The sequence below is a fragment of the Streptomyces sp. NPDC051310 genome, assembly GCF_044455245.1.
Lineage (GTDB): Bacteria > Actinomycetota > Actinomycetes > Streptomycetales > Streptomycetaceae > Streptomyces.
Genome location: NZ_JBITEO010000011.1, coordinates 54,936 through 168,637, shown reverse-complemented (window position 1 = coordinate 168,637; position 113,702 = coordinate 54,936). Strand labels below are relative to the sequence as shown.

General features: G+C 73.2%; 96 protein-coding genes, 1 pseudogene and 1 riboswitch (2 of these 98 cut by a window edge). Of the genes and pseudogenes, 47 read left to right on the top strand and 50 right to left on the bottom strand.

Features of this window, described 5'->3' with window-relative positions; genetic code table 11:
* From ACIA79_RS18380 to ACIA79_RS18360, 5 genes are all read right to left on the bottom strand, one after another.
* A protein-coding gene (locus ACIA79_RS18380; RefSeq protein ID WP_399429336.1) for an FtsX-like permease family protein crosses the window boundary here: on the bottom strand, window positions 1-2,624 show its 5' portion. 232 nt of this gene lie to the left of the window's left edge; only the first 2,624 of its 2,856 coding nucleotides appear in the window; the start codon lies at window positions 2,622-2,624; the stop codon falls past the left edge of the window.
* A complete protein-coding gene (locus tag ACIA79_RS18375; RefSeq protein ID WP_399429334.1) occupies window positions 2,621-3,412 on the bottom strand; it encodes an ABC transporter ATP-binding protein in 792 nt (263 codons plus the stop codon). The genes ACIA79_RS18380 and ACIA79_RS18375 overlap by 4 nt, the downstream gene beginning before the upstream one ends.
* A 163-nt stretch (window positions 3,413-3,575) precedes the next feature.
* On the bottom strand, window positions 3,576-4,235 hold the full coding sequence (locus ACIA79_RS18370; protein WP_399429333.1) for a PadR family transcriptional regulator: 660 nt from the start codon (window positions 4,233-4,235) through the stop codon (window positions 3,576-3,578).
* 97 nt (window positions 4,236-4,332) lie between these two features.
* On the bottom strand, window positions 4,333-4,665 hold the full coding sequence (locus ACIA79_RS18365) for a hypothetical protein (RefSeq protein WP_399429332.1): 333 nt from the start codon (window positions 4,663-4,665) through the stop codon (window positions 4,333-4,335).
* A gap of 913 nt (window positions 4,666-5,578) precedes the next feature.
* The gene (locus ACIA79_RS18360; protein ID WP_399429331.1) at window positions 5,579-7,201 is read right to left on the bottom strand and encodes a protein kinase; all 1,623 of its coding nucleotides are present in this window, start codon (window positions 7,199-7,201) and stop codon (window positions 5,579-5,581) included.
* A 555-nt stretch (window positions 7,202-7,756) separates the two neighbouring features.
* On the opposite strand from ACIA79_RS18360, the gene ACIA79_RS18355 reads away from it, so the two are divergent.
* Window positions 7,757-9,289, top strand: coding sequence for a protein kinase (locus ACIA79_RS18355; RefSeq protein ID WP_399429424.1), 1,533 nt, complete (start codon window positions 7,757-7,759; stop codon window positions 9,287-9,289).
* 78 nt (window positions 9,290-9,367) lie between these two features.
* Here the strand turns inward: ACIA79_RS18355 and ACIA79_RS18350 are convergent, their stop codons facing one another.
* The gene (locus tag ACIA79_RS18350) at window positions 9,368-10,384 is read right to left on the bottom strand and encodes a phosphotransferase (protein ID WP_399429330.1); all 1,017 of its coding nucleotides are present in this window, start codon (window positions 10,382-10,384) and stop codon (window positions 9,368-9,370) included.
* A 742-nt stretch (window positions 10,385-11,126) separates the two neighbouring features.
* Here ACIA79_RS18350 and pdhA point away from each other — a divergent pair.
* From pdhA to ACIA79_RS18325, 5 genes are all read left to right on the top strand, one after another.
* Window positions 11,127-12,278: a pyruvate dehydrogenase (acetyl-transferring) E1 component subunit alpha gene (gene pdhA, locus ACIA79_RS18345; RefSeq protein WP_399429329.1), complete on the top strand. Its 1,152-nt coding sequence runs from the start codon at window positions 11,127-11,129 to the stop codon at window positions 12,276-12,278.
* Window positions 12,279-12,280: 2 nt separating this feature from the next.
* Window positions 12,281-13,261: an alpha-ketoacid dehydrogenase subunit beta gene (locus tag ACIA79_RS18340; protein WP_399429328.1), complete on the top strand. Its 981-nt coding sequence runs from the start codon at window positions 12,281-12,283 to the stop codon at window positions 13,259-13,261.
* A gap of 29 nt (window positions 13,262-13,290) precedes the next feature.
* Window positions 13,291-14,727 carry a dihydrolipoamide acetyltransferase family protein gene (locus ACIA79_RS18335; RefSeq protein ID WP_399429423.1) on the top strand — a complete coding sequence of 479 codons (1,437 nt, stop codon included), beginning with the start codon at window positions 13,291-13,293 and terminating at the stop codon, window positions 14,725-14,727.
* A 78-nt stretch (window positions 14,728-14,805) separates the two neighbouring features.
* Window positions 14,806-15,447: a GntR family transcriptional regulator gene (locus ACIA79_RS18330; RefSeq protein WP_399429327.1), complete on the top strand. Its 642-nt coding sequence runs from the start codon at window positions 14,806-14,808 to the stop codon at window positions 15,445-15,447.
* Window positions 15,444-16,742, top strand: a complete 1,299-nt coding sequence (locus ACIA79_RS18325; RefSeq protein WP_399429326.1) for a nitrate/nitrite transporter — start codon at window positions 15,444-15,446, stop codon at window positions 16,740-16,742. The genes ACIA79_RS18330 and ACIA79_RS18325 overlap by 4 nt, the downstream gene beginning before the upstream one ends.
* A gap of 155 nt (window positions 16,743-16,897) precedes the next feature.
* Here ACIA79_RS18325 and ACIA79_RS18320 read toward each other — a convergent pair whose 3' ends face one another.
* Window positions 16,898-17,722, bottom strand: a complete 825-nt coding sequence (locus ACIA79_RS18320) for a maleylpyruvate isomerase family mycothiol-dependent enzyme (protein WP_399429325.1) — start codon at window positions 17,720-17,722, stop codon at window positions 16,898-16,900.
* Between the two features lie 140 nt (window positions 17,723-17,862).
* Between ACIA79_RS18320 and ACIA79_RS18315 the strand changes: the two genes are divergently transcribed.
* Complete coding sequence (locus ACIA79_RS18315) at window positions 17,863-18,663, top strand: carbon-nitrogen family hydrolase (RefSeq protein WP_399429323.1); 801 nt, start codon at window positions 17,863-17,865, stop codon at window positions 18,661-18,663.
* A 121-nt stretch (window positions 18,664-18,784) separates the two neighbouring features.
* Here ACIA79_RS18315 and ACIA79_RS18310 read toward each other — a convergent pair.
* A pseudogene (locus ACIA79_RS18310) lies at window positions 18,785-19,735 on the bottom strand (helix-turn-helix domain-containing protein); the annotation flags it as partial.
* Window positions 19,736-19,841: 106 nt separating this feature from the next.
* Here ACIA79_RS18310 and ACIA79_RS18305 point away from each other — a divergent pair.
* The gene (locus tag ACIA79_RS18305; protein WP_399429322.1) at window positions 19,842-20,873 is read left to right on the top strand and encodes a saccharopine dehydrogenase family protein; all 1,032 of its coding nucleotides are present in this window, start codon (window positions 19,842-19,844) and stop codon (window positions 20,871-20,873) included.
* Between the two features lie 126 nt (window positions 20,874-20,999).
* Window positions 21,000-22,853 (top strand): NHL domain-containing thioredoxin family protein, encoded by a 1,854-nt coding sequence (locus tag ACIA79_RS18300; RefSeq protein WP_399429321.1) that lies wholly within the window; start codon window positions 21,000-21,002, stop codon window positions 22,851-22,853.
* Window positions 22,854-22,887: 34 nt separating this feature from the next.
* Here the strand turns inward: ACIA79_RS18300 and ACIA79_RS18295 are convergent, their stop codons facing one another.
* The 5 genes from ACIA79_RS18295 to ACIA79_RS18275 all read right to left on the bottom strand — a co-directional run bounded on the left by ACIA79_RS18295 (window position 22,888) and on the right by ACIA79_RS18275 (window position 28,452).
* Entirely contained in the window at window positions 22,888-23,259 is a 372-nt protein-coding gene (locus ACIA79_RS18295) for a hypothetical protein (protein WP_399429320.1), read from the bottom strand.
* A gap of 69 nt (window positions 23,260-23,328) precedes the next feature.
* The gene (locus ACIA79_RS18290) at window positions 23,329-23,556 is read right to left on the bottom strand and encodes a DUF6458 family protein (RefSeq protein WP_399429319.1); all 228 of its coding nucleotides are present in this window, start codon (window positions 23,554-23,556) and stop codon (window positions 23,329-23,331) included.
* An 81-nt stretch (window positions 23,557-23,637) separates the two neighbouring features.
* Window positions 23,638-25,236, bottom strand: coding sequence for a hypothetical protein (locus ACIA79_RS18285; protein ID WP_399429318.1), 1,599 nt, complete (start codon window positions 25,234-25,236; stop codon window positions 23,638-23,640).
* A gap of 191 nt (window positions 25,237-25,427) precedes the next feature.
* Window positions 25,428-27,023, bottom strand: a complete 1,596-nt coding sequence (locus ACIA79_RS18280; RefSeq protein WP_399429317.1) for a hypothetical protein — start codon at window positions 27,021-27,023, stop codon at window positions 25,428-25,430.
* A gap of 133 nt (window positions 27,024-27,156) precedes the next feature.
* Window positions 27,157-28,452 carry a M18 family aminopeptidase gene (locus ACIA79_RS18275; RefSeq protein WP_399429316.1) on the bottom strand — a complete coding sequence of 432 codons (1,296 nt, stop codon included), beginning with the start codon at window positions 28,450-28,452 and terminating at the stop codon, window positions 27,157-27,159.
* Between the two features lie 101 nt (window positions 28,453-28,553).
* Here ACIA79_RS18275 and ACIA79_RS18270 point away from each other — a divergent pair, with 101 nt between their 5' ends.
* A complete protein-coding gene (locus ACIA79_RS18270) occupies window positions 28,554-28,805 on the top strand; it encodes a hypothetical protein (RefSeq protein ID WP_399429315.1) in 252 nt (83 codons plus the stop codon).
* Between the two features lie 150 nt (window positions 28,806-28,955).
* Here the strand turns inward: ACIA79_RS18270 and ACIA79_RS18265 are convergent, their stop codons facing one another.
* Window positions 28,956-30,782 carry an acyl-CoA dehydrogenase gene (locus tag ACIA79_RS18265; protein ID WP_399429314.1) on the bottom strand — a complete coding sequence of 609 codons (1,827 nt, stop codon included), beginning with the start codon at window positions 30,780-30,782 and terminating at the stop codon, window positions 28,956-28,958.
* A 323-nt stretch (window positions 30,783-31,105) separates the two neighbouring features.
* Between ACIA79_RS18265 and ACIA79_RS18260 the strand changes: the two genes are divergently transcribed.
* From ACIA79_RS18260 to ACIA79_RS18245, 4 genes are all read left to right on the top strand, one after another.
* A complete protein-coding gene (locus ACIA79_RS18260) occupies window positions 31,106-31,558 on the top strand; it encodes an SseB family protein (protein WP_031072101.1) in 453 nt (150 codons plus the stop codon).
* 62 nt (window positions 31,559-31,620) lie between these two features.
* Complete coding sequence (locus ACIA79_RS18255; RefSeq protein ID WP_399429313.1) at window positions 31,621-32,157, top strand: GNAT family N-acetyltransferase; 537 nt, start codon at window positions 31,621-31,623, stop codon at window positions 32,155-32,157.
* A 236-nt stretch (window positions 32,158-32,393) separates the two neighbouring features.
* Window positions 32,394-33,374, top strand: a complete 981-nt coding sequence (locus ACIA79_RS18250; protein WP_399429312.1) for a pirin family protein — start codon at window positions 32,394-32,396, stop codon at window positions 33,372-33,374.
* Between the two features lie 65 nt (window positions 33,375-33,439).
* The gene (locus ACIA79_RS18245; RefSeq protein WP_399429311.1) at window positions 33,440-34,489 is read left to right on the top strand and encodes an AI-2E family transporter; all 1,050 of its coding nucleotides are present in this window, start codon (window positions 33,440-33,442) and stop codon (window positions 34,487-34,489) included.
* A 378-nt stretch (window positions 34,490-34,867) separates the two neighbouring features.
* Here the strand turns inward: ACIA79_RS18245 and ACIA79_RS18240 are convergent, their stop codons facing one another.
* Window positions 34,868-37,018, bottom strand: coding sequence for a SpoIIE family protein phosphatase (locus ACIA79_RS18240; RefSeq protein ID WP_399429310.1), 2,151 nt, complete (start codon window positions 37,016-37,018; stop codon window positions 34,868-34,870).
* A 124-nt stretch (window positions 37,019-37,142) separates the two neighbouring features.
* Here ACIA79_RS18240 and aspS point away from each other — a divergent pair, with 124 nt between their 5' ends.
* Window positions 37,143-38,963: an aspartate--tRNA ligase gene (gene aspS, locus ACIA79_RS18235; RefSeq protein ID WP_399429309.1), complete on the top strand. Its 1,821-nt coding sequence runs from the start codon at window positions 37,143-37,145 to the stop codon at window positions 38,961-38,963.
* Between the two features lie 51 nt (window positions 38,964-39,014).
* Here the strand turns inward: aspS and ACIA79_RS18230 are convergent, their stop codons facing one another.
* Window positions 39,015-39,887: a helix-turn-helix domain-containing protein gene (locus ACIA79_RS18230; protein WP_399429308.1), complete on the bottom strand. Its 873-nt coding sequence runs from the start codon at window positions 39,885-39,887 to the stop codon at window positions 39,015-39,017.
* 292 nt (window positions 39,888-40,179) lie between these two features.
* A complete protein-coding gene (locus tag ACIA79_RS18225; protein ID WP_399429307.1) occupies window positions 40,180-40,614 on the bottom strand; it encodes an ATP-binding protein in 435 nt (144 codons plus the stop codon).
* A 156-nt stretch (window positions 40,615-40,770) separates the two neighbouring features.
* Between ACIA79_RS18225 and ACIA79_RS18220 the strand changes: the two genes are divergently transcribed.
* On the top strand, window positions 40,771-41,649 hold the full coding sequence (locus ACIA79_RS18220; protein WP_399429306.1) for a helix-turn-helix domain-containing protein: 879 nt from the start codon (window positions 40,771-40,773) through the stop codon (window positions 41,647-41,649).
* Complete coding sequence (locus tag ACIA79_RS18215; protein ID WP_399429305.1) at window positions 41,646-41,870, top strand: DUF397 domain-containing protein; 225 nt, start codon at window positions 41,646-41,648, stop codon at window positions 41,868-41,870. Before ACIA79_RS18220 ends, ACIA79_RS18215 begins: the two co-directional genes overlap by 4 nt.
* 139 nt (window positions 41,871-42,009) lie before the next feature.
* Here ACIA79_RS18215 and ACIA79_RS18210 read toward each other — a convergent pair whose 3' ends face one another.
* Entirely contained in the window at window positions 42,010-43,113 is a 1,104-nt protein-coding gene (locus tag ACIA79_RS18210) for an alkene reductase (RefSeq protein ID WP_399429304.1), read from the bottom strand.
* Window positions 43,114-43,179: 66 nt separating this feature from the next.
* Between ACIA79_RS18210 and ACIA79_RS18205 the strand changes: the two genes are divergently transcribed.
* A complete protein-coding gene (locus ACIA79_RS18205; protein ID WP_399429303.1) occupies window positions 43,180-43,569 on the top strand; it encodes a MerR family transcriptional regulator in 390 nt (129 codons plus the stop codon).
* 58 nt (window positions 43,570-43,627) lie between these two features.
* On the opposite strand, the gene ACIA79_RS18200 is transcribed toward ACIA79_RS18205, so the two are convergent.
* The 8 genes from ACIA79_RS18200 to metG all read right to left on the bottom strand — a co-directional run bounded on the left by ACIA79_RS18200 (window position 43,628) and on the right by metG (window position 53,157).
* Window positions 43,628-43,963 (bottom strand): hypothetical protein, encoded by a 336-nt coding sequence (locus tag ACIA79_RS18200; RefSeq protein ID WP_399429302.1) that lies wholly within the window; start codon window positions 43,961-43,963, stop codon window positions 43,628-43,630.
* Between the two features lie 95 nt (window positions 43,964-44,058).
* Window positions 44,059-44,466 carry an Imm50 family immunity protein gene (locus tag ACIA79_RS18195; RefSeq protein ID WP_399429301.1) on the bottom strand — a complete coding sequence of 136 codons (408 nt, stop codon included), beginning with the start codon at window positions 44,464-44,466 and terminating at the stop codon, window positions 44,059-44,061.
* On the bottom strand, window positions 44,453-44,956 hold the full coding sequence (locus ACIA79_RS18190; RefSeq protein ID WP_399429300.1) for an Imm50 family immunity protein: 504 nt from the start codon (window positions 44,954-44,956) through the stop codon (window positions 44,453-44,455). The genes ACIA79_RS18195 and ACIA79_RS18190 overlap by 14 nt, the downstream gene beginning before the upstream one ends.
* A 249-nt stretch (window positions 44,957-45,205) precedes the next feature.
* Window positions 45,206-45,607 carry a hypothetical protein gene (locus ACIA79_RS18185; protein WP_399429299.1) on the bottom strand — a complete coding sequence of 134 codons (402 nt, stop codon included), beginning with the start codon at window positions 45,605-45,607 and terminating at the stop codon, window positions 45,206-45,208.
* A gap of 14 nt (window positions 45,608-45,621) precedes the next feature.
* The gene (locus tag ACIA79_RS18180) at window positions 45,622-50,283 is read right to left on the bottom strand and encodes a putative T7SS-secreted protein (RefSeq protein WP_399429298.1); all 4,662 of its coding nucleotides are present in this window, start codon (window positions 50,281-50,283) and stop codon (window positions 45,622-45,624) included.
* On the bottom strand, window positions 50,284-50,928 hold the full coding sequence (locus ACIA79_RS18175; protein WP_399429297.1) for a hypothetical protein: 645 nt from the start codon (window positions 50,926-50,928) through the stop codon (window positions 50,284-50,286).
* Complete coding sequence (locus ACIA79_RS18170; protein ID WP_399429296.1) at window positions 50,925-51,380, bottom strand: SseB family protein; 456 nt, start codon at window positions 51,378-51,380, stop codon at window positions 50,925-50,927. The genes ACIA79_RS18175 and ACIA79_RS18170 overlap by 4 nt, the downstream gene beginning before the upstream one ends.
* Before the next feature lie 163 nt (window positions 51,381-51,543).
* Window positions 51,544-53,157 carry a methionine--tRNA ligase gene (metG, locus tag ACIA79_RS18165; protein WP_399429295.1) on the bottom strand — a complete coding sequence of 538 codons (1,614 nt, stop codon included), beginning with the start codon at window positions 53,155-53,157 and terminating at the stop codon, window positions 51,544-51,546.
* A 123-nt stretch (window positions 53,158-53,280) separates the two neighbouring features.
* Between metG and ACIA79_RS18160 the strand changes: the two genes are divergently transcribed.
* Together ACIA79_RS18160 and ACIA79_RS18155 are read left to right on the top strand one after the other, a co-directional pair.
* Window positions 53,281-53,934, top strand: coding sequence for a response regulator transcription factor (locus ACIA79_RS18160; RefSeq protein ID WP_399429294.1), 654 nt, complete (start codon window positions 53,281-53,283; stop codon window positions 53,932-53,934).
* A gap of 47 nt (window positions 53,935-53,981) precedes the next feature.
* A complete protein-coding gene (locus ACIA79_RS18155; protein ID WP_399429422.1) occupies window positions 53,982-55,154 on the top strand; it encodes a sensor histidine kinase in 1,173 nt (390 codons plus the stop codon).
* Here the strand turns inward: ACIA79_RS18155 and ACIA79_RS18150 are convergent.
* A complete protein-coding gene (locus ACIA79_RS18150; RefSeq protein WP_399429293.1) occupies window positions 55,151-57,067 on the bottom strand; it encodes a VWA domain-containing protein in 1,917 nt (638 codons plus the stop codon). The genes ACIA79_RS18155 and ACIA79_RS18150 overlap by 4 nt on opposite strands.
* A gap of 233 nt (window positions 57,068-57,300) precedes the next feature.
* Between ACIA79_RS18150 and ACIA79_RS18145 the strand changes: the two genes are divergently transcribed.
* Window positions 57,301-59,355, top strand: a complete 2,055-nt coding sequence (locus ACIA79_RS18145) for a PhoX family protein (RefSeq protein WP_399429292.1) — start codon at window positions 57,301-57,303, stop codon at window positions 59,353-59,355.
* A 12-nt stretch (window positions 59,356-59,367) separates the two neighbouring features.
* On the opposite strand, the gene ACIA79_RS18140 is transcribed toward ACIA79_RS18145, so the two are convergent.
* The 4 genes from ACIA79_RS18140 to ACIA79_RS18125 form a co-directional block, all read right to left on the bottom strand.
* The gene (locus tag ACIA79_RS18140) at window positions 59,368-60,345 is read right to left on the bottom strand and encodes a hypothetical protein (protein ID WP_399429291.1); all 978 of its coding nucleotides are present in this window, start codon (window positions 60,343-60,345) and stop codon (window positions 59,368-59,370) included.
* Window positions 60,345-61,820 (bottom strand): APC family permease, encoded by a 1,476-nt coding sequence (locus tag ACIA79_RS18135; protein WP_399429290.1) that lies wholly within the window; start codon window positions 61,818-61,820, stop codon window positions 60,345-60,347. The genes ACIA79_RS18140 and ACIA79_RS18135 overlap by 1 nt, the downstream gene beginning before the upstream one ends.
* Before the next feature lie 143 nt (window positions 61,821-61,963).
* A complete protein-coding gene (locus tag ACIA79_RS18130) occupies window positions 61,964-63,901 on the bottom strand; it encodes an FUSC family protein (RefSeq protein ID WP_399429421.1) in 1,938 nt (645 codons plus the stop codon).
* A 256-nt stretch (window positions 63,902-64,157) separates the two neighbouring features.
* Complete coding sequence (locus ACIA79_RS18125) at window positions 64,158-65,159, bottom strand: endonuclease/exonuclease/phosphatase family protein (protein WP_399429289.1); 1,002 nt, start codon at window positions 65,157-65,159, stop codon at window positions 64,158-64,160.
* Between the two features lie 176 nt (window positions 65,160-65,335).
* On the opposite strand from ACIA79_RS18125, the gene ACIA79_RS18120 reads away from it, so the two are divergent.
* A complete protein-coding gene (locus ACIA79_RS18120; protein ID WP_399429288.1) occupies window positions 65,336-65,764 on the top strand; it encodes a hypothetical protein in 429 nt (142 codons plus the stop codon).
* A gap of 105 nt (window positions 65,765-65,869) precedes the next feature.
* Here ACIA79_RS18120 and ACIA79_RS18115 read toward each other — a convergent pair whose 3' ends face one another.
* Window positions 65,870-66,967: an LLM class flavin-dependent oxidoreductase gene (locus ACIA79_RS18115; protein WP_399429420.1), complete on the bottom strand. Its 1,098-nt coding sequence runs from the start codon at window positions 66,965-66,967 to the stop codon at window positions 65,870-65,872.
* 296 nt (window positions 66,968-67,263) lie between these two features.
* On the opposite strand from ACIA79_RS18115, the gene cbiE reads away from it, so the two are divergent.
* Together cbiE and cobM are read left to right on the top strand one after the other, a co-directional pair.
* Entirely contained in the window at window positions 67,264-68,523 is a 1,260-nt protein-coding gene (gene cbiE, locus ACIA79_RS18110; RefSeq protein WP_399429287.1) for a precorrin-6y C5,15-methyltransferase (decarboxylating) subunit CbiE, read from the top strand.
* Complete coding sequence (cobM, locus tag ACIA79_RS18105; RefSeq protein ID WP_399429286.1) at window positions 68,520-69,269, top strand: precorrin-4 C(11)-methyltransferase; 750 nt, start codon at window positions 68,520-68,522, stop codon at window positions 69,267-69,269. Before cbiE ends, cobM begins: the two co-directional genes overlap by 4 nt.
* Before the next feature lie 229 nt (window positions 69,270-69,498).
* Here the strand turns inward: cobM and ACIA79_RS18100 are convergent, their stop codons facing one another.
* The gene (locus ACIA79_RS18100) at window positions 69,499-70,614 is read right to left on the bottom strand and encodes a cobalt-precorrin-5B (C(1))-methyltransferase (RefSeq protein WP_399429285.1); all 1,116 of its coding nucleotides are present in this window, start codon (window positions 70,612-70,614) and stop codon (window positions 69,499-69,501) included.
* Window positions 70,615-70,625: 11 nt separating this feature from the next.
* On the opposite strand from ACIA79_RS18100, the gene ACIA79_RS18095 reads away from it, so the two are divergent.
* Window positions 70,626-71,354 (top strand): cobalt-precorrin-6A reductase, encoded by a 729-nt coding sequence (locus ACIA79_RS18095; protein WP_399429284.1) that lies wholly within the window; start codon window positions 70,626-70,628, stop codon window positions 71,352-71,354.
* Between the two features lie 124 nt (window positions 71,355-71,478).
* Here ACIA79_RS18095 and ACIA79_RS18090 read toward each other — a convergent pair whose 3' ends face one another.
* Together ACIA79_RS18090 and ACIA79_RS18085 are read right to left on the bottom strand one after the other, a co-directional pair.
* Window positions 71,479-72,501: a hypothetical protein gene (locus tag ACIA79_RS18090; RefSeq protein ID WP_399429283.1), complete on the bottom strand. Its 1,023-nt coding sequence runs from the start codon at window positions 72,499-72,501 to the stop codon at window positions 71,479-71,481.
* A 150-nt stretch (window positions 72,502-72,651) separates the two neighbouring features.
* Window positions 72,652-74,169 (bottom strand): alpha/beta hydrolase, encoded by a 1,518-nt coding sequence (locus ACIA79_RS18085; RefSeq protein ID WP_399429282.1) that lies wholly within the window; start codon window positions 74,167-74,169, stop codon window positions 72,652-72,654.
* 220 nt (window positions 74,170-74,389) lie between these two features.
* Here ACIA79_RS18085 and ACIA79_RS18080 point away from each other — a divergent pair, with 220 nt between their 5' ends.
* The gene (locus tag ACIA79_RS18080; RefSeq protein WP_399429281.1) at window positions 74,390-75,070 is read left to right on the top strand and encodes a hypothetical protein; all 681 of its coding nucleotides are present in this window, start codon (window positions 74,390-74,392) and stop codon (window positions 75,068-75,070) included.
* Between the two features lie 451 nt (window positions 75,071-75,521).
* On the opposite strand, the gene ACIA79_RS18075 is transcribed toward ACIA79_RS18080, so the two are convergent.
* The 3 genes from ACIA79_RS18075 to ACIA79_RS18065 are packed head-to-tail and all read right to left on the bottom strand — an operon-like array spanning window position 75,522 to window position 78,882.
* The gene (locus ACIA79_RS18075; protein WP_399429280.1) at window positions 75,522-77,027 is read right to left on the bottom strand and encodes a precorrin-2 C(20)-methyltransferase; all 1,506 of its coding nucleotides are present in this window, start codon (window positions 77,025-77,027) and stop codon (window positions 75,522-75,524) included.
* Window positions 77,024-77,671 (bottom strand): precorrin-8X methylmutase, encoded by a 648-nt coding sequence (locus tag ACIA79_RS18070; protein ID WP_031072169.1) that lies wholly within the window; start codon window positions 77,669-77,671, stop codon window positions 77,024-77,026. Before ACIA79_RS18070 ends, ACIA79_RS18075 begins: the two co-directional genes overlap by 4 nt.
* On the bottom strand, window positions 77,668-78,882 hold the full coding sequence (locus ACIA79_RS18065; RefSeq protein WP_399429279.1) for a cobalamin biosynthesis protein CobG: 1,215 nt from the start codon (window positions 78,880-78,882) through the stop codon (window positions 77,668-77,670). The genes ACIA79_RS18070 and ACIA79_RS18065 overlap by 4 nt, the downstream gene beginning before the upstream one ends.
* Before the next feature lie 24 nt (window positions 78,883-78,906).
* Window positions 78,907-79,038, top strand: a riboswitch (cobalamin riboswitch).
* A 37-nt stretch (window positions 79,039-79,075) separates the two neighbouring features.
* Between ACIA79_RS18065 and cobN the strand changes: the two genes are divergently transcribed.
* The 4 genes from cobN (at window position 79,076) to ACIA79_RS18045 (ending at window position 85,590) form a co-directional block, all read left to right on the top strand.
* Window positions 79,076-82,711 (top strand): cobaltochelatase subunit CobN, encoded by a 3,636-nt coding sequence (cobN, locus tag ACIA79_RS18060; protein WP_399429278.1) that lies wholly within the window; start codon window positions 79,076-79,078, stop codon window positions 82,709-82,711.
* On the top strand, window positions 82,708-83,400 hold the full coding sequence (locus ACIA79_RS18055; protein ID WP_399429277.1) for a GNAT family N-acetyltransferase: 693 nt from the start codon (window positions 82,708-82,710) through the stop codon (window positions 83,398-83,400). Before cobN ends, ACIA79_RS18055 begins: the two co-directional genes overlap by 4 nt.
* A 13-nt stretch (window positions 83,401-83,413) precedes the next feature.
* Window positions 83,414-84,283 (top strand): SDR family oxidoreductase, encoded by an 870-nt coding sequence (locus ACIA79_RS18050; RefSeq protein WP_399429276.1) that lies wholly within the window; start codon window positions 83,414-83,416, stop codon window positions 84,281-84,283.
* 128 nt (window positions 84,284-84,411) lie between these two features.
* Window positions 84,412-85,590: a DUF418 domain-containing protein gene (locus tag ACIA79_RS18045; protein WP_399429275.1), complete on the top strand. Its 1,179-nt coding sequence runs from the start codon at window positions 84,412-84,414 to the stop codon at window positions 85,588-85,590.
* Here ACIA79_RS18045 and ACIA79_RS18040 read toward each other — a convergent pair whose 3' ends face one another.
* Window positions 85,591-86,526 (bottom strand): nucleoside hydrolase, encoded by a 936-nt coding sequence (locus tag ACIA79_RS18040; RefSeq protein WP_399429274.1) that lies wholly within the window; start codon window positions 86,524-86,526, stop codon window positions 85,591-85,593.
* 9 nt (window positions 86,527-86,535) lie between these two features.
* Window positions 86,536-87,708 carry a D-alanyl-D-alanine carboxypeptidase family protein gene (locus ACIA79_RS18035; RefSeq protein ID WP_399429273.1) on the bottom strand — a complete coding sequence of 391 codons (1,173 nt, stop codon included), beginning with the start codon at window positions 87,706-87,708 and terminating at the stop codon, window positions 86,536-86,538.
* A gap of 149 nt (window positions 87,709-87,857) precedes the next feature.
* Here ACIA79_RS18035 and ACIA79_RS18030 point away from each other — a divergent pair, with 149 nt between their 5' ends.
* The 4 genes from ACIA79_RS18030 (at window position 87,858) to ACIA79_RS18015 (ending at window position 90,060) form a co-directional block, all read left to right on the top strand.
* Window positions 87,858-88,268: an SsgA family sporulation/cell division regulator gene (locus ACIA79_RS18030; protein ID WP_399429272.1), complete on the top strand. Its 411-nt coding sequence runs from the start codon at window positions 87,858-87,860 to the stop codon at window positions 88,266-88,268.
* A gap of 23 nt (window positions 88,269-88,291) precedes the next feature.
* On the top strand, window positions 88,292-88,708 hold the full coding sequence (locus ACIA79_RS18025; protein ID WP_399429271.1) for a fluoride efflux transporter FluC: 417 nt from the start codon (window positions 88,292-88,294) through the stop codon (window positions 88,706-88,708).
* A gap of 82 nt (window positions 88,709-88,790) precedes the next feature.
* Window positions 88,791-89,144 (top strand): fluoride efflux transporter CrcB, encoded by a 354-nt coding sequence (gene crcB / locus ACIA79_RS18020; RefSeq protein ID WP_399429270.1) that lies wholly within the window; start codon window positions 88,791-88,793, stop codon window positions 89,142-89,144.
* 130 nt (window positions 89,145-89,274) lie between these two features.
* Entirely contained in the window at window positions 89,275-90,060 is a 786-nt protein-coding gene (locus tag ACIA79_RS18015) for a (2Fe-2S)-binding protein (protein WP_399429269.1), read from the top strand.
* 34 nt (window positions 90,061-90,094) lie between these two features.
* On the opposite strand, the gene ACIA79_RS18010 is transcribed toward ACIA79_RS18015, so the two are convergent.
* The 4 genes from ACIA79_RS18010 to ACIA79_RS17995 all read right to left on the bottom strand — a co-directional run bounded on the left by ACIA79_RS18010 (window position 90,095) and on the right by ACIA79_RS17995 (window position 93,024).
* Window positions 90,095-90,691: a hypothetical protein gene (locus tag ACIA79_RS18010; protein ID WP_399429268.1), complete on the bottom strand. Its 597-nt coding sequence runs from the start codon at window positions 90,689-90,691 to the stop codon at window positions 90,095-90,097.
* Entirely contained in the window at window positions 90,688-91,917 is a 1,230-nt protein-coding gene (locus ACIA79_RS18005; RefSeq protein ID WP_399429267.1) for an MAB_1171c family putative transporter, read from the bottom strand. The genes ACIA79_RS18010 and ACIA79_RS18005 overlap by 4 nt, the downstream gene beginning before the upstream one ends.
* A complete protein-coding gene (locus tag ACIA79_RS18000; protein ID WP_399429266.1) occupies window positions 91,914-92,477 on the bottom strand; it encodes a toxin in 564 nt (187 codons plus the stop codon). The genes ACIA79_RS18005 and ACIA79_RS18000 overlap by 4 nt, the downstream gene beginning before the upstream one ends.
* Window positions 92,478-92,547: 70 nt before the next feature.
* Window positions 92,548-93,024, bottom strand: coding sequence for a hypothetical protein (locus ACIA79_RS17995; RefSeq protein ID WP_399429265.1), 477 nt, complete (start codon window positions 93,022-93,024; stop codon window positions 92,548-92,550).
* 419 nt (window positions 93,025-93,443) lie between these two features.
* On the opposite strand from ACIA79_RS17995, the gene ACIA79_RS17990 reads away from it, so the two are divergent.
* Window positions 93,444-94,241 (top strand): VOC family protein, encoded by a 798-nt coding sequence (locus ACIA79_RS17990; protein ID WP_399429263.1) that lies wholly within the window; start codon window positions 93,444-93,446, stop codon window positions 94,239-94,241.
* A gap of 176 nt (window positions 94,242-94,417) precedes the next feature.
* Here the strand turns inward: ACIA79_RS17990 and ACIA79_RS17985 are convergent, their stop codons facing one another.
* Window positions 94,418-95,662: a serine/threonine-protein kinase gene (locus ACIA79_RS17985; protein ID WP_399429261.1), complete on the bottom strand. Its 1,245-nt coding sequence runs from the start codon at window positions 95,660-95,662 to the stop codon at window positions 94,418-94,420.
* A 1,292-nt stretch (window positions 95,663-96,954) separates the two neighbouring features.
* Here ACIA79_RS17985 and ACIA79_RS17980 point away from each other — a divergent pair.
* The 5 genes from ACIA79_RS17980 to ACIA79_RS17960 all read left to right on the top strand — a co-directional run bounded on the left by ACIA79_RS17980 (window position 96,955) and on the right by ACIA79_RS17960 (window position 101,761).
* The gene (locus ACIA79_RS17980) at window positions 96,955-97,635 is read left to right on the top strand and encodes a hypothetical protein (RefSeq protein WP_399429260.1); all 681 of its coding nucleotides are present in this window, start codon (window positions 96,955-96,957) and stop codon (window positions 97,633-97,635) included.
* A gap of 407 nt (window positions 97,636-98,042) precedes the next feature.
* A complete protein-coding gene (locus tag ACIA79_RS17975; protein WP_399429259.1) occupies window positions 98,043-98,234 on the top strand; it encodes a hypothetical protein in 192 nt (63 codons plus the stop codon).
* Window positions 98,235-98,251: 17 nt separating this feature from the next.
* Window positions 98,252-99,028 carry a hypothetical protein gene (locus ACIA79_RS17970; protein WP_399429258.1) on the top strand — a complete coding sequence of 259 codons (777 nt, stop codon included), beginning with the start codon at window positions 98,252-98,254 and terminating at the stop codon, window positions 99,026-99,028.
* A 21-nt stretch (window positions 99,029-99,049) separates the two neighbouring features.
* Entirely contained in the window at window positions 99,050-99,550 is a 501-nt protein-coding gene (locus ACIA79_RS17965; RefSeq protein ID WP_399429256.1) for a flavoprotein, read from the top strand.
* A 114-nt stretch (window positions 99,551-99,664) separates the two neighbouring features.
* Window positions 99,665-101,761, top strand: a complete 2,097-nt coding sequence (locus tag ACIA79_RS17960) for a SpoIIE family protein phosphatase (protein ID WP_399429255.1) — start codon at window positions 99,665-99,667, stop codon at window positions 101,759-101,761.
* A 156-nt stretch (window positions 101,762-101,917) separates the two neighbouring features.
* On the opposite strand, the gene ACIA79_RS17955 is transcribed toward ACIA79_RS17960, so the two are convergent.
* From ACIA79_RS17955 to ACIA79_RS17940, 4 genes are all read right to left on the bottom strand, one after another.
* The gene (locus ACIA79_RS17955) at window positions 101,918-102,274 is read right to left on the bottom strand and encodes a helix-turn-helix domain-containing protein (protein ID WP_399429253.1); all 357 of its coding nucleotides are present in this window, start codon (window positions 102,272-102,274) and stop codon (window positions 101,918-101,920) included.
* 43 nt (window positions 102,275-102,317) lie between these two features.
* Complete coding sequence (locus tag ACIA79_RS17950) at window positions 102,318-104,240, bottom strand: protein-arginine deiminase family protein (protein ID WP_399429252.1); 1,923 nt, start codon at window positions 104,238-104,240, stop codon at window positions 102,318-102,320.
* Between the two features lie 125 nt (window positions 104,241-104,365).
* On the bottom strand, window positions 104,366-105,163 hold the full coding sequence (locus tag ACIA79_RS17945) for a DUF72 domain-containing protein (RefSeq protein WP_399429250.1): 798 nt from the start codon (window positions 105,161-105,163) through the stop codon (window positions 104,366-104,368).
* Between the two features lie 82 nt (window positions 105,164-105,245).
* On the bottom strand, window positions 105,246-105,611 hold the full coding sequence (locus ACIA79_RS17940) for a PH domain-containing protein (RefSeq protein WP_399429249.1): 366 nt from the start codon (window positions 105,609-105,611) through the stop codon (window positions 105,246-105,248).
* Window positions 105,612-105,942: 331 nt separating this feature from the next.
* On the opposite strand from ACIA79_RS17940, the gene ACIA79_RS17935 reads away from it, so the two are divergent.
* From ACIA79_RS17935 to ACIA79_RS17910, 6 genes are all read left to right on the top strand, one after another.
* Entirely contained in the window at window positions 105,943-106,290 is a 348-nt protein-coding gene (locus ACIA79_RS17935) for a hypothetical protein (RefSeq protein WP_399429248.1), read from the top strand.
* Window positions 106,291-106,369: 79 nt separating this feature from the next.
* Complete coding sequence (locus tag ACIA79_RS17930) at window positions 106,370-107,227, top strand: GNAT family N-acetyltransferase (RefSeq protein WP_399429247.1); 858 nt, start codon at window positions 106,370-106,372, stop codon at window positions 107,225-107,227.
* 17 nt (window positions 107,228-107,244) lie between these two features.
* Complete coding sequence (locus ACIA79_RS17925; RefSeq protein ID WP_399429246.1) at window positions 107,245-108,687, top strand: TrkH family potassium uptake protein; 1,443 nt, start codon at window positions 107,245-107,247, stop codon at window positions 108,685-108,687.
* Window positions 108,680-109,405 carry a potassium channel family protein gene (locus tag ACIA79_RS17920; protein WP_399429244.1) on the top strand — a complete coding sequence of 242 codons (726 nt, stop codon included), beginning with the start codon at window positions 108,680-108,682 and terminating at the stop codon, window positions 109,403-109,405. Before ACIA79_RS17925 ends, ACIA79_RS17920 begins: the two co-directional genes overlap by 8 nt.
* Before the next feature lie 10 nt (window positions 109,406-109,415).
* Complete coding sequence (locus ACIA79_RS17915; protein WP_399429243.1) at window positions 109,416-110,822, top strand: dihydrolipoyl dehydrogenase family protein; 1,407 nt, start codon at window positions 109,416-109,418, stop codon at window positions 110,820-110,822.
* Window positions 110,823-110,917: 95 nt separating this feature from the next.
* Window positions 110,918-111,337 (top strand): Hsp20/alpha crystallin family protein, encoded by a 420-nt coding sequence (locus tag ACIA79_RS17910; RefSeq protein ID WP_399429242.1) that lies wholly within the window; start codon window positions 110,918-110,920, stop codon window positions 111,335-111,337.
* Between the two features lie 399 nt (window positions 111,338-111,736).
* Here the strand turns inward: ACIA79_RS17910 and ACIA79_RS17905 are convergent, their stop codons facing one another.
* The gene (locus ACIA79_RS17905; RefSeq protein ID WP_399429241.1) at window positions 111,737-113,209 is read right to left on the bottom strand and encodes an amino acid permease; all 1,473 of its coding nucleotides are present in this window, start codon (window positions 113,207-113,209) and stop codon (window positions 111,737-111,739) included.
* Window positions 113,210-113,675: 466 nt separating this feature from the next.
* Between ACIA79_RS17905 and ACIA79_RS17900 the strand changes: the two genes are divergently transcribed.
* Window positions 113,676-113,702 carry the 5' end (the start) of a universal stress protein gene (locus tag ACIA79_RS17900; RefSeq protein WP_399429240.1) on the top strand. 864 nt of this gene lie beyond the right edge of the window, so only the first 27 of its 891 coding nucleotides appear in the window; it begins with the start codon at window positions 113,676-113,678; the stop codon falls past the right edge of the window.

Here is a 113,702-nt window from a genome sequence, read left to right as displayed (position 1 = left end):
CCCGCCGCGGACCCCAGCACCACACCCATCACGGCCACCACCCCGCACTGGAACCCGCTGAGCGTGCGGCGCACCCGCGGGGGTGCCCCCACCGCGGCCAGCGTCTTCAGATCGGCCTCGGCGTCGGCCTGGGCGAGACCGGTCGCGATACCGGCCGCGCCGATCGTGATCAGACCCGCGAAGACGGTCAGGGACAGCAGCACGATGCTGTTCTCGCTGACGAAGCCCTCCTCCACGTGGAGGTCGATGCCGACGCCCGTCCTGGCCAGCTCGTCGTCGAGCTTCTGGCGCTGCTCGGTGGTCGGCATGCGGCCGGTCGAGTAGTACGCGCCCAGCGGGACCGCGGTCATGCCCGCCGCCTTGGCGGCGGCCGGCGGCACGATGCCCGACAGCCCGTACGCGTTGGTGCCCTCGGGCGCCTGGTACGCGGGAAGCGTCTTGACCTCGCCCGGGGTCTCCTTGCCCTCGCTGGCGGCGGCGTCGGCCTTCTCCGTGTCGGTGACGAGCCGGATCGAGATCCTGCCGTCCTTGTCCAGCAGCGGCCGCCAGAAGGTGACGACCTTGCCGTCCCTGAGGGCCTTCTCCGCCGCCGGGTCCTCGATGCCCAGGACCTTCAGGATCTTGGCATCACCGACGACCAGCCCGCTCTCGGTGAAGGACATGCCCTGCCCTTCCTGGCAGCGCCAGTCCTCCGCGAGCTTGCGGCGCTCGGCCTTGCTGAACTTCTCGGCCGGGTCGGAGCCGTCCGGCGTGGTCGCCCACAGGGGGCACTCGTTGGCCTTCGGGATGACCACCTCGTGGCGGCCGCATCCCTCGCCGCCGCTGTACAGATCGCAGGTGGGCTTGCCGACGGCTATCCGGTCCACGTCCGCCCGCAGTTCGACGGGCAGGTTCTTCTGCACGGCGTCGCGCACCGCCGGGACGTCCCGGCCGCCGCCTTCCGTCACCATCGCGTAGACCGCTCCGTGGGGCAGCCGGGCCTCGTACGCCGCCCGCGCCTGGGCGTCGTCGCTCGCCGCGTACGTCGCGACGGCGACCGTGCCGGCGACGGCGGCGAGCACCGCGGCGACCGCCGGAGCCGTGCGGCCCCGGTTGCGCACCGCGTCGCGCAGGGCCAGCCGCGGCGACAGCGGCAGCCAGCGCCCGGCGCGCCCGAACAGACCCACCAGGGCCGGGGTCATCGCCACCGCGCCCAGCTCGGCGAGGGCGCTGCCGCCCGCGACGATGATGAACTGGTCGGAGAAGACCGACCCGTAGAGGGCGATGGCCGCACCCAGCACCACGGCGACCAGACCGATCATCGGCAGGACGCGGTTGCTCCGGCGCACCCCGCGGCGCCCGGTGAGCGAGGCCAGCACGGTCTGCCGGGAGGCGGTGACGGCCGGGACGATCGCGGCGAGCAGGCCGGTCAGCACGGCCAGCAGCCCGATGCCCAACAGCTCCAGCGGGCGGATGTCGAAGCTGCCGAAGCGCTGGCCGATGTAGTCCTCCAGCACCGGTCGCAGCGCGAAGGTGAGGACGATGCCGAGCACCGTGCCGACCACGGCCGCCGCGGCACCGATCACCAGACCGCCGGCCAGGACGATCGCCCGGATGTGGCGGCGGTCGCCGCCGTTGGCGCCCACCAGCCCGAGCTGGCGGCGCGAGCGCCGGGCGCCGACCGCGAACGCGGGACCGGCCAGCAGGCAGATCTCCAGCATCGCCAGGCCCACGACCGTGCCGACGGCCGCGAGAGCGGCGGCCTCGGCGCCCTCACTGAGGCCGTAGTCGGTGTAGTCCGCCCGCTGGTACAGCGGCACCTCGGACTTCGCGGGCGGGTTCAGCAGGACGGCGCGCGACACCACGGTCACGCCCTTGGTGTTGGCCTCCTTGACCATGTTCCACGTGAAACCACCGGGAACGTGTGCGAGGTACGTGGTGCTCTTGTCCTGCTCGGGCATCCCGGCCGCCGTGAGCGCCTTGCCCAGCGGGTCCAGGAACCCGCCCGGCAGGGCGTTGACCTGGTCGGCCTTGAGGTCGTTGGGGAGCTCGTACGCGCCGACGATCCGGTACTCGCGGTCCAGGCCGCGCGCGGCGAGAGACGAGCCCACCTTCAGGCCGCTGACCTCCAGGAAGTGGGCGCTCGCGGCGACCTCGTCGGCCTTCTGCGGGAAGCGTCCCTCGAGCAGGGCCATGATGCCGTGCGTCATCGGGTCGGTGGTCTTGAGCTCGCGGATCTCGGTGTGCAGCAGACCGTGGGCGGTGCGCAGCTTGCCGTATCCGGTGGAGTCCTCCAGGACCGTGGCGTTCTTCGGCAGGGCCTTGGCGATGTCCGCCCTGCCCGTGGGGAAGGGCTTGTTGTCGTAGTTCTCCACCGGCGGGGAGGTCTCGGCGTTCGGGCTCTGGTGCACCGCCGCGCCGCCGTACCCGGCGTCGGCCAGACGGGCGTCGGCGGCGCCCAGCGTACGGGCGAGGTTCTCCTCGGTGGACAGCTCCGCGGAGCGCACGGTCAGGTCGGCGGCGCTGACGCCGAGGATCGGCAGAGCGATCATCGCCAGGACGAGGAAGCTGCGCCCCTTGAAGCGCCAGGCGTCGCGGCGGGCGATCCGCACGGCCGCGCGCCATGAATGGAACCAGTTGGTCACCGCTCGGCCGCCTGCCCCGTCAGCAGGGAGTCGGCGTCACTGCGCACGGTCTGGTCGACGACCGCGCCGTCCCGCAGGAACACCACGCGGTCCGCCCAGGCGGCGAAGCGCGGTTCGTGGGTGACCAGGACGCCGGCCGCGCCCGCGTCGCAGCGGGACCGCAGCAGGGCCAGCACCGACTCACCGGTCTCGGAGTCCAGGGCGCCGGTCGGTTCGTCGGCGAGGACGAGCCTGCGGTCGCCGACCAGCGCACGGGCGATCGCCACACGCTGCTGCTGACCGCCGGACATCTCGTCGGGGAACCGGTCGGCGAGGTGGCCGAGGTCCATCTCCTCCAGCGCGGCGAGCGCTTCCGCGCGCGCCTTGCGGGCCGAGGTGCCGTCCAGCTCGCGCGGCAGGGCGACGTTCTCGGCGGCGGTGAGCGCCGGGATGAGGTTGTAGTCCTGGAAGACGTAGCCGATGCTGCGGCGGCGCAGCGCGGCGAGCGTCTTGCGGTCGGCGGTGGTGATGTCGGTGTTCTCGACGACGACCCGGCCGGAGGTGGGGGTGTCGAGGCCGCCCGCGATGGTCAGCAGCGTCGACTTGCCGGAGCCAGAGGGGCCCATGACGGCGACCAGTTCGCCCGGGAAGACGTCCAGGTCGATCCCGCGCAGGGCGTGGACCTCGGTGGCACCCGTGCCGTGGACGCGCGTGAGCTGCTGGAGGCTCAGCACCGGCTGCTGCTGCGAGCGATGTGCCTGCTGCGACTGATGAGGCTGGTGTGACGGGTGGGGCTGGGATGTTGGCATGGGAGGGTCCCCCCTTGGGCGTACGTGCACACAGGTGCGGGCGTACGGAGCGGATGTGCGTAACGGATCTACGGATGGTCGGGTCGGTCGGGGCGGGGGTCCGGCCGACGGTGTGGTCGGAGCGGCTTCGGTCAGGGCCGCCCCGGTCGGGGCCGCGGGTCGGTCAGCGCCGCGGCCCGCGGCTCAGGCCGGTCGCGCCCTCGGCCGAGGAGGCCGGGGCGCGCGCGGTGACGGCCGGGGCCGTACCGCCGGCGGAGGACGCGGCCGTCCCGCCGGCGGCGGCCGAGATCCGGATGAGCCGGGCCTCGCAGTGGTCGAGCCACCGGGCCTCGGCCTCCGTCTGGAAGATCAGCTGCTCCAGCACCAGCAGCCAGGCCACGTCGTCGCGTTCCTGCGAGGCACCGCTCTCCAGAGCGGTGATCGCCTGGGCCTTGAGCCGGGTGTAGTCCTGCATCGCCTTGACGGTGTGGCGGCGCTGCGACTGGATGACGGCACGGATGTCCACCCCGGGCGCGCCGACGGCCATGGCCAGCTTGATGGCCAGCTCGTCCCGTGCCGGACTGGTGCGGTCGACCGGCTTCTCGAACCAGGTGCGCAGCTCGCCGCGGCCGGCCTCGGTGATCGCGTAGAGCGCATGGCCCGCGTCGTCCTCGCCGCTCTGCTCCACCATGCCGTCGCGCTCCAGACGGCTGAGGGTGGTGTACACCTGACCGACGTTCAGCGGCCAGGTGGACCCGGTGCGGGACTCGAACTCCGTACGGAGCTGCGAGCCGTAGCGCGGGCCGTGTTCGAGCAGGGCCAGAAGCCCGTGGCGGATCGACATACTGAGTATGTATACCGAGTATGTCGAGGCGGGCAACCGCCCTCGGACGGACGCGCGGCGTCCCCCTCAAGAAGGATCCGGCCGTGTCGCGGTGCGTTCAGCGGCGGCGCATGCGCAGCCCGAGGAAGCCCAGCCCCAGCCCCATCATCGCGAGGCCCACGCCGAGCGTGAGCACCGGAATCTGCCGGTCAGCGGCGGTCTCGGCGGCCCGTGCCGCCGGCTCGTAGGCGGCGGCGGGGGGTGTGCGGGACGGGACGGCGGCCCCTGGGGAGTCCGCCTCCGGTACCCCCTCCGGCCACGACTCCTGCGCGCCGGACGCGTCCGGCGCTGTTGCAGTTTTGGTACGGGAGGGGTCGTCCGCGTCCGTGCCCGCGGACGAACTCGTGCCGGAGTCCGGGGCGGACGGGCTCGTCGAGGGTGATGGCGGCACCGGTCTTCCCGGCCGCTCCCGGCCCGCCCCCGCGGGGCGCCCGGCGAGCGACGGGGACGGAGGAACCGGCACCCGTCCGGGGAGCAGCGCCCCCTCGGCCCCGCCGGGCACCAGGCCGGGCCGGACCTGACCGGGAGTTTTTCCGGGCAGGCCGGGCACCGGGGCCGACGCCGCGCCCGAATCCTTGCCGGGCACTCCACCGGGCGGGCGGCCCGGATCGCGGCCGGGAACCGCCCCGGAGCCACCGCCCGTGCCCCCCTCCCCGGCGACGGCACCCGTCCCGCCGCCGGACACCCCGGCCGGAACACCACCGGGGCCACCGGGACCACCGGGACGAGCGACGGAAGCGGCAGCGGAAGGGCCCGGAGAAGGGGCGGCGGGTGCGCTCGGCGCAGGGGTGGCGGTCCGCGGGACCGGCCGGGCGGGCAGGGTGGAGCCGCGGGGGCCGGCCGACCGCGCGGGCGCCTGGGACTCGTCCGCGTACGCGCCCGCGGGCACCGCCCACATCAACGAGCCGAGCGCGAGCGCGAGCGCCCGTCGCGAGCCGAGTCCTGGAGTCACCACGTGACCCCCTCCCGTGCCTAGCCGCCGAGGTAGCCGTTGCGACGGTCATCACCGTGACAACGCGCTCAGCGTCACATGACCGCGACGCTGCGGCATCTCGACAGCGGCGAAGGGCCCGGAGCGCGGGTGCGCACCGGGCCCGTTCGGGTGGCGAGGAGGTGTCCCGCTGCCCATGCGTCGCCGCGGTCCCGTCGCCGGACGCTTAAGCCGGATCTTGTCGCCGCGGTCCTGTCGCCGGATGCCGGTCGCCCCGGCCGGATGCCGGCCGCCGCGGTCCCGTAGCGGGATGCCGGTCGCCGGATCGCGGCGCCGGGGTCCCGTCGCCGGATGCCGGCCGCCGCGGTCCCCGTCAGGAGGCCGGGTCGCCCGTGGAGACCTCGAGCGTGAACTCGGCCTCGTCGGCGGAGATCTCCGTGCCGTCCGTCGGGAACTGGGTGAGGATCGTGCCCTCGCCGTAGATGTTCTCGTTGACCGGCGTCTCCTTCTTGATCTTCCAGCCGGCCGCCTGGATGCACGCCTTCACCGACTCGATGTTCTTGTACCGGAAGTCCGGCACCTCGAACTTCTCCGGGTCGTCGCCCTCGCGGGGCGCGGTGCACTTCTTCGTGTCGATCGTCGCGCCGAGGTTCGGCCCCTTGTGGTCCGGGTCGACCGACTCGCTCGTACCGCCGGTGGACGCCTCGGTGCCCGGGTCCTCGTCGCCGACGTTCATCGCCACGATCACACCGCCGATGGCGAGGAGCGTGACGGCGATCGCGCTCACGATCGCCGGCATGTTCCCCTTCACACCGCCGGTGGCGGCGGGGCCCTGCGGCCGGGGCGTGTACGGCGTGGGCGGCGGGGTCGGCTGATACGGCGGCGTGGGCGCGGTCACCGGGCCGGGGGGCGGGGTGTGCTGCGGGTAGCCGTAGCTCGGGGTGGGCGCCGGCGTCGGCGGGCCGTAGGGGGCCGGGGTCGGCTGGTAGGGGGTCTGCACGTGGTGCGGGCCCGGCGCCGGGGTCGCGTGGTCGACGGGCGGGAAGACCGCAGAGCCGACGGCCGAGCCGCTGTTCCCCGGGCCGCTGCCCGCGACGATCACCGGCGCGCCGGTGTGACCGGCCGACAGCAGCCGCAGGCACTCGTCGCGCATGGCCGCCGCGCTCGGGAAGCGCTCGTTCGGGTTCTTCTTCAGCGCCCGCGCGACCAGCGCGTCCATCGCCGGTGTGATGGACCGGTTGATGGTGGACGGCGCGACCGGCTCCTCCTGTACGTGGGCGTACGCGATGGCCAGCGGCGAGTCCGCGTCGAACGGGATGCGGCCGGTCAGCAGCTGGAAGAGCATGATGCCGACCGAGTACAGGTCCGAGCGCGCGTCGACGCCGCGCCCCAGGGCCTGCTCCGGCGACAGGTACTGCGGGGTGCCGACGACCATGCCGGTCTGCGTCATCGACGTGACGCCCGACTGCATGGCGCGCGCGATGCCGAAGTCCATCACCTTGACCACGCCGCGCTTGGTCATCATCACGTTGCCGGGCTTGATGTCCCGGTGGACCAGGCCCATCTCGTGGCTGGTCTCCAGGGCGGCCAGGACGTCGGCCGTCACCTTGAGCGCCTTGTCGGCCGGCATCGCGCCGTACTGCTGGATGTCCGCCTGCAGGACGGAGCCGAGGGGCTGGCCCTCCACGTACTCCATGACGATGTACGGCATGAGGGAGCCGTCCAGCTCGTCCTCGCCCGTGTCGAACACCGAGACGATGTTGGTGTGCTGCAGCTTGGCGACGGCCTGCGCCTCGCGCCGGAAGCGCTCGCGGAAGGACTGCTCGCGCCCGAGCTCCGTGTGGAGCGTCTTGATGGCGACCTGGCGGTCCAGTGCCGTGTCGTACGCCAGATATACGGACGCCATGCCGCCTTCGCCGAGCAGATCGCGAAGCTGGTACCGGCCGCCCGCTACCGAACCGCCCGCATAGCGGCCCTGTGCGCCGTCCTGGCTCATCGTCTTGCTCCCCCGTGCGCGCGCGTGGCCGCGGTGATCCGGTTTTACGGGCCCAGTCTGCCCGAGGGCCGGGACACGTCAAGCCGGGTGCCCGTTCCGTGACCGTACGCACAAGAAGCGTCTCGGAAGCGTTACACGCCCGGCATGGAATTTGCACAGGTGTACGTGGAAGCGATTGGATGGCCGGTCCATCCCGACCGGCCCGGCGCGCGGAGGCTGTAGCGTGACTGGGCGTAGTACCCCTTGAGAACACGGCGGCACACCGCAGGCGCACCCAGCACGCGGGCACAGATACGACGGCGAGGACTGATGGCACCCGGATCCGAAGCAGGCGGCGGCGGAGGAGTGTCGGATGGCGGCGGAGTGCCGGACGGCCGCGACACGCGGGATGCGCGGGATGCACAGGGCGGCCAGGACGCACGCGACACGCAGGGCGTGCGCGACGGAGGCACGCCGGCGGGCCGCACGGTGCAGGACGAGGCCGCGGACTGGGGTGTCGGCGGGCTGGTCGGCGACGGCCGCTACCGGCTGACCCACCGCCTGGGCCGCGGCGGCATGGCCGAGGTGTTCGCCGCCGAGGACGTCCGCCTGGGGCGCACGGTCGCCGTCAAGCTGCTGCGCGCGGACCTCGCCGAGGACCCCGTCTCCAAGGCGCGCTTCACCCGCGAGGCGCAGTCGGTGGCCGGGCTGAACCACCACGCGATCGTGGCCGTGTACGACTCCGGCGAGGACGTCGTCGGCGGCCAGTCGGTGCCGTACATCGTGATGGAGCTCGTCGAGGGTCGCACCATCCGTGACCTGCTGCTCAACGCGGAGGCGCCGCCGCCCGAGCAGGCGCTGATCATCGTCTCCGGTGTGCTGGAGGCGCTCGCGTACTCGCACCAGCACGGCATCGTGCACCGCGACATCAAGCCGGCGAACGTCATCATCACCCACAGCGGCGCCGTGAAGGTGATGGACTTCGGCATCGCCCGTGCCCTGCACGGCGCGTCCACGACGATGACCCAGACCGGCATGGTCATGGGCACCCCCCAGTACCTCTCGCCCGAGCAGGCGCTGGGCAAGGCGGTCGACCACCGCTCCGACCTGTACGCCACCGGCTGCCTGCTGTACGAACTGCTGGCGCTGCGCCCGCCCTTCACCGGCGAGACACCGTTGTCCGTGGTGTACCAGCACGTGCAGGACATGCCGGTGCCGCCGTCGGAGGTCTCCGACGTCGCGCCGCCGGAGCTCGACGGCCTCGCCATGCGCGCCCTCGCCAAGGACCCGGACGACCGGTTCCAGAGCGCCGAGGAGATGCGCGGGCTGGTGCAGTACGGGCTGCAGATGCTCCAGCAGCAGGGCAGCCACACCGGCACCTGGAACACCGGCCCCGTCGAGATGCACGAGGGCGGCCTCGCCGCGGTCGGCGGCGTCGCCGCGACGACCGCGATGGGCCACCCGCCGCACGGCGACACGTCGCAGGGCGCGATCCTGCCGCCGGCCAACCCGAACGACGGCGCGTACGCGTACGACGGCGGGCACGGCGGCAGCGGCGGCGGCCGCGGCAAGCTGTGGCTGTTCGTCGCCTTCGCGCTGATCGCGATCGTGGCCGGAGCCGTGTACGCCTTCGACAAGGCCGGCAACGGCAAGAACGACCAGAAGCAGCAGCCGCCGAAGAGCACCGCGCCGTCCACGCCCGGCGAGGACACGAGCCCGACGCCGAGCGACAAGCCGTCGGAATCGACCCAGGAGCCGGACAGCTCGACGGGCGGCGGGAACAACTGGGACAACAACTGGCCCTCGCAGAAGCCGCCGACGCAGCCGTCGCCGGACCAGCCGTCCCCGTCCGGTGACACGCCCTCCCCGGGCACCACCGACGGCAGCACGGACGGGACCACCGAGGGCAACACCACCGAGGGCAACACCACCGAGGGCGGCACCGAGGGGTCGACCGAGGGCAACACCACCGAGGGCAACACCACGGAGGGCGGCACGACCGAGGGCGGCACCGAGGGGTCGACCGAGGGCGGCGGCTCCGTGGGCAGCACGACCGAGGGCACCAGCCAGGGGACCATCAGCGGTACCTCGCAGGGGGGCGGCGCGTAGGGCCTCCCGCCGGGATCCCGCCGGGCTCGTGACGGAGGAAGACCCCGGCCGGATCCCCCGGTCGGGAGGCGTGCCGCGTCAGCCGGTGAAGGCGTCGCGGACCGCCTCGTACTCCCGCGTCCACCACACCGCCAGGGCCGACACCGCAGGGAACTGCGGGTCGGCCCTGCCGTCGTGCAGCTGGTAGCGCCAGCGCAGTATCCAGAAGTCGTTCAGCCGCTCCCACCACACCCGGTGCACCGCTGCCGCCAGTTCGGCCGCGTCCGCCCCGGCCGCCCGCCGGTACGCCCGCGCGTACGCCCGCACCTTCGCCAGCTCCAGCTCCCCGGCCGGGCGTACGAAGAAGATGACGGCCGCGCGCACGGCTTCCTCGGCCCGCGGCTGCACGCCCAGCCGGTCCCAGTCGATGATCGCGGCGGGCTCGGCGCCCCGGTAGAGCAGGTTCAGCGGGTGGAAGTCCCCGTGTACCCAGCCGCCGGCGCCGGCCCGCGGGGGGCGGCGGTGCGCGTGGTCGGCGAGGAGCCGGCGGCGCTCCAGCAGCCGGTGTTCGGCGAGTTCGTCGAAGGCGTCGCGGGGCCGGCGGTCGCGGGAGAGGGCCAGCAACTGGTCGATGAGCCGGAGGGTCTCCTCCGGGTCGGCGCTGCGGTGCCCGCGGTCGGTGTGCGGCTCCATGACCTGCTCCAGGCAGGTGTGGACGAGCCCGAGGAGGGCGCCGAGGCGCCGGGAGCCGGCCGTCGTCAGCTGGTCGCCGCCCCGGTGGCGGCCCTCGACCCAGGGGTGCAGGGCGTAGCACCGGCCGTCGATCTCCACGACGGTGTCGCCCCCGGCGTCGGGCAGCGGCGGGGCCACCGGGACGCCGAGCTGGTGCAGCCGCTGGGTGGCGCGGTGCTGGCGGACGATGGTGGCCCGGTCGGCGGTGGGGGCGTCCAGGTGCTGTTTCAGGAAGTACGCGCCGCGGGTGGTGGCGAGGCGGTAGCCGCGGTTCAGCAGGCCCTGGGTCACCGGGACGCAGGAGAGCGGCTCGCCGGGCCCGTCGTAGCGGCGCAGCAGCGCACTCACGGGTGGGACGGGGGGTGTTGCAGATGAGCGCGGCACTCCGCATATGTTAGATCACTCAGCGTGTCCGCCGTGCCCGCCCGCGGGGCCCCGGCACGCAGCCCCGCCCGCGCGCCCTGACCGCCTCGCGGAGCGCCTCGGCGTCCGCGTACGGGAAAGCAGCGGACATTTGATGGAATCGTCCAGGGGCCGGACTCCCGGCGCACCCCCGCCCCGCTGCCGTCGGGCGGCCGGGGGCCGCGGCGGCGCCGCCCGAGGGGGCGCAGGGATCCTGACCAGCGCATCTGTCGCCGTGCCCGCCGCGCCGGAGATCGCGGGGGTGGGCCCGACGGGGAGCGGGTCGCGCACCGCGCGGCGCACGACTTCATGGCCATCCAAGAGAAAAACAGTGATATTTCCGTCTTCGCGCACGGAATGACTGCGACATACGAAGTCTTCCCGTGCGCCGGGTCAGCGGGATAACGTGCCGGTGTTCCGGCGGCCCACAAGGCTGTGACCAGTGCAGTTCCGTTCGTCGTCCCCGCATTTCTCGATTTACTTGGAAATCCAAGCAAAATCGCAGGTCAAATGGGGTTTCGCAGTAATGCGGCGCACTGGGTAACGTGCCTTTGACGGGGTGCTCGCCGGGGCACCTGTCACGCCTGTTCCCGGCCGAGGGCACCCACCCCGTGCACGCGTACGGAGACAGGCGGAGCCGCTCTCCCGCGCTCGGACGAAACGAGCAGGGGGAACCCCAGCGCCCGGCGGACCCCGGGGGCCGGACAGACGGAGGAGCACGCACGTGACCGTGGAAGGCACTGCCGCGCGCAAGCCGCGTCGCAGCAGTAAGCGCACCAGCGCGAGCGCGAGCGCCAAGGAGCCTCAGCTCGTACAGCTGCTGACGCCCGAGGGTGAGCGCGTCCAGCACCCCGAGTACGACATCGACCTCAGCCCCGAAGAGCTCCGCGGCCTGTACCGCGACATGGTGCTGACCCGGCGCTTCGACGCGGAGGCCACGTCCCTCCAGCGTCAGGGCGAGCTCGGCCTGTGGGCCTCGCTCCTCGGCCAGGAGGCCGCGCAGATCGGCTCCGGCCGCGCGCTGCGCGACGACGACTACGTTTTCCCCACGTACCGTGAGCACGGAGTCGCCTGGTGCCGCGGTGTGGACCCGGCCAATCTGCTCGGAATGTTCCGCGGTGTGAACCACGGCGGCTGGGACCCGAACAGCAACAATTTCCACCTGTACACGATCGTCATCGGATCGCAGACCCTGCACGCCACCGGGTACGCCATGGGCGTGGCCAAGGACGGCGCGGACAGCGCGGTGATCGCCTACTTCGGCGACGGCGCGTCCAGCCAGGGCGACGTCGCCGAGGCGTTCACGTTCTCCGCGGTCTACAACGCCCCGGTCGTCTTCTTCTGCCAGAACAACCAGTGGGCGATCAGCGAGCCCACCGAGCGCCAGACCCGCGTCCCGCTCTACCAGCGCGCGCAGGGCTTCGGTTTCCCCGGCATCCGCGTCGACGGCAACGACGTCCTCGCCTGCCTCGCCGTCACCCGGTCGGCCCTGGAGCGGGCCCGGCGCGGCGAGGGCCCGACGCTCGTCGAGGCGTTCACGTACCGCATGGGCGCGCACACCACGTCCGACGACCCCACCCGCTACCGCCACGACGACGAGCGCGCGGCGTGGGAGGCCAAGGACCCGATCCTGCGGCTGCGGACCCACCTGGAGAAGCTGGGGCACGCCGACGCCGCGTGGTTCGAGGAGCTCGAGGCGGAGAGCGAGAGCCTCGGCAAGCGCGTCCGCGAGGCGGTCCGGTCCATGCCCGACCCCGACCACCTGGCGATCTTCGACAATGTGTACGCCGACGGGCACGCGCTCGTCGATGAGGAGCGCGCGCAGTTCGCCGCCTACCAGGCGTCGTTCGCCGACGCGGATGGCGAGGTCAAGTAACCATGGCTGTTCAGAAACTCCCGCTCGCCAAGGCGCTCAACGAGTCGCTGCGCACGGCGCTCGAGAACGACCCCAAGGTCGTCATCATGGGTGAGGACGTCGGCAAGCTCGGCGGCGTCTTCCGCATCACCGACGGACTGCAGAAGGACTTCGGCGAGGAGCGGGTCATCGACACCCCGCTGGCCGAATCCGGCATCATCGGCACCGCCATCGGCCTCGCCCTGCGCGGCTACCGCCCGGTCGCCGAGATCCAGTTCGACGGCTTCGTCTTCCCGGCGTACGACCAGATCGTCACGCAGCTCGCCAAGATGCACGCCCGTGCGCTCGGCAAGGTCAAGATGCCGGTCGTCATCCGCATTCCGTACGGCGGCGGCATCGGCGCCGTCGAGCACCACAGCGAGTCGCCCGAGTCGCTCTTCGCACACGTCGCCGGTCTGAAGATCGTCTCGCCGTCGGACGCGTCCGACGCGTACTGGATGCTGCAGCAGGCCATCCAGAGCGACGACCCGGTGATCTTCTTCGAGCCCAAGCGGCGCTACTGGGACAAGGGCGAGGTCGACACCGAGGCCATCCCGGGTGAGCTGCACCGCGCCCGCACGGTGCGCGAGGGCACCGACCTGACGCTCGTCGCGTACGGGCCGATGGTGAAGGTCTGCCTGGAGGCGGCCGCGGTCGCCGCCGAGGAGGGCCGGTCGGTCGAGGTCGTGGACCTGCGGTCGATCTCCCCGATCGACTTCGACAGCGTGCAGGCGTCCGTGGAGAAGACGGGCCGGCTCGTGGTCGTCCACGAGGCGCCGGTGTTCTTCGGTTCGGGTGCCGAGATCGCCGCTCGCATCACGGAGCGGTGCTTCTACCACCTGGAGGCGCCGGTCCTGCGGGTGGGCGGTTACCACGCGCCGTATCCGCCGGCCCGGCTCGAAGAGGAGTACCTGCCGGGCCTCGACCGGGTGCTCGACGCCGTCGACCGCTCGCTCGCGTACTGAGGAGGCCCGCTGTGATCCGCGACTTCAAGATGCCGGACGTGGGCGAAGGCCTCACCGAGGCCGAGATCCTCAAGTGGTACGTCCAGCCCGGTGACACCGTCACCGACGGGCAGGTCGTCTGCGAGGTGGAGACCGCCAAGGCGGCCGTCGAACTGCCGATCCCGTACGACGGGGTCGTCCACGAGCTGCGCTTCCCCGAGGGCACGACCGTCGACGTCGGCGAGGTGATCATCTCGGTGGACGTGGCCCCCGGGGCTGCCGCCGAGCAGCCGCAGACCGCGCAGCCCGCGGCCGAGGAGCCCGCCGCCAAGGACTCCGCCGGCGAGGCCGAGCCGCAGGGACGCCAGCCCGTCCTGGTGGGCTACGGCGTGGCGGCGACGTCCACCAAGCGCCGCCCGCGCAAGCAGCCAGCCGCCGCGCAGCCGGCCGCCGCCGCCCTCCAGGGCGAGCTGAACGGCCGCGCGGGCACGGCGACGGCCGCCCAGGCCGCCCCCGCCGCTCCCACGGCCGTCGCCCCGGCCGGTGCCCCCGCCGGTCCGCGCCCGCTCGCCAAGCCGCCCGTGCGCAAGCTGGCGAAGGACCTGGGGGTCGACCTGGCGACGGTGACGCCGACCGGGCCCGACGGGATCGTCACCCGCGAGGACGTCCACGCGGCCGTCTCGCTCGCCGCCGCGTCGATCGCCGCTCCCGCCGCGGTACCGGTACCGGCCGCGGCACCGCAGCCCGAGCCGCAGCAGCAGCCAGAGGCCGTCGTGGCGGGCGGGGCCCGCGAGACCCGCATCCCCATCAAGGGGGTCCGCAAGGCCACCGCCCAGGCGATGGTCGGGTCCGCCTTCACCGCACCGCACGTCACCGAGTTCGTCACGGTCGACGTCACCCGCACCATGCGGCTCGTCGAGGAGCTCAAGTCCGACAAGGACATGGCCGGGCTCCGGGTGAACCCGCTGCTCCTCGTCGCCAAGGCGCTGCTGGTGGCGATCCGGCGCAACCCGGGGATCAACGCCTCCTGGGACGAGGCCGCCCAGGAGATCGTGGTCAAGCACTACGTGAACCTCGGCATCGCGGCCGCCACGCCGCGCGGTCTGATCGTGCCGAACATCAAGGACGCGCACGCCAAGACCCTGCCGGAGCTCTCCCAGGCCCTGTCGGAGCTGGTGGCCACGGCCCGCGAGGGGAAGACGACCCCCGCGGCCATGCAGGGCGGCACGGTGACCATCACCAACGTCGGCGTCTTCGGCGTCGACACCGGTACGCCGATCCTCAACCCGGGCGAGTCGGCGATCCTCGCGGTCGGAGCCATCAAGCCCCAGCCGTGGGTCCACAAGGGCAAGGTGAAGCCCCGCCAGGTGACCACGCTGGCCCTCTCCTTCGACCACCGCCTGGTCGACGGCGAGCTCGGCTCCAAGGTCCTCGCGGACGTCGCCGCGGTCCTGGAGCAGCCGAAGAGGCTCATCACCTGGGCGTGACACCCCTCTGAGCGAGGCCCGTCCCACATGCCGGGACGGGCCTCTCTCCGGTACAGCTGTTGTATCTATGCTGTGTTCATGCCTTCCGCCCCCGCCGCAGCCGACCGTGTCTACACCCACGTCAAACAGGCCGTCCTCGACCGCCGCTACCAGGGCGGCACCCTCCTCACCGAGGGCGAGCTCGCCGAGGCCGTCGGGGTCTCCCGCACACCGGTGCGCGAGGCGCTGCTCAAGCTGGAGATGGAAGGGCTGCTGAAGCTCTACCCCAAGAAGGGCGCCCTCGTCCTCGCCGTCTCCGCACAGGAGATCACCGACGTCGTCGAAACCCGCCTGCTCGTCGAGGAGTTCGCGGTCCGCAGGGCCGTACCGGCGCCGGCGCGGCTCATCGAGCGGCTGGAGGCACTGCTGGAGGAGCAGCGCCGGCACGCCGGGGACGGCGATCTGGCGGCCGTCGCCGTCACCGACCGCAGCTTCCACGCCGAGATCGTGCGCCACGCCGGCAACGAGATCCTGTCGCGCCTGTACGACCAGATGCGCGACCGCCAGCTGCGGATGGGCGTCGCCGTCATGGAGGCCCACCCCGACCGCATCGCCAAGAACATCGCCGAGCACGCCGAGATCCTCGACGCCCTGCGCGCCGGTGACGCCGAGGGCGCCGCGCAGTGCGTGCACCGGCACGTCAGCCGGGTGAAGGTGCTGGTCCGGGGGGAGGACCGGTGAGCCGGGCCACCGCGCCGTCCGATCCCCCCGGCGGGCGCCGCGCCGTCCTCGTGTGGGGCGTCGGCGTCAGCGTCTACTTCGTCGCCGTCATCTTCCGCACGTCCCTGGGCGTCGCCGGGCTCGACGCCGCCGACCGCTTCGCCATCAACGCCTCCGCCCTCTCCACGTTCTCCATACTCCAGCTGCTCGTCTACGCGGGCATGCAGATACCCGTCGGCCTGATGGTCGACCGGCTCGGCACCAAGAAGGTCCTCACCCTCGGCGTGGTGCTGTTCACCGCGGGCCAGCTCGGCTTCGCCCTCTCCCCCTCGTACGGCACGGCCCTCGCCTCCCGCGCGCTGCTCGGCTGCGGCGACGCGATGACGTTCATCTCCGTCCTGCGGCTGGGCACCCGCTGGTTCCCCGCCCGCCGCGGACCGCTGGTCGCGCAGATCGCCGGGCTCTTCGGGGTCCTCGGCAACCTCGTCTCGACGATGGTCGTCGCCCGGATGCTGGACGGGCTGGGCTGGACGCAGACCTTCGCCGGCAGCGCGGCGGCCGGTGCCGTCGTCCTGGTGCTGCTCCTGCTCTTCCTGAAGGACCACCCCGAGGGGTACGCGCCGGAGCCCGTGCGCCACGCGGGCGCGGCGTTCGTCCGCCGCCAGATCGCCCGCTCGTGGCGCGAGCCGGGCACCCGGCTCGGCATGTGGGTGCACTTCACCACCCAGTTCCCCGCGATGGTGTTCCTGCTGCTGTGGGGCCTGCCGTTCCTCGTCGAGGACCAGGGCCTGTCCCGGGGCGCGGCCGGTGACCTGCTGACGCTGGTGGTGCTCGCCAACCTGGTCTTCGGCCTGGCCTTCGGACAGCTCATCGCCCGCCATCACGGGGCGCGGGCGCCGCTCGCCCTCGGCACGGTCGCCGCGACGGCGGTCCTGTGGGCGGCCACCCTCGCCCATCCGGGCGCGCGGGCCCCGATGTGGCTGCTGGCCGCCCTGTGCGTCGTCCTCGGCGCGTGCGGCCCCGCCTCGATGATCGGCTTCGACTTCGCCCGGCCGGCGAACCCGCCGGAGCGCCAGGGCACGGCGTCCGGAATCGTCAACATGGGCGGCTTCACCGCCTCGATGGCCACCCTGCTCGCCGTCGGCGTGCTGCTGGACGCGACCGGCGACGACTACCGGATCGCCTTCTCGTCCGTCTTCGTGCTGCAGGCCCTGGGCATCACCCGGATCCTCCGGCTGCGGGCGCGCACGGCGCGGCTGGAGCGCGAGCGGCTGGTGGCGAGCAGGGTCGAGGCCGTGCACGTACCGGCGGTGTGACCGGGCGGTGCGTACCGGTGCTGTGACCGGGCGCTGCGGCCCGGTGCTGTGACCCGGCGGGGTGATCGGGCGGTGCGACCCTGCCGCGGGCCATCGGCGTCATGCGCCGGACCCTGCCGCGGACGTCACCCGGCCCCGGGCCGCTCCCGCGGCGGCTACGGCGTCACGGCGAAGTTCGCGAGGATCGCGTCCGCGAGCTCCTGGTCGCCATCGACCTTCAGGCGGTCGGCCACGGCCGCCGGCCGCACCCGGCCGCAGGCCAGGCGCACGTACGTCTCCCAGTCCACGGCGATGGTCACCGCGGGGCCCAGGGACGGCGCGCCGTCGATCGTGCCGTGGCCGTTCGCGTCGACCCGTACCGTGCGCAGGAACTCCACCGGCCCGTGCACGTCGACGACGACCGCGGTGTTCGGCGGGGCGCCCGCGTCCTTGGCGACGACCTTCGGCAGGACGTGCAGGAAGGTGTCGCGGGCGACGTACGCGCCCGGCGAGTCGAGGTTGCCGGGCTTGCCGAGCGCGGTGCGCAGGTCCTGCTCGTGCACCCACACGTCGAAGGCACGCATCCGGTAGGCCAGTTCGAGCGACTGCTCGGCCCCGAGCGGCGCGCGGACCAGGGTGTCGGGGGAGCGGTTCTCGTTGCGCAGCTGGCGGGCGCGGCGGATCAGGACGTACTCCAGCTCGGCGGTCATCTCCGGACCGGTGTGGTGGCGCCGCGCGTCGACCTGCACCTCCATGTAGCGCGCGAACTCGCCGCGCACGTGGAACAGGTCGCGGGGGAGGGTGTGGATCGGGCGGGGGTCGCCCAGCATCTCGCACTCCATGCCGATGACGTGCGACACGATGTCGCGCACGGACCAGCCCGGGCAGGGCGTGGCACGGTTCCACTCCCCCTCGACGAGCGGCTGCACCAGCTCGGATATCGCTTCGATGGAGTGGGTCCAGGCGTCGGCGTAGGTCTGGAGGCTGGGATGGACGGTCACGGGACCCCTCGGACGGTCGGTACGCGGGCGGGCTGGGTGCTGTGGCAGTTAAGTTACGCTGCCGTGAGGCACCCCGGCAGTGCTTTCGTGTGACGATCGTAGGCCCGTGTTGACGACTTGAATGCCAGGGCGGTGGTAGTGTGCGCGCCTCACTGATCCAGATCGCAGTAGACCCGGACGAATCTCCCGATTCCCGCCGTGCGCGCGCCGCTTCGCTGGTGGCCGGACAGCGCGGGACCGCCGATCTGGTCGTCCTGCCCGAGCTGTGGCCCGTGGGCGCGTTCGCGTACGACGCGTACGAGGCCGAGGCGGAGCGGGTGCCCGGCGGCCCGACGTGCGAGGCGATGGCGAAGGCCGCGGCGGAGGCGGGCGTGTGGCTGCACGCGGGCTCGGTCGTGGAGCGCGCCCCCGACGGGTCGCTCTACAACACCGCGCTCGTCTTCTCCCCCTCCGGGGAACTGGCCGCGACCTACCGGAAGATCCACCGCTTCGGCTTCGACACGGGCGAGGCCGTGATGATGGCGGCGGGCACCGACCTCGTCACCGTCCCGGTCCCGGAGCTGCCCCTCGGCATCGCCACCTGCTACGACCTGCGGTTCCCCGAGCTCTTCCGCGGCCTGGTCGACGCCGGGGCGCTCGCCCTGGTCATCCCGGCCGGCTGGCCCGCCCGGCGCCGTGACCACTGGACGCTGCTGACCCGTGCGCGTGCCGTCGAGAACCAGGCGTACGTCCTCGGCTGCGGCACCGCGGGCACCCACGCGGGCGTGGAGCAGGCCGGCCACAGCATCGTGGTCGACCCGTGGGGCGAGGTCCTCGCGGAGGCGGGCCCGGAGGAGGAGGTCCTCACGGTCGAGCTGGACCCGCGGAAGGTCGCCACCACCCGGGAGCAGTTCCCGGTCCTGAAGGACCGTCTCCTCGGGACGCCGCCGCCGCGCCGCTGACGGCGGGCCGCACCGGACCGTTGCCGGGAGCATGGCCCGGGCCGTTGCCGAGGCCGCCGTCCGGGCCGTTGCCGGAGTCGTGGTCCGGCTTGTCGTCCGGGCCGTTGAACGGGCTGTCGTCCGGGCCGGGCAGGGCCCGCGCGCGGAACGTGCGGCGGTAGGTGTCCGGCGGCACGCCGACCGTGCGGTTGAAGTGCCGCCGCAGCGTCGTGGCGGTGCCCATGCCGGTGGCCGCCGCGATGGTGTCCACGCTGTCGCCGGTGGTCTCCAGCAACTCCTGGGCGTGGCGGATCCGCTGCGTCAGCAGCCACTGCAGCGGGGTGGTGCCGGTCACCGACCGGAAGTGGCGGCCCAGATGGCGCGAGCTCATGCGGGCCTGCCGGGCCAGGTCCTCCACGGTCAGCGGCTGGTCGAGCCGTTCGAGCACCCGCGGGAACAGCGCCGCGAGCGGATGGTTGTCCGGGGCGGGCACCGGGGTGGTGACGAACTGCGCCTGGCCGCCGTCCCGGTGCGGCGGCACGACCAGGCGGCGGGCGACGGCGTTGGCGGTCGCCGACCCGTGGTCGAGGCGGACCAGGTGGAGGCACAGGTCCATGGCGGCGGCCTTGCCGGCGGAGGTGAGCACGCTGCCCTCGTCCACGTAGAGCACGTCCGGGTCCACCCGTACCCCGGGGTGGCGGGCGGCCAGTTCCGCGGTGTGCGCCCAGTGCGTCGTCGCCCGCCTGCCGTCCAGCAGGCCGGCGGCGGCCAGCACGAACGCGCCCGTGCACAGGGAGGCCACGCGCGCCCCTGCCGCGTGGGCCGCGCGCACCGCGTCGAGCAGATCGGCGGGCGGCTCCCGGTCGATGTCGGCCCAGCCCGGGACGATCACGGTGCCGGCGTCCCGGAGCCGGTCGAGGCCGTGGTCGGGCTCCAGGAGGAACCGGTCGACCCGTACGGCGTCCGGCCCGCAGACGGCGAGGTCGTACCAGGGTCCGGGCACGCTCGCCGGGGCCGACCCGAAGACCTCGCAGGCCAGGGACAGTTCGAAGTGCAGCATGCCGTCGGTGACGGCCAGAGCGACGGAGGCCACGTCCGGAATTGTACGGGTCATGTCGTTCCGGACACTCGTGGCCGGTGCCGCGGCTCGACAGGATGGTCACGACAGCGCGAGGGACATCGAGTGCGGGGGAGAACCCATGGGAACGGGACAGACGGTGGCGGTGTACGGCGCGTACGGGCACACCGGGCGCTTCGTGGTGGCGCAGCTGCGGGAACGCGGGTTCGTCCCGGTCCTCTCCGGCCGCGACGCCGGCAAGCTGGCCGCCCTGGCGTCCGCGTCGTCCGGCCTCGACGCCCGCCCGGCGGCGGTCGGCGACCCGGCCTCGCTCGACCGCGCGCTGGCCGGTGCGGCGGCCGTGATCAACTGCGCCGGACCCTTCGCCACGACGGCCGCCCCCGTGATCGAGGCGGCCCTGCGCGCCGGGATCCCGTACGTGGACGTGGCGGCGGAGATAGAGGCCAACCTCGACACGTTCACGCACTTCACGGACCGCGCCCGCGCCGCGGGAGCGGTGATCGTCCCGGCGATGGCCTTCTACGGCGGCCTCGGCGACCTGCTCGTCACCGCCGCGATGGGCGACTGGACGGCGGCGGACGAGGCGCACGTCGCCTACGGGCTGAACAGCTGGCACCCCACCCCCGGCACGCGCGTCGCCGGCGCGGTGTCCCGGCAGCGGCGGGACGGCCGGCGCGTCCGCTACGCGAACGGGCGGCTGGAGTACGTCCACGACGCCATGCCGGCCCTCACCTGGCCCTTCCCCGACCCGATGGGACCCCGGGACGTCCTCGGCGAGTTCACCATGGCCGACGTCGTCACCGTGCCAAGCCACCTGGCCGTCCCGGAGGTGCGCACCTACATGACGGTCGAGGCCGCCAGGGACCTGACGGCCCCGGACACCCCGGCGCCCACCGCGGCCGACGAGCACGGGCGGTCCGCGCAGACCTTCCTCGTGGACGCCGTCGTGCGCCGCGGCGGCGCGGAGCGGCGCGCCGTGGCCAGGGGGCGGGACATCTACGCCGTCACCGCGCCGCTCGCGGTGGAAGCCGTCGACCGCATCCTCACCGGGCGGACCAGGACGGCGGGGGTCGCCTCCGCCGGCGAGATCTTCGACGCGGCGGACTTCCTCCGGGCGCTCTCCCCGCACCTGTCCGTGGACCTGCGCCCGTAGCCCGTCCCGCCGGCGCACCGCCCGCCCCGCCGGCGTACCGCCCGCCTCCCGTCATCCGTCCCGCCGCGTAGCGACCGCCCGCCCGCCCGTGATCCGGCGTTCCGGCCGGGATGGCAAGCTTGAACCATGAACGATGCCGCCCCGGTGCCCACCCCCGCGCCCGAGCCCCGCCGCCGTGCCCGTGTCCGTGCCCCCGAGCTGATCGGCAAGGGCGGCTGGCTCAACACGGGTGGCAAGGACCTGACGCTCGCCGACTTCCGCGGCCGCGTCCTGATCCTCGACTTCTGGACGTTCTGCTGCATCAACTGCCTCCACGTCCTGGACGAGCTGCGCGAGCTGGAGGAGAAGCACCGGGACACCGTGGTGATCGTCGGCGTGCACTCGCCGAAGTTCGTGCACGAGGCCGACCACCAGGCCGTCGTCGACGCCGTCGAGCGGTACGGGGTGCACCACCCCGTCCTCGACGACCCCGAGCTCGCCACGTGGAAGCAGTACGCCGTGCGGGCCTGGCCGACGCTCGTCGTCATCGACCCCGAGGGGTACGTCGTCGCCCAGCACGCGGGCGAGGGCCACGCCACGGCCATCGCGACGCTCGTCGAGGAGCTGGAGGCCGAGCACGAGGCCAAGGGCACCCTGCGGCGCGGCGACGGCCCGTACGTCCCGCCCGAGCCCGTCGCCACCCATCTGCGCTTCCCCGGCAAGGCCCTGCTGCTGGACAGCGGCAACCTCCTGGTCTCCGATACCACCCGCCACCAGCTGGTCGAGCTGGCCGCGGACGGCGAGACCGTCGTACGCCGCTACGGCTCGGGCGAACGCGGCCTCGCCGACGGCAAGGCCGACGAGGCGCGCTTCAACGAGCCCCAGGGCCTCGCGCTCCTCCCCGAGGGGCGGGTCGTCGTCGCCGACACCGTCAACCACGCCCTGCGCGGCCTGGACCTCACCACCGGCGAGGTCTCCACCCTCGCCGGCACCGGTACGCAGTGGTGGCAGGGCTCCCCCACCTCGGGGCCCGCCCGCGAGGTGGCGCTCTCGTCCCCCTGGGACGTCGCCTGGTGGCAGGGCGAGGTGTGGATCGCCATGGCGGGCGTCCACCAGCTGTGGGCGTACGACCCCGAGCGGGACACCGTGCGGGTGGCCGCCGGCACCACCAACGAGGGGCTGGTCGACGGACCCGCCGCCGACGCCTGGTTCGCCCAGCCGTCCGGGCTCGCGGCGGCCGGGGACCGGCTGTGGATCGCGGACTCCGAGACCAGCGCCGTGCGCTGGATCGACACCGCTGGCACCGTGCACACGGCGGTCGGCACCGGCCTGTTCGACTTCGGCCACCGCGACGGCGAGGCCGGCCAGGCGCTGCTCCAGCACCCGCTGGGCGTCACCGCCCTGCCCGACGGCTCCGTCGCCGTCTCGGACACGTACAACCACGCCCTGCGCCGCTACGACCCCGCCTCCGGCCAGGTCACGACCCTCGCCACCGATCTGCGCGAGCCGAGCGACGCGGTGCTCGCCGGCGAGGACATCGTCGTCGTCGAGTCCGCCCGCCACCGGCTGACGCGGCTGCGGCTGCCCGAGGAGGCCGTGCAGGTGGAGGCGGTGGCCCACCGCACGCAGCGCGAGGCCACCGAAATCGCGCCCGGCACCCTGCGGCTGGACGTGGTCTTCCGCGCGCCGACCGGCCAGAAGCTGGACGAGCGGTACGGCCCGTCGACCCGCCTGCTGGTGTCCTCCACCCCGCCGGAGCTGCTCGCCGCCGGTTCGGGCACCGGTACGGACCTGTCGCGGGAGCTGACGCTCGGCCCGGACGTCACCGAGGGCGTGCTGCACGTCTCGGCGATGGCCGCCTCCTGCGACGACGACCCGGCCAACGAGTACCCGGCCTGCCACGTGCACCAGCAGGACTGGGGCGTACCGGTGAGGATCACGGAGGGCGGGGCCGCGCGGCTGCCGCTCATCCTGGCGGGGCTGGACGCCGACGGCGCATAAGGGGGCGCGGGCCCGCCAGGAAGGCCATCACGATTCAGTAGGCGAGGCCCTGGTGCGCGGACGGCCGGCCCGCCGCGCCGTCCAGGCAGCCGGCCACCCACAGCGCGGGGTTGTGGGTGGCCTTCCGCCCGCCGAGGCCCTGGGCCTCCATCCGGGCACAGCCCCCGTCGAGCAGCGCGCGCACGCGCTCCCCGCGCACGTCGTGGTGGCGCACCCGCGAGCCCAGGACGTACCCGGCCTCGTACGCGATGTCCGAGCCCCAGGGCGGTCGTTCGTGGTACGCGTCGATCGCGTACGCGGTCGCGCCCAGCAGCACCGCCAGGGCCGCGGCCCCGGCGCTCAGCACCGTCCGCCGCCCCGGCCCGCGGTGCCGTGTCAGGGCGTCGTCCCCTCCCAGCAGAACCATGCCGGACACCGTGTCAGGTCCGGCCTTTCGCGGATGTTTCGCAACCGGTGACCGGCGGCGTCCGGACGATCAGAGCGCGCGCCGGTCGTCCCGGGGATCGACCACGGGGTCGGCCACCGGTGTCACGATCGCCCGGCGGCGGCGGTAGATGCTGGTGAACGCCACGACGCCGAGGATGCCGACGGCCATGAGGATCAGCCCCACGACGTCCAGGTTGACGCCCTGGGCCTCCCAGTCGGTCGCGAAGGTGAGGATCGCACCCACCCCGATGAGCAAGATGCAGCCACCCAGGCCCATGATTTCCGCCTCCTCGTCCATTCCGTAGGCGTTCCGGGTACCCGCCCCCGGAACGCCTACGCAACGATCGGGCGGTCGGCGTCACTTGACGTCGACGTAGTCCTCGGTGCTCGCGCTCACCAGGTGCTTGCTGTTCGGGTACGCGTGCACGGCCACCCACGAACCGTCCCCGACCTCGCGGAAGTTCTTCCGGAAGGTGCCGTTGGCGGCCGACTTCACCTCGGTCATGAGGTACCACTGCTCACTGGCCTTGGGCCGGAACAGGATCAGCACCGGCTTGCCGCCGTACGCCTTCCATTCCGGAGTGCGGTGCAGCAGCGTCCCGGTGACGGTGATCGTGCCGCCCTTGCGGACCGGCTCCGGCGAGGCGTTGAAGTCCTTGATGCGGGTCTCGGCGCGGCCCGCGTACAGCACGGGGCCGACGGATCCGGTGACGAAGGCGGTGTTCTTGTAGACCGCGCGGTAGTAGCCGGTCGGCGGGGCCGGGACGGTGGCCGTGAAGGAACTGCCTCCGTCGAGCCGGAGGGTGGTGACCTTCACCCAGCCGTCGCGTCCGGTGCGGGACCACTGCAGGTCGACGTTGCGGTGCGGCAGCGCCGCGTCCCGGATGGCGACCTGGCCGTTCACCGTCAGCCGCGCGTACGCGTCCAGCGAGACCGAGAAGTCGTGGATCGAGGTGACGCCCACCCTGCGGTAGGTGATGTCGCCGGCCGGCTTGTTGGTGAGCCACTCGCCGTAGTACAGGTGCACCTGGTCGGACGTGACGCTGCCGCCCGGGATGGTCTGCTTGAAGGCGAAGGAGCCGTCGGCGGCCGTGTACGCCCTGACCGGAGTACTGGTGCCGGTCATGTGGACGCGGGCGTCGCGGAGCGGCTTCCAGGTGCCGTCCGCGCCGCGGTACTCGGCGGTGCCGCGCACGGTGACCCGATCGCCCACCTTGCCGGTGAGGACGGGGGTCGCGGGCGTCAGGGTGATGCGGCCGGAGGTCGGCACGGGGGCGACCGTCCTGACCTCGCTGGGCTCCGCGCCCTGGGAGAACGCCCTGACCGCCGTCCTGGCGCCGGAGGCGCTCGCGTTGAACGCGTACCGGAACTCGCCCTTGGCGTTCGTGTCGCCGAAGACGCCGTACGTGTCGCCGTACTTGACGGTGACGGCCGCGCCGGCGACCGGCGTGCGCTCGTGGGTGACCGGCTGCCACTCCACGACCCGGCCGGACGCGGTGAACGCCCGGTTGTCCAGCGTGGGGTTGAGGTTGTCGACGTCGAAGCCGTCGATGACCTTCTTCGCCGTGTAGTCGTAGGTACCGGCGTCCTTGAAGGTCGTCTCGTCGCCGTCGGTCTCCGTGACGACGAGGTCGACGGAGAACCGGCCGGTGATCTCCAGCCTGACCTCACGCCCAGTGCGCCAGTCGCCGGTCTTCCGGTCGCCCTCGACGAGCGCGAAGTCGCCGACCGTCTCGACGGCGACGTCCTCGCCGGGACGGTGGACGACCGCCCGGATGGCCGACACGTCGCTGTCGGTCCTCAGGTTGTCGACGAAGAGGTGGCCGAGGCCGCCCCGGTGGCCCTCGACCGCACCGACGACCGCCTCGCCGGAGGCGGCGAAAGCGGTGCCCGCCGGCAGCGACAGAGCGCCCAGCACGACCGAGGTGCACAGGGCGATGGAAATGCTGCGTCTCAAGTGAATGTCCCCCCGGACAGGATGAAAAGGGGCGCGCGGGTGCACGGAGCCATGCGGAGGTCGTGCGATGTTCGCGTGTAGGCCGTGAAAAGGCGACGCGCGCCGAACTCCCGCATCATACGGGGGCCGGCGCGCGTCGCGCAGGGTTCCTGCCGCGAATTCAGCGCTGGTCACGCGTCATTCGGGCGGCGTCACTTGACGTCGACGAAGCCCGCGACTTCCTGGTTCACGAGGTGCTGGTCGTCGGCGTCCTGGTGCAGGGCGAAGAACCAGCCGTCCCCGCGCTCCTTCACGGTCGTCGTGAAGGTGCCGTTGGCCGCGGATTTCACCGTGGTCACGTGGAACGACTGCTTCGGGTGGGCCTTGGGGCGGAAGTAGATGATGACCTTCTTGCCGCTGTACGCCTTCCAGCTCGGCGTGCGGTGCAGCAGGGTGCCGGTGATCTTCACCGAGCCGCCCTTCTTCACCGCGGCGGGCGCGACCTTGTAGTCCTTGATACGGGTCTCCGCGCGCCCCGCGTACAGCACCGTGGAGGTGGCCGCCGGGACGTTCGGGCCGCCGGTGTAGTGCGCCCGGTAGTAGCCGGTCGGCGGCGCCTTCACGGTGTTCAGGAACTGCGAGCCCCAGGTACCCATGGAGACCGTGCTGAGCTTCTTCCAGCCGTCCTTGCCGTTCGGCGAGACGTGGATGTCGACGGTGCGGTGCGGCAGCGGCGCGCCCTCGATCTCCACCCGGCCGTTCACGGTCAGCTCGTGGTAGGGGTTGAGCTTGATCTCGAAGTTCTCGACCTTGGTGGTCGCGAGGGTGCGCACGGTCAGCGGGACGACCGGCTCGTTGGCGAACCAGCCTCCGTAACTGGCGCGCGCCCGCAGCTTCGTACCGCTGTACGGCACCCGGGCGTCGATGCTGAAGCGGCCGTCACCGTCGGTCGCGTCGAGGCCGTTGAACCGGCCCTCGTCGTCCTCGACGTTCACGTCGGCGTAGTCGGTGGTCTTCCAGGTGCCGTCCTCGGACTGGTACTCGACCTTGCCCGTCACCTTCAGCGGCGCGCCGTAGGTGCCGCTGAAGGACTTCTGGTCGAGGGTGATGCGGGCCGGCAGCGCCTTGGGCGTCACCGTGACGGTCGCGCTGCGGACACCCCCCTGGGACGCGTGGACGGGGACCGGCCCGCGCCCCGCGATGAACCAGTGGGAGAAGCGCCCGTCGGCGTCCGTCGTGACGGTGCTGGTCCAGTCGTAGAAGGTGGTGTCGCGGATGGTGACCGGGACGTCCGCCACCGGGGTGCGCTCGTGCGTGACGGGCTGCCACTGCAGGAGCCGCCCCTGGGCGGTGACCTTCTGGTCGTCCAGGGTGGGGTGCGGCTTGTCGACGCCGAACTCCGCGAAGTACCGCTTGGCGGTGTAGTCGTACGTGCCGGCGTTCTTCAGCATCGTCTCGTCGCCGTCGGCCTCCTTGACGACGAGGTCGACGGAGTACGCGTCGGCGGCGGCGAGCCTGACCTCGTCCTTGGTGGTCCAGTCGCCCGACTTCCGGCTGCCGGAGGCGAGCTGGAAGTCCACGGCGGTGGCGAGGGCCGTGTCGTCACCGCTCTTGTGGACGACGGCGCTGATGGCGGTCACGTCGCTGTCGGCCGTGAGGTCGTCGACGAAGAGGTGACCGAACTCGGTGGTGTGCCCGCCGACCCGCTTGGCGGCCGGCCCGGCGGGTGCGGCGAACGCGGTGCCCGGCACCGCGAGGGCGCCCAGTGCCACGGACGTGGACAGGGCGAGAGAAATGCTGCGCTTCACGTGTGTGCGTCCCCCCGGACGATGAATGGGGCGCATACGAGAGAAATGTGCTGTGGTCGAAGAAAGCGCCCCGGCCTGTGCATCCTAAACAGGCCGGGGCGCCACCGCATAACCGTTATTCTCCGGTGACTCGTCAGTCGCGCAGGAATGCCGTCAGCGCGTTCGCGAGCAGGAACGGGTCGTCAGCGCCGCACAGTTCACGTGCGCTGTGCATGGACAGGATCGCCACACCGATGTCGACGGTCCGGATTCCGTGGCGCGCGGCGGTGATGGGCCCGATCGTCGTGCCGCACGGCATGTCGTTGTTGGAGACGAAGGTCTGCCACGGCACGCCCGCCTTTTCGCAGGCCGCCGCGAAGACGGCCCGGCCGCTGCCGTCCGTCGCGTACCGCTGGTTGACGTTCACCTTGAGGATCGGGCCGCCGTTGGCGCGCGGGTGGTGCGTCGGGTCGTGGCGCTCCGCGTAGTTGGGGTGCACCGCGTGGCCGGTGTCCGAGGACAGGCACACCGTCCCCGCGAAGGCGCGCGCCCGGTCCTCGTACCCGCCGCCGCGCGCGAAGACCGACCGCTCCAGGACCGTGCCGAGGAGCGGGCCCTGGGCACCGGTGTCGGACTCGGAGCCGTTCTCCTCGTGGTCGAAGGCGGCCAGGACGGGGATGTACGCCAGGTCGTCCAGGGCCGCCACGGCGGCGAGCGCGGCGGCGCCCGCGTGCACGGACAGCAGGTTGTCCATGCGCGGCCCGGCGACCAGCTCGCGGTCCCGGCCCAGGTAGGCGGGCGCCTCGACGGAATGCACCATCAGGTCCCAGCCCGCCACGTCGTCGGCGGCCGCACCCGCCTCGCCCGCGACGAAGGCGATGAGGTCGCCCTCGCGGACGTCGTCGCCCAGGCCCCAGATCGGCTGCATGTGCCGCTGGCGGTCCAGCTTGAGGCCCTCGTTGGCCTGCCGGTCCAGGTGGATGGCGAGCTGCGGCACGCGCAGCAACGGCCGGTCCACGTTCACCAGCCGGTGGGTGCCGTCGCGCAGGGTCAGCCGGCCGGCCAGGCCCAGGTCGCGGTCGAGCCACGTGTTGAGCAGCGTGCCGCCGTACGTCTCCACGGCGACCTGGCGCCAGCCGTGCGCACCGCTGTCCGGGCGGGGCTTGACGCGCAGGTTCGGCGAGTCGGTGTGCGCCCCGATGATGCGGAACGGGGTGTGCGCGGCCGCGCCCTCCGGCACGTACCAGGCGATGATCGCGCCGGCGCGGATCACGTACTTGCCCCCGGCCGTCCCGTCCCAGGCCGCGGTCTCGTCGAGCTGCTCGAAGCCGGCCTTCTCCAGCCGGTCCGCGGTGTTCGCGACGGCGTGGTACGGGGACGGCGAGGCCGCCAGGAAGGTCATCAGGTCGTCGGTGTGGCCGCGGTCGAAGCGGGCGGGAGAGCTGCGCATGACGTCACCTTACGGCCGGGGCCCGGACGGACCCAGGCCGATTGTCAGTGGTGGCTGCGACGATCGGAACCAGTCAGCCGATTGCGACCGGAGGTGTCCTGGTGACCACGACGACCGGCTCCACCCGCACCCGCACGCTCGCCCCCGTTCCCGACTGCGCCGCGTGCGCGGCCCCAGGCGCCGAATGGACCGCCGAACTCATGATGCCGCTGTGCGGCGCGTGCGCGGCCGCGGCGACGGGATCCCCCGACCGGGACCCCGTGCGCCTCGGCGACATCCTGCCGGTGACGGCTGCGGCTCTGCTCACGCGCGCCGCGATACCGGCCCGGCACCGGCGGTGCGCCGCCCGGTGAGACCGGGCGGGCCCGCGGTGACGTCGGCCGCGTGACCGTGCCGGCGCGGCGGCCGGCGCGGTCGTCTGCGTGGTGCCCCGTGGGGCACAGGGGGGCGGCCCGCCCTCCGGGAACCGGGGAGCAGGCCGCCGGGGACCAGGGCGCGTCCGGTTAGAACGCGGCCTCGTCCAGCTCCATGAGGGAGTTGTCCACGCCCTCGGCGATGGCGCGCTCGACCGAGACGCCCGGCAGGATGTTGGCGGCGAAGAACTTCGCGGCCGCGATCTTGCCCTGGTAGAACGCCTTGTCCTTGGCGGAGGCGGTCTCCAGCTTCTCGGCCGCGACGGCGGCACCGCGCAGCAGCAGGTAACCGACGACCACGTCACCGGAGGCCATGAGGAGGCGGGTGGTGTTGAGGCCGACCTTGTAGATGTTCTTGACGTCCTCGCCGGTGGCGGTGAGGTCGGTCAGCATCGCGCCGACGATGCCCTCCAGGTCGACGGCCGCCTTGGCGAGCGCGTCGCGCGCCGGGGCGAGCTCGTCACCGCCGGTGCCCAGCGCGAGGAACTTCTTGATCTCCTCGGCCAGCGTGTTCAGCGAGGCGCCCTGGTCGCGGACGATCTTCCGGAAGAAGTAGTCCTGCCCCTGGATCGCCGTGGTGCCCTCGTAGAGGGTGTCGATCTTGGCGTCCCGGATGTACTGCTCGACCGGGTACTCCTGCAGGTAGCCGGAGCCGCCGAAGGTCTGGAGCGACTGGGCGAGCTGCTCGTAGGACTTCTCGGAGCCGTAGCCCTTGACGATCGGCAGCAGCAGGTCGTTCAGGCCGTGCAGCGCCTTGGCGTCCTCGCCGGCCGCCTCCTTGATCTGGATCTCGTCCTGGACCGCGGCGGTGTACATGACCAGGGCGCGCATGCCCTCCGCGTACGCCTTCTGCGTCATCAGCGAGCGGCGCACGTCGGGGTGGTGCGTGATGGTGACCTTCGGGGCGGTCTTGTCCATGAAGTTCGCCAGGTCCGGGCCCTGCACGCGCTCCTTGGCGTACTCCAGCGCGTTGAGGTAGCCGGTGGACAGGGTGGCGATGGCCTTCGTGCCGACCATCATGCGGGCGAACTCGATGATGCGGAACATCTGGCGGATGCCGTCGTGCTTGTCGCCGATCAGCCAGCCCTTGGCGGGGTGCTGGTCGCCGAAGGTCATCTCGCACGTGTTGGACGCCTTGAGGCCCATCTTGTGCTCGACGTTCGTGGCGTACACGCCGTTGCGCTCGCCGAGCTCGCCGGTCTCCCAGTCGAAGTGGTACTTCGGCACGAGGAACAGCGACAGGCCCTTGGTGCCGGGGCCGTGGCCCTCGGGGCGGGCCAGCACGTAGTGGAGGATGTTCTCCGACATGTCGTGCTCACCGGACGTGATGAAGCGCTTCACGCCCTCGATGTGCCAGGAGCCGTCCTCCTGCTGCACGGCCTTGGTGCGGCCGGCGCCCACGTCCGAGCCGGCGTCCGGCTCGGTGAGGACCATGGTGGAGCCCCACTGCTTCTCGACGGCGATCCGCGCGATCTGCTTCTGGACCTCGTTGCCCTCCTCGAAGAGGACGCCCGCGAAGGCGGGGCCGGAGGAGTACATCCACACGGCCGGGTTCGAGCCGAGGATCAGCTCCGCGTAGGCCCAGATGAGGGAGCGGGGCGAGGTGGTGCCGCCGATCTCCTCGGGCAGGCCGAGACGCCAGTACTCGGAGTCCATGAAGGCCTTGTAGGACTTCTTGAAGGACTCGGGGATCGGTGCGGTGTTCGTCTCCGGGTCGAAGACCGGCGGGTTGCGGTCGGCGTCCGCGAAGGACTCGGCGAAGTCGTTCTCGGCGAGGCGGCGCATCTCGTCCAGGACGCTCTTCGCGGTGTCGACGTCCATCTCCTCGAACGGACCGGTGCCGTACACCTTGTCGCGCCCGAGGACTTCGAAGAGGTTGAACTCGATGTCGCGGAGATTCGACTTGTAGTGCCCCATGGCGACGGCTCCGTAAGGCTCGGGGAGGCAGGATCCTCGTACACGTACCAGCAAGTAGCTACGATGATGCTACCCGTCGGTAATAAGAGCAACCCCTATCGGGCGATCTGTGACGCGTTACGCCCCCGGCGGCGCGGGCGATGTTTCCCGGGGGCTCCGCACCGGACGGTCCTTGCCGCTCGCGCACGCCGCCTTCCCCGTCGGGCCGCGGCCGGGCGGGCGGCATCCCGGCCGTGCCGCCCGCTGTCCGAAAGGGGCCGGTGCGGCGGGGCAGGCCGGTGGTGGGCCCACGAGCCGGGTTCGTACTCAGTACCCTGGTGGCCATGTACGGCTACGACCAGAACCAGGGCGCCCAGCAGCAGTACGCCCCGCCCCAGCAGGGGTACGCGCAGCAGCCGCCGCTGTACCCCGAGCCGTCGCCGCCCTCGCTCGCCGACGCCGTGCGGGCGTTCACCACCGGATCGCTGTCCGCGGAGGACTTCCAGCAGATCTTCGCCACGTCGAAGGTCTACTGCCCGCGCGGCGACAACCCCGGCTTCCTCGCGCTGCACAACACGCAGCAGCCGGTGATCCCCATGTTCACCTCCCTCAAGGAGCTGCGCCGGTACGCGGGCAAGGAGTCCAAGTACTTCGTGATCACCGGCGCCGAGGTGATCGACCTGCTGCCCACCGGGTACGGCTTCGTCCTCGACATGGAGGGCGACCACCGGATCGTCTTCGACGCCAAGGCCGTCGAGCAGATGGTCGACTTCGCCATGCGGCGGATGTACGGCTGAGAGCCGCCGCCCGGCGCGTAATCCGGGAGACGGGCCTCCGCCGCGCTCCTAGGGTGCGGCGCATGACGACAACGCTCCGGCTGGAGAAGATCACCCCCGACAACGTCCTCGCCGCCTGCCGCCTGACCGTCCGCCCCGGCCAGGAGCGCTTCGTCGCTCCGGTCGCGCAGTCGCTGGCCGAGGCCTACGCGCAGCCCGACACCGCCTGGCCGCGCCTCGTCCTCGACGGCGACCGGGTCGTGGCCTTCGTGATGGGCTTCTTCGACGTCCGCTTCGACCCGGACGACCCGCAGGACCGGCCGCGCTCCGGGCTGTGGCGCCTGGCCGTCGCCGCCGACGAGCAGGGCAAGGGGTACGGCCGCTTCGCGGTGCGGGCCGTGGCCGACGAAGTCCGCCGGCGCGGCGGGACACGTGTGACGGTGACGTGGACGGAGGGGGAGGGCGGCCCCGAGGAGTTCTACCTGAAGCTGGGTTTCCGTCCCACCGGCGAGAAGAGCGAAGGCGAGACAGTCGCGGAGCTGGAGCTGGAGCTGGAGCTGGAGCTCGAGCTGGGGCTGGAGCTTGAGCCGGAGCCGGAGCCGGAGCCGGAGCCGAGCTGACGACGGCCCGGCCCGGCCCGGTGGTCCGACCGACCCGCCCGGAGCTGATGGGACCGAGCCCGGCCGAGCACCCCTGAGGGGTGACCGGCCGGGCTCCGGCGTGTCCGGGGAAGGTATCCGGCCGGACGCGGCCGCGTGCGGGAGGAGGAATGCCCGGAGGCATACCCGTGTTCCAGTGGCAGGAAGTTCATTGTTCAACTAATCTGGGAGCAGCACCGGCCCGAGGAGGACCCGTCATGCCTGCCGTAACCGTCGAGAACCCGCTCACCCTGCCCCGTGTCGGCGCGCCCGCCGACGCCACGGCGCGGCCCGTGCTGGCCGTGACCACCGCACCCAGCGGGTTCGAAGGGGAGGGTTTCCCGGTGCGCCGCGCGTTCGCCGGCATCAACTACCGCTATCTCGACCCGTTCATCATGATGGACCAGATGGGCGAGGTGGAGTACGCGCCCGGCGAGCCCAAGGGCACCCCGTGGCACCCGCACCGCGGCTTCGAGACCGTCACCTACATCCTGGACGGGATCTTCGACCACCAGGACAGCAACGGCGGCGGCGGCACCATCACCAACGGCGACACCCAGTGGATGACCGCCGGATCCGGCCTGCTCCACATCGAGGCGCCGCCCGAGCACCTCGTCGTCTCCGGCGGCCTCTTCCACGGGCTGCAGCTGTGGGTGAACCTGCCGGCCAAGGACAAGATGATGGCCCCCCGCTACCAGGACATCCGCGGCGGCAACGTCCAGCTGCTCACCTCCCCCGACGGCGGCGCGCTGATGCGCGTCATCGCCGGTGAGCTGGACGGCCACCAGGGCCCGGGCATCACCCACACGCCCATCACCATGATCCACGCCACGCTGGCGCCGGGCGCGGAGATCACCCTGCCGTGGCGGGAGGACTTCAACGGCCTCGCGTACGTACTCGCGGGCAAGGGCTCGGCCGGTGCCGAACGCCGTCCCGTCCACATGGGCCAGACCGCCGTCTTCGGCGCCGGGTCCTCGCTCACCGTCCGGGCGGACGAGACGCAGGACTCCCACACCCCCGACCTGGAGGTCGTCCTGCTCGGCGGGCAGCCGATCCGTGAGCCGATGGCCCACTACGGCCCGTTCGTCATGAACACCAGGGAAGAGCTCCAGCAGGCCTTCGACGACTTCCAGAGGGGCCGGCTGGGCACGGTCCCGGCCGTGCACGGCATGAAGCCCGGCGGTCCGCAGGACAGCTGACGCAGCCTCACCCGGCCGGGTCCCGTCCACGGGCGGGCGCCGGCCGGGCGTGGTGCGGTGGTGGCGTGCACACGCTGCTGCCCGAGCCCGTCCGGCGCCTCGCCGCCTGGTGCGCCGTCGCGCTGCTCGTGACCGGCGTCGCGGCCGTCGGCGTGTGGCTGTGCGTCACCTTCCGCACCGCCGTCACGCCCGTCCTGCTCGCCCTGCTCGGTACGGCCCTGCTCGGGCCGCTCCACCGGCGGCTCGTCGCCATGAAGGTCAACCGCTCCCTCGCCGCCGGACTGACCTGCGCCGCCGTCCTCGTCGTGGTCGGCGGAGCGACGTACGTCATCGTCAAGGCCCTCATCGACACCGGCGACCAGATCGTCACCTCGCTGCGCCGCGCGGCGACCGACCTCACCCGGCACCTCGGCGCCGCCGGCACCTCGCTGGACGACCTCGCCGCCAACGCCAGGGAACTGCTCGGCAAGTTCGGCGGCACGGCGGCGACCGGCGTCATCAGCGGACTGAGCGTCGTCGGCCAGGTGATCGCCATGGCGGTCCTCGCGCTGCTGCTCGTCTTCTTCTTCCTGCGCGACTCCGCCCGCGCCGTGCACGCCCTGCGCTCCCTCGTGCCGCACGGCAGCGCCGACCACGCCGAAGCCATGGCGCGCCGCGCCTTCGGCGCCGTGGAGGGCTTCATGCGCGGCACCACGTTCATCGCCCTGATCGACGCCGTCCTCATCACCGTCGGGCTGCTGGTCCTGCGCGTCCCCGGCGCCGTCGGGCTCGGCGCGCTCGTCTTCGTCGGCGCGTACATCCCCTACCTCGGCGCCTTCATCTCCGGCGCGGTGGCCATCCTCGTCGCGCTCGCCGACCGAGGGTGGGTGATCGCGCTGTGGGCGGTCGGCGTCGTCCTCGCCGTCCAGCTCCTCGAAGGGCACGTGCTCCAGCCGGTGATCCAGTCCCGCACGGTCCAGATGCACCCGGCCGTCGTCATGCTCACCATCACCGCCGGGGCGTCCGTCGCGGGCATCCTCGGCATGCTGCTGGCGGTGCCGCTGACGGCCGCCGCGTTCGGGGTCCTCGGCGAGCTGCGCCGACGTTACGCGGGCGGCGTGTCGACTCCGTCGTAGAGGGTGCCGCCGCTGGCTTTTGGTGGCCGCGCGGCCGCGGTGGCCGCGCGGCCGCGGCGGCTGCGCGGGCGCCGGCGGCCTCGTCGGCCCGGCGGCTGCGCGGGCGCGGTGGCTGCGCGGGCGCCGGCGGCCTCGTCGGCCCGGCGGGCTGCGCGGGCCCGGCCCCGCTGGCCCCGGCGGCTTTGCCGGCCCCTTCAGCCGCGTAAGCCCCTTGGGCTCCGTCGGCTCCGCCCGCCCCCGGTGGCCTCGCTGGCCCGGTGGCTCATCCGGGGCCCGCCGGCTTTGCGGGCCCGGCCCCCGCTGACCCCGTCGGCTCCGCCCGCCCCGTGGCTGAGCCGGGGCCCGTCCGCCTCGTCGGCCCCGGCCGCCCCGCCGGAATCAGCCGCCCCCGCGGCCCCCGGTCTCCCCGGCCGGCCCCATGGCCCCGGCCGCCCCCGTGGCCCCCTCCGTCCCCGGACCCTCGTACAGCTCGAACCAGATCGACTTGCCCTCGCCCCTCGGGTCCACGCCCCACGCGTGCGCCAGCACCTCCATCAGGACCAGGCCGCGGCCCGACGAGGCCATCTCGCCCGGGCGGCGCTTGTGGGGCAGTTCGTCGCTGGCGTCCGCCACGTCGACGCGCAGCCGGCGCGCACCGTGCTCGCCCGTCGCCTCCGCGACGAGCAGCGCGTTGCCGTCCGTGTGCACGAGCACGTTCGTCAGCATCTCGGAGACCATCAGGACCGCCGCGTCGACCTGCTCCTCGTCGGCCCAGTCGTGCAGCAGCTCCCGCAGCTGCTGCCGCGCCGCCGCGATCCGCTCCGGCTCCGCCTGCGCCACGGTCAGCGCCGTGCGCCGGGCGGCCCGCCGCTGCGACGCCACGCCGTCCGTCCGGGACAGCAGCAGCACCGCTATGTCGTCCTCGCGCCGGTCGGCGAACGGCCCGGTCGTGTGGTGCGAGCCCGGCCCGTGGACCGCCTGCACCAGGCTGTCGGCCAGCACCTCCAGCGGATCGGTGGACACGTGCTGCTCCAGCAGCTTGCGGATCCGCGCCCAGCCGGACTCCAGGTCGTGCCCGCCGGTCTCCAGCAGCCCGTCCGTGCAGATCATCAGCGTCTCGCCGGGCTCCAGCGTGAACCGGGTCGTCGGGTAGTCGGTGTCCGGGACGATGCCGAGCGGCAGCCCGCCGTCGGTCGGCCGCAGCACCACCGTGCCGTCGGCCATCCGGATCGCCGGGTCCGGGTGCCCCGCCCGCGCGATGTCCACGGAGCCCGTCGCCGGGTCGACCTCCAGGTACAGGCAGGTCGCGAAGCGCCCGCCGTGGTCCCCGTGGTCGCCCGCGGCCCCGTCCGTGATGCCGTACAGGAAGCGCGATGCCCGTGACAGCACGGCGTCCGGGCGGTGGCCCTCGGAGGCGTACGCGCGCAGGGCGATCCGCAGCTGGCCCATCAGCCCCGCGGCCCGTACGTCGTGCCCCTGCACATCGCCGATGACCAGGGCGATACGCCCGCCCGGGAGCTGGATCATGTCGTACCAGTCGCCGCCGACCTGGAGGCCGCCGCCCGTCGGCACGTACCGCGCGGCCACCTCCATGCCCGGGATCGCCGGGCCGAGCACCGGCATCATCGTGCGCTGCAGCCCCAGCGACAGCTCCCGCTCCGACTCGGCCACTCCCGCCCTGGCCAGCGCCTGCGCCAGCATCCGGGCCACGGTCGTCAGCACGGACCGCTCGTCCGGCGTGAAGGCGACCGTGTGCTTGAAGGCCGCCATCCAGGCGCCCATCGTGCGCCCGGCGACGATGAGGGGCAGGAACGCCCACGACTCCCTGCCGAACCGCTGCGCCAGGGGCCAGGTCGCCGGGAAGCGGGTGCGGTACTCCTCCGGCGACGGCAGGTAGATCGCCCGGCCGGTCCGTACGACCTCGGCCGCCGGGTAGTCCGTGTCCAGCGCCATGTCCGTGAACGGGCCGTCGTCACCCGGATCATGCCCGTGGTGCCCGATGATCGTCAGCCGGTCGCCCGCGACGCCGAACACCGCGAGGCCGTCCGGCGAGAAGCCCGGCATCGACAGCGACGCGGCCACCCGCAGCACCTCCGCCGTCGACCGCGCCTCCGCCAGCGCCCGCCCCGCGTCCAGCAGGAACGCCTCCCGAGAGCGGCGCCAGTCACCGGTGACGGGCGTGCGCGCGGCTGTGCCGGGCTGCGGCTCGGCGACCTCCTGGAGCGTGCCGACGAGCTGGTAGTCGGTGCCGTCGACGAAGGGCCGGGAACGGCTGCGCACCGTACGGATCACCCGGCCGTTCCCGTCCATGATCCGCAGGCGCGCCTCGGCGAGGGTGCCCTCGGCGACGGCGAGGTTCACGACCCCGTCGATCTCGTTCCAGTCGACCGGGTGGAAGCGGGAGCGCACGGCGGCCTCCGTCAGTTCCACCGGCTCGGCGGGCAGGCCGAGCAGCCGGGCCGCCTCCGCGTCGAGCGTGACGACCCCGGTCGCGTTGTCCCAGCGCCACAGGCCGGTCGCGATGGCGGCCAGGACGTCCTCGGTACGCATTGCCCCACTCTAAGAAGACGAGCCGACCGCACGCCACCGTTCGATCTTGGAACCCCGCCGTGACGCGGCCGGTACCCTTGACGGGTCGAGTTGTACCCCTATCCCGAAGACTGGATGAACGACGATGCATCGGTACAGGTCCCACACCTGCGGCGAGCTCCGCGCCTCTGACGTCGGCACCGACGTCCGGCTGAGCGGCTGGCTGCACAATCGGCGCGACCTGGGCGGCATCCTCTTCATCGATCTGCGCGACCACTACGGCATCACGCAGCTGGTCGCCCGGCCCGGCACCGCCGCGTACGAGGCGCTGGACAAGCAGACCAAGGAGTCGGTGGTACGCGTCGACGGCAAGGTCGTCTCGCGCGGCGCGGAGAACATCAACGCCGACCTGCCGACCGGTGAGGTCGAGGTCGAGGTCTCCGACGTCGAGGTCCTCGGCGCGTCCGCCCCGCTGCCGTTCACGATCAACACGGACGACGGCGTCAACGAGGAGCGCCGCCTGGAGTACCGCTTCCTCGACCTGCGCCGCGAGCGCATGCACCGCAACATCATGCTGCGCACCGCGGTCATCTCCGCCATGCGCCAGAAGATGACGGCCCTCGGCTTCAACGAGATGGCGACCCCGATCCTCACCGCGACCTCGCCCGAGGGCGCGCGCGACTTCGTCGTCCCGTCCCGCCTGAACCCCGGCAAGTTCTACGCCCTGCCGCAGGCGCCGCAGCAGTTCAAGCAGCTGCTGATGATCTCGGGCTTCGACCGGTACTTCCAGATCGCGCCCTGCTTCCGCGACGAGGACGCCCGCGCCGACCGCTCGCCGGGCGAGTTCTACCAGCTCGACATCGAGATGAGCTTCGTCGAGCAGGAGGACGTCTTCCAGCCGGTCGAGAAGCTGATGACCGAGCTGTTCGAGGAGTTCGGCGGCGGCCGCCACGTCACCTCGCCGTTCCCGCGGATCCCGTTCCGCGAGGCGATGCTGAAGTACGGCTCCGACAAGCCGGACCTGCGTGCCCGGCTGGAGCTCGTCGACATCACGGACGTGTTCGCCGACTCCGGGTTCAAGGCGTTCGCGGGCAAGCACGTACGGGCGCTGCCGGTGCCGGACGTGGCCGACCAGAGCCGTAAGTTCTTCGACTCCCTCGGCGAGTTCGCCGTCGAGCACGGCGCGAAGGGCCTGGCCTGGATCCGCGTCGGCGAGGACATGGCCTTCACCGGCCCGATCGCGAAGTTCCTCACCGAGGACGACGTCGCGACGCTCGTGGAGCGCCTCGGCCTCAAGCCGGGCCACGCGGTGTTCTTCGGCGCCGGCGAGTTCGACGAGGTCTCCAAGATCATGGGCGCGGTCCGCGTCGAGGCCGCCAAGCGGGCCGGCCACTTCGAGGACAACGTCTTCCGCTTCTGCTGGATCGTCGACTTCCCGATGTACGAGAAGGACGAGGAGACCGGCCGGATCGACTTCTCGCACAACCCCTTCTCGATGCCGCAGGGCGGCCTGGAGGCCCTGGAGACCCAGGACCCCCTGGACATCCTGGGCTGGCAGTACGACATCGTCTGCAACGGCGTCGAGCTGTCCTCCGGCGCGATCCGGAACCACGAGCCGGACATCATGTTCAAGGCGTTCGAGATCGCGGGCTACGACCGCGAGACCGTCGAGCGCGAGTTCACCGGCATGCTCAAGGCCTTCCAGTACGGCGCCCCGCCGCACGGCGGCATCGCCCCGGGCGTCGACCGCATCGTCATGCTCCTCGCGGACGAGCCGAACATCCGCGAGACGATCGCCTTCCCGCTGAACGGCAACGCCCAGGACCTGATGATGGGCGCCCCGACGGAGCTGGAGGAGGCCCGCCTGCGCGAGCTGAACATCCAGCTGCGCAAGCCGGTGGTGAAGGACAAGCCGTCCGAGGCCCGCCCGGTCACCGACGCGGTGCACCCGGACGCGGCGCGGTAGGCACGCGCACCGACTGCCTGAAGGCCCGGGATCCTCGGATCCCGGGCTCTTTCATGCGCGGAGCGACCGCCCTGCGGCGCATGGCCCGCAGGTGCCCGGCTCCGAGCCGCGGAAGGCGCGGTCGCACATGTCGCAGTTCTGCAGCGGATGCCGGGCGGGCGCGGGTGCGTCCGGTGCGCGGAAGGGTGGCAGGGGCGGGAGCTGGGCCGTGAGGCGGTGGGCCAGCAGGGCTGCGGGGCGGTGCAGCGGTTCCGGTGGCAGGCCGGTGGTCAAGGCGTGCTGGACGGCCTCGGGCGTGAGGTCGCGTTCGAGCCACGCGGCGACGCCCGGGACGAGGTGCTCGGCCTCCGTGGCGGAGAGCAGGAGGCGGGGGTCCTCGCGGCGGAGGCCGGAGAGCACCTCCAGGGCGGTCCGCAGGAGGTCGGGCGCCGGGTACGCGGGCTGCGGCACGGCGGGCAGCGCGCGGCGGCGGGCCCGCTCGTCGGTGTTCCGCCGGGGGCGGGGCTTCGGCTCCTCCGTGGCGCCGGTGCGGCCGGGCTGGTTGCAGGAGACCGTCCGGGTGACGATCCTGCCGCCGTCGGTGCGCATGCGGGTCCGGCGCAGATAGCCGTGGGTCTCCAGCTCCCGCAGGGCGCCCGCGATCCGGGTCTTGCCCTCGGGGAAGCGGCCGGCGAGCGTCTCGATGTCGACCTGGGCACCGCTGGGGAGCGACTGGATGTGGACGGCCAGGCCGATCGCGAGGAGCGACAGCTCGGTGTGCTGGGCGAGGTGGTTGCCGATCACCGTGAAGCGGGTGGCGTGGCGGAAGTTGTCGTGGATGACGCCACCGCGGCGCGTGGCCTTGCGGGCTCGCTGGGAGGGGTGGTTTTTCCCGTCGCCACGGGCGGGGGCGTGCGGGCGCACGCTACTGTTCGGGGTATCCATCGGGAAGCTGCTTCTTCCTTGGTGGTCAGGCCCCCGCACTGGGATTCGCACTCCCGGCGGGGGCCGACGTATGTCCGTGGTGATGTGGTGTGTCGCGCTGAGCGTAGATCAAGCAACCCAACCCAAAGCCAGCCAAGTTGGTCTTTTTCACTCGCGTGAGTGAGTGGCTCGCCGAGGGGGAGGAGGGGTGGGGTTTGGTGGGGTTTCTTTCTCTCTCTTCGTTCCTTGGGGAGACCGGCGGCTCCACCGGAGTCCACGTTCCCGGACTCCGGTGACTGAGTGGTTCCCCAGGTCAGGGCCGCGGGAGGTCGAGTTCCGCCCATACGGTCTTCTGCGGGGCGGCGTCGAGCCCGACGCCCCAGCGGTCCGCGAGCGCCTCGACGAGGAGCAGCCCCCGGCCGGAGTCCGCGCAAGGTGACGGCGGCATGCGGCGGGGCAGGGCGTCGGCCCGGGTGTCCGTCACCTCGATCCGCAGGGCGTCCTCGCGGACGAGCAGTACGAGCCGGAAGCTCCGGCCCGCCACGCGGCCGTGCGTGGCGGCGTTGGCCGCGAGCTCCGCGACGAGCTGCGCGGCAGCCTCGGTCACGCCGTTCGGCAGCTCCTCCCTCGTGCGCATCCACTCGACGGCGAGCAGCCGGGCGAGCCGCGCACCACGTGGAGTGGCGGACAACAGGGCCCGGAAGTGAGCGGAGTGGGTGGCGAGTTGAGTGGCGTCGATCTGGTTCACCTCACCGAGGGTGGCTGCCCTCGCCCACCGTGAACAGTGACCGAGCCGTTGCGTAGGGTGACTGTCCGGAGCTTGTCCACTGCTGTCCGGGCTGTCCGAATCCGCCGGTGGGGTAGGGACGTCGCGGCACGGAAGCGCGGACAGAGGGGTGCGGGCATGTCGGTGGACGGCGAGACCGGGGTGCGGCTCAGGAGCGCGGCGGACGAGCCGGGCTGGGAGGTGGACCCGGACGACGACTGGGGCGTGGCCGTCATCACCACGGTGGGGCGGCAGGTGAAGCTGCGGAGGGAAGCGGTGGGGATGCGCGCCGCCGAGTTCGGGGTGGCCGTCGGCTACGGCGAGGACCTCATCTACAAGATCGAGGGCGGGAAGCGTATCCCCCGCCCCGAGTTCCTGGACAAGGCGGACGAGGTCTTGGGCGCGGGTGGTCTGCTCTCGGCCATGAAGGAGGACGTGGCGAAGGTCCGATATCCGAAGAAGGTACGGGAGTTGGCCAAGCTGGAAGCACAGGCGGTGGAACTCCAGCTGTACGACCCGCTCAACATCCACGGGCTGCTGCAGACACCGGAGTACGCACGCGGGCTGCTGCTCATGCGACGGCCGGCGTACTCGCGGGACGAGGTGGAGCGGATGGTGGCCGGTCGTGTCGCCCGCAAGTCCGTCTTCGAGAGGGACCCCGCACCCGAACTCGGCTTCGTCCTGGAGGAGTGGACGCTTCGGCGTCCGCTGGGCGGAAGGACGCTGCTGCGCGCCCAGCTCGGACACCTGCTGGAGGTGGCACGGCTGAGGAACGTCGAGCTTCAGGTGATGCCGATGAACCGAGAAGAGCACGCCGGACTGGCAGGCGGCATCGAGGTGCTGAAATTCGGTGACGGATCGGCCGTCGGACGCTCACCTGCCGTGGCCAACGGCCGACCCGTGACCGAGCGGAAGCCGCTCCATATCCTTGAGTTGCGCTACGGCATCATCCGGGCCCAGGCTCTCACTCCCCGTGAGTCGACAGCCTTCATCGAGCAACTGCTGGGAGAGACATGATCCGCAAGACCTCGGCCGGAGACGCCTCCGGACTGGTGTGGTTCAAGAGCAGCTACAGCAGCAGCAGCGAGGGCGACTCCTGCGTCGAGGTCGCCACCTCCCCGGGCGTGGTCCACATCCGCGACTCCAAGAGTGCCGGCGGGCCCCAGCTCGCGCTCAGCCCGAGCGCGTGGGCGGGCTTCGTGTCGTACGCGTCGGGCCACCCCACCGACTGGTCGTAGCCCACGCGTCGTCTGCACCGGGGCGGGGCGCGTCGTCGTACGCCGTTCCGCTCGCGGCGGCAGGAGCGTCCGAGATTCTCCGTAGTCACCCATGCCGATAGCCCTGGGAGCCCACAATCCCGGGCCTTCGTCGTCATGCTCACGCGGCCATCAGTGTCGGATAGTCGGTGTACCCGTTCTCGCCGCCCGTGTACATCCAGCCCTCGTCCCGCAGCGGGTTGAGCGGTGCGCCGGTCCGCAGCCGCTCGACAAGGTCGGGGTTGGCCATGAAGGCACGGCCGAGCGCGATGAGGTCGGCACCGGCGGCAAGTAGCCGTTCGCCCGCCTGCTTGCCGCCGTCGGCGGGCAGCGGACCACCCCATCCCAGAGCCGGATTGGCGATCAGCGTACCGGTCCACTGCTTGCGGAGCTCCTGCCACAGCGGGTCGTCGGGGTCGGCGAACACGGTGTGCAGATAGCCCAGGCCGGTGTCGGCGAGGGCCTCGATGAGCGCCGGGTAGATCTCCCCGGTCTCACCCTCGTCGATGCCGTTGACGGTGTTCCCGGGGGAGATCCGTACGCCCACCCGCTCCGGGCCGATGGCCGTGGCCACCGCCCGTACCACTTCCACCACGAACCGGATCCGGCCGGTGACCGAGCCGCCGTAGCCATCGGTGCGGTGGTTGGTGTTCCGCGCCATGAACTGGTGCAGAAGGTGCCCGTTGGCGGCGTGCACCTCCACCCCGGCGAAGCCGGCGTCCATGGCGTTGCGGGCGGCAGTGGCGAAGTCGTCCACGGTGGCCCTGATGTCGTCGAGGGCCATTTCCCGGGGCACGACGGCGTCCTTGCGTCCGCTGGGCGTGTGGATGGTTTCCGGGAGCGGGACGGCGGAGGGCGCCACCGGCACCAGACCGCTGTTGTCGGGGTGGCCCACCCGGCCGCCGTGCTGGAGCTGGAGGAACATCCGGCCGCCCGCGGCGCGGACCGCGTCGGTGACCAGCCGCCAGCCGGCCACCTGGGCTCCGTCGTGAATCCCGGGGATGTTGGGGTACGTCTGCCCCACCGCGTTGGGCGTGGTGGCCTCGGCGATGATGAGACCTGCGGAGGCGCGCTGCGCGTAGTACGTGGCCATGAGCGGCTGCGGAACGCCGTCGGCACCGGCGCGGTTGCGGGTCAACGGCGCCATGACGAGCCGGTTGGGCAGGCGCAGGGCACCGAGGCGGGCGGGCTGGAACAGGCGGGACTTCTCCGGTGTGTTCGTCATGCCGGTACCGTAGAAGTTGACATCAGTGTCAGGTTCAAGTCCTCGGAACAATAGGCGAGGTGGGCGATGCGCATCGGTGAACTGGCCCGGCGAACGGGCGTCAGCGAGCGGTCGCTGCGCTACTACGAGACGCAGGGCCTGCTGACCGCCGAGCGCACCCCGGGCGGCCAGCGCATCTACGGCGACTGGGCCGTCGACCGCGTCATCCGCATCCAGGCCCTTTACGCGGCCGGCCTCCACAGCAGGAAGATCGCGCAACTCCTCCCCTGCATGCGCGACACGGACGGCGGCCCCTCCGAGATCGCCACCGCGCGCCTGGTCGCCGATCTCACCGCGGAACGGGACCGCATCGACCGGACGATCACCGACCTGCTCCGTTCCCGGGAAGTCCTGGACGAGGCGATCGCGACGGCGTCGGGTGCGCCCGCCCCCACATCGCCTCTTCCGGCGCGCTAGCACGCCACTTGGCGCTCGCCGGCCGGCAAGGCGGACGACGGCGCGGTGTACCGCGCCCTCACGGCCGGTCTTGGGAAACGACCGGGTACTCGTGCATTACCGAGCGCAAGACGTCCCGCCTGCACAACGTTTCCGCGCCAGCCCCGGTCAGCCTGACCTTGCCGGAGTGGACGGTATCCAGCTGGTCGGCCTGCCTGCCGTACCACTCGCTGGAAGACAGTCGGAGTCTGGCGGTGGTCCTGGGGTGCTGGAACACCATGCCCAGCCGGGCTGTGCCTTCGATGCACCGAACCACACACACGGCGACGTCGTCTGCCGCGCCGGCATGACCTGGGGTCGGGGACTCGATGAATGCGATGCTGAGAGTCGCCCCCTCGTTCAGGTTATCCAGCACGTCAGTGCGCCTCCTCGACGAAGCGGGCGATCTGTTCCGCGGTAAGTTGGTACGTTCCCGCACTCCGGGACGGGGGCGGTGCCAGGTCCTCCCTTTCACTCGCGCGCGGCGAGGTAGGAACGTACCCGGGCGAGAGAGGACGTAGACGCCGAGAATCCCAGATGCGAACCCTCTGCTTCGACGGTAACCCTGACCCTCTCGTCTCCGAGAACACTCAGGGCGACGTGTGCGTCGCGGGCACCGAACGTCCAGCCCTTGACCCTGAGATTGCTCACATCGGTGAACTTCAAGTAGAACTCGACTGTGTTGTACTCCCTGCCCGCCCACTCGGCAGGAGGATTCGACGGAAGGGCGGACGTCTCGAAGCCCAACGTGACCGACGCTTCTCTTTCGTCGATCTGGGCGTAATACAGCTTGCATTCGTTCAGGTTGGGGGGCGTGACATATGCGTCCGTCAGGGCTTCTGTTCCGCCAACGATCCCCGTCCAGTCAGATTCGCCCATAGAAAGTCTTCTCTTCGGTTGCCGGGATGGATTTATAGCGTGCTGCGTCGATTCTCTTGAAAAAGAGATGCCGGGTTTTGTCTGCACCATCGGACGAGATCTTGAAGGCGCTCACATGCCCGACCTGTACGGACTCGTTGCAGGTGAACCCAAGGGCTACGCCGTCTCCCGTCACTCGCACCCGAACCCTCCGCTCCCCTTCCAGGGGCTGTGTCACCAGAGAAGCGGACCGGACGGGCGGCTCCCACCCGGGCATGGAGAGGTCCTCCACAGCGAGGAACTGCAGGTGGCACTGAACGGTGTCGACTTCGGTGCCTTTCCACTCCGGTGGAATCGTCTCCGGGAAACTCGACAGGTCCAATCGCAGGGTGACCGTCGGCCCCCGCCAATCCAGATTGATGGAGCGCAAGCGAAACCACCGGAGGTCCGGGACCTTTCCGTACAGCTGCACGAGGTCTCCGGTATTCACCAGCTGTAGATCATCGGGCATAATAGTAACGCTCTTCCGTCCGGGTATCTCGCCATTACGAGGATCGTCAAGAAATCTCAGAGGAACGTGTACTGGCTGGTACCCGGCTTTTCAAGGCGCTGGTGACCGAAACAGTGGTCCTGGAAGACGGTGAGGTGCTGCCCATGGAAAGTGTGGCGCCCTGCGGGATACCTGCCTCGCTCAACACTGTCGCCTTGGCTCCGTCCAATCGCGGCCGACCACCAGAAGTGAGAGGCCGCCCTCGCACTGTTAGGCGTTCTTGTCGGGGCTCGCTGCGTCGATAGCCGAGAGAATCTTTTCGAGGTCTTCTGCGGTTGTGGCGCAGAAAGTTTGATCAGTGCGTGTGATCGTAGCCACGGCCTCAATGAAGTCGCGCGCGCCAGGACCCGCTTCGTGGAGAAGACGGGTTGGCAGAATCATCCAGTTCCTTTCCGACCTGAAAGTCCATTCCGCATCGGTTGGCGCGACCTGCAAAGCCTGCTCAAATACAGATTTGAGCTCCTCCCGAGGCTCTGCGAAGCGCCACCCGATGAACGCAACTTGAAGGTGTCCGTGGATCGGATGTTGCTCCGTTGGAGATCTGAACCACACCACCTCACCGAAATGGCTCAGAATCTCTTTGGCTCTTTTGTTTCGTGACTTGCTCGACATCTCATCTCCCGAGCTCAGCGACGCCCCGGTGCAGGCATCCTGTAATCTCCATTGTTTCTGATTACTTTTTCCCCCTCATTCGACAGTCTGAGTGCTCTTTCATAGTCGCCGCGAGGTATGGGGGAGTCGCTGAGGGTTGGGTCGTACACATACCGGCCGTCCGTATACACCTCATGGAACATATAATCTTCAAGGACTTCCCCGCCGCGTTCGGGGATCCTGATGTCGTTACCCGAGTAAGTCGTGTAATGAACGATCCGACCTTCGCCGTCAGCCCTGCGGGATATAAAGGAAGCGATGTCCGAACAGTCGATTTCCGGCCCCTTGGGCGCGGCTCGCATTGCTTCCGTCAGTCTGGTGTTTGCTGGGTGTTTTGAGTTGGGGTCGCGGAAATCGTAAGGGCTGCGCGGGCAGGGGGATAGCCCTAGAGGGTCAGCCCACGTATGAGGGTTGTGTGCGTACGTGCTGGGATTCGGAGAGGGCGTGAGGCCGAGCGGGTCTGATGTGAGGTAGCGGGCCGTTTCCGGGTCGTAATGCCGGAAATAATTGTAGTGGAGCCCCGTCTCCGGGTCGTAGTACTGGCCCGGAAAACGAAGTGGTGTGTACGCCGTGCTGGAGGATGCCCAGGCGGTGGTGCCCCACAGTGTGCTGCGGGTGTGCCAAGCAAGGGCCCCTGACTCGTCGATGAGTTCCGTCGGTGTACCGATCAGGTCGGTGACGACGGCGAAGAAGCGCTCGTCGACCGCCTCCTGCGGAGCATCTGCCTTGCGTATGCGCTCCGTCTGGGCCAGGGGGTGCAGGCCGTTGTGGTCCCAGGTGAGCGTGATGGGGTTCGGCAGCGTCTCGGCCTGGCTCGTCTGTTCGCAGAGAGTTGCGCCGGCCCAGGCGAAGGTGACCTGCTCGGCCACGGAGGCACCGTCCGCCGCCAGACGTTGTTTCGCGATGCGGCGGCCCAGCGGGTCGTAGAGGTAGCGCCACACCGTGCCGTTCGGGGTGGTCACGGACACCAGGCGGTCTTCCGCGTCCCACTCGTAGCGCCAGGTGTCCGGTTTTCGGGAGAGGCGGGGCTTCTGGCGCAGGGTGATGCGGCCCTGCGCATCGTGTTCGTACCGGATGGTGCCCGCGCGGGCGATGCGGGTGCCGGTGTAGGCGCGGGTGCCCGTGGCCTCCTGGCTCGGATGGGAGGCGGGCCAGGAGGCATCCGTCTGGTTTCCGGCCTCGTCGTAGGCGTACCGCTCGGTCCAGCCCTCCGCGTGGACGGCGGTGACCCGGCCGGTCACGTCCACGTCGAAGGTGCGGGTGCCGGAGAGCTGGTCCTGAACGCCGGTCAGGTTGCCGTCGGCGCGGTAGGTGTAGGCGCGGCGCTGGACGGTGTGGTCGAGTCCGATGACCGACTGTCCCGTGAGGCGGCCCATCGCGTCGAACTCGTGCGAGAGGGTGACCGCGTCGCCGATGTGCCGGGACAGCTCACGGCCGGCGGCATCGCGCTTGAAGATCAGGGTCCGGCCTGCTGTCACCAGCTTCCCGCGGCGGCCGGCCGCGTCGTGCGTCCATTCGCTGACCGCCCCGGTGGGAGTCGTCCGGCCCGTGCGGCGGCCAAGAGAGTCGTACGTGAACTCCAACCGCGCGCCGTTGACCGTCTCGGACCGCAGGCGTCCGTATTTGTCCCGCAGCCGTGTGAGGGTGGCGTCCGGGCCGGTTGCCATGGCGAGCTCGTCGAAGATGTCGTACTCGAAGGTGGTGACGGCACCCTCGGCGTCCTTGTGAACGACCTGCCCGAGCTGGTTGTGCTCGTACCGCACCGTCTGCCCCAGCCCGTTGGTGCGGGCGGTCAACCGGCCTGCCGCGTCATGCGCGTAGGTCAGGACGCGGCCGTCGAAGTCCGTTTCGGAGGTGAGCCGGCCGGCGGCGTCGTACGCGTAGTCCCACGTGAGGCCCTGCGGGTTGCGGACCTGCGTCAATCGGAGGTTCGGGTCGTGCCGGAACTCGTGGCGCACGCCGTCCGGGCCGGTCCGGGCCGTCAGCAGGTCGAAGTCCGTGTACTCGAAGCGGGTCACCGCGCCCATCGCGTCCGTGTGGGACAGGCAGTTGCCCTCGCCGTCGTACGTCCACGACTGCTCGGTGCCGTCCGGTTCGGTGCGCCGGGTCAGCTTGCCCTCGACGGTCCATTCGAGGCGCGTCACCGAGCCCAGGGGGTCGGTGATGCTGACCGGACGGCCCAAGCCGTCGCGCTCGTAGTGGACGGTCGCGCCGAGCGGGTCGGTGATGGTGACCGGCAGGCCGGCCCGGTCGCACCGCATGACGGTCGAGTGGCCGAGTGCGTCGGTGACCGAGGCGAGGTGCCCGGCGTCGTCGTAGGTGAACCGGGTCGTGGCGCCCGAGACGTCGGTGACCGAGGTGCGGTTGCCCCGCTCGTCGTAGGTCTGGCGTATCACTGTGCCGTCGGTGTTGCGTACGCGCACCGGCAGGCCCAGCTCGTTGTACTCCGCCGACAGCCGGCGGCCGTCAGGTCGCACCACTTCCGTCAGCCGGCCCGTGTCGTCGTACGTGAAGCGGGTGACGTGGCCGAGCGGGTCCGTGCGGGACAGGAGCCGGTTGTACCGGTCGTACTCGGAGCGGACGACCGCGCCGAGGGGGTCGGTCTCGGCGACGATCTGTACCTGTGCGTTGACGAGGTGGCGAGTCGTGTGGCCCAGGCCGTCGGTGACCGTCGTGATGCGAAGACCGCTGTCCGCGTCCGTGTCGTCCCAGGTGAAGCGGGATTCGAGGTGGCCGTTCGAGCCCGACTGGTACACGCAGCGGTGGCGGTCGTCGTAGACGTAGTCGAAGTGGCTTCCGTTGGTGTCCGTCCAGGATGTGATGCGGCCGTGTTCGTCGTAGCCGAAGCACAGGGGCCGGCTTGAGGAGTTGGTGACCTCGGTCAGATGGCCGTCCGTGTAGCCGTAGCGGAGGATCTCCTGGTCGGTGCCGTCGGGGGCGGCGCCCGCGAGGTGGAGGGCGGTGACGCGGCCCTCGGAGGTGGTGAGCCTCAGGTGGTAGCCGCCGTGGTGGACGATCGAGGACGGGGCGCCGGCCTGGTCGTACTCGAAGGTGATCCAGCGGCCGTTGCGGTCGTCCAGCTGGGTCAGCAGGGCAAGGCCGGCGCCCTGTTCGGTGAAGTGCCGGACCAGGCCGGTGTCGGGGTCGGTGACGGTGTACGTGTCCTGGTCGCGGTCCAGGGGCCAGCGGCGGCCGTGGGTGGGCATGACCGGCACCCCGGGCGCGGGGTGCGGGTAGGCCAGGAGGCTGCCGTCCTCGCAGACGAACACGACCCCTTCGGAGTCGATCTCCAGGCGCTGGTCGATGGTGCTCGACCACGTCGGCCCGAACCATCGGCCCGCGCGGTAGGACGACTCGAAGGTACGGGTGAAGACCAGCGGCAGGGATCCCGGGAGGCTGATGTCCGTCTGCGGGAGGACCATCCGGCCCGTCGCCATGTCGACGGGGTCGCCCTTGCACTGCCGGTCGGTGCACTGGCGTGACCTGTCGTGCGGATCCTCACTGTGCCCGGCACGTCCCTTGCGGACACCGTCCGGGGTGTTGTCCGCGCCCTTGCGGGCGAGGGACTTCAGCCCGCCGGCGCCCTTGGTGCCGAATGCTTCCGGGGCCAGCCGGCCCCAGAACTCGCTCGGGTCCTCCTGGAACGCGTCCCACGCGCCCTTCACCGCCCGGTCGGGGTGGGCCGCGCTGGTCACCACCCCGGCCAGGGTCATGCTGACGTTCTCGTAGTACTCGGCCGGGTGCGTGCGGTTGTACCCGTCGAGAGGGTGCAGCGAGCGGACGAAATTGGTCAGGCCGACGGTGCCTTTGACCGCTCCGCCCACGAAGTGCACCGTCTCGATGCCGTTGCCGAGCGCGAAATCCATCAGGCCGAGCTTGGCGCGCTCCACGGCGGACTTCTCGGCCGGTGCATGGGCGAGGGCCGCGGTGACGACCTGGTTGGCCGTCTCGGCGGCCGCGTCGCGCTGACGGCGGGCGTTGTCGAGGATCTCCTGGGCCTGGTCGCGCAGTGCCTGGCCCGGGTCGGTGAAGGGAGCCGGTTCCGGCAGTGGCGCGTCGCTGGTGCGTGCCGTGTTGTAGGCGGCGACCTTTCTGTTGTGTGCGTCGACGGCCTTCCGGGAGGTTTCGTTGCCCTGCTTGAACAGGGCGATCGCTTCCCTGGCCATCCCCTGTGCCGCGGTCACCGCCGCGGCGTACGCGGTGAGCGCTGCCGCCGCGGCCTCGAAGGCGTCCGCCGCGTGCAGCCAGTCGGTGGGCAGGGGCTGGAACTTCTCCCGGAAGGTGTCGGCGGCCTCGCCCTTCCAGTGGGCGGAGTCAAGTCCCTTCAAGCCGGCGCCGACCATGTTGAAGGCCGCGCTGAAGTCGCGCAGGTTCTTCGCACTCGCGGTGATCCTGGACGCCTGGCCGTGGACCAGTTCGCCGGCCTCCTCGCTCTGGCCGAGCTGCTTCTCGCCGACCTCCGCTCCCAGCGCGGCCGCCGCGCTGTCGCCCCAGTCGGTGACCGAGTCGGCGACGCCTTCCGCGCCGACGTAGTCGAGTACCTCCCCCAGGGCATCGGTGCCCTTGTCGACACCCACGCCGACGGCTTTCTCGCCGGCCTCCCAGGCGTCCCCCAGCTTCCCCAGCCAGTCCGTCATCTACTCGCTCCCCCAAGCCGGCCGCTCCGCACGCCCGACCGCGTCCTGGGTGGGGACGAACGTCTCGCGCATGCGCTCGTCCACGGCTTCACGCTGCGCCGGGTCCAGAACGCCGTTGTTCTCCAGCGAGTCCAACGCGGCGTCCTCGAGGTCGTAGCCGGCGTCCTTCCACGTCTGTTCGACGTTCCGGTGCGCCGCCGCCATCGACTCCAGGCTGTAGTCTGCGTTGTCGCCCGTCCTCTGGGACTTGATCTCGTCCCAGTCCTTGGCCTTGACCTCGTCCTCCGTGAGGTGCGGATTGCCGTTCAGGCCGTTGACGGCGATCTTGACCGTGTCCTTGACGTACTGCTCCTGCTCGTGGAAGGCGCCCGCGGACAACCCGAGTCCCGAGGCGAAGCCGTTGCCGCGTTGCATCAGCGCCCGGACACCCCACTCCCAGCGCTCGCAGAACGTCCTGAACCCGGCGGCCAGACCCGCGTGCCCCAGCTCCAGCCCCGACAAGGCCAGCTCCGAGAAGCCGCGACCGGCGGTCGCCTCGCCGATCATGCCGAGGTCCTTCAGCTCCTCGTGCGCCTTGTCGATGCCTGCCGCGATCAGCCGGAAGCCGGCGTGGGACGCCGCGAGGTCAGGATCCGTACCGCTCACTGCTTCCCCCCGAGTTCCACCGCTGCCGCGTCCGGCACGATGCCCTCCACCGGCGGGAACACCACGCCGTCCGCGCTGCCCGCGTCCAGCGCCACACCCGCCGGTACCTCCAGCTTCGGCACCAGCACATCCAGCAGCCGCGCCCCCAGCACCGCCCGGTACTCCCACTCCCGCCCGGCCTCACCACGTGCATGTGCGAACCGTGCCAGCGTCTCCTCGTTCGAGAACGCGCAGATCCACCGGACCCCGCCGTGTTCGGCGGTCCACGGGCCCCCGTACGGATCGACCGGCACCAGCACGGCCGTACGCCGGAACTCGCCCAGCAGGGCGGCGAAATCACCCTGTGCGGACGTGGGAGAGGGTGGATCGGGCGGAATGGGTAGCGTCGGTCCGTCCAGCAGATCCGCCAGCCGCGAGGGCCGGCCGGATGACGACTCGTCCGCTGTGGTCATGTCCCCGTTCATGGTCACGAGGGGGATCATCACACGGTCGGATTTTCGACTGCAATGAGATGTCTCGGAAACGGCTGGATGCAGTACCGCCGCACTGCCGCCCACGACAAGACCGCCGCCCTCCGGAAGAGGGCGGCGGTCGTGGTGGTGGTGCGGGCGGACGTCAGTCCTTCTTCGGGTCCTCCAGGCGCGGGAAGAGCACCGCGCCCTTCGTCACCGTCGCGCCGGCGGGGAGCCGGCCCCAGGTGGGGTCCTGGATCCGCTGGTCGGCCAGGGGGCCGAGGACGGGCTCGGCGCCCAGGGAGTCCCACAGCTTCGCCGAGGTGTCCGGCATGATCGGGTTCAGCAGGACCGCCACCGCGCGCAGGGACTCCGCCGCGGTGTAGAGGATCGTCGCCAGGCGGGCGCGGCCCTCCTCGGACGTGTCCTTGGCGACCTTCCAGGGCTCCTGCTCCGTGATGTAGCCGTTGACCTGCTTCACGAAGTCGAAGATCGCCAGGATGCCGCCCTGGAAGTCCAGCTCCTCGCCGATCTTCCGGTCCGCCTCGGCGACCGCCTTGGCCAGGCCCTCGTGGATCGCCTGCTCGGCCTCACCGGCGGCCGTGGCCTCCGGCAGCGCGCCCTCGAAGTACTTGCCGACCATCGCCGCCACGCGCGAGGCGAGGTTGCCGTAGTCGTTGGCCAGCTCGGAGGTGTAGCGGGCGGTGAAGTCCTCCCACGAGAACGAGCCGTCGCTGCCGAACGCGATCGCCCGCAGGAAGTACCAGCGGTACGCGTCCACGCCGAAGTGCGAGGTCAGGTCCTGCGGCTTGATGCCCGTCAGGTTCGACTTCGACATCTTCTCGCCGCCGACCATCAGCCAGCCGTTCGCCGCGACCTTCCCCGGCACCGGCAGGCCCTGCGCCATCAGCATCGCGGGCCAGATCACCGCGTGGAAGCGCAGGATGTCCTTGCCGACCAGGTGCACGTTCGCCGGGAAGGTCTCGTCGAACTTCGCCTGGTTCGAGCCGTAGCCGACGGCCGTCGCGTAGTTCAGGAGCGCGTCGACCCACACGTAGATGACGTGCTTGTCGTCCCACGGGATCGGGATGCCCCAGTCGAAGGTCGACCGGGAGATGGACAGGTCCTGGAGCCCCTGCTTCACGAAGTTCAGGACCTCGTTGCGGGCCGACTCCGGCTGGATGAAGTCCGGGTTCGCCTCGTAGAACTCCAGCAGCTTCGGGCCGTACTCGCTCAGCTTGAAGAAGTAGTTCTCCTCCTTGAGGATCTCCACCGGCTTCTTGTGGACCGGGCACAGCTTCGTGCCGTCCTCCGCCTCGATGAGATCGCCGGGGAGCTTGTACTCCTCGCAGCCCACGCAGTACGGGCCCTCGTAGCCGCCCTTGTAGATCTCGCCCTTGTCGTACAGGTCCTGCACGAACTCCTGGACGCGGTCCGTGTGCCGCTTCTCGGTGGTGCGGATGAAGTCGTCGTTCGCGATCTCCAGGTGCTCCCAGAGGGGCTTCCACGCCTCCTCGACGAGCTTGTCGCACCACTCCTGCGGAGTGACGCCGTTGGCTTCGGCCGTGCGCATGATCTTCTGACCGTGCTCGTCCGTGCCGGTGAGGTACCACACCTTCTCGCCACGCTGACGGTGCCAGCGCGTGAGCACGTCGCCTGCGACGGTCGTGTAGGCGTGGCCCAGGTGAGGAGCGTCGTTGACGTAGTAAATGGGGGTCGATACGTAGAAAGCCTTCACGCTTTCGTCCCCCTGCTTCTCGGATCCAGTGGCCGCCATGGTCGAAATCCTATCCGCCGCCGCACGCTGTCCTCACCTTCGTACCGAGGGGGGAGACGCCCGTGGACCGCCCGTGGACGCCCGGAGAGATCGGCGAAACGCCGGCCGGGGGAGAGTGGGGGGATGCGCGTATTGGTTGCCGAGGACGAACGGGTCCTCGCCGAGCTCGTCGCCACCGGCCTGCGCCGGGCCGGCTTCGCCGTCGACACCGTCCACAGCGGGGACGCCGCCCTCGCCCACCTCGGGCTGTACGACTACGACGTCGTCGTCCTCGACCGGGACCTGCCCCGCGTGCACGGCGACGAGGTGGCGCGGCGGACGGTCGCCGCGGGCGCCCGCACCCGGATCCTCATGCTCACCGCCGCCGCCGGGACGGAGGACCGGGTCGCGGGCCTGGACCTCGGCGCCGACGACTACCTCGGCAAGCCCTTCGAGTTCCCCGAGCTGGTGTCCCGGGTGCGCGCGCTGCGGCGGCGCAGCGCCCGGCCCCTGCCGCCCGTGCTGGAGCGCCACGGCGTCCGGCTGGACACCGTGCGCCGCACCGCGGAGCGTGACGGGCGGGACCTGGAACTGTCACCGAAGGAGTTCGCGGTGCTGCAGATCCTGCTGGAGGCGGACGGCGCCACGGTGTCGGCCGAGGAACTGCTGGAACGGGCGTGGGACGCGCACGCCGACCCGTTCACCGGGGCGGTACGGGTGTGCATGAGCAAGCTGCGCGCGAAACTGGGCGGGCCGCCCCTCATCCGTACGGTGCAGGGCGTGGGGTACGCGCTGTGAGCCGGGGCGGGACCGGGGCCGGGGGCGGGGGTGGGAGCGGGACCCGGATCGGGCCGGGGGCCGGGGACGAGGGCAGGGCCGGGGCCGGGGGCGGCATCGGGTCGGGGTCCACGATCCGGACCCGTATCGCGCTGGTCTACGGTGCCGCCTTCCTGGTGCTCGGCGGCCTGCTGCTCGGCGTCGTGAACCTCCTCTCCGGCGCCGGGACGCGCGACGAAGCCGCCGCGATCGCCGAGGCCCAGGCCGGCGGCGAGTTCTTCGAGGTGCACCGGCTCACCGACACCGTCAGCCGCGCCGCGTCCGAGCAGCTGATGATCTGGTCCGGCGGAGCCCTGCTCGTCATCGCACTGTGCGCGGTGGCGGTCGGCTGGTGGACCGCCGGGCGGGTGCTCCGGCCGGTCCACGAGATGACGGCCCGGGCGCGGCGGCTGTCCGAGCGCACTCTCCACGAGAGGCTCGCGGTACGCGGCCCCGACGACGAGCTGAAGGAGCTGGGCGACACGATCGACGCGTTGCTGGGGCGGCTGGAGGCGGCGTTCGAGAGCCAGCGGAGGTTCATCGCCAACGCGTCGCACGAACTGCGCACGCCCCTGGCCACGCAGCGCGCCGCGATCCAGGTGGGCCTGGACGACTCCGTCGGCGTGAAGCAGGTGCTGCTCGACAGCAACCGGCGCAGCGAGCGGCTCATCGAGGGCCTGCTGCTCCTCGCGCGCAGCGAGCGGGGGCTGGAGCAGCGGGAGGACGTGCCGCTGGCGGAGGTGGTGGCGGAGGAGTGCGAGGCGTCCGGCGTGACCGCGCGGGTCGCCGGTGGCGGTGGTCGCGGTGGCGCCGGCAGTCGCGGTCGCGGGGATGTCGTCGTCCGGGGCAGCCGGGTCCTGCTCGCGCAGCTGACGCGCAACCTGGTCGCGAACGCGGTCACGTACAACGTGCCGGGCGGCCTCGTGGACGTGGCCGTGCACGGGGACGCGGCCGACGCCGTGCTGACGGTCGCCAACACCGGGCCGCTCGTCGCGGACGCGGACGTACCGGGGCTCTTCGAGCCGTTCCGGCGGGGTGAGGGGCGGGACCGGATGGGGCCGGGGGCGGGCCTCGGCCTGTCCATCGTGCGGTCGGTGGCCGTGGCGCACGGCGGAACGGTGACGGCCGTGGGCCGGGACGGCGGGGGCCTGGTCGTGACGGTACGGCTGCCCGTCGCCGACCAGGCCCCAGTGGCGTCCTAGACGGACCAGTCCGCGAGCAGCGCGCGGAAGAAGGTCGCGTGCGGTACGTCGCGGGGGGCCGGGCCCGCGTGGAAGAAGCCGGCGTTCTCCGCCTGGAGCTTGCGGAGGTAGTCGAACGCCTTCGAGTCCTCCTCGCCGAATGCCACGAACTGCCACTGGATCCGGCCGTTGCGGGCGGCGGCGTCGGCGAGGGCCTGGGTGGCGGCCGTCTTCGACTCCGGGGCGCCGTCCGTCTGGAAGACGACCAGTGCCGGGCGGTCGGACGCGCCCGACTTCTCGTGCAGGTCCAGCACCTCGTTGATCGCCCGGTCGTAGTTGGTCCGGCCCATCCGGCCGAGGCTGCTGTGCAGGGCCTCGATCCTGCCCTCGACGTCGTCCAGGGTGACCTCGCCGGTGCCGTCGATCTCGGTCGAGAAGAACACCACCGGGACGGTCGGGGTCTCGCTCCCGTCGAGGTGCGCGGCGAGCGCGAGCGCCTGCTCGGCGAGGTGCTGGGCGCTGCCGTCCTTGTAGTACGGGCGCATGGACCCGGACCGGTCGAGCACGAGGTACACGGCCGCGCGCGCCCCCGTGAGCCCGCGCTTCTTGAGCACGGCACCGGCAGCCTTGTACGCCTCGACGACCACGCCGCCCTGCGGCGCCCGCGCCTTGACCCGCGCCAGACTGTGCGCCGGCTTGCCCTGCGCGGCGTCATCGGCGGGAGCCGCCTCCTCGGCGGCGGCCGGCTCTTCGGTGGCGATCGGCTCTTCGGCCTTCGGGGCCTCTTCGGCGGGGGCCGGCTCTTCGGCGGCGGTCGGCTCTTCGGCCTCCGGGGCCTGCTCTTCGGCGGGGGCCGCTTCTTCGGCGGCGGTCGGCTCTTCGGCCTCCGGGGCCTGCTCTTCGGCGGGGGCCGCTTCTTCGGCGGCGGTCGGCTCTTCGGCCTTCGGGGCCTCTTCGGCGGGGGCCGGCTCTTCGGTGGCGGTCGGCTCTTCGGCCTTCGGGGCCTCTTCGGCGGGGGCCGCTTCTTCGGTGGCGGTCGGCTCTTCGGCCTTCGGGGCCTCTTCGGCGGTGACCTGCTCTTCCGCGGTCTGCTTCTCGGGGGAGGGTTGTTCTTCGGTGGTGCCCTGTTCCTCGGCGGCGGGTGCTGCCTCTGCGGCTGCCGGTGCCGGTGCAGGTTCCGGTTCCTCGGCCTCTGCCGGCTCTTCGGCCTTCGGGGCCTCTTCGGCGGGGGCCTGCTCCTCGGCGGGGGCCTGCTCTTCGGTGGCGGTCGGCCCTTCGGCGGGGGCGGGTGCCGCCTCTGCCTCTGCCGCGGGCTCCGCCTCCGCCGGCTCTTCGGCCTTCGGGGCCTCGGCGGGCGCCTCCACCTCGGCAGCGGTGGGCTCGGCGTCGGCCGGCGCCTCGGGCTCCGGGGCTTCGACCGGGGGAGCTTCCGCCGCGGCGGGCTCGTCCGCCTGCGGGGCCTCCTCCGCGGCGGCGGGTGTCTCCGCGGCGATGGGCTTCTCGGGCTCCGGCTCCTCCGCGGGCGCCTCGGCCTCCGGCTCCTCCGCGGCAGCGGCCGCCCCGGCCTGCGGGGCCTCCTCCGCGGCAGCGGGCTCCTCCGCGGCAGCGGGCTCCGCGGCGGGCGTCTCCGCAGGGGCAGCCGCCTCCGGCTCCGCCGGCTTCTCCGGTGCCGTGGTGGCCGGCTGGGCCGGGTCCTGGGCGGAGGCGTCGCGGGCCGCGGGGACCGTGGTGCGGCGCGGGCGGGGGGCGTCGAACGCGGCGGCCACCAGGTCCGCGGCCGCCTGTTCCGCCGGGGAAGCGGGTGTCGGGGACGGGACCGTCACCGAGGGCACCGCCCGCTCCGTCTGGGGCGGGACGGAGGGGGTGGCCGCCGACTCGTTTCGCTCCGCACGGTCGCGTCCAAACACCTTGCGCAGCAAGCTCCGAATGCCCATGGGCGAGGCCTTTCGCATGTTGGGTGCCGTGTATGTCCGTACTGCGGGAATCATCCCCGGCCAGGGCGGACACGTAAGGTTAGCCGCCCCGTGTGGCGCCGAAAGGCAAGGGGCGATCGCGTCAACCCCGCCCCGGACGACCCGCATTCATGCACCGTTCACCTATTCGCCGCCGGTCTGCTCATATGCGCACCTAACGTCCTCGCCGTACCACATTCCACCAGGAGGACGACGTGCGCAGACTGCTGCCGCTGCTGAGCCCCAACTCGCACGGGGGCGGCCGGTCCGCCCTCACCTGCCGCTACCGCTGCGGCGACGCCTGCTTCCACGAGGTGCCCAACACCAGCGACAACGAGTACGTCGGCGACGTCATAGCCGGGGCGCTGTCGCGCCGTTCCGTGATGCGTACCGCCGCCGCCGTGACCGTCGCCGCGGCCGCCGGGACGGCCGTCGCCCTGCAGGGCGGGCAGCAGGCGGTCGCCGCCGAGCCCCGCGCCGCCGGCCGCACCAGCGGCCGCACCGGCGGCGCGCGGGGGCTGCGCTTCGCCCCCGTCGCGCCCAACAGGGACGACAAGGTCACCGTGCCCGACGGTTACGCGCAGAACGTCGTCATCCGCTGGGGCGAGCCCATCCTGCGCGGTGCGCCGGCCTTCGACGCGGACCGGCAGACCGCGAAGGCGCAGGCGGGCCAGTTCGGCTACAACAACGACTTCCTGAGCCTGCTGCCGCTCCGCGGCGAGTACGGTCGCCAGGTGCTCGTCGCCAACCACGAGTACACGGACGAAAACCTGATGTTCAAGGGGTACGACCCCGAGAACCCGACCCGCGAGCAGGTCGAGATCGCCTGGGCCGCGCACGGCCTGTCCGTGGTCGTCGTGCAGGAGGAGCACCGCTCCGGCAGGCTGACGCCGGTCACGCGGCACCCGCTCAACCGCCGCCTCACCGCCACCAGCGCGTTCGAGCTCACCGGTCCGGCCGCGGGCAGCGACCTGCTCAGGACCAGCGCCGACCCGGCCGGCCGCACGGTCCACGGCACCCTCAACAACTGCGCCGGCGGCACCACCCCGTGGGGCACCACGCTGCACGGCGAGGAGAACTTCAACCAGTACTTCGCCAACGGCTCGTCCGCCACCGACAAGCGGTACGGGATCGGCTCCGGCGCCACCGAGCGCAAGTGGGAGCGGTTCGACAAGCGCTTCGACGTCCGGCAGGAGCCCAACGAGCCGCACCGCTTCGGCTGGGTGGTCGAGCTCGACCCGTACGACCCGGAGTCCACGCCCCGCAAGCGCACCGCGCTCGGCCGCTTCAAGCACGAGGCCGCCCAGCCGCGCCTGACCGCCGACGGCCGGCCGGTCGTCTACATGGGCGACGACGAGCGGTTCGACTACTTCTACAAGTTCGTCTCGTCGAAGCGGATGATGAAGGGCAGCTCCCGGCGGGCCCGCGAGCACAACCTGACGCTGCTCGACGAAGGGACGCTGTACGTCGCCAAGCTGACCGGCGACAGCCCGCAGGACATCGACGGCACCGGCAAGCTCCCGAACGACGGCGAGTTCGACGGCTCCGGCGTGTGGATCCCGCTCGCCACCGGCGACGTCAGCCACGTCCCCGGCATGACGGCCGACGAGGTGTACGTCTTCACGCGCCTGGCCGGCGACAAGGTCGGCGCCACCAAGATGGACCGCCCGGAGGACGTCGAGCCGTCCCCGCGCACCGGCCGCGTGTACGTCGCGCTGACCAACAACTCCAACCGCGGCAAGCCGGGCCAGCCCGGCGCCGACGAGGCCAACCCGCGCAGCCTCAACAAGCACGGACAGATCCTGGAACTGGCCGAGCACTGGGACGACCCGGCCTCGGACGGGTTCGCGTGGCGGCTGTTCCTCGTCGCGGGCGACCCGGACGACCCGGCCACCTACTTCGCGGGCTACCCGAAGGATGCCGTCAGCCCCATCTCCTGCCCGGACAACGTCGCCTTCGACCCGTACGGCAACCTGTGGATCTCCACCGACGGCAACCAGCTCGGCTCGCACGACGGCCTGTTCGCCGTCGCCACCCAGGGCGAGCGGCGCGGTGAGCTCAAGCAGTTCCTGACCGTGCCGGCCGGCGCCGAGACCTGTGGGCCGATCATCCAGGAGCGGCGCGTCGTCGTCGCCGTGCAGCACCCGGGCGAGGTCGACGGCGCGTCCGTCGAGAAGCCCGCCTCGGTGTGGCCCGACGGCCCGGGCAGGATCGTCCGCCCGGCGGTCGTCGCCGTGTACCGCAAGGACGGCCGGAACATCGGCGTCTGAATCACGGGGGAGTCATGAGGTGGCGCGGGCCGTCCCCCCGCGCCACCTCGTGTACTGCTCCGCCGGGTCACCGGTGTACGCCCACGGGACCCACGCCGCCCGCGCCCCCAGCAGCCCGAACAGCTCGCCGTACACCTCGGGCAGACCGGCGTGGACGGCCGCGTGCGTCAGGTAGTTGAACGGCTCGACCTCCTCCGGCCGCACCGGTCCGGGCTGCCGCCCGCCGATCCACCGCTCGCGCGTGCGGCGCACCTCGGTGACCGCCAGCTCGTGCTTCCAGTGCTGGTCGAAGCCGCGCACCGGACCGCGGCCCTGGGCGCCCTCGGCGATGTACCGGAACTCCTCCACCCGCGCGACCTGCACCAGCACCGGCAGGGGCGAGCCGGGGGGCGCCGCGCCCGCCACGTCCCGCGCGAGGTCGTACATCGCGCCGTGCGTGCCGTGCCACCGCGCCGACCAGTAGCGCAGCAACTGGATGTGGCCCTCCAGGTTGTACGGGTCGCGCGCTCGCAACTCGTCCCACCAGCCCCGCAGCCGGCGGCGCCCGACGCCTCCCTCGTACAGCCGCGCCACCGTCAGCAGCGACACCCACGGCATGGGGTCGGCGGGCCGCGCGTCGGCGGCCGTCAGGCAGGCCATGACCGTGGCGTCGAGCCGCGCCCGGTCCACCGCGGCACCGCGGCCCGCCGCGATCGCCACGGTGAAGAGCCGCACCACCTCGGTGGCGGCCCGCAGCACCGCCGCGTCCGGGTGGTCCGGCTCGGCAGCCCGCCACGCCTCGGCCACGCCGCTGCCGGCCGCGGCGTGGGCCAGCAGCCGCAGCCGCTGCGTCCGCCGCGGCCAGTCCTCGCCCGTCGCCGCCAGCAGGTCCCGCACGCCCTGCCAGCGGCCGATAACGATGTCGTGCCGGGCGTCCGTCAGCGCCCGGTCGCCGAAGTCCGGGTCGAAGTCCGGCCGGAACCTGGCCGGGCGGCGGCGCGCGGCCCCCATCAGAAGTCCGTCGCCAGCGGCTCGCCCGCGGCGCCGCCGCGCCGCTGCCCCGGCACGGCGTACGGGTCGGCCGCCGCCAGCGCCCGCGCCGCGTCCAGCCGGGCCGGACGGTAGTACGCGCTGCCCCTGCGCCAGTACCAGAGCATCGGGACGAGCCCGGCGCCCAGTCCGCCGAGCCCGACGGCGACCGACGCGCCGCTCAGTTCGCCCAGCGACTCGAAGAAGATCCAGAACATGAACGCCGCGCCCAGCACCGGCCACACCCCGCCGAGCAGGAACTCCCGCACCGAGCCGAGCAGCACCCCCCGGTACGCCACCACCGCCGCGACCCCCGCCAGCCCGTAGTAGAAGGCGATCTGCAGGCCCATCGCGTGGACCGCCGCGCGCAGGATGTCGCCCACGGACCCGAGCGCCGTCGCCGCCGCGAACAGGGCCAGCGCCACCGCGCCGACCACCGCGATCGCCACCCACGGCGTGTTCCAGCGGCGGTGCACCGTGCCGAGCGCGGCGGGCATCGTACGGTCGCGGCCCATCGCGAACAGCGACCGGGTGACCTGGATCAGCGTGGTCTCCAGGGTCGCGACGGTGGACAGCAGCACCGCCAGCACCAGCAGCTTGCCGCCGCCGCCCGGCCAGATCGCGTCACCGAGCAGGGCGAGCACGTTCGCGCCGCCCGAGGCGGCCTCGCCGGCGCCGAGGATGACGTTGACGGAGATCGTGAACGCCTCGAAGAGGAGGAAGACCACGCCGAGGCCGACGAGGGCCGCGAACCCCGCGGTGCGCCGGCTGTCGCGGGTCTCCTCGCTGAGGTTGCTGGTGACGTCCCAGCCCCAGTAGTAGAACGCGGCGATCAGCGCGCCGGACGCGAACCCGGACACGCCGTCGAAGTGCCCGAGGCCCAGCCACGACCAGTCGAAGGCGGCCGCGGCGCCCCGGTGCAGCAGCGCACCGGCCAGGAACAGCAGCAGGATCAGCAGTTCCACGGCGGTCAGCAGGAGCTGCGCCCGTACGGTGAGCCGGGCGCCGCCCAGCACCACCAGCAGCATCAGCAGGAACCAGCCCGCGCCGACGGCGGTGGCCGGGCCGGTGGCGGCGGCGAGCGCCGGGTCGAACAGCGCGAGCGTCAGCTGGCCGGCGGGCAGCGAGCCGGCCACCATGAACAGGGTGGCGGCGACCACCAGCGCCCAGCCGCACAGGAAGCCCAGGAACGGGTGGAGCGTACGGCCCACCCAGGAGTAGCCGGCGCCCGCGCTGACGTCGATCCGGCCCAGGCGGCCGAAGGCCAGCACGATGCCGAGCATCGGGACCGCGCAGTACAGCAGCGCCGCGGGCGCGGCGTGGCCGACCGCGCCGACGAGTACGGCGGTGGTGGCGGCCAGCGAATACGCGGGGGCGCTCCCGGCCACGGCCATCACGATGGTGTCGCCCGTGCCGAGGACATTGGGCTGGAGCCCCCGGGGAGTGCTGCTGCGCATGGCGAATGTCCTTGGATGGCACGTCATGTGGCGGTGGATCAGGAGCGGGTCTGCACGCGTGGATCGTGCGCATCGTAGTCGGGCGGGGGGAGAAGGGTGAGGGCGCCCGGAGGGCTCTCCTCCGGCGCCGTGCTCCGCGCAGCTCAGGGCTGTGGGGAGGCGATCGCGCGGGCCGCCCGCACCTCCTGGCGCAGGGGTGCGAGGACCCCTTCGTCGTCGCCCTCCAGCTCCGCCCGCACCTCCACCAGGACGTGGCTCGTGCGCAGTCCGGCGGCCAGCTCGCGCAGCTGCCCCTCGATGTCGGAGACCTCGACCGGGGCGGGCGGCGCCGCGCCGTGGTCGACGCGGACCCGGGCCGCCGTCGTGGCGTCCACGATCCGCTCCACGGCCACCACCAGGGGCCACCAGGCGGCGGCGCGGGTGTTGGTGGGCGGTGGTTCGGTCAGTGCGCGCTGGAACTCCGTGCGGACCGTCGACAGGTCCCGGTACAGGCGGCGGCGGGCCCGCAGCCGTGCGGACCGGTCGTGGCCGGCGTCCGGGCCGAAGGCGCGGACCACGTAGCGCGCGGTGTCGGCGACCGTGTCCGCGAGGCGGTCGCCGATCCGGGTGTGCCAGCTCTCCGGCCACAGCAGGTAGCCCGCGAGGAGGGTGATGGCGCAGCCGAGGAGGGAGTCGTACAGGCGCGGCAGGACGAGGCCGAAGCCCTCCCGGTTCAGCCAGTCGGACAGGAGCAGGATCACGGGCGTGATGGCAGCCGTCTGGAAGGCGTAGCCCTTCGCGGAGAACGCCGGGATCAGCGCGGCCAGCACCACCATCACCGGCACGTCCCACCAGCCGCGCGGCACCTCGGCGAGGACGACGGCCGCGATCGCCAGGCCGCCGGCGGTGCCGAGCGCGCGCAGCACCGCGCGGGAGAAGACCGACCCGAAGTCGGGCTTCAGGACGAAGGTGACGGTCAGGGCCACCCAGTACGAGCGCGGCACGGCGATCAGCGAGACGAGGGACTGGGCGGTCCCGATGCACAGCGCGAGGCGCAGGCCGTACCGCCACGACGCCCCGGACAGCAGCACGTTGCGGGTGGTGCGGCGGATCCGGACGCCCAGCGCGGCGGGTCGGCCGAGCCGGTCGTCGACGTTGTACGGGTCGGGCTCCGCGCTGCTGACGACGGTCGCGGCGTGGCGCAGGGCGTGGTCGACCGCCCGCTCGGAGGGGCCGGCCGGGTGGGGCAGTCCGGCCGGCACCGTCGCGGTGGCCCCGTCCGTCGCTGCGGCCCTGTTCGTATCGGTGGTCGCGTCCGTCTCGATGGCCGTGGCGAGCTCCCGCACCGCCGCCGGGACCGCGGCGGGGAGCGGGCGGCCGCGCTGGTGCGCCGCGGGCGCCGCCTCGACGATCGGGATCACCGCGTTGAGCTGCGCGAGCTGGCGCACGAGCGTCGGGTTGCGGCCGTGGTCGCGGGCGCGGCGGGCCAGCACCAGGTCGTAGGCGGTGTTCAGGGACCGGGTGACCGCGGGGCGCAGCTCGTCGTACGCCGGTGTGCCCGCCGCGGCGAGCAGGTCGGCGACCGCGCGGTAGGTGGCGGCGACGGCCCGGCGCTCGGGCACGCCGCCGCGCAGCGGCCACCCGAGGAGGGTGAGCGCGAGGACCACCGCCCCGCCGAGCATCAGCAGCAGCGGCGCCGTCCACCACGGACTGGGCATCGGCAGGCCCGCGCCGACGACCGCGTTGAGGAGGAGCAGCAGCCCGGACACGGACGCCACGGCACCGATCGAGGAGATCATGCCGGAGGCGAGCGCGATCAGGGTGAGCACCGCGACGGCGAGCAGGCCCTTGCCATGGACCAGCGTGCCCAGGGTCACGCCCAGGGCACCGAAGAGCTGCGGAACGGCGATGTTGAAGACGCGCATCCGGTAGGCGTCGGCGGTGTCGCCGATCACGCCGGAGAGCGCGCCCATGGACACCAGGGCCCCGTACAGGGGCCGCCCGACCGCGATGCCGACCGCGAGGGGCGCGGCGAGCGCCACCGCGGCGCGGGCGACGGCCGCCCACGGGACGGGCGCGGACTCGGGCCGCAGGCCGCGCATCAGCCACTCGGGCGGCGCGAGCCGTACGGTGCCGGGCCGGGTCGTGCCGGGCCCTACGGTGCCGGGCGGCCGTACGGTGCCGGGCGCGCCCGCCGTGTCACCGGCCGGGGGTTCGGTGGACCGCGTCACCGACGGATCCCGTGCCGGTGGGTGGGGTGCCGGTGGGTGGGGTGCCGGCGGATCAGGTGCCGGGGGTTCTTGTGCCATGGGGTGCGATGCCGTGGTGTCCGTTGCCCATGCCCTCCACCTTCCCGGATCAGCGGCGGGCGTGCAGGTCGAGGTCGGCGAGCAGGGCGCGGTGGTCCGTGCCCGGCACGTCGAGGAAGCGGGCGCCGCGCACCGAGAGGTCGTCCCCGCCGACCAGCACGTGGTCGATCTGCGCGTACGGCGGCAGGAGCCCGGCCCCCTGCGGCCACGAGGGGGTGCGGAAGGCCCCGGCGAGGCGGGCGGCGTCGTGCAGGGCGCCCGCGTCGAGGACGGCGCGGAAGGCGGCGTGGTCCTGGGTGGCGTTGAAGTCCCCGGCGACCAGGAGCGGTCCGCCGCGCGCGTGCCGGGCGGCGTCGTCGCGCAGCAGCCCCAGCTCCCGCTTCCAGACGGCGACCTGCCCGGGCAGCGGAGGCATCGGGTGCGCCAGCCGCAGCCGCACCTCGCGGCCGGCGATCCGCGCGGTGGCGCCGGGCATGCCCATCAGCGAGGGCAGGGCGGGCCCGGGCGTGAGCGGGTGGACGCTGAGGATCACGGACCCGGTGGAGCCCTCACCCGCCACCTGCGCGCGGTGCGGGTACGCCGTGCCCAGGGTCCGGACGCAGGCCGGGTCGCACTCCGTGACGAAGACGAGGTCGGGCCGTTCGCGGCGGATCACCCGCAGCAACTCCCGCGTCGCACCGCCGAACTCGACGTTCGCGGCGAGGACGCGCAGTGGCGCCGCGACCGGGCGGCCGTCGGCAGGGGTCGACTCGGGTCCGTGCGGCCGGCTGTACCAGGCGGTGACGGCGAGCAGGACGGCCGCCCAGCCGGCCAGGACCCGGCAGCGGGCGGCGAGCGCCACGAGGAGGCAGACCGCCGTGGGCACGGCGAGCCAGGGGAGGAAGGACAGGAGCTGCGGCACGGGCGTGACGGCGTCGCTCCCGACCACGCGGCACCCCACGACAGCGGTGATGCCGGCGAGCACCGCGCCGGCGAGCACCACGCCGACGGGCCGGGCACCGGCGGGACGGGCACCGGCGGGACGGGCGGCGGCGGGACGGGGGCGGAGCACCCGGGAATTCTGGCACGCCCCCCTCCCGCGCGGCCGCCGGCTGATCCACTTGCCGGACCGCGGTGCCGGGTGTGCGCTGAGGTGAGGGTGAGGTGACGGGGAGGGCACGCGCGGGGCCGAGCGGAGTCGGGCGTGGTCGATGGGGACGAGGGGGTACGAGCGGGAAGGAGCTCGCCATGTCCGCACACGCCACGCTGCCGGGCCGGCACCGCCGTTCGGTGGAAGGCGCCCCGGGCGCCGCGGGCGGCACGCGCAACCGCGGCCGCGGCCGCGCCGGCTGGATCGTGCCGCTCGTCCTCGCGGTGCTCTACGGCTTCTACGCGCAGAACATCGAGCGCGGAGGCGCCGTGATCACCGTGGGGCAGGCGATGCTCGGTGTCGTGAGCGGCGTGGTGTTCGGCGTCCTGTGCCACCTCCTGTGGCGCTACCGCGGCCGGCTGCCCCGCGAACTGCGGGCGGTGGCCTTCGGCTCGCTGGCGGGCCTCGCCGTCGGCTGGCTCTACGGCCTGAGCGGCAACAGCGTCCTCACGGTGGCGGTGGTGTCCCTGATCGTCGGCGCGGGGGTCGCGTGCGCGGCGTTCTACGTGTTCTACACGCACGAATAGCGGCACCGGGGCGGCGCCGGGGCGGCTCGACGGTTCCGACAGGCGGTGCGGCTCCGACCGCTGCCGCGGCTCCGGCGGGCGCCGGCCGGGCGGCCTGCGGGGCGGTCAGCCCGCGTCGGGGCCGGGACCGGGGCCGGGACGGAGGGTGGCCGGGTGCGGCGGGGCCGTCTCCGGGACCCCCGCGGGCCGCAGGGCCGCGAACTCCGCGCGCAGCACGGGCACGACCTCCTCGCCGAGCATGTCGAGCTGTTCGAGGACCGTCTTCAGCGGCAGCCCCGCGTGGTCCATCAGGAACAGCTGGCGCTGGTAGTCGCCCGCCACCTCCCGGAAGCCGAGGGTGCGTTCGACGACCTGCTGCGGGGACCCGACCGTCAGCGGGGTCTGGGCGGTGTACTCCTCCAGGGACGGCCCGTGCCCGTACACCGGCGCGTTGTCGAAGTACGGCCGGAACTCGCGGACCGCGTCCTGCGAGCGGCGGCGCATGAAGACCTGGCCGCCCAGGCCCACGATGGCCTGCTCGGGTGCGCCGTGGCCGTAGTGCGCGTACCGCTCGCGGTAGCGCGTGACCATCCGCCGGGTGTGCTCGGGGGGCCAGAAGATGTTGTTGTGGAAGAAGCCGTCCCCGTAGTACGCGGCCTGCTCGGCGATCTCCGGGGACCGGATGGAGCCGTGCCAGACGAACGGCGGCACTCCGTCCAGCGGCCGCGGCGTGGCGGTGAAGCCCTCCAGCGGCGTACGGAAGTGGCCCTTCCAGTCGACCGCCTCGTCCCTCCACAGCTTGTGGAGGAGCCCGTAGTTCTCGACGGTGAGCGGGATGCCCTGGCTGATGTCCTGCCCGAACCACGGGTACACCGGCGGGGTGTTGCCGCGCCCCAGCATCAGGTCGACGCGCCCGTCCGCGAGGTGCTGGAGCATCGAGTAGTCCTCGGCGATCTTCACCGGGTCGTTGGTGGTGATCAGGGTCGTGGACGTCGACAGCACGAGCCGGCGGGTGCGAGCGGCGACGTACCCGAGCAGCGTCGTCGGGGACGACGGCACGAACGGCGGGTTGTGGTGCTCGCCGGTGGCGAAGACGTCCAGCCCGACCTCCTCCGCCTTGAGGGCGAGGGTGACCATGGACCGGATCCGCTCGTGCTCGGTCGGGGCACGGCCGGTGGCCGGGTCGGGCGTCACGTCGCCGACCGTGAAGATGCCGAACTGCATCGTGCTCACACCTCTCGCTTCCCGGGACGCGGGCCGTTCCCCGGCGGCGATCCGCCTGTTCGCGCCCCACCACCGCGCGGGCCCCGGGGCGGCTCCGTCCGGCCGCTCCTCCACCTTGGCGAACCCGCGCCGAAGCAGCCACCGGAGCGCGGCCGGAGCGCTGCAGGGGACGCCGCCGGAGCACCGCGAGGACGCCGCAGGGACGCCGCCGGAGCGCCGCCGACGGAAAAGCCATGGGAACGCCTGCGGAAAGCCCCTGACGGGGCCCCGGACACCACCGGGTAGGGTTCCGGCCCGTGAGCAGCCCCATACCGCCCGTCGCCCCGGGCACCGTCCCCGTGACCGTCGTCGGCATCGGTGCGGACGGCTGGGCCGGTCTCGCCGACGCCTCCCGCGACGCCCTGACCAGCGCCGAGGTCGTCATCGGCGGCGACCGGCAGCTCGCCCTCCTCCCAGGGGACGCCTGCCGCGCCGAGCGCGTCGCCTGGCCCTCGCCGCTGCGCCCCGCCGTGCCCCGGCTGCTCGGCGAGCACGCCGGGCGCCGCGTCGCGGTGCTGGCCAGCGGCGACCCCATGTTCTACGGGATCGGCCGCGCCCTCGCCGAGACCGTCGGCCCCGAGCGGCTGCACGTCCTGCCGCACCCGTCGTCCGTCTCGTACGCCTGCGCACGCCTCGGCTGGCCGCAGGAGGACACCACCACCGTCACGCTGGTCGGCCGGCCGCTCGCGTCGCTCGCCGCCGCGCTGCACGACGGGCGGCGGCTGCTGGTCCTCGCGGCGGGCGCGCGGACGCCCGGTGAGGTGGCGGAGCTGCTGCGCGAGCGCGGATTCGGGCCCAGCCGCCTGGACGTGCTGGAGCAGCTCGGCTCGGAGCGCGAGAACCGGCTGTCCGGCACCGCGGACACCTGGCCGCACCCGCCCGGCGACCCCCTGAACGTCATCGCCGTCACGTGCGTGCGCTCCGCCGGCGCGCTGCGGCTGGGCGCCGTGCCCGGTCTGCCGGACGAGGCCTACGACCACGACGGCCAGCTCACCAAGCGGCACGTGCGCGCCGCGACGCTCGCCGCGCTCGCGCCCGCGCCGGGCGAGCTGCTGTGGGACGTGGGCGGCGGCTCCGGCTCGATCGGCATCGAGTGGATGCGCACCCACCCCTCCTGCCGCGCGATCACGGTGGAGCGCTCCGTCGGACGCGCCGACCGCATCGCCCGCAACGCGGACGTGCTGGGCGTGCCCGCACTGCGGGTGGTCACCGGGGACGCCCCCCGGGCCCTGGCCGGGCTGCCCGCGCCCGACGCGGTGTTCATCGGCGGCGGCCTGACCGCCCCGGGGCTGCTGGACGCCTGCTGGGACGCCCTGCGACCGGGCGGGCGGCTGGTCGCCAACACCGTGACCCTCGAGTCCGAGGCGGTGCTCGCCGATCGTCACCGGCGGTACGGCGGTGAGCTCGTACGGCTCTCGGTCGCGCACGCCGTCCCGGTGGGCGGTTTCACCGGCTGGCGCCAGGCCATGCCGGTCACGCAATGGTCCGTAACCAAGCCTGGAGCAGTTTCACGATGACCGTCTACTTCATCGGTGCCGGCCCCGGCGCCGCCGACCTCATCACCGTGCGCGGCGCCCGTACCCTCGCCTCCTGCCAGGTGTGCCTGTACGCGGGCTCCCTGGTGCCGCGCGAGCTGCTCGCCGAGTGCCCGCCGGACGCCCGGCTCGTCGACACCGCCCGGCTCGACCTCGACGCGATCACCGCGGAGCTGGTCCGCGCCCATGAGGAGGGGCACGACGTCGCCCGGCTCCACTCCGGCGACCCGTCCGTCTTCAGCGCCGTGGCCGAGCAGATGCGGCGGCTCGACGCGGCCGGCATCCCCTACGAGGTCGTCCCGGGCGTACCGGCCTTCGCCGCCGCGGCGGCCGCGCTGAAGCGGGAGCTCACGGTCCCGACCGTGGGCCAGACCGTGATCCTGACGCGGATCGCCGAGCAGGCCACGCCGATGCCGCAGGGCGAGGACCTCGCGACGCTGGGCCGCAGCGGCGCGCTGCTGGTGCTGCACCTGGCGGCCCGCTACGTCGACCGGGTCGTCGCCGAGCTGGTGCCGCACTACGGCGAGGACTGCCCCGCCGCCGTCGTCGCCATGGCCAGCCGTCCGGACGAGGTCGTGCTGCGGGGCACGCTCGCCGACATCGCGGCGGCCACGAAGGAGGCGGGCATCACGCGCACGGCGGTCATCATCGTGGGCCGCACGCTGGGCGCGACCCAGTTCCGGGACAGCCACCTGTACTCGCCGGAGCGCGACCGGCACGTCTGCTGACCGCGGTCGGTCCTCCACACCCCGGTGACCTGGGCACCTGCGCCGCTTCCCCGAGGGCGGAGGCCGTTCCCGCCCGCGCCCGCGCCGTACGGACCGGGCGGACCGGGCGGACCGTACGACCGGGTGGACACGGAGGGACCGTACGGCCGGACTGACCGTACGGACCGGGCGGACGGGCCGTAGGGTCCGCACCGGGCCGGGAGGGGCGGCCGTTGGACAGGCCGGGCCGTCAGGCGACGGCGCTGCGGCCCACCACGTTCCCGGCGCGGTCGATGCAGACCACGTCCACCCGGACCGGGGCGCCGCGCAGCACGTCCCGTGCCTGGTCGCGGGCGGCCTGCGCCACCAGGTCGCCCAGCGGTACGCCGCGGGCCGCGCACAGCTGGAGCGCGGCGAGCCCGGTGTTGGCCCCGGCCACCGCCGCCGCGAGCTCCTCGTCGGCGCCGCCCGCGCGGGCGAGCCCGGCCAGGAACCCCTTGTCGACCTGGGAGCGCGCCGAGTGCAGGTCCAGGTGGCCGGCGGCCAGCTTCGACAGCTTGGCGAAGCCGCCGCAGATGGTGAGCCGCTCGACGGGGTGCCTGCGGACGTACTTGAGCACCGCCCCCGCGAAGTCGCCCATGTCCAGCAGCGCGTCCTCGGGCAGCCCGTACAGGGCCACGACCGTCTTCTCGGACGTCGAGCCGGTGCAGCCGGCGACGTGCGTGCGGCCCGCCGCGCGGGCCACGTCCACACCGCGCCGGATCGAGTCGATCCAGGCCGAGCACGAGTACGGCACCACGATCCCGGTCGTCCCCAGGATCGACAGCCCGCCCAGGATCCCCAGGCGGGGGTTCCACGTGGAACGGGCGATCTCCTCGCCGTCGTCCACGGACACGGTGACCTCGACGTCCCCGGTGCCGCCGTGCGCGGCGGCGACCCGCGCGATGTGCTCGCGCATCATCTGCCGCGGGACGGGGTTGATCGCGGGTTCGCCCACCTCCAGCGGCAGCCCGGGCCGGGTCACCGTCCCGACGCCGGCGCCCGCCCGGAAGACCACCCCGGCGCCCGCCGGCAGCTTTTGCACCGTGGCCCTGACCAGGGCGCCATGGGTCACGTCGGGGTCGTCCCCGGCGTCCTTGACGATTCCGGCCATGGCGGACGAGCCGGTGAGCTTCTCGGCCGCGAGCGCGAAGGCCGGCGTCTGCCCCTTGGGCAGGGAGATGCTCACCGGGTCGGGGAACTCCCCGGTCAGCAGCGCCGTGTACGCGGCGGTCGTGGCCGCCGTGGCGCAGGCCCCGGTGGTCCAGCCGGCCCGGAGCCCGGTGTGCTTGAGTTGCGCACTACGCCCACCCGTCGCCTCACCCATGGACCGTCACCGTGCACATACTCCTCCTCGGCGGCACGACCGAGGCCCGCCGCCTGGCCGAGTCCCTCCACGGCACCGCGCGGGTGACGACCTCGCTGGCGGGCCGCGTCGCCGCCCCCAGGCTGCCCCCGGGCGAGGTGCGGATCGGCGGCTTCGGCGGCGCGGAGGGCCTCGCCCGCTGGCTGCGCGAGCACCAGGTGGACGCGGTCATCGACGCCACTCATCCTTTCGCGGACACCATCAGTTCCAACGCGGCCCGGGCGGCCGCCGAAGCCCATGTTCCCCTGCTGGTGCTCCGCCGTCCCGGGTGGGCCCCGGTCGACGGCGACGACTGGCACCCGGTGGACACCCTGGAGGAGGCCGCGGAGGCGGCTCGCGCCCTGGGCCGCCGCATCTTCCTCACCACCGGCCGCATGGGCCTGGCGTCCTTCGCCCACGTGACGGACGCCTGGTTCCTCCTGCGCTCGGTGGACCCCCCGGAGCCGCCGTTCCCGCCCCGCCTGGAGGTCCTCCTCGACCGCGGCCCCTTCACCCTGCCCGGCGAACGCGAGGTGCTGCGCCGCCACGCGATCGACGTCCTGGTCACCAAGGACAGCGGCGCCGCGGCCACCTCCCCGAAACTCCGGGCCGCCCGCGAGGCCGGCGTCCCGGTCGTGATCGTCCGCCGCCCCCCGGCCCCGGAGGGCGTCCCGGTCGCGGGGACGGTGGAGGAGGCGGCGGCGTGGGCGGCGACGCTGTGATGCAGCCCCGCCGCCCAGACCGACAGGTGGGTTCCCAACCTGCCGGTGGAAATGCGGGACGGTCACCGGTGTCCCGGCGGAGGTGCGAACTGAGCAGCATGCCGCGTACGGCGCCGGTACCGCGTCAGCCGACCGCCCACACCGCCCGCATGTGAGCGCGGGCACCGTCCGGTGCTCCGAGACGCTCGAAAACATGGGGGGCTGCTCGGTAGAGACAGTCGATTCCATAACGGTGCAGCAGTGAGACTTCCCTGACCGCCGGGCGGACAGGGAAGAGCGCGCTGAGTCGGTCCGCAGGCTGTGGGCTGTGCGGTGCGTAATCCAGAAGCTGCGCCAACGCCGCGCGCACGTAGCCGTGATCGGCACTGCTCTTCGCCTCTATGACCTCTGTTCCGTCGGGCCCCGTCACATGCAGATCGGTGATGCCGGACGGCGTGCGCAGGCGCTTGATCTCGACGCCCCTCAGGGTGGCCTTGTACTCGCTCACCAAGAGGGCTTCAGCACGGCGTACCTGTATCTCTCGGTCGTCACGTCGGTAAGCCGTGTTCGACGTGTGCACCCCTTCCACCGGTACGACCAACGTGCCGGAAGCGATGGCCTTCGCCACCTGAGTGTCGCGGGCAAGCTTGCGGGCAGTCTCCGTGACGGTGCCGATCCCCAGCCCTTCCAGAATCTCGTCGGCCTTGTCACCCTCGAGCACCCGCAGACCCATGAAGTTGTCCCCTGGGTTGAAGCTCGGCAGGTCCCAGATCTCCGAGTAGGGGATCTCCGTGTGCCGGAAGGAGAGCAGGCTGTAGACGTTGCACCAGCTGCCCTTGAAACGATCTGGCGTCCACATGGTGTCGGCGAACGCCGAATTGCGGAAGGTAACCCCCACTTCTCCTATGCCGCGCACGAGATTCTTACCTGTGAAGAGCACGACGTCTCCGGTACGGAGACGTGCCATGTTCTTGTCCTGTACGGCGGTTGCTCCCCAGAAACGAGCGGCTCCTGAAGGATGGAGTTCTCGCAGGGCATCGAGCTGCTGGCCGGACAATGCCGTTGCGTACTGGCCCGTGGTGAAAGGTACTTCCCTGTCGAGGGTATCGGCCCAATGACGCCTTGCGATCGGGTTTCCGTAGGACGGTTGAATTGCTACGAGCGGCACGTGTGAACCCCCTTGACCACCACGCTGCCATCCTTCCGCCGGATGTCGGCGGACTGTGGATCATGTATACCTCCGGTGGCAGCCTGGGGGACAGGAGATCTCCTTCTCGGCACAGCACTGGGGAAGAAGTCGGTGCGGGGAACGGCGGCGTCAGTCGGCCGCGCAGAGCATGTCCCGGTCCGGGCGCTCGCCCGTCAGGAGGTACCTCGTGACCGTGCGGTCGCCGCAGGCGTTGCCCGTGTTCAGGTAGGCGCCGTGGCCGCCGCTGTCCACGGTGACCATGCGGGCGCGGTCGCCGAGGGCCGCGCGCATGCGGAGGGCGCCGGAGTGGGGGGTGGCGGGGTCGCGGAGGTTCTGGATCATCAGGATGCTGGAGGGGCCGCGGTCGGTCAGGCGGGTGGGGCGGTCCGCGGGGGCGTGCTTCCAGAAGGAGCAGGGGGTGATGTTCACCGGCATGCCGGCCGTCAGGGGATGGCGGGCGCGGTCGGTGGTGACGGCGCGCTGGTGGGCGGGGACCGAAGGGGCGGGCCAGCGGACGTCGTTGCAGACGACCGCGATGCTGATCGCCGCATCCTCGTCCGGCAGGGCGCCGGCGATGTCCCGGGTGAGGACCGGGGTGGCCTCCGGGTCCCGGGCCGACGTGATGAGGCGGGCCAGCCCCTGGAAGGAGTTGCCGGTCAGGGCGTTCTGGAGGGCCTGGCGCAGGCGGTTGCCAGTGAGGGGCACGCCCGGGGTGGTGGACTCGCGCGGTGCGCGGTCGAGAGCGGCGGCCAGGTCGAGGAACAGGCGGCGTACGGCGGCGGGGTCGTCGGCGAGGCGGAACTCCTCGGGGGTCGAGGCCGCCGACGCCCACCGCGCGAAGTCGGGGAACCGGTCCTCGACGCCCTTGGCCATGTTCGCCAGCCAGCCCCGTCCCACTCGCGCCGGGTCCGGGTCCCCGTTGCTGTCCATGACCCAGCGGTCGGTGCGGTGCGGGTACTTCTGCGCGTACACCGCGGCGACGTAGGTGCCGTAGGACACGCCCCACGCCGACAGCCGCTCCTCGCCCAGCGCCTCCCGGAAGCGGTCGATGTCCCGGACCTGGTTCGCCGAGGTCAGGCTGCGCAGGACCGCTCCGCCGTTGCGGTCGCACGCTTCGGCGACCCGGCGGGAACGGGTGACGTTGTCCGCGATGGAGCCGTCGGCGGCCGGCCACGAGCGCAGCGTCACCAGGTGGCGGTCCTCCTCGTCCAGCCCGCAGCTCGCGGTCGTGCTGCCGCCCGTGCCGCGCGGGTCGAAGCCCACGAGGTCGTACGCCCCGCCCACCTGCTGCCGCAGCGTCGCGCCCTTCACGGCCAGGTGGCGCACCCCGGAGCCACCGGGCCCGCCGGGGATCAGCAGCAGCGAGCCGCGGCGCGCGGCGGGGTCGGTGCTGCGCAGCCGCGTCACGGAGAGGGTCAGCTGCCGGCCGCCGGGGTCGTCGTAGTCGAGCGGTACGGGGAGCCTCGCGCACTCCTGCTCCGCGGGTGCCCCGGGCAGCGCGCAGGGCCCCCAGGCGAGCTCGGGGGGAGCGGCGACACGCCCCTCCGGGCGCGGCGGCGCGGCGGCCGCCACCGAGGTGGTGGCCGTGAGCAGCACCGTGGCGAGAGCGGCGATCGACAGGGCGGGGCGGGTCGTGGTTCGCGTCATGGGAAAAGCGTCGCCGAGCCGCGGGCCGGGTCCCATCCGGCAGGCTCCCCGACCCGGGGTGGGGCTTCCCCCCGTAGTGCACTTCCGGCCAACTCGGCTGTCTGCGCAGAGGGGTTGGGGTGGCCCGTCGGCAACAATCGGCGCCGCACCAGGCGGCGTCCGGGCGTGGGCCGTGCCCGTCCCGTGCGCCGGCCCCCCATGCACGTGAAAGGTACGGAGAATGACGAAGAACCGCGTCACGCGGTACGGCGGCCGGGCGTTCGCCACGGCGGTGGCGGCCTGCGGGATCACGGTCGCGGGCGCGCTGCCCGCGGCGGCCGCCGGGGACGGGCCCACCCGGCAGGAACTCATGGCGGACTGCGCGTCCGGCCTGGGCAAGTGCACGTTCAACGAGCCGAGGATCGGCGAGGCGTACCTGGGCGAGTTCCGCCAGGTGTCCGACTCCCTCTACAACTGCAGCACCTCGGACACCACGCAGACCATGTCCTGGGACGACACCGTCGGCTCCACCGACTCCCTCGGCGTCTCCGTCACCGCGGGTGGCAAGATCGCCGGCATGGTCGACCTCAGCGTGACGGCGAGTTACAGCCACAGTTGGTCGAGCACCCACTCCGAGAGCAGCTCCCTCACCATGACGGTCAAGCCCGGCGAGGTGGGCTGGATCTCCCGCGCCCAGGTGATGCAGAAGGTCTCCGGCACCTGGCAGACCCACTACGACGACCCCAAGTGGGGGCACTACTACTGGTTCTGGCAGGACACCATCACCGGTCCCGCCAAGAACGGCACGGACGGGCGGAACAACGCGGTCGTCGTGAAGTCCCGCAAGATGACGGACGCGGAGAAGCGCTCCTGCTCCGCCGACGCCGGCCACCGGGGCCGGGCGTTCGTCCGGCAGCACTGACGCACGCGGCTCCGGCCCCCGCCGGCCGGACGCGCCCGCCACGCGCGTGTGGCGGGCGCGCACCGGGGCGGCGGCGGGCCGAGCCCCGGAGGTCCGGGGTGCCGGCTGGGGCCGGCGTCGGCGCCGTGATCCGTGGCGGCGGATCGGTCGGTATGGCATTTGCAATGCCATACCGCTTCCATGGCGTGGCGGCCGAAAAGGTCTGACCGCACGCCCTGCCCGCCCCGCGCAACACCCGCCCGCACGCCCCGCGCCCGCACGCCCCGCGTGACACGCGGCTCAGGCGCCCGCAGGCCTGCGCGAGACGCGGCCCGCACGCCCCGCCGCGCGGCTCACGCCCCGCGCCCGCGCGAGACGCGGCACACGCGGCTCAGGCGCCCGCAGGCCCGCGCGAGACGCGGCTCACGCGCCCGCGCGACACGCGGCACACGCCCCCCCGCCGCCGCGGTCGTCACGCCTCCGGGTACCTCCGCGGTGTCCACGCCACCACGTGGCCGTCGCCGTCGCCGCCCCGGCGGACCGCCTGGGTCTGCGAGGAGCCGATCAGGAGCAGGGTGCGCATGTCGACCTCGGCCGGGTCGAGGTCCACGAGGGGCAGGACGCGGACCGACTCCTCCGGGCCGCCGACGTCGCGGGCCACGACCACCGGGGTGTCGGGGGCGCGGTGCTCCAGGAGGAGTTCGCGGGCCTTGGCGACCTGCCAGGTGCGGCTGCGCGAGCCGGGGTTGTAGAGCGCGAGCACCAGGTCGGCCGCGGCCGCCGCGGCCAGCCGTCCGGCGATGACCTCCCAGGGCTTGAGCCGGTCCGAGAGGGAGATCGTCGCGTAGTCGTGGCCCAGCGGGGCGCCCGCCTTCGCCGCGGCCGCGTTCGCCGCGGTCACGCCCGGCAGGACGCGCACCGGCACGTCCAGGTAGGGGTCCTGGGAGGCGACCTCCAGGACGGCCGTCGCCATGGCGAAGACGCCCGGGTCGCCGCCCGACACCACTGCGACCCGCCGCCCGCGCCGGGCCAGGTCCAGGGCGAACTCGGCGCGCTCGGACTCGACCTTGTTGTCCGAGCCGTGCCGCCGCTGCCCGGGCCGGAGCACCGGCACCCGGTCGAGGTAGGTGGTGTAGCCGACCAGGTCGTCGGCGTTCACCAGGGCCCCGCGCGACTCCGGCGTCAGCCACGGCGCGCCCGCCGGGCCGGTGCCGACCACCACGACCTCCCCGCCGGTCTCCCGGGCCTCCGGGACCTCCGCGTCGATGCGGGACGGCAGGACGGCCACCGAGAAGTACGGCACCGTCCCCGGGTCGACGGAGGCCAGCTCCGCGGTGCGTTCGCCGGACATGAACGCCCGCTCCACGTACCGGGCGTCCTCCAGCCGGCCCGCGCGCTCCAGCGCGCGGCGGACCGTCGGGAACGTCCGGCCGAGCTTCATCACGACCGCCGAGTCGGTGGCGGCGAGCCGCGCCGTCAGTTCGTCCTCCGGCAGCGTTCCGGGGATGATCGTGAGGACCTCCTCGGCCTCGCACAGCGGCTCGCCGAGCCGGGCCGCCGCCGCGCTCACCGAGGTGACGCCGGGGATCACCTCGGTCTCGTAGCGGTGGGCCAGGCGCTTGTGCATGTGCTGGTACGAGCCGTAGAAGAGCGGGTCGCCCTCGGCCAGGACCGCGACCGTGCGGCCCGCGTCCAGGTGGGCCGCGAGGCGGGCGGACGCCTCCCGGTAGAAGTCGTCCAGCGCGCCCCGGTAGCCGCCCGGGTGGTCGGTGGTCTCCACCGTCAGCGGGTACATCAGGCGCTCTTCGACGTGGTCCTCGCGGATGTGCTCCGCCGCGATGGAGCGGGCGATCGACCGGCCGTGGCGCGCGCAGTGGTACGCGATCACGTCGGCGGCCGCGATGGCCTTCACCGCCGCGACCGTCATCAGGTTCGGGTCGCCGGGGCCGAGCCCGACGCCGTACAGCTTGCCGCTCATGCCTGGATCTCCGCCTCGTGCGCGATCGCGTTGATCGCGGCCGCCGCCATCGCGCTGCCGCCGCGCCGGCCGCGTACCACCAGGTGGTCCAGGTCCGGCCGGGCCGCCAGCGCGTCCTTCGACTCCGCCGCCCCGATGAAGCCGACCGGGATGCCGAGCACCGCCGCCGGGCGCGGGGCGCCCGCGTCGATCATCTCCAGCAGCCGGAAGAGGGCGGTCGGCGCGTTGCCTATCGCGACCACGGCTCCTTCGAGGCGGTCGCGCCACAGTTCCAGGGCGGCCGCGCTGCGCGTGGTGCCCAGCTCGGCGGCGAGCGCGGGCACGGCGGGGTCGGAGAGCGTGCAGACCACGTCGTTGCCGGCGGGCAACCGCTTGCGCGTGACGCCGCTGGCGACCATCTGCGCGTCGCACAGGATCGGCGCCCCGGCGCGCAGCGCCTCCCGGGCGCGGACGACCACGTCCGGCGTCCAGGCGAGGTCCTGGACGAGGTCGACCATGCCGCAGGCGTGGATCATCCGCACGGCGACCTGGCTGACGTCGGCGGGCAGGCCCGCGAGATCCGCCTCGGAGCGGATCGTGGCAAAGGACTGGCGGTAGATCTCCGCCCCGTCCTTCTCGTAGTCGAACACTCTGCTCTCGCTCATTTCGTCGATCCTTGTACGGTCACCACGGTCACCTGGTACGTGCCTTCGCCGGTCGCCACCCTGTCGGTCCACGCGCCCTGCGGATGGCCGCACCGGCGGGCGCAGCCCGACCAGTGCACCGGCAGCGCACCCTCGCGGGGCCGCGCGTCCGCCCGTACGTCGGACAGGGACTTGGCGCAGCCCGGCCGTCCGGTGCAGGCGCTGACGCCGGCCCAGGGGGAGTCGGCACGGGTGATGAAACCGGCCGCGTCGAGGGCGCGCAGCCGCTCCCGCGCGGCCGCCGGGCCGGCGAAGCCCGGCAGCACGAAACCCCGCCACGGGGTGACCCGTACCTCCCGGGCCGGGAGCAGCGCGCGGAACTGCGCCGAGGTCACCCGGCCGAGGCGGGCCAGCACGCAGACGCTCCCGTCGCCGGTCGGCCCGGGTGCGGGCGGTGCCCCGGCCGGCAGCTCCGCGCCCGCCACCGGGTCCGCCGCGACCGCCGCGCGCCGCAGGTGTGCCGTCACGTCCACGTCCTGCCCCGCGGGCAGCTCCCGCACCCGCCACGCGCCCGTGCCCGCCGCGCGGGCCGCCGCGAGGAACGCCTCCGCCGCGGCCAGCGCGGCGCGCGGCGCGTCGGCGGCGGCGACCCGGTACGCCGCGCCCGCGACGTGCACCAGGGCGGTGCCGGCGGCCTCTGCGAGCAACGTCACATCGGCGCCCAGGGCCGCCACGTCGCCCCGTCCGTCGTCCACGGCGAACAGGAAGCGGCCGGACAGCTCCGTCGTCCAGTCCGCGCCGCACAGCAGCTCGTCCAGCCGGTACGCCCAGTCCGTCACGTCCGCCCCGGCGAGCGGTGAGACGACCATGTTCCGTACGCGCTCGTGGCGTTCGGAGGCGGGCAGCAGCCCGGCCCCGCGCAGCGCCTCCGCCAGCCCGAGCCCGCAGCCCTCGCCGAGGCCGCGCAGCTCGACGTTGCCCCGCGAGGTGAGGGAGAGGTGCCCGTCGCCCAGGCGGTCCGCCGCATCGGCCAGCACCTCGACCTGATGGGGCGTCAGTACACCGGTGGGCAGCCGGAGTCGGGCGAGCGCCCCGTCGTCGGCCCGGTGCAGCCGCAGCGCACCCGGACAGGCGTCGCCGCGGTCGCGCACGACGTCACCGGCGCGGTCCCGGCCGAGGTCCCGTATGTGAGCTTCACCCCGGTCCTGGGGGTTTGGTGAGCTGGGCGGCATGGCGGCGAGCATACGCGCAGCCTCTACTATGCAGACGGCACAGGGTCCCAGGGCCCTAGGGAGGAAGCCCGGTGAGAATCCGGCGCGGTCCCGCCACTGTGAGCCCGGCCACGCCGGACCGGGCGAGTCAGGAACTCCCGCCGTCCTACGACCACCCGGGGCGCGGACACCCCGAGGAAGGCCAGCGCACGCCATGACGCACGCGACGACCGAGGCGACGACTTCCGCCACCACGATCCTGCTGCTGTCGCACTCCGACACCGACCTGCTGAGCGCCCGCGCGGCCGGCGGGCCCGTCGCGTACCGGTTCGCCAACCCGGCCCGCCTCCCGCTGGACGACCTGCCCGCCCTCCTGGACGGCGCCGATCTCGTCGTCGTCCGCCTCCTCGGCGGCATCCGCGCCTGGGAGGAGGGGCTGGACGCGCTGCGCGCGAGCCGGAGGCCGCTGGTCGTCCTCACCGGCGAACAGGCCCCCGACGCCCAGCTGATGGAGACCTCCACCGTCCCCATCGGCATCGCGGCCGAGTCGCACGCCTACCTCGCCCACGGCGGCCCGGACAACCTGGAGCAGCTCGCCCGCTTCCTGTCCGACACCGTGCTGCTCACCGGGCACGGCTTCGAGCCCCCGGCCGCCGCACCCACCTGGGGCCCGCTGGAGCGGCCCGCGGCGAAGGACATCGCCGGCCCGACCGTCGCCGTGCTGTACTACCGCGCCCACCACATGAGCGGCAACACGGCGTTCGTCCACACCCTGTGCGACGCCGTCGAGGACGCCGGCGCCCGGCCACTGCCGCTGTACGTGGCGTCCCTGCGCGCGCCCGAGCCGGAGCTGCTCGACACCCTCGGGGCCGCCGACGCCGTCATCACCACCGTCCTCGCCGCCGGCGGCACCAAGCCCGCCGAGGCCCAGGCGGGAGGCGACGACGAGTCCTGGGACGCGGGCGCCCTCGCCGCCCTCGACGTCCCCATCCTCCAGGCCCTGTGCCTGACCGGCTCGCGCTCCGCCTGGGAGGAGAACGACGAGGGCCTCTCGCCGCTCGACGCCGCCAGCCAGGTCGCCGTCCCCGAGTTCGACGGCCGGCTCATCACCGTCCCGTTCTCCTTCAAGGAGATCGACGCCGACGGCCTGCCCGCGTACGTCGCCGACGCCGAGCGCGCGGCCCGCGTCGCCGGTATCGCCGTACGCCACGCCCGGCTGCGCCACATCCCGAACGCCGACAAGCGCCTGGCGCTGGTCCTGTCCGCGTACCCGACCAAGCACTCCCGCATCGGCAACGCCGTCGGTCTCGACACCCCCGCCTCCGCCGTGGCGCTGCTGCGCCGACTGGGGGAGGAGGGGTACGACTTCGGCGACGAGGACGTGCCGGGCCTGGCGTCCGGCGACGGCGACGAGCTGATCTACGCCCTGATCGAGGCCGGCGGCCACGACCAGGAGTGGCTCACCGAGGAGCAGCTGGCCAGGAACCCGGTCCGCATCCCGGCCGCCGACTACAAGCGCTGGTACGCCACCCTGCCGGAGGAGCTGCGCGAGCAGGTCGAGCAGCACTGGGGCCCGCCGCCCGGCGAGATGTTCCTGGACCGCTCCCGCAACCCCGAGGGCGACATCGTCCTCGCCGCCCTCCGCCGCGGGAACCTGCTGATCCTCATCCAGCCTCCGCGCGGCTTCGGCGAGAACCCGATCGCGATCTACCACGACCCCGATCTGCCGCCCTCGCACCACTACCTGGCCGCCTACCGCTGGATCGCCGCCCGAGCCGAGGACGGCGGCTTCGGCGCCGACGCCATGGTCCACCTGGGCAAGCACGGAAACCTGGAGTGGCTGCCCGGCAAGAACGCCGGCCTGTCCGCCGCGTGCGGCCCCGACGCCGCTCTCGGCGACATCCCGCTGATCTACCCGTTCCTGGTCAACGACCCGGGCGAGGGCACCCAGGCCAAGCGCCGCGTCCACGCCACGCTCGTCGACCACCTGGTGCCGCCGATGGCCCGTGCCGAGTCGTACGGTGACATCACCCGTCTGGAGCAGCTGCTCGACGAGTACGCGCAGATCTCCTCCATGGACCCCTCCAAGCTCCCGGCCATCCGCGCCCAGATCTGGACGCTGATCCAGGCCGCCAAGCTCGACCACGACCTGGGCCTGGAGGACCGCCCGGACGACGACGGGTTCGACGACTTCCTGCTCCACGTCGACGGCTGGCTCTGCGAGGTCAAGGACGCCCAGATCCGCGACGGCCTGCACGTCCTCGGCGGCGCCCCCACCGGCCCCGAGCGCGTCAACCTCGTCCTGTCCATCCTCCGCGCCCGCCAGATCTGGGGCGGTACGCAGTCCCTGCCCGGCCTCCGCGAGGCCCTGGGCCTGGACGAGTCCGCCGCGACCCGCACCACCGCCGACGAGGCGGAGGCCACCGCCCGCGCCCTCGTCGAGGCGATGGAGGCCGCCGACTGGAACCCGGCCGCCGTCGCCGGTGTGGCGGAGGGGTACGACAAGGCCGTCGCCGAGATCCTCGACTTCGCCGCCCGCCAGGTGGTGCCGCGCCTCGCCGCCACCACCGACGAGCTGGACCACGCGGTCCACGCCCTCAACGGCGGCTTCGTCCCGGCCGGCCCCTCCGGCTCGCCGCTGCGCGGCCTGGTCAACGTCCTGCCGACCGGCCGCAACTTCTACTCCGTCGACCCCAAGGCGGTGCCCTCGCGCCTCGCCTGGGAGACCGGCCAGGCCCTGGCCGACTCGCTGCTGAACCGCTACCGCACCGACAACGGCGACTGGCCCACCTCCGTCGGCCTGTCGCTGTGGGGCACCAGCGCCATGCGCACCGCCGGCGACGACGTCGCGGAGGCGCTCGCCCTCCTCGGCATCCGGCCCGTGTGGGACGACGCCTCGCGCCGCGTCACCGGCCTGGAGCCCATCCCGCTCGCCGAGCTGGGCCGCCCCCGCGTCGACGTCACGCTGCGGATCTCCGGCTTCTTCCGGGACGCGTTCCCGCACACCATCGGGCTCCTCGACGACGCCGTCCGCCTCGCGGCCTCCCTCGACGAGCCCGCCGCGGACAACTTCGTCCGGGCCCACGCGCAGGCCGACCTCGCCGAGCACGGCGACGAACGCCGCGCGACCACCCGTATCTTCGGCTCCCGGCCCGGCACCTACGGCGCCGGCATCCTCCAGCTGATCGACTCGCGCGACTGGCGGACCGACGCGGACCTCGCCGAGGTGTACACGGTGTGGGGCGGCTACGCCTACGGCCGCGGCCTGGAGGGCCGCCCGGCCCGCGACGAGATGGAGACCGCGTACAAGCGGATCGCCGTCGCCGCGAAGAACACCGACACCCGCGAGCACGACATCGCCGACTCCGACGACTACTTCCAGTACCACGGCGGCATGGTGGCCACCGTCCGGGCGCTCAAGGGCACGGCGCCCGAGGCGTACATCGGCGACTCCACCCGCCCCGAGGCGGTCCGCACCCGCACCCTCGTCGAGGAGACCTCCCGGGTCTTCCGCGCCCGCGTGGTCAACCCGCGCTGGATCGAGGCCATGCGCCGCCACGGCTACAAGGGCGCCTTCGAGCTGGCCGCGACGGTCGACTACCTCTTCGGGTACGACGCCACGACCGGCGTCGTCGCCGACTGGATGTACGACAAGCTCACCGAGACGTACGTCCTGGACGAGGAGAACCGCGCCTTCCTCCAGGAGGCCAACCCCTGGGCACTGCACGGCATCGCCGAGCGGCTCCTGGAGGCGGAGTCGCGCGGGATGTGGGCCGAGCCGGACCCGCGCGTCCTGGAGCAGCTCAAGCAGGTGTACCTGGAGGCCGAGGGCGACCTGGAGGACAAGTGACGATCACGGTCGGCGGTGCGGACGAGCAGCTCACCGAGCTGCTGGAGGAGGCGCTGACGGCGTTCAACGCCGAGGCCACCGGCGCGGGGGACTACGTGCCGTTCTCCGTGCGGGCCACGGACGACGCCTCGGGCGAGCTGACCGGCGGCCTGACCGGCTGGACCTGGGGGGACCTCGGCGCCGTCGAGCTGCTCTGGGTCCGGGACGACCACCGCAAGGACGGCCTCGGGACGCGGCTGATGCGGGCGGCCGAGGAGGAGGCGCGGCGCCGCGGCTGCGTCCGCATGGTCGTGTCGTCGTACTCCTTCCAGGCGCCGCCGTTCTACCGGCGCCTGGGGTACGCCGAGACGGCCCGCATCGAAGGCGTCCCCGGCGGCCACGTCGACGTCCACCTCGCCAAGTCGCTGGAGCCGTCGGCCGCACCGCTGTTCCAGGTGGCCGTGGTGCTGGAGTACCCGGCCGGCGCCCTCGACGACGCCCGCCGGTGCGAGGACGCCCTGCTGGCGCTCCTCCCCCGCCACGGCGGCCGGCTGGAGCGGCGGCTGCGCACCGCCGACGGACTGTCGGAGGTGCACCTGCTGACCTTCCCCTCCCGCGCGGCCTACCGGGCGTACCTGGCGGACCCGGACCGTACGCCGGACGGGCGCATCACCGCGCGCGTGCTGGAGGTCACCGAGGTGTACGCCTGACAGACTCGCCCGTATGGCATCCCCCGTCATCGCCGTCACCGGGGCCTCCGGCCGCATCGGAGGCCGCGTCGCCCGCCGCCTCGCCGGCGCCGGAGCGCGGACGCGGCTGCTGGGCCGCGACCCGGCCCGGCTGCCCGAGCTGCCCGGGGCGCAGCGGGCCGCGCCCGCCCCGTACGGCGACGCCGAGGCGATGCGCCGGGCCCTCGACGGCGTGGACACGCTGTTCCTGGTCTCCGCGCACGAGGGCCCGGACCGCATCCAGGAGCACCGCACGGCGGTGGACGCGGCGGTCGCGGCGGGCGCCGGGCGGGTCGTGTACGTCTCGTTCCTGAACGCCGCGCCGCAGGCGACGTTCACCTTCGCCCGCGACCACTGGCACGCCGAGCGGTACATCGAGGCGTCGGGGCTGCGGCACACGTTCCTGCGGGACGGCTGGTACCTCGCCGCGTTCCCCGCCATGGCCGGGGCGGACGGCGTGATCCGCGGCCCGGCGGGCGAGGGCCGGGTGGCCGGCGTCGCCCACGAGGACATCGCGGACGTCGCCGCGGCCGTCCTCCTGGAGGGCGAGGGGCACGACGGGGCCACGTACGACGTGACGGGCGAGGAGGCGCTCACCCTCGCCGAGGTGGCCGGCGAGCTGTCCCGGGCGGCCGGCCGGACGGTCCGTTACCGGCCGGAGACCCGCGAGGAGGCGTACGCCTCGCGCGCCGGGTACGGCGCGGACCACTGGGAGGTCACCGGCTGGGTCACCTCGTACGAGGCCATGGCCGCGGGCGAGATGAGCACGATCGCCGACACGGTGCGCCGCCTCGCGGGCCACCCCCCGATGACGCTGCGCGCCTACCTGGAAGCGCACCCCCGCGCGTACGCCCACCTGCTCTGACCGTCGCTCCGAACGACGCTCGGAGCGGCAGGACGACGCCGCCGGCGCCGGATTGCATCCTTCGATGCAGCGCGGGTTCGTCCTCGCTCACGACGTCCGCGGCACCCGGCGCCGGAACGATGGAACGCATGACCGACACACTCCGCGCCCCCTCACCGCCACCGGCCGCCGCGCACCGGCTCGCCCTCCTCGACGTCCTGCGCGGGGCGGCCATCCTCGGCACCCTCATGACCAACGTCTGGGTCTTCACGGCGCCCGGCGCCGAGTGGGGCGTGCTGCAGGGCGGCCTGGACGCGCTGTCGTTCGGGTCGTTCCCCGAGGCCGCGGAGGGCCTGTTCCGGCTCGTCGCGGACGGCAAGTTCCTGGCGCTGCTGACGATCCTGTTCGGCGTCGGCCTCGCTGTCCAGTACGAGTCGGCGGCGCGGCGCGGGCAGCCCTGGCCGGGCCGCTACCGGTGGCGCGCGCTGTTCCTGTTCGCCGAGGGGACCGTGCACTTCGTGCTGGTCTTCGCGTGGGACGTGCTGATGGGGTACGCGGTGACCGCCCTGCTGGTGGCATGGCTGCTGACGCGCTCGGAGCGGGCGCGGCGCCGGGTGATGTGGTGGGCGGCGGGGCTGCACCTGACGGTGACGATTCTGCTGACGGCGGCGCTGGCCACCGCGGACAACGACCCGGGCTCCGGCACCGTCTCCCCGCGCGTCGTGGACCTGTACGCGCACGGCAGCTGGGCCGACCAGATCGCCTTCCGCCTGGAGAACGCGATCGCGCTGCGCCTGGAGCCGGTGTTCAGCTTCTTCCTCCTGGTGTTCCTCTTCCTGCTGGGCGTGCGGCTCTTCCGGGCGGGTGCGTTCGGCGCCGACGGCACCGGGCGGCGGTTGCGCGCGCGGATGCTGGGCTGGGGGCTCGGGCTGGGCGTGCCGCTCAACGCGGCGGTGGCCCTGGCCGGTGCGGACTACCTCCTGCTGGGGCGGTACTGCGCGGCGCCGCTGATGGCCGTCGGGTACATCGGGCTCATCGGCGCGGTGGTGGACCGGGTGCGCCGCCCGGGGCCGCTCACGGCCGGGCTGACCTCCGTGGGGCGGATGGCCCTGAGCGGCTACGTCCTGCAGAACGTGCTGTGCGTGCTGGCCGCGTACGGCATCGGGCTGGGCCTGGCGGCCGGGCTCGGCGCGGCGTGGCGCCCGTGGTGGGTGATGGGGCTGTGGGCCGCGGTCTCGGCGCTGCTGCTGGTGGTCTCCACGCTGTGGCTGCGCCGCTTCGCGCACGGCCCGCTGGAGGCCGTGCAGAGGTGGGCGCTGCGGCGCTGATCAGCCCCCGAGCACGCGTACGGCGTCGATGACGAGGTCCCAGAACGCGGGGACGTCCACGTCGACGCCGACGTGCGCGTTGGGCGGGGCGCCCGTGACGCCGTCGAGGTCGACGACGGTGGCGCCGCGGGTGTGCGTGCCGGTCAGCTCGACGGCGACGGGCACGTGGACGAGGGTGATCAGCCGCGGCTCGATGAGGTGGGCGACGGTCAGCGGGTCGTGCAGCGGCGGCGCGGGGAAGCCGAAGACCTCGCGGTAGGTGGCGCCGAAGTACGTCAGCAGCTCGGTGCACAGGCGCGCCAGCGGGGTGCCGAGGGCGTCGATGCGGGCGACGACGCCGGGGGTGGCGAGCACCTGGTGGCTGACGTTCAGCCCGATCATGGTGACCGGCAGACCGCTGCCGAGGACGATGTCGGCGGCCTCCGGGTCCGCGAGGATGTTGAACTCGGCGGCCGGTGTCCGGTTGCCGCGGCCCGTGGAGCCGCCCATCAGCACGATCCGCCCGATCCGCGGGCCGAGTTCGGGGTGGGCCAGCAGGAGCGCGGCGATGTTGCTGAGCGGCCCGGTGGGCACGAGCGTCACCGGCTCCGGGTGCGCGAGCAGCGTCTCCCGCAGGAACGTGACGGCGTCCCGCCCGTCGACCGGCACGTCCGGCTCCCCGAAGCCGGGCCCGTCGAGGCCCGACTCGCCGTGGATGTTCCGCGCGACGATCCCCGCCCCGTGCAGCGGCCGCGCCCTCCCGGCGGCGATGGGCACGCCCCGGATGCCGGCGGCGGTGCAGACGCGGCGGGCGTTGAGGGTGGTCTTCTCCACGGTCTGGTTCCCGGCCACGGTCGTGATGCCGAGCAGCCGGACCGCGGGGTGGGCGGCGGCCAGCATGATGGCGAAAGCGTCGTCGTGACCGGGGTCGCAGTCCAGGATCACCGGGATCGGCATGACACCGCATCACTCCGGCGGAGGGGCGGTACGGCGCCGGACCCACCACAGGGTGGCCGCCGCGATGCACGCCGAGCTGACGAAGGTGAGGGGCAGCAGGACGTGGGGGCCGTCGTCCGGGGCCGTCGCACGCGCCTGCGCGGTCGCGGAGGGACGGGCGGGGGCGGGGGCCGCGCGGACCGGGGCGGGGGAGGCCGCGGAGCCCGCCGCGGTGGCGGCCGCCTTGGGCGGGGCCTGGAGCGAGCCCACCGGGTGGGCGCGGGGAGCGGCCGCGAAGCCCCAGTCGAGGAGTCGGCGGGCCTCCTCGTACACGGCGTAGGCACCGCCGCGGCGCGGGTTCATCACGGTGACGACGAGCGTGCGGCCGTTGCGGCGGGCGGCGGCGATCAGGGTGTGGCCCGCCTTGCTGGTGTAGCCGTTCTTGACGCCGAGGATGCCCGGGTAGCGGGCGACCCCGTCGTCCCCGGTGACCAGCCGGTTGGTGTTGCGGATGCCGTACGACCAGCCGCCGCCCGGGAACTTCGCGTACGGCGTGGCGCAGTACCGGGCGAAGTCCGGGTCGCGCAGGCCGACGCGGGCGAACAGCGCCAGGTCGTACGCGGAGGAGACCTGCCCGGGTTCGTCGTAGCCGTCGGGTGAGACCACGCGCGTGTCCCGGGCGCCCAGGGCGTCGGCGGTGGCCTGCATCTTCCGGGTGGTGGCCTGCCAGCCGCCGTTCAGGCCGGCCAGGACGCGCACCGCGTCGTTGCCGGAGCTGAGGAACACCCCGCGCCACAGGTCCGCCACCCGGTAGGTGACCTCCTCCTTCAGCCCGACGAGACTGCTGCCCTCGCCGATGCCGACGAGTTCGTGCCGGCTGACGGTGTGCGGCCGGTCCGGCGACAGGCCGGGCAGCGCGGTGAGGGCGAACAGCACCTTGAGGGTGGAGGCCGGGGGCAGCCGCTTGTGCGCGTCGCGCGCGGCGAGCACCGCGCCGCTGCGGGCGTCGGCGACCAGCCAGGAGCGGGCCGACACGCCGGGAGGGCGGGCCGTGCCGGGCGGTACGCGCACCTGGATGCCGGAGCGGTGCAGGACGGAGGCGTCCACGGGCGGGGCGGGGCGCGGCGGCGCGGGCTCCACCGGGAGCGGAGGCACCGCGGGGACCAGGAAGAGGGCGGCGGCCGCGAGCGAGCTGACGATCATTCAGTCACGTTAAGAAGCCGCGCGCCGGTGCGCAGGGCGAGTGCGCCGGACGGACGACGCGCTTCCGCATTCGCATCAATCGGCGCTGCGCGGGCACTGGGGGAGGAAGCCCGGGTACGGACAAGGCGAACTCTCCCCGGAGGGACGACATGACAGCGGACGCGGTCCTGCGCGACAAGGTCTTCATGCGGCTGCTCCCGCAGACGGGCCAGGAGATCCCCGTCCTGGCCCACATGAGGTACGACCCGCGGGACCCGTACGCCGTCACCGTGGAGTTCACGCACGGCGGCTGGGTCTACGCCGAATGGCGGCTGGACCGCGGCATGCTGCGGGACGGGATGCGCGGCGAGGTCGGCGAGGGTGACGTGCGCGTGTGGCCCCAGGTGGACGGCCCGCGCGAGGAGCTGTGCATCGAGCTGATGCGCAGCGCCGTGTTCACGGTGCGGACGCGCTCGCTGCTCCGGTTCCTGGACCGGACGTACGGGGCCGTGCCGGCGGGCGAGGAGCACGTGGAGCTGGACGAGTTCCTGGCGGAGATCCTGAGCTCCGGCAGCCGGTAGCCGGTAGCTGAGATCCTGGCCCCATGGATGGGGCACGAGGCCGGGAGCTCGCCGTCGTGGGCGCGGTGGCCGCCGGGGGAGCGCTGGGCGCGGTGGCCCGGTACGCGGTGTCGCTGGCGTGGCCCGCGGCGCCGGACGGCTTCCCGTGGGCGACGCTGTGGATCAACGGATCGGGGTGCGCGCTCATCGGCGTGCTGATGGTGGCGATCACGGAGGGCGGGGCGCCGGTGCACCGGCTGGTGCGGCCGTTCCTGGGCACGGGGGTGCTGGGCGGGTTCACCACGTTCTCCACGTACGCGGGGGACGTCGAGCGGCTGCTGCGGCGGCACGAGACCGCGACGGCGCTGGGGTACCTGTGGACGACGGTCGTCGTGGCGCTGGCCGCCGTCTGGGCGGCGGCCCGGGCGACGCGGCGGGTGCTGGCGCGGAGGACGGCGTGACGAGGACGAGCGGCGCGCCGCGGCCGGCGGCCGTGGTGGCCGGGGGACCGGTGGCGCCGCAGCGGCGGGGGGACGTGCGGCGGTGAACTGGCTGCTGGTGCTGGCGGGCGGCGCGGTCGGGGCCGCGCTGCGCTACCTGACGGACCGGGCCGTGCAGGCGCGCCACGACTCGGTCTTCCCCTGGGGCACCTTCACGGTCAACGTGTCGGGCTGTCTGCTGCTGGGGCTGCTGACGGGCGCCGCCTCACAGGTGCAGCTGCTGCTGGGGACGGGGCTGTGCGGGGCGCTGACGACGTACTCGACCTTCTCGTACGAGACGCTGCGGCTGGCCGGGACGGGCGCGCGGCGGTACGCGGCGCTCAACGTGGTGGCGAGCGTGACGGCGGGGCTGGGCGCGGTGTTCGCGGGGGTGGCGCTCGCGACCGGTGGCCGGTGATCGTCCCTCGGTGGCCGGTGAGGGCCCCTGATTGCCGGTGATCGTCCCCCGGCGCGCGAACGGGTGGGGCTCCTGGTAATAATGAGGCAAGGCTTGCCTAACCGCTGATGCCTCGTCGATCAGGATGCGTATGCCCTCCACCGTCGCACCGCCGCCGTCCCTCCGCAGCTCCGCGGTGGAGCGGGTCGCCGCCGCCTACCGCGCGATGGCCGCCGCCTCGCCCGCCCTGCGGTTCGAGGTCGGCACGCCGGACGCGGGCGGCCACGACGGCGACGGCCCGGTGGCCGGGCGGCGCCTCGTGCGGGACCCCGGCGCCCTGGCGGCACTGGTCGCGGCCGAGGAGCGCCGTGTCCGGGACCTCTACGGCGTGCCGCCCCGGCGGGACGTCGCCCCCACCTGGGTGCTGCACCGGTACGCGTTCACCGTCTCCCTCGCCATGAGCGGCCCCTGGTACCTGGCGGGCTGCGCACCGCGGCTGACCCCGGACGGCGTCACCTACGACGGGCGGACCCGGCATCTGGTGGTGTCCCCGGCCGAAGCGGCCACCGCCCGCGCCCTCGACGCGCAGGAGCTCCGGGCGGCGATCGCCGCGCACCTCGGCCCGGTCCTGGAGACCTTCCGCCCGCTGGTGCGCCGGGGCGAACACGGCATGTGGGCGCTGGTCACCGACGCGGTGGCCCAGGGGCTGTGGCACCTCGGCCGCGCCCAGGGCGACCCCTGGCCCGCGGTCCACGCCGCCGAAGCCCTGCTGCCCGGCCGCACGCCCCCGTTCACCGCCGCGGCCGCCTTCCGCCCGGACCCGGCGGCCCCCGGCGAGCCGACCCGCACGCGCGCCGGCTGCTGCCTGCTCTACACGCTGCGCCCGCAGGAGATCTGCTCCACCTGCCCGCGCCGCGGCCGGCCGCGCACCGCGTAGCGGTCCCCGGCCGGGCACCGCGCCCCGGGAGGCGTCACACCAGCAGGAACGCCGCAGGCGTCGCCGCGCCCAGCGACGCCCCGGCGACCGTCTGCGCGACCGTGTGGTAACCCAGCGCCACCCGCGACCAGCACACGGCGGCGGTCATCGCGTACCCCAGGAGCCACCACGGCGAGTGCGCGGCGGCCAGCAGGGCCACGACGGCCGAGGCGACCGCCGCGTCGACCGAGATCTTCCACACGGTGTTCACCGCCAGCAGCCCCACCGTCATCACCCACAGCGCCAGCATCGCCGCGAGGATCCCCGTCGGCGCGTGCCCCACCACCATGACCAGCGACCCCGTACCGATCGAGCCGAGGATCACGAAGAAGATGGGCGCGCGCTTGGTGCGGTCGACGACGTGCCGGTCGCCCCACGTGCCGCGCCTGCGCTCCCACTCGATGTACGAGGCGGGCACCAGCCCCGCGCACAGCGCCCCGAGCAGCCCCCACAGCAGACCGCTCCAGTGCCCGGCGGCCGCGTGGCCGACGGCGAGCATGCCGACGAGCAGCACGTTGCGGGGCTGGAAGACGTCGGTGACGGTCCGGGCCGTCCTGCGGGTGTCCCCGGGGGTGCCGGTGGTGGTGCTCACGCGCTCTTCTCCAGGGGTCGCAGCAGCGCCTCGGCCCGTTCGCCGTCGATCGTCCGGTAGGCGGCCGCCACCCGCACCAGCCAGGCGACCTCGTCGTCCTGGTCGGCGGCGTGCTTGGCCTCGATGGCCGCGGCCTTGCCGGCGGGCGCGCCGCCCGCCTTGGCGGCCAGGGCGGCCTTGATCCAGTAGGCGTCGGCGAGCGGCCCCGGCTCGCCGCCCGCGGCGGCCCGCGCCGCGTCGACCAGCCCGTCCCCGACGTAGTGCCGCAGCTTCTCCACCGCGTCCGCGATGTCGGCGGCCCACCGGTCCACCCGCAGGTCGGCCGGGGTGCCGAACCGGGTCAGCTCACGGGCGAGCGAGGCCGGCGGCTCGAAGGGCTGGTCGGGGAAGGCGGCCATCAGCTCCCGCCACAGCGGGTGCAGCCGGGCCTGCGCCCGCCACAGCTTCACGCGCCGCCACCCCTTGCTGAAGGCGGGGATGGACGCGCCCACCGCGAAGAGGGCGAACAGCACGATCTGCGCGGCCTCGGTCGCCTTGTCGAAGGACTGCGCGAAGGCGCGGCCGGGCTGCTCCACGACGCTGATCCAGAGGAACAGCGTCCGGCTGACCGTGTAGCCGACGCCGATGACCATGGCGCACGTCATCATGCCGAGCCCGACCCGCAGGTGGCGCAGCGTGGCATTGGCCGTGGCCAGCCCCCACTGGTACGCGCACACGGCGGAGGCGGCGCCCAGGTACAGGTAGAACACGCTCATGTAGAGCGTGGCGCCCCCCTGTCCGGCGTGGTCGGAGACGAAGCGGTCGGAGGGCGTCGACCGGTCCACCACGGTGAAGAACAGGACGGTCAGCAGGATCAGCGTGGCCACGGACGCCTTGGCCGCCACGTGCTGCACCCCCCGGGCGAACCGCACGTGCCGCGGCACCGTCCCGCCCTCGGGGTAGTGGCCGTAGATGGCGACGATGTAACTGAGAATGGCCAGAATCGCGATGGTCGCCGTGTAGTGCTTGATGAGGACCGCGAGGTCGACCACCGGGCTGTCGTTGAGCCCGGTGCGCACCACGGGCGTCTTCGTCCACAGGGCCACGGCGAACCCGGCGTAGCAGCCCCACAGCGCCCGGCGCCGCTTGTCCTCCTCGTCGCCCCACAGGGCGGCGGGCATGCGCCACAGCGCGACGGCGGTCATCAGGCCGGCTATGAGGTAGTCGGCGAGGTCGAGGGCGGTCACGGGGAGTCCTTGTCGGTGGTACGGCGGAAGAAGCCGCGCCGCCGGTGGGCGACGGGGCGGGACAGGGAGTTGGCGAGCCGCCCCACCATGTCATCGCTCGTCACGTCGCGCGCCATCCGCGGGATCAGCGACGCCCCGAATTCGGCCACTCGTTCGTCATGGGTGTCGTACTGGGCCCGGGCCTGCACCGTGGCGCCCGCGTCGAGCACCCGGGAGATCAGGGAGGTGTCGAAGACGGGCAGGAGGCGCCGCAGTTGCTCGGCGTCGAGGGTGGTGCCGTGGTCGAACCACTCGTGGCACAGCTCGTGCAGGATGACGTGCTGCGTCTGGTACGCGGTCGGGCGGCGGCGGTACAGGACGAGGCTGGTGGTGCCGGTGGTGAGGCGCAGTCCGCAGGCGGCGTTGACCCGGGCCAGCCGGTCGGGCAGTTCGCGCAGCACGATGGTGCGGCCCCGGGCCGCCTCCATGTTCGCCACCAGCGCTTCGATGGTGAAGGGCGAGGGGAGGGGCAGGTCCGCCAGACCGGCTTCGCACTCTTTGCGCAGCTTGCGCAGGGACATGGGTGCTGCCTCTTACGTCCGTCAGTCCGTCGGCGTCACGCGTGCGTGTGACGACGTGCGGTCGGCGAGTTTACCGGGCGGGCTCCGGGCCGCCGGGTCTCCCGCCGCCGGCCACCGGGCCGCCGGTGTCGTCCTTCTTCTTCGTCTCCTCCAGCAGGGAGAGCGCGAACTCCAGCAGCTCCGCCGGGATCCCGTCGTCGTCGTTGCCCCGCGCGGCCACGCCGCTGATCTCGCCGGTGCGCCGCTTGGCCAGGAACTGCAGCCCGGCGACGACGTCGTCGACGACCTCGCTCTCCTCCTTGAAGAAGCGCCAGTCCACGCCGAAGCCCAGGCCGAGCGCCTTGAGGATGTCCTCGGAGGGGTGGGTGACCTTCCCGGCCAGGATGTTGGAGAAGTAGCTGTGCGAGAGGGAACCACCGCGCTGCTTGACGAGATCGGCGAAGACCCGTCCCGAGACCTTCTGGCCGGGGAACGTCTTCTCGACCATGTACTCGACCTTCTGCTGCAACGTCCGCAATTCGGGCGTGCGTTCTTCGCCGTTGGTCATCGGGGTCCCCACGTCGCGCGATGTTCGAGTCCGGTCAACGGGCTCGTACTGTAACCGACCCAGAACGTGGACGTCTTTGCATCAGCGACAAAGTGGAGCATCCCGCGCCGGCGTCGGATCCGGACTTGCGCAGGCACTCTACGTCACTGTTAACTCGAAAAAACACGGGCAGGGGGCCACGAGGGGAGTCCCTTGCCCGTGGGACGGCGTGCGTATGTGGCCCGTACAAGGATGTAGCCCTTCGCGACGGGGGATGCACGAAGGGCTACATCGGCATTATGACACCTCGTCATGGGCGGAGGACAGGCGCCCCGGCGGACAATCGCGGACCGGTTCGCGTCCGTTTCGGCGCGCGGCCCGCCGGATGGCTCGTTAGCGTGACAAACGGGGACCTATGTCGCGCGAAGAGGGGCAGAGCCATGGCCGTACAACCCGAGGGCACGCCCTGCTGGGCGGACGCGATGTTCACCGATGTGGAAGGTGCGAAGACCTTCTACGGCGACGTGCTGGGCTGGACCTTCGGCGAGGCGTCGTCGGAGTACGGCGACTACACGCAGGCGTACGCGGACGGGAAGGCCGTCGCCGCCGTCGTCCCGCCGATGCCCGGCCAGGACGGCCCGGCCGCGTGGTGCCTGTACCTGGCGTCGGACGACGTCGGGGCCACCGCGCGCAAGATCCGCGAGAACGGCGGCGAGGTGCTGATGGAGCCGATGCAGGTCGGCGACTTCGGTTCGATGGTCCTGGCCCGCGACCCCGGCGGCGTGGTCTTCGGCGTCTGGCAGGGCGGCACCCACGAGGGCTTCGAGGCGCGCGGCGAGCGGGGCTCCTACTGCTGGGCCGAGGTCTTCACCCGTGAGCCCGAGAAGTCCGACGCCTTCTTCCCCGCCGTCTTCCCCTACCGGACCAAGGAGATGGAGTCCGCCGACCACATGGACTTCCGGGTCTTCCAACTGGGTGAGGACCCCGTGCTGGGCCGGATGAGGATGACCGACGAGTTCCCGCCGGAGTTCCCGCCGTACATCAACGTGTACTTCGCCGTCGACGACTGCGACGCCGCCGTGGGGAGGGCGACGGCGCGCGGCGGAGTCCTGCGCTGGGGCCCGATGGACACCCCGTTCGGCAGGTTCGCCTCGCTGAGCGACCCGCAGGGCGCGGTGTTCTCGGTCATCGACATGTCCAGGACCGAGGGTGAGATGCCGAGGATGACGGACGTCTAGCGGCCGTCCTCCGGCCAGGGCGGGACCGCCGTCCGTGCGAGCCGCCGGTCCGCCGTCCGTGCGAGCCGCCGGCCCGGAAACCGGGCGAGCGGCCCGGACCAGGGAGCCGCGTCCTCGTCCTGGCAGGGTCCGCGGGACGGGCCCGGCGGCGGCTCCCGCGCCCGGCCGTGGGCGGCTCAGTCCTCGGCGGAGCCGGGGCCCGCTCCCGGGCCGCCCGGGGTCGTGGAGACCTGGCCCGGCGGCGTCCCGGCGGAGCTGCTGTCGGGCGAGAACAGCGCCATGCCGACCAGGACGGCCGTGACGAACGCCACGGCACCGGCGATGGCGCTGGCCACCCGGGGGCGGCGGCTGACGAACGCGCGGGCCCCGCGCCGCGCCGGCGCAGGGGCGGCCCTGCGCCGGCCGGTGCTCCCGCCGCTCCGGCCCGGAAGCGCGTACGTCGTCGCCGGCGCCGGGCCCGTCCCCCGGGGCCCCGCGGGCATCGGCGCGGGCAGGGGCAGCGCCCCCGGCACGGACGCCGGCATGCCGGCGGGCGCGCCGGCCGGAGCGGGCCGCGGAGCCGGCGCCGCGGGCGCTGCGGAGCGCGGACCCGGCATGGCGCCGGCCGCGGGACGGCGGCCCGGCACCGGGGCGGGCACGGGACCCGGCAGCGGCTCGCCGTGCCCCTGCCAGGCGCCCGACCCGAACCAGTCCGCGACCTGCTGCGCCGGCGGCCGCTCCTCCGGCTGCTTGGCCAGCATCCCCATCAGGTACGCCTCGAACGCCGGCGGCACGTCCGCGCCCAGACCGCGCGGCGGTACCGGCTGGGTGTCGATGTGCTGGTAGAGCGTGGCGGTCGCGGTGTCGGCCTGGAACGGCGGCCGGCCCGTCACGAGCTGGTACAGGACGCAGCCCAGCGAGTACACGTCGGACGCCGGGCCCGCCGGGCGGCCGAGCGCCCGCTCCGGAGCCAGGTAGAGGCTCGTCCCGACGATCTGGCCGGCCGTGGTGAGGGCGGCCGCCGGATCGTCCACGAACCGCGCGATGCCGAAGTCGCCGAGCTTGACCGTCCCGTCCGCGTCCGACATCAGGTTGCCCGGCTTGATGTCCCGGTGGACGATGCCCTGCCGGTGCGCCACGGCGAGCCCCGCCGCCGTCTGCGCGGCGATCGTCGCCACGCGCGCGGGGCGCAACCGCCCCTCGGCGGCCAGCTCCTGCGCGAGGCTGCGGCCCTCGACGTACTCCATCACCAGGTAGAAGCGGCCGTCCCAGGCCCCGAAGTCGAAGACCGCGACCACATGGGGGTGGCTGAGCCGGGCCGCCGTCTGGCCCTCCAGCCGGAACCGCGCCGCCGCCTGCGAGTCCGGGTCGTCCCCCAGCATCAGCTTGACGGCCACCGGCCTGCCGAGCACTTCGTCCGTGGCCCGCCAGACCTCCCCCATTGCGCCGCGGCCGATGGGTGACTCCAACCGGTACCGATCCGCCACCAGCACGTGCGCACCAACCTCAATCCCGATCGATCCTGGGAGCAGGGTACCGACCCATCAGATGAGGGTCGGTCAGCAAGGTCCCCGCACGGGCCCGTTGTGGCTGGCCCATCGTGGTGCACCCGCCGCACGAACAGCGCAATCCGTACTCGCCCGGCTTTCCGGGCCGGCGGAGTCGGCGGACGCTGGCGCCGTGACGTGCCCCGCACGGCCCGGATGCCGGTCCGGTCCACCCATGAGCCGCACCAGGACCCTGCTGTTCGTCGCCGGAGCCCTGCTCCTGGTGGCGCACGCGGGCGGCTGGCCGCTGGCGTCCCGGCCCCCGCGGGCCGCCGCCGACGGGGTGGGGAAGCACGCCCTGGAACTGACCGTTACCGTCAACAAGAAGACCGTCCCGAACGCCGAGCGCATCGGCATCCGGGTCGGCCACACCGTCGTCAAGCGGTACCGGCTGACCAACCGCTCCGGCGCCGACCTGCACCGCGTCACCCTCCACGACCCGGGCGTGCCGCCCGGCGCCGTGCGCTGCCCCGCGGGCCAGGGCTTCTGGATGCGCGGGATGTCCTCGGTCACCTGCATCTCGCGGGTCCCCGCCCTGCCCGGGCACCACTCCAGCACCGTGCGCGCCCGCGCGGAAGTGCCCTCGGTGGGCCTGCGCGTCACGGCCTCGGCCCGCGCGGCGTACCAGGGCGTGGGCGGTGCCCTGCGGCTCGCCGTCGCCGTGGCGGTACGCGACGGGGCCGTGCCGGGCGCGGTCGTCCGGTACACCATCGCCAACCCCGGCAACCGGACCGTGTACGGGGCGCGGCTCACCGACGCGTCGCTCGGGAACCCGCCGGTGGACTGCGCGGGCCGGGCCGCCCCGCCGCAGGCGCTGCCACCGGGCGGCGTCGCCGTGTGCGTCGCGCGGCTGACCGGGCTCCGGCCCGGTGCCTACCGCAGCGCGCCCGAGGTGCGGGGCAGCGACCGGTTGTTCACCCTGGGCCCCACCTGCGAGCGGCCCGTCCCGCCGCCGACCCTGGTGGTCCGCGCGCTGGCCCCCTTCACGGTACGGGCGCGCCCGCCGGGCCCGGCCCCGCCGGCGCCGGGTCCACCCGCTCCGCCGGGCCCGGGCGGCCCACCCGGGGGGCCCGGGGCACCGGGAGCTCCCGGAGTGCCCGGCGCTCCCGGCGCTCCCGGGGCGCCGGGTGTGCCCGGAGTCCCGGGTCCGGCTCCTGGACCGCCGCCGCTGCCACCAGGGACACCGGGTGCGCCGGGGGCGCCCGGAGTGCCGGGTCTTCCTGGGGCGCCTGGTGTTCCTGGTGCACCTGGGCTTCCTGGTGTTCCCGGGGCGATCGGCGTTCCCGGTGTGCCGGGTGCGGTGGGTGTGCCGGGTGCCGCCGTGGGTGCGGGAGCTGCTGCCGGGGCGCTCGCTCTCACCGCCGTGGGCGCGGGGGTGGGGGTCGTCACCGGTGCGGCCGGTGTCGCCGCGGCGGCCGCCGCCGCGGGGCTGGGTGCGGCGGGGCTCGGTGCCGCGGGGCTCGGTGCGGCGGGAGCACTCACCGCGCCGGGTGCGGCCGCTGATGCCGGTGCGGCTGCTGCGGGGGCCGCCGCGGGGGCTGCCCCTGGTGCTGCGGGTGCCGGCGCCCCGGTCGGCCCTGGTGCTGCGGCTCCCGGCGCCCTGGCCGCCCCGGGTGCCGCGGGTGCCGCAGGCCTCGCGCCTCCTGGTGCTGCCGCTCCTCCTGCCGCTGCCGCTGCCCCGGGTGCTGCCGCCCCCGGTGCGGCCCCCGCTCCTCCTGGGGCCGCCCCCGGAGCCGCAGCACCTGGTGCGGGCGCGGGTGCCGCCGCCGTACCGGGAGCCGGGGCCGGAGCCGGGGCGGCCGCAGCACCGGGTGCCGTGCCGCCCGGCGCCGCCGCCGCGCCCGGTGCCGTGCCCCCTGGAGCGGTAGCGCCCGGAACCGGCGTACCGCCGGGCGCCGCCGTGCCGCCTCCCGGAACCGGCGTACCCCCTGGTGCCGTAGCACCCGGTGCCGTGCCCCCCGGAGCGGCGGTACCGCCGGGCGCCGCCGTACCGCCCGGAACCGGCGTACCCCCTGGTGCCGTAGCACCCGGTGCCGTGCCCCCCGGAGCAGCGGTACCGCCCGGCGCCGCCGTGCCTCCCGGAGCTGCCGTACCACCCGGAGCCGTACCGCCCGGAACCGGCGTACTCCCGGGTGCCGTAGCACCCGGTGCCGTGCCCCCCGGAGCGGCGGTACCGCCCGGCGCCGCCCTACCTCCCGGGGCCGTACCGCCGGGGGCCGCCGTGCCGTCAGGGGTTCCGCCCGGTGCCGTGCCGCCAGGGGTTCCGCCGGGGGCCGTGCCGCCCGGGGCCGGGAACCGGCAGCAGCAGCCTCCCGGGCAGCGCACCGGAACCGCGGACGACGACCGGCTGAACGCGCGGGCGGGCGGCGCGTACCCCGACGACGACGGGGTCAGCCCGATCGTCTTCCTGTTCCTGCTCTTCCTGCCCGTGGCGGTCGTCGCCGTGATGGCGGGCCGACGGCTGTGACCGAGTGAGGGAGCGTCATGAACCACGTGGTGGGCACGCTGTTCATCGGGCTGCTCGGCGCCCTCCTCGCCGCGGGCATCGTGCTCGCCTGGCGCCACTACCACCCGGCGGAGGGCGGCGACGAGGAGGGCGGTGACGACGCCGCCGAGTACCTGTCGATGATGATCGCGCTGCTGTACGCGCTGCTGCTGGGCCTGGCGCTGGTCTCCGTCTGGGAGCTGCGGGGGGAGGCCGGCACGCACACGTCCAACGAGGCGGGTGCCCTCCACCAGATCACGGTCCTGGCCGAGGGCATGCCGGCCCCCCAGAAGCAGCGGATCGAGGTGCTCGCCGAGCGGTACGCCACCCACGTGGTCCAGGACGAGTGGCCCGAGCTCGACGAGAAGCGGCCCCTGGGCGCGTCCGGCTGGGCCCTGCTGCGGCAGCTGCGCGCGGTGTCGGCGGCCCCGCCCGACGCCACCCCGGCCCAGGAGGTGACCTCCCTGGAGCTGCTCGGTCAGCTCAGCACCCTCGACGAGGCCCGCCGGGGCCGCGAGGCGGTCGCGGAGGACACCCTGTCGCCGCTGCTGTGGGCCGGGCTGGCGGTGGGGGCCGTCCTCTCCTTCTGCATCGTCTTCTTCTTCGGGGTCGGGCACGGGTGGAGCCATCTGGTGATGGTGATGGGCATGGTGGGGCTGACAGTCTTCCTGGGACTGCTCATCCACTATCTGGCCACGCCCTTCGGGGAGGTGATGGGCGTACAGCCGGATCCGTTCACGCGGTACTTCCCGCAGGCGGCGACGGCCGGTTCCTGAGGGCCGGGCAGACTGGCCCCCGTGGACCAGAAGCGCTTCCTCTACGTCGTCGTGTGCGCGGCCGGGATCGCCGGTGACGTCGGCACGCTCATCACCGCCGCCCAGGACGAGGGCTGGGACGTCGGCGTCATCGCCACGCCGCACGGTCTGCCGTTCCTCGACGCGGCGGCCGTCGAGACCCGGACGGGCTACCCGATCCGCTCGGCCTGGCGCCGCCCCGGCGATCCGCGGCCGCTGCCGCCGGCGGACGCCATCGCCGTCGCCCCCGCCACCTTCAACACGATCAACAAGTGGGCGGCCGGCATCGCCGACACGCTCGCGCTCGGCACCCTGTGCGAGGCGTACGGCGCGGGCGTGCCCACCGCCGTGCTGCCGTGCGTGAACGCGGAGCTCACCGCGCACCCCGCGTACCGTGAGAGCCTGGCGCGGTTGCGCGGGATGGGCGTACGGATCGGCGAGGGCAGCGGCGGCGCGGCGGGCTTCCGCTGGGAGGAGGCGCTGGAGCTGCTCGCCGCCCGGTGACCCGCCCGGCCCGACGTGCCCCCTTCCCCGGCGCCCCCCGGGCGGGGGGTACCGCCCGCCGGGCGGTGGCGCACCGGCTGCGGTCGCCGCGGGTCTGGGGGGACCATGGGTGGCATGGGCGGTGCGGATGAGCTGCGGGCCGATCGGGAAGCGGCCGACGGCGCGGAGGTGGGGCCTTCGCCGGCCGGCGGCCTGCTCGACGTCCTCGGCGTGGCCGCGATCGTGATCGACGCGGAGGGCCGCATCGTCCTGTGGAGCCCGCAGGCCGAGAAACTGGTCGGCTGGAGCGCGCACGAGGCGCTGGGCCAGTACGCCGCGCGGCTGCTGGTGGGCGAGGAGCACCTGCCGCTGGTGCTGCGCCTCTTCGAGCAGGTGATGACGACCGGGCAGAGCTGGGCGGGTGTCTTCCCCGTACGGCGCAAGGACGGCACCACGCGGCGGCTGGAGTTCCGCAACATGCGGCTCCTGGACGACCTCGGCGACTTCTACGCCCTGGGGCTGGCCACCGACCGGGAGACGCTGCGCCGGGTGGAGCGGGACCTGGCCCTGTCGGTACGGCTGGTGGACCAGTCGCCGATCGGTCTGGCGGTCCTCGGCCCGGACCTGCGGTACGTGGGGGTCAACGCGGCGCTGGTGCGGATCGACGGCGTCGGCGCGGAGGACCACCTCGGCCGCACGGTCGGGGAGGTGCTGCCGTTCATCGACTCCGTACGGACCGAGGCGGCGATGCGGCGGGTGCTGGAGACCGGTGTGCCGGTGCTGGACCGGCAGGTCGTGGGGCGGGCCCCGGCCGATCCGGAGCACGACCACGCCTGGTCGGTGTCGATGTACCGGCTGGACGACGTGGCGGGCCGGCCGATCGGGCTGGCCGTGTCGGTGGTCGACGTCACCGACCGGTACCGGGCCACGGCGGAGGCGGAGCGGGCGCGGGACCGGCTGGCGGTGGTCGCCGACGCCTCGGTGCGCATCGGGACCACGCTGGACCTGGAGCAGACCGCCCGGGAGCTGGCCGACGTAGCCGTCCCGCAGCTCGCCGACGTCGCCGCGGTCGACGTGCTGGACACGGTGCTGGAAGGCCGGCCGAACCGGATCACGTCCGGCGCAGAGGCCACCGCCGTCTTCCGCGCCCTGGCCGTCTCGGCGGCGTACCCGACGGTCGCCGTGGACGCGGCCGACCCGCCGGGGGAGCTCGCCCGCTACGGCGCCGACCGGCTCGTCACCCGGTGCGTGCGCACCGCGAAGCCGGTGCGGGAGGCGCACCTCGACGAACAGGCCCTGTCGTGCGTGGCGCGCGACCGCCGGGCGGCGGAGCTGCTGGCGGAGGCCGGCGTGCACTCGTACCTGGCGGTGCCGCTGATCGCCCGCGGCGAGGTGCTGGGCGCGCTCGACCTGAAGCGGGCCCGCAACCCCATGCCGTTCAGCGACGACGACACGCTGCTCGCCTGCGAGCTGGCCGCCCGCGCGGCGGTGTGCATCGACAACGCCCGGCTGTACCGGCAGCAGCGGGAGACCGCGCTGACGCTCCAGCGCAGCATGCTGCCGGAGGCGCCGGGCGACCTCACCGGGCTGGAGGTGGCCACCCGCTACCAGCCGGCCGGCCCCGGCAGCGAGGTCGGCGGCGACTGGTTCGACGTCATCCCGCTGTCCGACGGGCGGACGGCCCTGGTGGTGGGGGACGTGATGGGCAGCGGCATCAACGCCGCGACCAGCATGGGACGGCTGCGCACGGCCACGCAGACGCTCTCCCGGCTCGACCTGGAACCCGCCGGCGTGCTGCGCCACCTCGACGAGATCAGCGCCGGGATGGAGCCGTCACTGGCGACCTGCGTGTACGCCGTGTACGACCCGTACCGGCACCGGTGCCGCCTGTGCACGGCCGGGCACCTGCCCCCGGTCCTGGTGCGCCGGGGCCGCGAGCCCGTCCTGCTGGAGCTGCCCACCGCGCCGCCGCTGGGGGTGGGCGGGATCCCGTTCCGCGAGGTGACGGTGGACCTGGAGCCGGGCGACCGGCTGGTCCTCTACACCGACGGGCTGATCGAGACGCGGGAGGACGACATCGACAGCCGTCTCGAAGCCCTGCTGGCGCTGCTGGCCACCCTGGGGGGCAGCGGCCTGGAGGAGGCATGCGACCGGCTGCTGCGCGAGCTGCGCCAGGCCGGCGACCACGACGACGTGGCCCTGCTGATGGCGTGCCCCGTCCCGGTCCGCTGAGGCGCCGCCCGGGCCGCCCGCCCGCCGGGAGGAGGACACCGACGCGGGAGGGGACGGGGTCCCGTCCCCTCCCGCGGTGCGGGCCCTTCCGCCGGGTGCCGTGCCTCCCGCCGGGTACCGGGCCCGCTCGGGGGCCGGCCCTCCCGCGGTGCCGGCTCAGGCCGCGAGGCAGACCTGGGCGCGGTGGCTGACGGACGCGCGCGCCGGTGCCGTCGCCGCCGTGACCCGCGGCACGGACCGGGCGAGCTCCTGCTGGGCCAGCGAGAGCACGTCTCCCAGACCCAGGCCCAGCGCCCCGGCCGCGGCCGCGAGCACCTCGGACGAGGCCTCCTTGCGTCCGCGCTCCAGCTCCGAGAGGTACGGCATCGAGATCCGTGCCGCGTCGGCCACGTCGCGCAGCGTGCGCCCCTGGGCGAGGCGCTCTCGGCGCAGGGCGTCACCGACGACGTGCCGCAGCAGCGGCTCCGGCTCGGGGCGGTCGGGCTTCGTCCGGGGTGTGGTCACAGGCTTCATCCGGTCAGCCTAGAAGCAGACGGGGCGTCACGTCACCGTCCCCTTACGGCTTCCACCAGGCGCCGGAGGCGTCCCGCAGGGTGTTGGTCCCGCAGTGCACCTCGCCCATGCCCAGGTGGTAGGTCTCCCAGTCGTCGATGTACGCGACCTTGAGTCCGGCCCGCGTGTACGCGGCGTTCACGGCGGCGGTGAACACGTCCTTGCCGCCGATGACGGGGCCCCACTGCTTCGGAGCGAGGTACCGGTCGCGGCCGAGCAGCACGCCGTTGACCGCACCGGGGACGTACGCGCTGGTCATGACGGTCGCCGGGCCCGCGGCGCGCTCGCCCTCGCGGGGCAGCCGCTTCTGCTGGCCGTACTCGTCGACCGCGTCCGGCAGGTCGCCCGCGCCCATGCGCTTCAGGCGGGGCACGCGGGCGCCCCGCTCGCCCTCCTCGGTGCCGCGGGTGAACAGCGCGGGCACCCGGACGACCTCGGCGTCGGTCACACCGGTCTCGCGCTTGAGGATCTCCAGGTTGGCCCTGATGCGCTGCGCGGCCATCGTGTTGTCGGTGACCAGCCACTTGGAGGCGAGCGCCTGGGCGATGGTCTCCTTCGGGGCGGGCACGTCCTTGCTGCCCGGCACCGAGAACATCCGCGTCGAGCCGTGCCCTGCCTTCTGCGCGTCGCGCAGCAGCTTCAGCCCGGCCTCCGGGTCGGCGATGCCGATCCGCCAGCCGCGGGCGGTGCCCGGCGCCGGGAGGAACTGCACGAACTCGTCGACGTGGCCGACGTGCAGCCACGAGGTGTCCAGGAACAGCGGCTCCTGGAAGCCCTGTGACTTCAGCAGCGTGCGCATCGCGTGGGCGGGCTTGGAGCCGTCGTCCTTGCGCTCGCCCATGATGATGCGCCCGGCCGGGAAGGAGCGCCCGCCGTGGGCGTACGGCGGAACGGTCTCCAGGTTGCCCATGGAGTTGAGGGTCCACTCCTCCGAGTCGCGGACCCCCGAGACCTGGACGACGCCGACGCCGTTGCCGCGGAGCTTCTCGAACAGCTCCCGGCCGGACTCGCGGTCGGGCTGCGCCGAGCGGAGCATCACGCGGATCACCTGGCGGCGCCCGTCGGGCCCGGTCATGCTGACGTAACCCGGCTCGACGAAGTCCTGGGCCCAGATGTCCTGGTACTTGTCGAAGGTGACGAGCGGCCTGGTGATGCCGGCCGCCTTGGCCTCCTTGGCCAGGCCCTGCACGAACGCCTGCTGACGGCGGGCGTAGGGGTCCTTGCCCGGCACCTTGGTGACCATCACCTGCTGGGCGTTCTGGAGGTGGTGGTGGGTGAGCAGCGGCGCGACGCGGAGGGTGACGTCGTCGGAGGCGGTCCGCCCGCCGGAGGTGACGGACAGGCGCAGGACCGCGCGGCCGTCCCACACCGCGGTGTCGCGGATGACATCGGTGACCTCGACGCCGAACTCCACGCCGGAGCGCAGCTCGGCGGCGGTCAGGCGGGTGTTGCCCTTGACCCGGTCCCAGCCGCCGGCGCGCTTGACGAACACCCGGGTGCGGGCCGCCCCGGCGACGATCTTCGGGGTGCCGGTGGCCGACGCGGGCAGGTCCTTCATGGGTACGGAGCGCACCCGGGCGAGGTCGGCGGCGTCGGCGGTGCCGTTCACCCGCGTGTCGGAGGCGTCGTTGCAGGCGGCGAGGCGGGCGTCGGACAGCGGCTTGCCGCCCGGGCCGGTGGTCGCGCAGCGCTTGGTGTCGTCGTCGATGTTGGGCAGGACGACCGCGCCGCGGGCCGCGGTCCAGGTGTCCTCGCCCGCGGTGTCCGTCGTGCCGGCGACGTCCACGCGCCCGTCCCGGTTCACGTCCGCCCGCAGGTCGGCCAGCGGCGGCGCCCCGGCCGCGAACACGGGCGCGGCGGGCGCCAGTACGGCACCGATGACGGATATGGCCAGGGTCGCGCGTCTGGCGTGGCTCGTACGCACCATGCGTCCTTTCGTGGGGGATGCGTCTGTCGAGCCGGAAGAGGGCGTGCGGGCGCGATGCGTTGCCTCGGGGCGGCCATTCACGGCCTGAGTGACCGTCCGCCGCCGGGAATGGATATGACGGTGGATCAGCCCTGCGGCGGCCGGGGTGGCGGTTCCCGGCGCGCCGGCGGCGTACGGGTCGTCGTGCGGCCCAGTGCGGCCGCCGCGCGGGCGAACGCGGCCGCGTCCACGACGGCCGCGCCGCCCGCGTCGTTGTTGAAGTACACGTACACGTCGTCCTGGTCGGTCCACGTGCCGGCGATGCGCCGGGCCCAGGAGGCGAGTGCCTGGCGCCCGTAGCGCGGGGGCGGGTCGGCGAGGCCGGCGTGGAAGCGGACGTACCCCCAGGGCGCCGTCCGCCACAGCGGTGTCACCGGGCGGGAGCGGCGGTCGGCCCAGCACAGGGCGGCGCCGTACCGCTCCAGCACCGTCCGCAGCTCGCGCTCGGCCTCCCACCACGACGTGTGCCGCAGCTCGACGGCCACCCGGGCCGTGGCGGGGAAGCACCGCAGGCACGCCTCCAGGGCCGGGACGTCCACCGGGAAGTTGCCCGGGAGCTGCACCAGGACCGGACCCGTCCGGTCCCCCAGCCCCTCCAGCCGGCCCATCAGCCGCGCCACCGGTTCCGCGGGTTCGCGCAGCCGCTTCAGATGGGTCAGGTAGCGGCTCGCCTTGACCGCCATCACGAACCCCTCGGGGGTGCGCTCACGCCAGGAGGCGAACACCTCCGTGGTGGGCAGCCGGTAGAAGGCGTTGTTGTTCTCCACCGTGGCGAAGTGCCGCGCGTACTCCTCCAGCCACAGCCGCTGCGGCAGCCCGGCCGGGTACAGCACGTCGCGCCAGTCCTTGTACTGCCACCCGGAGGTGCCGATGAGCAGGGGCATGCCGCCATGCCTGCCCGGGCGCCCGCGGCGCGTACCGCCCCGCGCCCGGGTTGGCCCGCCCGGCGGTCCCCCGCCCGGCTCGCTAGCGCGCCACGAACTGGGTGAGGATCGCCTGCACTTCGTAGATGTCGACGCCCTTGGTGAAGGTCTTCTGGATCGGCGCGGCGCTCCCGGACAGCCACAGCTTCAGCTCGGCGTCGAGGTCGAAGGTGCCCGCGGTCTCCACCGCGAAGTGGGTGATGCTCCGGTACGGGATCGAGTGGTACTCCACCTTCTTGCCGGTGATGCCCTGCTTGTCGACGAGGATGAGCCGCCGGTCCGTGAAGAGGATGGTGTCCCGGATCAGCAGGAACGCGGCGTGCACCTGCTCGCCGTTGCCGAGCAGCCGGGCGTAGTCCTGCTGCGCCGTCGCCGGGTCGATGGTGTGCGCATTTCCGAACAGCGCCATGACAGGCCCCCCAAGTGGTGAAATTCCACGATGATCGTCGCACTGTATACCGGGGGCGCCGGCCCGGCCGAGGGGTACGCCCCCGGCGGATCCGCGCCCAGGCCGTGCCGGACCCGTGCCGGACCCGTGCCGGGTCCGCGCCCGACGCCGTGCCGGGTCCTTGCCCGGATCGCGCCCGGTACGCGCCGGAGCCGCGCCACCGGCGGGCGGCCGCGGGCGGGCGCCCCGGCGCGCGCAGGGTAAAACTTCACCACCTGCGACGATCATGACGATCTGGTTGCAGTGATGGCGGTGCGCGTATTTTGCTCCGGGGCCGGGTCGTTTCCGGGGTGTGAGCGGTTTCGAGACGCAGACACGGACACAGGAGCCGGCGGACGCCGCGCAGGCGCGGCAGCGGGCCCGGGACGAGGCGGCGCCCCGGGCGGAATCCGGGGCGAGCCGGGCCGGCACCGGGGCGGGGGACCCGTCCCGGGAGACGGCGGCCCCGTCCCCGTCCCCGGCCCACGCCGCGCTCCTCGGGGCGTACTGGCTCGACGGGCCGCCCCACGGCACGCACGCGTGCGACCGGTGCCGGCGGCTGCGCGGGCCCTCCGGCGAGGAGGTGGTCCGCACGGTGATGCTGGGCCTGGCCGTCGTCACGATCGTGTGGGGCGCGCTGCTGACGGTCGCGGTGGGGTGAACACCGTTTGTGGGGTCCGTCCGCCCGGCGTTTGATGGGAACGAGCGGGGGCGCATCCGGACCGGAAGGAAGTGCGGCCGTGGACCTCTCCTTGCGTCCCGGGCGGGCGGAGGACGCCGCCGAGTGCGGCCGGATCTGCTACGAGGCCTTCCATGCCATCGCCCACGAGCACGGCTTCCCGCCCGACTTCGCCAGTGTCCAGGAGGCCGAGGACACGATGGTGATGCTGCTGGGCCATCCCGGTTTCCACAGCGTCGTCGCCGAGCTCGACGGACGGATCGTGGGCAGCAACTTCCTCGACGAGCGCTCCCCCGTCGCGGGCGTCGGCCCCGTCACGGTGGACCCGGCCGTCCAGGACGGCGGCATCGGCCGCCGCCTCATGCGCCACGTCATGGACCGGGCGGCCGAGCGGAACGCCCCCGGCATCCGGCTGCTCCAGAGCGGCTACCACTCCCGCTCGTTCGCGCTGTACGCCGGCCTCGGCTTCGCCTTCCGCGAGACGGTGGTCTGCCTGCAGGGCCCGCCGATCGGCGTCACCGTTCCCGGCCACGCGGTACGCCCCGCCCGGGAGGCGGACCTCGCCGCCTGCGACGACCTGTGCCGCAGGGTCCACGGCACCGACCGCCACGGCGAACTCGCCGATGCGCTCGCCCGGGGCACCGCCCGCGTCGTCGAGCACGACGGGCGCGTCACCGGTTACGCCACGGACCTCGCCTTCTTCGCCCACGCCGTCGGCGACACGGCCGAGGACGTCCGCGCGCTCATCGGCGCGGCCGAGGCCTTCGGCGGACCGGGCATCCTCGTCCCCGCCCGCGACAGCGCCCTGCTCCGGTGGTGCCTGGCCCACGGTCTGCGCGTGGTGCAGCTGCTGAGCCTGATGACCATCGGGTTCTACAACGAACCGGCCGGCTCCTACCTGCCCTCGATCCTCTACTGACGCGGCGGGCGGAGGCGGTGGAGGCCGGACAGGCGACGGGACGGGCCGGACAGGCGGCGGGACGGGCCGGACAGGCGGCGGGACGGGCCGGGCGGGTGGCGCGGGGGCCCCGCCACGCGCTCTTCACCCGGCACCCGGCCCGTACGGTCGTCCTCGCGTTCGCCGTCGCGGTCGTGGCCGGCACCGGCCTGCTCGCGCTGCCCCTCGCCACCGCGGACGGCCGCGCCACCGACCCCGTCACCGCCCTGTTCACCGCCACCTCCGCCGTGTGCGTGACCGGACTGGTGGTGGTGGACACCGGCACCTACTGGAGCGGCTTCGGCGAGGGCGTCATCCTGGCGCTGGTCCAGATCGGCGGCTTCGGGATCATGACGCTGGCGTCGCTGCTCGCGCTCCTCGTCTCCGGCCGGCTGCGCCTGCGGCTCCAGCTGACCGCCGCGGCCGAGACCAGGAGCCTCGGCATCGGCGACGTGCGCCGGGTCCTGCTCGGCGTTGCACTGTGCGCGCTGGTCGTGGAGCTGGCCACCGGCGCCGTGCTGGCCCTGCGGCTGCGGTTCGCGTACGGCGAGGGCGTCGGCTCCGCCGTGCACCTGGGGTTCTTCCACGCGGTGTCCGCGTACAACAACGCCGGCTTCGGGCTGCGCCCCGACAACCTCGTCCCGTACGCCCGGGACCCGTGGGTGACGCTGCCGGTCGCGACCGCCGTCATCATCGGCGGGATCGGCTTCCCGGTGCTCCTGGAGCTGCTGCGCCACCGCCGCACGCGGCGCACCACCGGACGGCGGCGGTGGTCGCTGCACACCAAGCTGACGCTGCTCACCTCGGCCGCCCTGCTGGTCACCGGGACCGTGCTCACCTGCCTGTTCGAGTGGGACAATCCCGGCACCTTCGGGCCGCTCGACGGGTGGGAGCGGGCGCTGAACGGCTTCTTCCACTCCGCGGTGAGCCGTACGGCCGGCTTCAACACCGTCGACGTCGGCGCGATGGAGTCCTCCACGCTGCTGCTCACCTCGATCCTGATGTTCATCGGCGGCGGGAGCGCGAGCACCGCCGGCGGCATCAAGGTGACCACCTTCGCCGTGCTCGCCGTGGCGATGCTCGCCGAGGTGCGCGGCGAACCCCACTCGGAGGCGATGGGCCGCCGGCTCGCGCCGCACACCCTGCGCCAGGCGCTGACCGTGGCGCTGTTCGGCGTCGGACTCGTCGTCACCGGCACGCTCGCCCTGCAGACCCTCAGCGGGATGCCGCTCGACGCGGTGCTGTTCGAGACGGTAGCCGCGTTCGGGACCGCCGGCCTGACCACCGGCGTCACCGCGGACTTCACCACCCCCGGGCGGCTGATCCTCGTCCTGCTCATGTTCGTCGGCCGGCTCGGCCCGGTCACCCTCGTCTCCGCCCTCGCCCTGCGCGAGCGCACCCGCCGCTACCACCTGCCCGAGGAGCGACCCGTCATTGGCTGACCACCCGACCCCCTGGCGCCGGCGCCGGCGCGAACGGCCCGCCCCGCGAACGCCGCACGCCGCGCCGGGCGACCGGCGCGTGGCCGTGATCGGCCTCGGCCGCTTCGGCAGCTCCCTGGCCGACGAGCTCACCCGGCGCGGCTGGGACGTCCTCGGCATCGACTCCGACCCGCGCCTCGTCCAGCAGCACAGCGCGCTGATCACGCACGCCGCCGCCGCCGACTGCACGGACCCCGAGGTGCTGCGCCAGCTCGGCGTGCACGAGTTCACCCGGGCGGTCGTCGGCATCGGGCACGCCATGGAAGCGAGCATCCTGATCACCGCCAACCTGCTGGACCACGGGGTGCCCCACATCTGGGCCAAGGCCGTCAGCCGCCAGCACGGCCGGATCCTCGAACGGCTCGGCGCCCACCACGTGGTCCTGCCCGAGCACGAGATGGGCGAGCGGGTCGCGCACCTGGTGACCGGGCGGATGCTCGACTTCATCCGGTTCGACGACGACTACGCGCTGGCGAAGACCGTCGCCCCGCTCCGCGCCACCGGCGTTCCCCTCGGCGAGAGCCAGGTGCGCAGCCGGTACGGGGTCACGGTCGTCGGCATCAAACGCCCGGGGCAGGACTTCACGTACGCCACCGCCGAGACGGTCATCGAACGGGGCGACGTCATCGTCGTCACGGGCCGCACCCGGGCGGTGGAGACCTTCGCAGAGCTGACCTAGGAGGTGCCGCATGGCGCGGGACACGGACGTCGTGGTGATCGGGATGGGCGTGGCCGGGGAGCACGTCGCCGGGCGGCTGGCCGAGGCCGGGCTCGACGTCGTCGGGGTGGAGGCCGAGCTGGTCGGCGGGGAGTGCCCGTACTGGGCCTGCATCCCCAGCAAGATGATGATCCGCGCGGGCAATCTGCTCGCCGAGGCCCGGCGCGTCCCGGGCATGGCCGGCACGGCCGAGGCGGCACCCGACTTCGCCCAGGTCGCCGCCCGGATCCGGGGCGAGGCTACGGACGACTGGAACGACCGGGCGGCCGTCGACCGCTTCACCGGCAAGGGCGGGCACTTCGTCCGCGGCCGCGCCCGGCTGAGCGGGCCCGGCCGGGTCGAGGCCGACGGCACGGTGTTCGCCGCGCGGCGCGGGATCGTCGTCGCCACCGGCAGCAGCCCGCAGGCACCGCCCGTGCCGGGCCTCGACACCGTCCCGTACTGGACCAACCGCGATGCCGTCGCCGCCGAGGAGGCGCCCGGATCGCTGCTGGTGCTCGGCGGCGGTGCGGTCGGCCTGGAGCTGGCCCAGGCGTTCGCCCGCTTCGGCACCGCCGTGACCGTCGTGGAGGCGGCGGGCCGGCTGCTGCCCCCCGAGGAGCCCGAGGCGAGCGCGCTCGTCACCGGTGTCCTGCGCGGGCAGGGGATCATGGTGCTGACGGGGGCGCGCGCCACCCGGGTGCGGTACGGGGACGGCACGTTCCGGCTGACCCTCGACAGCGGCGAGGAACTCGGCGCGCAGCGGCTGCTGGTGGCCACCGGGCGGCGCCCGGTGCTGGCCGGCCTCGGCCTGGAGACGGTGGGCCTGGACGTGGCGGGCGCGCGGGCGCTGGAGGTCGACGGGAGGATGCGCGCGGCCGGCGCGGACGGCGTGTGGGGCATCGGCGACGTGACCGGGCGCGGTGCGTTCACGCACGTGGCGATGTACCAGGCGGAGATCGTCGCCCGCGACCTCCTCGGTGAGCCGGGGCCCGAGGCCGACTACCGCGCCCTGCCGCGCGTCACGTTCACCGACCCGGAGGTCGGCTCGGTGGGGCTGACGGAGCACCAGGCCCGCGAGCGGGGCCTGCGGGTGCGGACCGGCACCGCGCAGGTGCCCTCCTCGACGCGCGGCTGGATCCACAAGGCGGGCAACGAGGGACTGGTCAAGCTGGTCGCCGACGCCGATCGCGGGGTGCTGGTCGGCGCCACCTCCGCCGGTCCGGCGGGCGGCGAGGTGCTCTACGGGCTCGCGGTCGCGGTGCACGCGGAGGTGCCCGTCGCGCGCCTGCGCCACATGCTCTTCGCGTACCCCACCTTCCACCGCGCCGTGGAGGCCGCGCTCACCGATCTGGGCGACCTCGCCCGGGAGGCGCCCGAGGGGCAGCAGGTAAGTTGAGCGTTGTCTTGTCAACTTGCCTTCGGCGCGGTATATAAAGGTCTCGTCGGAAGCTGACAGCGCCGCAACGGCACACGACGAGGAGGCGACCCAAGATGCTGCTGCGCACCGATCCCTTCCGTGAGCTGGACCGCCTGACCGAGCAGATGTTCGGCGGCGCGGGCCGCTCGGCCGTCCCGATGGACGCCTGGCGCGAGGACGGCGCACTCCGGGTGGTGTTCGACCTCCCGGGCGTGGACCCGGACACCGTCGACCTGAGCGTCGAGAAGGACGTGCTGACCGTGCAGGCGGAGCGCCGGCCGGTGGCCGGGGAGGGCGCCGAGATGGTGATCTCCGAGCGGCCCACGGGCACGTTCACCCGTCAGCTGGTCCTGGGCGACACCCTGGACACGGAGCGCATCGAGGCGACGTACGACGCGGGTGTCCTGAGCCTGCGGATCCCGGTGGCCGAGCAGGCCAAGCCGCGCAAGATCATGATCAGCGGCGGCGGCGGACACAAGGAGCTGCGCTCCTGACACCGCCGCGCGGCGCCGGCGGCCCGTGGTGGCACGACCGCCCGCGCACGGGGCTCCGGGCATGACGGCCCCGTCGGCGTGACGAGCGGGCCGGCGGACGGCGCGGGGCCGGCGAACGGCGTCCGGTGCGGCGGCACGGCTTCGGCGAAGGGTGCCGGTCCTGCGGCCGGCCCGGGCCGGGCGACCGGTGCCGGTTCCGCGGGCGACCCGCTTCGCGGGCGATGCGGATGCTGCGGGCGGTGCCGGTCCTGCGGGCGGCCCGGGTCAGGCGAACGGCGCCCGGTTCAGCGGGCGGTGCTGCGCCGTGGTGCCGCCCCGGGCCCGGGCCCGGGGTGGGAACGGCGAAGGGACGCCCCGGCATCCCGGCCGGGGCGTCCCTTCGTGCGTCGCGCGCGGGCGTCAGCCGCGCGGGCGGCCCGCCGGCTCCAGCGGCTGCTCGCCACCGGTGGCCGCGTCCGCCGCGACCTGCGGGGTGCGGGTCTTCAGCACGGCCCAGCCGACCGCCAGGCACACGGCCCAGCCGGCGCCCACGTACAGCGAGACGCGGCTGTCGGGGTCGATGGCGATGAGCACGGTCACCATGAGGAGGAACGCCACCGCGATCCAGCTGCACACGGTGCCGCCCGGGGCGGGGAAGGACGAGGCCGGCAGGCGGCCGGCGACGACCGCCCGGCGGTAGAGGATGTGGCTGACGAGGATCATCAGCCAGGTCCAGATGCCGGCGGCGGTGGCCACCGAGGTGACGTAACCGAAGGCCTTCTCCGGGACGACGTAGTTGAGGACCACGCCGATGCCCATCAGGGCGGCGGAGAGGGTGATGCCGATGGCCGGCGTCTTGGTGGAGCTCAGCTTCCCGAGCGCCTTCGGCGCCTCGGAGTTGGCCGCCAGGCCCCGCAGCATGCGGCCCGTGGAGTACATGCCGGAGTTGCAGGACGACAGCGCGGCCGTCAGGACGACGAAGTTGACGATCGCCGCGCCCGCCGGGATGCCGATCTTCGCGAAGGCCGCCACGAAGGGGCTCACGCCCGCCTCGAACTCGGTCCACTTGACCACCATCAGGATCACGCTGAGCGCACCGACGTAGAAGACGATGATCCGCCACGGCAGCGTGTTGATGGCCTTGGGAAGGGTCTTCTCCGGGTTCTCCGACTCGCCCGCCGTGACACCGACGAGCTCGACGGCGAGGTAGGCGAACATGACGCCCTGGAGGGTCATCAGGCTGGAGCCGATGCCCTTGGGGAAGATGCCGTCGTGGGCCCAGATGTTGGAGACCGCGGCGGTGTCACCGGCCTGGCTGAAGCCGAGGGTCACGACACCGAGGCCGATCACGATCATGCCGACGAGCGCGGTGACCTTGACCATCGAGAACCAGAACTCGATCTCGCCGAAGATCTTCACCGAGATCAGGTTGGCCAGGTACAGGACGACCAGGAAGACCAGGGCCGTCACCCACTGCGGGACCTGCGGGAACCAGAAGTTCACGTAGATCGCCGCGGCCGTCAGTTCCGCCATGCCGGTGACGACCCACATGAGCCAGTACGTCCACCCGGTCACGAACCCGAAGAACGGGCCGAGGAACTCGCGGGCGTACTCCGCGAAGGAGCCCGACACCGGCCGGTACAGGAGCAGCTCGCCGAGCGCCCGCATGATGAAGAACACGATCACGCCGGCGAGGGCGTACATGAGGATGAGGCTGGGTCCGGCCTTCGCGATGTTCGCGCCCGCACCCAGGAAGAGGCCCACGCCGATGGCGCCGCCGATTGCGATCATCTGGACCTGACGGCTGCCGAGCCCGCGCTCGTAGCCCTCTTCGGGAGTGCCTCCCGCGGCCCCATTGCCGTCGCTGTGCTTGCCGACCTGCACTGAGGTCATGGTTGTTGCGCCTTTCTCCATGCGCGATCCGTGCCTGACGGCCACGGATCGGGTCACGATCCCCCCGGATGTGGATGGAGTTGCATACCGGCGGTCCGCCGGTCGTAGCGCCCTGCCGGACAGGGATGGCGTCCGGCAGGAGTCGTGCAGATTTATCACAGCCGTCACGATGATCCAGACGTTCGTACGTGACCCACGCCACGGGAAGAGCCGTGCAAAACGGTCACGGACGGGCAAGTGGGGTGATCGGTTTGACGCGATCGTTATCCGGATCTGAGCAACACCTGAGCGAACACCGATCGACCGGGTGGCCTACCGATGGGTAACCGAGGGTGACCGTTCCGCCGGCGTCCACCCCGCTCCGCACAGGGCTGGACGCCGTCCGGCCGGGTACGCGTATGACGCACCGTGAACGAGTCGTCGCAGCGCCCCGATCGAGAACGGGCGAGAAACGGAGCAGCCAGTGATGAGCAACGCCGTACCTCACCACGAC

What these genes read in the sequence shown, in the direction of transcription:
- ACIA79_RS18375 (WP_399429334.1), bottom strand. Translation starts at nt 3,412, where the DNA reads ATGCCAACATCCCAGCCCCACCCGTCACACCAGCCTCATCAGTCGCAG.
- ACIA79_RS18370 (WP_399429333.1), bottom strand. Translation starts at nt 4,235, where the DNA reads ATGTCGATCCGCCACGGGCTTCTGGCCCTGCTCGAACACGGCCCGCGC.
- ACIA79_RS18360 (WP_399429331.1), bottom strand. Translation starts at nt 7,201, where the DNA reads ATGAGCCAGGACGGCGCACAGGGCCGCTATGCGGGCGGTTCGGTAGCG.
- ACIA79_RS18355 (WP_399429424.1), top strand. Translation starts at nt 7,757, where the DNA reads ATGGCCGAGGTGTTCGCCGCCGAGGACGTCCGCCTGGGGCGCACGGTC.
- ACIA79_RS18340 (WP_399429328.1), top strand. Translation starts at nt 12,281, where the DNA reads ATGGCTGTTCAGAAACTCCCGCTCGCCAAGGCGCTCAACGAGTCGCTG.
- ACIA79_RS18335 (WP_399429423.1), top strand. Translation starts at nt 13,291, where the DNA reads ATGCCGGACGTGGGCGAAGGCCTCACCGAGGCCGAGATCCTCAAGTGG.
- ACIA79_RS18330 (WP_399429327.1), top strand. Translation starts at nt 14,806, where the DNA reads ATGCCTTCCGCCCCCGCCGCAGCCGACCGTGTCTACACCCACGTCAAA.
- ACIA79_RS18305 (WP_399429322.1), top strand. Translation starts at nt 19,842, where the DNA reads ATGGGAACGGGACAGACGGTGGCGGTGTACGGCGCGTACGGGCACACC.
- ACIA79_RS18300 (WP_399429321.1), top strand. Translation starts at nt 21,000, where the DNA reads ATGAACGATGCCGCCCCGGTGCCCACCCCCGCGCCCGAGCCCCGCCGC.
- ACIA79_RS18295 (WP_399429320.1), bottom strand. Translation starts at nt 23,259, where the DNA reads ATGGTTCTGCTGGGAGGGGACGACGCCCTGACACGGCACCGCGGGCCG.
- ACIA79_RS18290 (WP_399429319.1), bottom strand. Translation starts at nt 23,556, where the DNA reads ATGGGCCTGGGTGGCTGCATCTTGCTCATCGGGGTGGGTGCGATCCTC.
- ACIA79_RS18275 (WP_399429316.1), bottom strand. Translation starts at nt 28,452, where the DNA reads ATGCGCAGCTCTCCCGCCCGCTTCGACCGCGGCCACACCGACGACCTG.
- ACIA79_RS18265 (WP_399429314.1), bottom strand. Translation starts at nt 30,782, where the DNA reads ATGGGGCACTACAAGTCGAATCTCCGCGACATCGAGTTCAACCTCTTC.
- ACIA79_RS18260 (WP_031072101.1), top strand. Translation starts at nt 31,106, where the DNA reads ATGTACGGCTACGACCAGAACCAGGGCGCCCAGCAGCAGTACGCCCCG.
- ACIA79_RS18255 (WP_399429313.1), top strand. Translation starts at nt 31,621, where the DNA reads ATGACGACAACGCTCCGGCTGGAGAAGATCACCCCCGACAACGTCCTC.
- ACIA79_RS18250 (WP_399429312.1), top strand. Translation starts at nt 32,394, where the DNA reads ATGCCTGCCGTAACCGTCGAGAACCCGCTCACCCTGCCCCGTGTCGGC.
- ACIA79_RS18240 (WP_399429310.1), bottom strand. Translation starts at nt 37,018, where the DNA reads ATGCGTACCGAGGACGTCCTGGCCGCCATCGCGACCGGCCTGTGGCGC.
- aspS (WP_399429309.1), top strand. Translation starts at nt 37,143, where the DNA reads ATGCATCGGTACAGGTCCCACACCTGCGGCGAGCTCCGCGCCTCTGAC.
- ACIA79_RS18230 (WP_399429308.1), bottom strand. Translation starts at nt 39,887, where the DNA reads ATGGATACCCCGAACAGTAGCGTGCGCCCGCACGCCCCCGCCCGTGGC.
- ACIA79_RS18220 (WP_399429306.1), top strand. Translation starts at nt 40,771, where the DNA reads ATGTCGGTGGACGGCGAGACCGGGGTGCGGCTCAGGAGCGCGGCGGAC.
- ACIA79_RS18215 (WP_399429305.1), top strand. Translation starts at nt 41,646, where the DNA reads ATGATCCGCAAGACCTCGGCCGGAGACGCCTCCGGACTGGTGTGGTTC.
- ACIA79_RS18210 (WP_399429304.1), bottom strand. Translation starts at nt 43,113, where the DNA reads ATGACGAACACACCGGAGAAGTCCCGCCTGTTCCAGCCCGCCCGCCTC.
- ACIA79_RS18205 (WP_399429303.1), top strand. Translation starts at nt 43,180, where the DNA reads ATGCGCATCGGTGAACTGGCCCGGCGAACGGGCGTCAGCGAGCGGTCG.
- ACIA79_RS18195 (WP_399429301.1), bottom strand. Translation starts at nt 44,466, where the DNA reads ATGGGCGAATCTGACTGGACGGGGATCGTTGGCGGAACAGAAGCCCTG.
- ACIA79_RS18190 (WP_399429300.1), bottom strand. Translation starts at nt 44,956, where the DNA reads ATGCCCGATGATCTACAGCTGGTGAATACCGGAGACCTCGTGCAGCTG.
- ACIA79_RS18185 (WP_399429299.1), bottom strand. Translation starts at nt 45,607, where the DNA reads ATGTCGAGCAAGTCACGAAACAAAAGAGCCAAAGAGATTCTGAGCCAT.
- ACIA79_RS18180 (WP_399429298.1), bottom strand. Translation starts at nt 50,283, where the DNA reads ATGACGGACTGGCTGGGGAAGCTGGGGGACGCCTGGGAGGCCGGCGAG.
- ACIA79_RS18170 (WP_399429296.1), bottom strand. Translation starts at nt 51,380, where the DNA reads ATGACCACAGCGGACGAGTCGTCATCCGGCCGGCCCTCGCGGCTGGCG.
- metG (WP_399429295.1), bottom strand. Translation starts at nt 53,157, where the DNA reads ATGGCGGCCACTGGATCCGAGAAGCAGGGGGACGAAAGCGTGAAGGCT.
- ACIA79_RS18160 (WP_399429294.1), top strand. Translation starts at nt 53,281, where the DNA reads ATGCGCGTATTGGTTGCCGAGGACGAACGGGTCCTCGCCGAGCTCGTC.
- ACIA79_RS18150 (WP_399429293.1), bottom strand. Translation starts at nt 57,067, where the DNA reads ATGGGCATTCGGAGCTTGCTGCGCAAGGTGTTTGGACGCGACCGTGCG.
- ACIA79_RS18140 (WP_399429291.1), bottom strand. Translation starts at nt 60,345, where the DNA reads ATGGGGGCCGCGCGCCGCCGCCCGGCCAGGTTCCGGCCGGACTTCGAC.
- ACIA79_RS18135 (WP_399429290.1), bottom strand. Translation starts at nt 61,820, where the DNA reads ATGCGCAGCAGCACTCCCCGGGGGCTCCAGCCCAATGTCCTCGGCACG.
- ACIA79_RS18130 (WP_399429421.1), bottom strand. Translation starts at nt 63,901, where the DNA reads ATGCGCGGCCTGCGGCCCGAGTCCGCGCCCGTCCCGTGGGCGGCCGTC.
- ACIA79_RS18120 (WP_399429288.1), top strand. Translation starts at nt 65,336, where the DNA reads ATGTCCGCACACGCCACGCTGCCGGGCCGGCACCGCCGTTCGGTGGAA.
- ACIA79_RS18115 (WP_399429420.1), bottom strand. Translation starts at nt 66,967, where the DNA reads ATGCAGTTCGGCATCTTCACGGTCGGCGACGTGACGCCCGACCCGGCC.
- cobM (WP_399429286.1), top strand. Translation starts at nt 68,520, where the DNA reads ATGACCGTCTACTTCATCGGTGCCGGCCCCGGCGCCGCCGACCTCATC.
- ACIA79_RS18100 (WP_399429285.1), bottom strand. Translation starts at nt 70,614, where the DNA reads ATGGGTGAGGCGACGGGTGGGCGTAGTGCGCAACTCAAGCACACCGGG.
- ACIA79_RS18085 (WP_399429282.1), bottom strand. Translation starts at nt 74,169, where the DNA reads ATGACGCGAACCACGACCCGCCCCGCCCTGTCGATCGCCGCTCTCGCC.
- ACIA79_RS18080 (WP_399429281.1), top strand. Translation starts at nt 74,390, where the DNA reads ATGACGAAGAACCGCGTCACGCGGTACGGCGGCCGGGCGTTCGCCACG.
- ACIA79_RS18075 (WP_399429280.1), bottom strand. Translation starts at nt 77,027, where the DNA reads ATGAGCGGCAAGCTGTACGGCGTCGGGCTCGGCCCCGGCGACCCGAAC.
- ACIA79_RS18070 (WP_031072169.1), bottom strand. Translation starts at nt 77,671, where the DNA reads ATGAGCGAGAGCAGAGTGTTCGACTACGAGAAGGACGGGGCGGAGATC.
- ACIA79_RS18065 (WP_399429279.1), bottom strand. Translation starts at nt 78,882, where the DNA reads ATGCCGCCCAGCTCACCAAACCCCCAGGACCGGGGTGAAGCTCACATA.
- cobN (WP_399429278.1), top strand. Translation starts at nt 79,076, where the DNA reads ATGACGCACGCGACGACCGAGGCGACGACTTCCGCCACCACGATCCTG.
- ACIA79_RS18050 (WP_399429276.1), top strand. Translation starts at nt 83,414, where the DNA reads ATGGCATCCCCCGTCATCGCCGTCACCGGGGCCTCCGGCCGCATCGGA.
- ACIA79_RS18045 (WP_399429275.1), top strand. Translation starts at nt 84,412, where the DNA reads ATGACCGACACACTCCGCGCCCCCTCACCGCCACCGGCCGCCGCGCAC.
- ACIA79_RS18040 (WP_399429274.1), bottom strand. Translation starts at nt 86,526, where the DNA reads ATGCCGATCCCGGTGATCCTGGACTGCGACCCCGGTCACGACGACGCT.
- ACIA79_RS18035 (WP_399429273.1), bottom strand. Translation starts at nt 87,708, where the DNA reads ATGATCGTCAGCTCGCTCGCGGCCGCCGCCCTCTTCCTGGTCCCCGCG.
- ACIA79_RS18030 (WP_399429272.1), top strand. Translation starts at nt 87,858, where the DNA reads ATGACAGCGGACGCGGTCCTGCGCGACAAGGTCTTCATGCGGCTGCTC.
- ACIA79_RS18025 (WP_399429271.1), top strand. Translation starts at nt 88,292, where the DNA reads ATGGATGGGGCACGAGGCCGGGAGCTCGCCGTCGTGGGCGCGGTGGCC.
- ACIA79_RS18015 (WP_399429269.1), top strand. Translation starts at nt 89,275, where the DNA reads ATGCCCTCCACCGTCGCACCGCCGCCGTCCCTCCGCAGCTCCGCGGTG.
- ACIA79_RS18000 (WP_399429266.1), bottom strand. Translation starts at nt 92,477, where the DNA reads ATGTCCCTGCGCAAGCTGCGCAAAGAGTGCGAAGCCGGTCTGGCGGAC.
- ACIA79_RS17995 (WP_399429265.1), bottom strand. Translation starts at nt 93,024, where the DNA reads ATGACCAACGGCGAAGAACGCACGCCCGAATTGCGGACGTTGCAGCAG.
- ACIA79_RS17990 (WP_399429263.1), top strand. Translation starts at nt 93,444, where the DNA reads ATGGCCGTACAACCCGAGGGCACGCCCTGCTGGGCGGACGCGATGTTC.
- ACIA79_RS17985 (WP_399429261.1), bottom strand. Translation starts at nt 95,662, where the DNA reads ATGGGGGAGGTCTGGCGGGCCACGGACGAAGTGCTCGGCAGGCCGGTG.
- ACIA79_RS17970 (WP_399429258.1), top strand. Translation starts at nt 98,252, where the DNA reads ATGAACCACGTGGTGGGCACGCTGTTCATCGGGCTGCTCGGCGCCCTC.
- ACIA79_RS17960 (WP_399429255.1), top strand. Translation starts at nt 99,665, where the DNA reads ATGGGCGGTGCGGATGAGCTGCGGGCCGATCGGGAAGCGGCCGACGGC.
- ACIA79_RS17955 (WP_399429253.1), bottom strand. Translation starts at nt 102,274, where the DNA reads ATGAAGCCTGTGACCACACCCCGGACGAAGCCCGACCGCCCCGAGCCG.
- ACIA79_RS17950 (WP_399429252.1), bottom strand. Translation starts at nt 104,240, where the DNA reads ATGGTGCGTACGAGCCACGCCAGACGCGCGACCCTGGCCATATCCGTC.
- ACIA79_RS17945 (WP_399429250.1), bottom strand. Translation starts at nt 105,163, where the DNA reads ATGCCCCTGCTCATCGGCACCTCCGGGTGGCAGTACAAGGACTGGCGC.
- ACIA79_RS17940 (WP_399429249.1), bottom strand. Translation starts at nt 105,611, where the DNA reads ATGGCGCTGTTCGGAAATGCGCACACCATCGACCCGGCGACGGCGCAG.
- ACIA79_RS17915 (WP_399429243.1), top strand. Translation starts at nt 109,416, where the DNA reads ATGGCGCGGGACACGGACGTCGTGGTGATCGGGATGGGCGTGGCCGGG.
- ACIA79_RS17910 (WP_399429242.1), top strand. Translation starts at nt 110,918, where the DNA reads ATGCTGCTGCGCACCGATCCCTTCCGTGAGCTGGACCGCCTGACCGAG.
- ACIA79_RS17905 (WP_399429241.1), bottom strand. Translation starts at nt 113,209, where the DNA reads ATGACCTCAGTGCAGGTCGGCAAGCACAGCGACGGCAATGGGGCCGCG.